We start from the raw sequence: 112,693 nt of genomic DNA on the forward strand, positions 1-112,693 counted from the left end.
CGCGCGGCTGGTATACCGGCCGCTGCAGCGTCAATACCGTCCGCCTCGTCGCCGAAGAGGGCGGGTTTGATTACATCTCGGATTGCTACGACGACGACCTGCCGCACTGGCAGGAGTTCGGCGCGCGCGACCAGCTGATGATCCCCTATACGCTCGAATGCAACGACATGCGCTTTGCCGCCTCGCCCGGTTGGGTGACGGGCAGGGATTTCGAAACCTATCTGACCGATACCTTTGACACGCTTTATGCCGAGGGGCAGGAGGGCGCGCCCAAGATGATGACCGTGGGGCTGCATTGCCGCCTCATTGGCCGCCCCGGCAAGATCGCGGGCCTGCGCCGTTTCCTCGAGCATGTTCAGAGCCATGCAAACGTATGGTGCCCGCGCCGGATCGACATTGCAGAACACTGGGCGAAAACCCATCCGCACGGCCGCCGCGAGCGGCCCAGCCAGATGACCCAGGCGCGCTTTTCCGAGGTGTTCGGCCCGCTGCTCCCCGCCCCGTGGATTGCGGACCGCGCATGGCAGATGGAGCTTGGCCCGGCCCATGACAGCGCATCGGGGTTGCTCAACGCCTTCTCGCGCGTGCTGCGACAGGCCAGCCCGGCAGAGCGCGGCCCGCTGACGCCTGCGCAGCTTGAGGCCGAAACCCTCCCGCGCTTGCAGGCGCTCTTGCCATGACCGCGCCCCTTATCGCCCGGGCCCTGACCGCTGCCGCCTTTGCCCCCTATGGCGATGTGCTGGAGGCGGCGGGCGCTCCCGACCGGATGATCAACGCAGGCCTCTGCGGGCGCTTCCATGATCGCGCCCGGCTCGAATTTCTGGATGGCCGCGCCGGGATCAGCCTTTTCGATGCCGAGGCGCGGCACCTGCCCTACACGCTCGACCTGATGGAGCGGCATCCCTTGGGCTCGCAGGCGTTCATCCCGCTCGACGGGGTGCCGATGCTGCTCTGCGTCGCCGAGGATGACAATGGCCGCCCCGCCACCCCGCGCGCCTATCTCAGCCAGCCGGGGCAGGGGGTCAATCTGCTGCGCAATGTCTGGCACGGCGTTCTGGCCCCCATCGGGCGCGCCGGGCGCTACGCCGTGATCGACCGGATCGGCCCCGGCGACAATCTCGAAGAGTTTTACTTTGACCAGCCTCTGACCGTGGAAGGACCGCAGCCGTGACCAAGCGCAGCTATTACACCCCCGAAGGCGGCCTGCCGCCGCAAACCCAGCTTCTGACCGGCCGCGCCGCCTTTACCGAGGCCTATGCCGTCATCCCGCGCGGCACCATGAGCGACATCGTAACGAGCTATCTGCCCTTCTGGGACAAGGCGCGGTTCTGGGTTCTGGCGCGACCGCTCTCGGGCTTTGCCGAAACCTTCTCGCAATATATCGCCGAGGTGCAGCCGGGCGGCGGTTCTGACCGCCCCGAGACCGAAGAGGGCGTCGAGGCGGCGCTCTTTGTCGTTGAGGGCGCGCTGCGCCTCACCTTGGACGGGCAGGCGCATGACATGACCGAGGGCGGCTTTGCCTATATTCCACCGGGCACCGCCTGGACGCTGCGCAATACCGCCGACACACCCGTCAAATTCCACTGGATACGCAAGGCCTATCAGGCCGTCGCCGGTCTCGACCATCCGCCGGTCATGGTCGTCAATGAAAACGACATCGCGCCCATCCCCATGCCCGACACCGACGGCGGCTGGGCCACGACCCGCTTCATGGACCCTGCGGACATGCGCCACGACATGCATGTCACCGTCGTCACCTTTCAGCCCGGCGCGGTGATCCCCTTTGCCGAAACCCATGTGATGGAACACGGGCTTTACGTGCTCGAGGGCAAGGCAGTCTACCGCCTCAATCAGGACTGGGTCGAGGTCGAGGCCGGCGATTTCATGTGGCTGCGCGCGTTCTGCCCACAGGCCTGTTACGCCGGCGGTCCGGGGCCGTTCCGCTATCTGCTCTACAAGGACGTGAACCGGCACATGGCTCTCTGAGGCGGGGGCGCTGCCCCCGGACCCCCGAGGTATTTCGGGCCAGATGAAGCAACAAGAAAAATCCAGAATTCGATCTGTCAGGGAGGAAAAAATGACTGCAATCGACCATGGGCATGTGCCCACAGGCAATACGATGGACCCCGAGGGCAATACCCTCAACCCGGTCGGGGCGGATGAAAAGACATGGGGATGGTTCGCCATCTTCAACGTCTGGGCCAATGACGTGCAGTCGCTCTTTGGCTATTCGCTCGTGGCCTCGCTTTTCATCTCTTACGGGGTCAGCGGCTGGACCGCCTTTGCCGCCCTCATCGCGGCGGGGCTCTTTACCATGTGGATGGTCAATCTCTCGGGGGCCGCGGGCGAGAAATACGGCATCCCCTACCCGGTGCTGGCGCGTGCGAGTCTCGGCACCAGCGGCGCGAAACTGCCCGCGATCCTGCGCGCCACGGTGGCGGTGTTCTGGTATGGCGTGCAGGTCTATTTCGCCTCGACCGCGGTGGCGCTCCTGATCCGCTCGATCACCGGGGCCAGCGGCGGCGCGGAAATCCTTGGCCTCACCGGCATCGACTGGCTGTCGTTCTTCATCGTCTGGGCCTTTCATATCGTGATCTTCTGGCGCGGTATGAACTGGGTCGAGACCTTTCTCAACATCGCCGGCCCCTTCGTCTATCTGGTGATGATCGGACTTGTCATCGTGCTCTGGCAACGCTCTGACGGGCAGCTTCTGTCTGCCGCAGGCACGATCTTTGCCAATCCGGATGCAACCTTTGCCAGTGAATTCAACGGGTTTGTCGCCATCGTCGGCACCATGGTGGCCTATTTCGCCGCCGTGATGATCAACTTCAGCGACTTTTCCCGCTATGCCAAGGACAGGCCCGCCATGCTCCTCGGCAACCTCACCGGATTGCCCTTCAACATGATCCTCTTCTCGGCTTTGGCGCTGCTGACCACGGCCGGGGCGGCGGTGGTCTTTGGCGAAGAGATCACCAACCCGAGCGAGATCGTCGAACGCACCGACTCGGTGCTCTTGGGCGTGATCGCCGCGATCACCTTCTTTGCCGCGACCGTCGGCATCAACCTTGTCGCCAATTTCATCCCGGCGGTGAACGGCATCGCCAATCTCGCCCCCGGCAAGATCAGCTTTCGTCAGGCGGGGCTGATCACCTCGGTCTTCGCGCTCGTCATCGGCGGGCTCTGGACCAGCTTCATCAGCGCATTCGGCATCGGCGGTTTCGTCAACACGCTCGGCGCCACGCTGGCCCCGATCTTTGGCATCATGATCGTGGATTACTATGTCCATCGCAAAGGCCAACTCGACCTTGACGATCTCTATGACATGCAGGGCGGGCGTTATCATTACCAGAACGGCTGGAACCGGACGGCGGTCACGGCCTTTGGCCTTGCGGCGGTGTTTTCCGTGGCAACGGTCTGGGTGCCGTGGTTCGGATTCCTCTCGGGCTACAACTGGGTGATTGGCGCGGTCCTGGGCGGCGGCCTCTACAGCATGCTGGCCAAAGGCGCCCCACGGATCTGAGCAAGGTCCCCGCGCGCGGCGATCAGGGCCTCGGCCCACCTGCCGCGCGCAAACCCTCTTGCGCGCCGCGCGCAGCTTGGCTATCAGGCAGCCCACGGGTGATTAGCTCAGTTGGTAGAGCGCTTCGTTTACACCGAAGATGTCGGGAGTTCGAGTCTCTCATCACCCACCATCAAAATTTTCAAAATTTCATCAGATGCTTGGCTCTTGCCTCTTCGCCATTCGCGCAGGGACTTACTGTTGTGTGGCAATGGTGTGTCTCCGTCCGCGCCCGCATTGCAGCTTTGGGTGTGGCGCGCAAACTGGGGTCAGGCCTCAGAGTCCTTGTGCGATCCTTCCGGGTCAAGGACGCCGCGATGTATCCAGACTGTTTCGTCTGCCCCCTTTGAACGGCCCGCCATCAGTCCGGGCCCAGCGGGACCAAGCAGATCCGCAGGGTCGAGCAAGGCAAAGATCGCACCTTCACGCCCGATCTGCGCGTTCTGTCACGGGTAGAATTCCAGCGGCTTGCCCAATGATCCTAGCTTTAACTCCCGCAAGTCTTGCCCGGTGAGGGATGGTTCGGACGCTCTGATGAAATAAACTTTGGGCGGTTTGAAACTTTTGCTTCCCGGCTGACGTGTCTCCTGCATCAGCGGCTCAGACGAGCCTTTGAAAACAAGGGAGAACAAAAAATGACCTTCAAAACCTTTCTGAGCACGGCCACCGCCATTGCCCTTGGCACCGCCGTTTATGCCGCCAATCCGACAGTCGGCGGCGCGCCGATGCTCGTAGAGCGCAACATCATCGAAAATGCTGTCAATTCGCCGGTTCACACAACGCTGGTTGCGGCGGTGAAAGCCGCCGATCTGGTCGAGACATTGCAGGGGCCGGGGCCATTTACCGTGTTCGCGCCGGTGAACGATGCGTTTGCGGCCCTGCCCGCGGGCACGGTCGAGACGCTGCTGATGCCCGAGAACAAGGCCATGCTGCAAAAGGTCCTGACGGCTCATGTGGTCGCCGGTGACTGGTCTGCCGCCGACATCATCGCCGCCGCTCGCGCCAGCAAAGATGGCTTTTACCACTTCAACGCCGTGTCGGGAGACGCCCTGTCGGCGCAGGTCAAAGGCAACAACGTCTACATCATTGATGAAAGCGGCAACGCGGCCCGTGTAACGGTGGCTGATGTAGACCAATCCAACGGCGTGATCCACGTGATCAACGCTGTCCTCGTGCCAAAGTAATCCCCCACACTGGCACGGGGTCTGCCCCTCCGCCGCACGGATGGCGGGGGGGCTTTACGCAGCTTGATGCGGATATGCTTCCTGAAAACCCATGTTCGCGCAAATCGGTTTCGGGTGCGCACAGGCCGTCTCAGCCTCGCGCAATCTCCAGAAACCGCGCAATCTGGTCCTCTGTCACAGACCAGTCGCACACGAACCGCGCCATCAGTGGCTCATCTCCTGCGCCGCTCTCCAATGGCCCCTCGTATAGCCCATAGACCGCCCCAGCCGCCTTGAGCCGCTGATGCGTGACGCGGGGCAGGCGGGCAAAGATCATGTTGACGGCGCGCTCGAACACCATCTCTGCCCCCGGCACGTCGCGCAATCCCGCCTCCAGCACCGCAGCCCTGGCATTGGACTCCTGCGCTGTGCGCAGCCACAGGTCGTCGCGCAAATAGCCCAGCATCTGCGCCGACAAATACCTATGCTTTGACACCAGATGCGCCGACCGCTTGCGCCGCAATTCGAATTCCCAGGCATTCTCGGGGTTGAAGAAGATCACCGCCTCGACGCCCAGACAGCCGTTCTTGGTGCCGCCCATGCTGACTGCGTCAATGCCCGCCTTCCACGTCATCTCGGCAGGCGTGCAGCCCAGGGCCGCCACCGCATTGGCAAAGCGCGCCCCGTCCATGTAGCAGGGCAGCCCGTGATCGCGCGCAATCTGGCAGAGTGCTGCTATTTCGGCGCAGGTGTAGATCCGCCCCCGTTCCGTCGCCTGCGTCAGGGCGAGCGGCCCGTGCTGCGGATTGTGCACATCCCCCGCCGGCCAGAGCGCAATCGCGCGGGCCAGATCCTCGGGCGTCATCTTGTCCGCTTCCCCCACAAGGCTCAGCTTGGCCCCGCCGGTGAAAAACTCGGGCGCGTTACACTCATCCACATGGATATGCGACAGCGGCGTGCAGAACACCGTCTGCCACGGCTCCGACAGGGTCGCCAGCGCCAGCGCATTGGCCGCCGTGCCCGTGGCCACCAGATAGACACTGGCCTGCGGCGCCTCGAACATCTCGCGCAGCCGGTCGCGGACCTCCTGCATCGGTGCCTCGGTGCCATAAGAGGGCATATGACCGATATTGACCTCGGCCATCGCCTGCATCACGGCAGGCAGCGCCGGGCCGGAATTGTCAGAGGCGAATTGCATCAGAGCGGCTCCTCGATGATGTGATCTTCCCAATCGTCCTCGGGCACTTCGAATTCCGGCACCGTGCGATGCCGCATCGACACGCCCGCCTCATGCACGCTGTTCGCATCGCCGGAAATCAGCGGGTGCCAGTCGAACAGCGGCTTGCCCTCGTAGAGCAGCTTGTAGGCGCAGGTTTCCGGCAGCCAATAGGCATGGCTCTCGATCGTATGGGGCTTGAGCGTGATGCACTCGGGCACGAACTGATGCCGGATCGGGTATTGCGCGCAGAGGCAGGTGGTATCGTCGAACAGGCGACAGGCCACGCGGGTAAAGGCGACCTCGCCGCTCTCTTCATCCTCCAGCTTGTTCATGCAGCATTTGCCGCAGCCATCACACAGCGCTTCCCATTCCGCGCGGGTCATGCGGTCAAGCCGCGTGGTTTCCCAGTAACGTGGGCGCAATCCGCTGCGATTTATGGCGTCACTCATAGCGCGGCCAGAATGGCGCGGGCGCGCAGGCAATCGGCATCCATCTGCGCGATGAACGCCTCCAGACTGTCGAATGTCGCCTCGGGGCGCAGATACTCGACCAGCCCGACCGACAGGTTGGCCCCATAGAGATCGCCCGTGAAATCAAACAGGAAGGTCTCGATATTGGCCTCTTCGCCCTGAAACATCGGCCGCACGCCGAGCGACGCGGCACCGTGATACTGCCCCTTGTGCGGCCCATCCAGCACATCGACCAGCACCGCGTAAATCCCGAACTTGGGCGGATGCAGCCCCTTGATCGACATATTGGCCGTGGGATAGCCCAGCGTGCGGCCGCGCTGTTCGCCGCCAATCACCGGCCCGTCGATCCGGTGCCAATGGCCCAGCATGGCGGCGGCGGCGCGTGGCTCGCCTGCACTCAGCGCGGCGCGGATCGCGGTGGATGATACCTGCCCGCTCTCGCCCTCCAGGAGCGTTGCGATGGTCACGTCAAACCCCATCTCGCGGCCAAAACCCTCCAGCATCGCGGCATTGCCCGCCCGTCCCTTGCCAAAACAGAAATCCGATCCCACCACCACATGCCGCAGACCCAGACCGTCGCGGATCACGTTCTCGGCAAAGGCGCGCGGGCTGAGCGCGGCCAGACCGGCGTTGAAGTTGATCTCATAGAGCCGCTCGACCCCCAGCTTTTCCAGCCGATGCGCCCGCGCCTCGCGGCCCATCAGGCGAAAAGGCGGCGCGTCGGGGGCGAAATATTCCCGCGGATGCGGCTCGAAGGTGAGAATCCCCAGCGGCGCGCCAATGCGCTGCCCCGCGCTGCGCGCCATCTCGATCACCGACCGATGGCCAATATGCACGCCATCGAAATTGCCGATGGCGGCGCTCGCGCCCCGGTCGGCGTCGGTGACATAGGTGTAATCGCGGATGATACGCATGGGCAGAGGGGTAGCGCCGCAGCGCCGTCTGCGCAAGAGCGATCAGGCGCTGCGCGGGCGGCGCAGGGCAGTCACAAGATAGACCAGCAAGAGACCCAAGGCGCTTCCCGTCAGAAAGAGCGCCAGCGCCGCCCCCATCGGCGGCAGCGGCACCATGCCCGCCAGCGGCCCCGGCAAATCCCCTGTCACCAGAACCCATCCCATCGTCGCTCCGAACCAGCCCAGCACCATCGCAAGGCCACCGCCCAAGACCCCCTGCAACCCGGCCCGACGCCCGCGCAGCCCCCGGCGCAGCGCGGTGACAGGCCGCCCGAGATCCCGCCCGATGGCCAAGAGGGCGGGCACCACCAAAAGCACCAGCACCATCCCGAACCCAAGCCCGTAAACCAGCGTGATCACCGTCGGCTTGAGGAATTGCGCTTGGGTTGAGCGTTCAAAGAGCAAGGGCGCCAGCCCCAGAACCGTCGTCAGCGTGGTCAAGAGCACGGCGCGCAACCGGTCGGCGGTGCCCTCGATAATGGCCGGGAACAATCCGCGCGATTGCGCATGTTCGTCAATCGACGTGACCAGCACGATGGAATCGTTGATGATGATGCCGGTCATGCCCAGCAATCCGACGACCGTGAACATCGACAGCGGCACATCCCATTGCGCATGGCCCCAGATCGTGCCCACCAGACCAAAGGGAATGATCGCCATCACCACCATGGGCCGGGTCCAGCTGGCGAAAACCAGCGACAACACGATGTAAATGCCCAACAGCGTGGCCATCAGGCCCAGCCGCGCATCGGCCATGAACGCGTCTTCCTGCTCATTCAACCCCGCCAGCCGATACTCGACCTGATAGCGTGCCGCGACATCGGGCAGGATTTCCGCCTCCAGCGCGCGGGAAATCTCGGCGGCGCGGGCCGGGTCATCCTCGGAAATATCGCCCGTCACCGTCACCAGCCGCAGGCCGTTTTCCCGCCGGACCGAGGCAAAGCCGGTGCGCGTCTCGACGCTGACCACATCGGCCAGCGGCACGTATTGCCCTGCGGGCGTGCGCAATTGCATCCTTTCCAGAAAATCGGCGGTCAGCTCCTCCTCGGGCAGTTCTACCCGCACTTCGGCAGAGCGCGGCCCGTCCGGGTAGGTTGCCGCCTCGATGCCGCTCACCCGGTTGCGCAGCGTGCGCCCCAGATCGTCGATGGTAAATCCGAGCGCCGCCCCCTGCGGCGTCAGGTCCAGGATCACCTCGGCCTTGTCATAGGCCAGACTGTCCTCCAGGCCTGAGACCTCGGGATACCGCCCGAGCGCGGTTTTCAGCGCCTCTGCCGCGGATTTGAGCTGTTCTGCCTCCGCGCCATAAAGCTGAATGTCGAGCGCATCGCCCCCCGGCCCCGCCCGCGACCCGCGAAAGCTCAGCGTTTCGGTCAAGGGATGCTGCACCACCCGCTCTTGCAGATCGGCGACAAAGGCAAAGCTGGAATAGGGCCGCAGATCGGCGTCGATCAATTCGATGGAAATCCCCCCCAAAAGATCGGCCTCGCGCGTGTCCGATCCCGACAGGCCGCGCCCTGCCGCGCCGCCTACCTGCGCCACCACATAGGCCAGCGGGTTTGCCCCGTGCTCGGCCTCGTACTCCGCACCCAACGCCTCGGCGGCCTCTTGCAAGGCGCGCATCTGCGCCAGCGTATCCGCGCGCGTGGCCCCCGGCAGCATGGCGAAATTGCCCGTCACGCTGCCTTGTTCCGGCGCGTTGAAGAACCGCCATGTCACATCGCCGCGCACGAAACTCGCCACTTGCGTGGCCAAGAGCATCACCGCCGCCGCCAGGACCGCATAGCGCCCCCGGATCACCCAGGCGATGAGCGGGCGAAAGGCACGGTCGCGAAATACCCGGAACCCTCGGTTCACCAACCGGCTCGGGATGTCGTACCAATGCTCTCGGACGGAATGGGCCAGAGCATGGGCCATATGGTTGGGCAGGATCAGGAAGCACTCGATCAGGCTCGCCACCAGCACGGCAATCACCGTGAAGGGAATGTCATAGATCAGATCGCCAAACCGCCCGCCAATGACCGCAAGACCAAAGAAGGCGATCAGCGTGGTCAGTGTCGCGGCAAAGACCGGCATCGCCATGCGCCCGGCGGCCCGCTCGGCCGCCACCATCGGCGGCTCGCGCAGGCGGCGATGCCGCGCATCGGCATGTTCGCCTACCACAATGGCATCATCCACCACGATCCCCAGCGTGATGATCAAGGCGAACAGCGAAATCATGTTGAGCGTGAGACCGGCGGCATACATGAATGCCATCGCTGCCAGCATCGCCACTGGAATCCCCGCCGCGACCCAAAACGCCGTGCGCGCGTTCAGGAACAAGAACAGCAGCCCCACCACCAGCGCCAGACCCGTCAACGCATTCTCGACCAGCATCTTGATCCGGCCCGAAATCGCCTCGGCCCGCGTGCGAATGAGGTCGATGCTCACGCCTTCGGGCAGGGTCTCGGCCATGCGGTCCGCCACCGCCTGCACCTCGGCCTGAATATCCAGCGCATCGCCCCGCGCAGAGCGGTCCACCCGCACACTCATTGCCGGGGTCTCGCCCACGTAATAGGCCAGCGCCCGCGTCGCCCCCTCGACCCGCACGCGCGCGACATCCCCGACCGTCAAGGCGCTGCCATCGGGCGCAATGCGCAGCGTGATCGCGGCAATATCGCGGGCGCTGCGCTTTTGCGTGCCGGTGCGCAGGCGGGTATTGGCCCCGGTCATGTCCCCCGCCGGATCGGCGGTGATCTCGGCGGCAATGGCGGCGGCAATCTCGGCCATGGTGATGTCATGGGCGATCAACGCCTGACCCGGCACCTCGATCACGGTTTCGGGCGCTGCCACGCCTTCGATGGTCGTCCGCGTCACCCCGGCATCAAAGAGCCGCGCCACCAGTTCATCCGCCAGCCGCGCCAGTTGCTCGGTGCCCACCGGCCCGGTGATCACCACATCCGTCACCTGATCGCGCCAGGCGCCGCGCCGCACAACAGGCTCTTCCGCGTCATCGGGCAGGGTGGTGATGATATCCAGCGCCGCCTGCACCTCGTCCGCCGCGCGGCCCATATCCCAGCCCGGCTCGAATTCGAGCGTCACCAGCGCGCTGTTCTCGCGGCTGAGCGAGGTCGCGGCCTCCACCCCCTCGACCGCCAGAAGGGCAGGTTCCAGCACCTGCACGATGCCGCCGTCCACATCCTCGGCGCTCGCCCCCTCCCAGGCGACCGACACGCTCACATTGTCGATCACCACATCGGGAAAGAATTGCGCCCGCATTCTCGGCAAGGCCATCAGCCCCAGCGCCACCATCAGCACCAACAGCAGATTGGCCGCCGTGCGGTGCCGCGTGAACCAGGAAATGACAGCCGCCATGCCGCTCAGCCTCCGATGCGGCGTTCCAGCCGTTCCACCGTGCTCAGCGAGACTTCGGGTTGTTCCAACTGCGCCAGCAGGCGGCGCTTGGCCTCTTCCGGCATGTCGGTGCTGGCCTCGACATAGGCCACCAGCCGCGCCCGCCGGTCCGGGCTGAGCGTGACGGTGTCCGCCCCGGGCACGGCCTCGGCACTCTCCAGCTTGCGCACCTTGATCCCTGCGCCCAGAACCGGCGTGCGTTCCGCCACCACATCGCGCCCCGCCAGCCCCGGCGCCGCCACCAGAATATCATTGCCCTGCCGTCGCAAGAGCGTGACGGCCACCGCCTCCAACCGCTCCTCGGCACCGATCACCAACACCTGACCATCCGGCCCAAGCGCCGTCGCGGGCAGGCGAATGGCGGCGCTCAAGACGGGCTCTTCAACCGTCACGGTCACGAAATCGCCGGGTTTCATCGCCGGGGCATTGTCCAGCGTGGCAAAGACCAGACGCCCGCTTTCTCCCTCGGCCAGTGCCGCGCCCTGCCGCGTGATCCGCCCTGTCGCCGTCAAATCCAGCCCGCCGGTATCAAGCGTCACCGTCACCGGCGCATCACTCAACCCTCCGGCCTCATCCAGCAGCCGCGCATATTGCGCCGTGGACAGGCGAAACGCCACCTCCATCGCCGCGCCATCCACCAGTTGCGCCAGTTGCTCATTGGCTGCCACCAGACGGCCCGCAACCACGCTTACCTCGCTCAACCTGCCGGTGAACCCTGCGATGATCCGTGTCTCGGACAGCCGCCGCTCGGCCTCGGACAGCGCCAGCTCGGCGCGCGCCGTGGATGTCGCCGCCTGATCTATCCGCGCCTCCGCCAGTGCCAGCGCCTGACGGCTGGCCAATACCGCCTGCCGCGCCTGCACCACGTTGAATTCCGCGTTCTCGACGGCCGTCAGCGTGCCCACGCCGCGTGCCTCAAGATCACGTTGCCGCGCCAAGGCCCGATCCTGTATTTCGGCCTGCTCGCGCCGCGCGGCCAATTCATCGCGCGCCAGATCGAGCGCGCGCGCCGCCTCGCGCGCCTCGGCGCGGGCATCCATCAGGTCCGTGCGCGCGCGCTCGCGCGCGCTTTCGGCATCCGCAGGGTCGATCCGCGCCAGAAATTGCCCGGCGCGCACCATGCCGCCTTCGATGAATTCGGGCGCCAGCTCGGTGATCACCCCGGTCGCCTGCGCGCGGATTTCCAGCGTGCGGCGGCTCTCGATCTGGCCAAAGGCGGTGAGGGTGGGGGTGATCTCTGTCTCGACCGCCCGCACCGTGCGCACGGCAAAGGCGCGCTCCTTGCGCTCGGGCACACGCACCTCACGGGCCATGCGCTCTTGCACGGCACTGACCACGGTCTGTCCGGCATAGGCCAAGAGACCCAAGGTAAGAGCAAGCAGAAAGAGCCCGATCAGACCCTGACGCAAAAACCGCATGGCGCGCAACCTCTTGAACCGGCCCGGTCGGCTGGCCGGTCCCCATAATGTAACGTCGGCCCACAGAATGCCAAGCCGCTCGCAGAGGTCATACGCCGCCGCGCGTCACTTCCGGCGTTGATGCTCGTCAAGGCGCGGCATGATCTCCACGAAATTGCAGGGCCGATGCCGATAATCGAGCTGATATTTCAGGATTTCGTCCCAGGCATCCTTGCACGCCCCCGGACTGCCCGGCAGCGCAAAGAGATAGGTGCCCCCCGCCACGCCCCCCGTCGCCCGGCTCTGCACCGCCGAGGTGCCGATCTTCTGCATCGAGACGATGGTAAAGACCGTGCCAAAGGCGTCGATTTCCTTTTCATAGACATCGCGATGCGCCTCCACGGTCACATCGCGGCCCGTCAGGCCCGTGCCCCCCGTGGAAATCACCACATCCACCTCCGGATTGGCGATCCATTCGCGCAACTGCTCGGCCACCTGATCCCGCTCGTCCCGCACGATCATGCGATCCGCAAGGATATGCCCCGCTTCCTCGATCCGCGCGACCAGCGTATCGCCCGAGCGGTCATCAGACATATCGCGGCTGTCCGATACCGTCAGAACGGCGATCCGCACCGGGATGAACGCCTTGCTCTCGTCAATTCGCGACATGGGATCAACTCCTTTGCATGAGCGCCAGACGCGCGGCCAGCGCTGTAAAAATCGTGGCCGAGGCTATCCCCAGCCCCCGCGCGAACCGTGGCGAGGTCGCCAGACGCCGCCCCAGCCCCCCGGCAAAAACCCCGACCGCGCCGTTGATCACAAACCCACCCACCGCGAGGATCAAGCCAAAGATCAGGAACTGCGGCAGGATGGCGCGCGCGGGGTCAACGAATTGCGGCACAAAGGCCAGCACAAAGAGAATGACCTTGGGATTGAGCAGGTTCACCATCATCCCCTCGCGGAATGCGCGTGCCACACCCATCACGCGCGCATCGGGGCGCAGGGGGCCCGTTCGCAACGCGCCCCAGGCCAGCCACAAGAGATAGCCAACCCCCAGCCAGCGGATCACGTCCAGAACCAACGGCTGTGCGGCGATGGCCGCCGCCAGCCCCAGCCCCGCCAGCGTTACATGCACCATGCCCCCCGCCGAAATCCCGGCACTCGCGGCCAGCGCCGGCCGCGGTCCCGCGCGCAATCCCAGACCAAGGCAGAACATCATGTCCGCCCCCGGCGTGAGGTTGAGCGCGAGCCCCGCCGGAATGAACGCCAAGAGGGTCAAAGGATCGACGATCACGCCCCCCCCTCCCGCAATCGCGCCTTGAGCGCCAGCAAATCCGCCCAGGCCTCGCGCTTGGCCTCGGGCGTGCGCAAGAGATAGGCGGGATGAAACATCGGCAAGGCAGGCTTGCCATAGGCCTCGGCCCAGCGCCCGCGCAGCCGGGTGATGCCGCGCTGACCCAATCCCGCCTCGCAACTGATATTGCCCATGAGCACGACCGCCGCCGGGTTCACCAAGGCCACATGCCGCGCCACGAAGGGGCGCATCATCGCGATTTCCTCGGCATTGGGGTCGCGATTCTGCGGTGGCCGCCACGGCAGGACATTGGTGATATAGACCGCCTCTTGCGGCGCATCTGCCCCGCGCATGAGGCCAATCGCCGCCAGCATCCGGTCGAGCAATTGCCCCGCCCGGCCCACAAAGGGCTTGCCCTGCTGATCCTCGTCCCGTCCCGGCGCCTCTCCGATGATCATCACCCGCGCCGCCGGATTGCCATCGCTGAACACCAGATTGCGCGCCCCGCGCTTCAACTCGCAATGCGGATAGGCCGCAAGGGCCGCGCGCAACGCCTCAAGATCCACGGCTGCCGCCGCCGCCGCTTGCGCGGCCGCTACCGGATCGGCGCCTGCGGGCGTGGCCGGCGCGGCCAGCGCTGCGCGCGGGGGTTCGGCCTTGGGGGGCGCGACAGGCTTGGCGGCCTTCTCGGGCAACTCATACCGATTGACCGGCGCATCGCCAATCGCCTCGGTCGCGCCAAGCTCGATCTGCCAGATCAGGCTGGCCAAGGCGTCATGGGGGCTGAGCGTTGATTCCATGGGCGCGACGCTACCCCGTGGCGGGCTGCGGTGAAAGGGCCATGATGGCGCGCCCGGGGCCGAGCACGCAGTCGGGGGATATGCAGAACGATGAACGCCACGGCCCCGCGACAAACCCCGCCTTGCCCTGTGGCGACACCGGTCTTACAAGGCTCTGGGAACCGGTTCGGAGGGCGGCATGACATTTCCACACGCGCATCTTCTGGGGATCGAGCCGCTGTCCCCGGCGGACATCACCGCGATTCTCGATCTGGCCGAGGATTACGTGACCCTCAACCGCAGCGCCACCAAACATGGCGATGCGCTGGCAGGGCTCACGCAGATCAACATGTTCTTCGAGAACTCCACCCGCACCCAGGCCAGTTTCGAGTTGGCAGGCAAGCGGCTGGGCGCGGATGTGATGAACATGGCGATGCAGGCCTCCAGCCTGAAAAAGGGCGAAACCCTGATTGACACCGCCCTCACCCTCAACGCCATGCACCCCGATCTTCTGGTGGTGCGCCATCCCCATTCCGGCGCGGTGGACCTGCTTGCGCAAAAGGTGCGCTGCGCCGTGCTCAACGCGGGCGACGGGCGGCACGAACATCCCACTCAGGCGCTCTTGGATGCGCTGACGATCCGTCGTGCCAAGGGGCGGCTGCACCGTCTGACCGTGGCCATCTGCGGCGACATCGCCCATAGCCGCGTGGCGCGCTCGAATATCCTGCTGCTGGGCCGGATGGAAAACCGCGTCCGCCTCATCGGTCCGCCCACGCTCATGCCCGCTGGCATCGACGCCTTTGGCGTCGAGGTCTATGACGACATGCGCCGCGGGCTTGAGGGGGCCGATGTGGTGATGATGCTCAGGCTGCAAAAGGAACGCATGGACGGCGGTTTCATCCCCTCCGAGCGCGAATATTACCACCGCTACGGGCTCGACGCCGAAAAGTTGGCCCATGCCAAGCCGGATGCCATCGTGATGCACCCCGGACCGATGAATCGCGGCGTCGAGATCGACGGCGAGATTGCCGATGACATCAACCGCTCGGTCATTCAGGACCAGGTCGAGATGGGCGTGGCCGTGCGCATGGCGGCGATGGACCTGCTCGCGCGCAATCTGCGCGCCCGCCGGGCGGCGGCATGAGCACGGTTCTGCGCATCCCCGCCGGTGAGGCCCATATCGTGCGCCTCTTTGCCGTGGACGAGGATCGCGCCAACCCACACCCCGATGATGCCATCCTCGCGGCGCTGGGCACAGGCCCGCTCAAGACGTCGGAAATCGAGCTTTTCGATGTGGCCGATCTGAATGGCATGACGCTCACCGACTATCTGGCCGAGGGGCACGGCATTGCCGTGGCCGACCTCGCGCCGATGCAGCCGCAGGTCAATGGCCTCAAGGGCCGCGTGCTGATCCTGCCCTCGCGTGCCTTTGAAGGGCGCGCACAGGACATGCGCCCGCGCGCCCCCCTGCGCCTCGTCGCGCGGTTTTCCGAAGAGGTGGCGCCGGTGCGTTTCACCCCTCTGCCCACGGGCAGCGCCGAGGGTCTGCTCACCCCCCGCGCCAATGCCCGCCCGCAGGGTGCGGGCCGGTTGCGGCTCATGGCCTTTGCCGTGCTGGCGCTCATGGCCATTGGGGCGGCCATCGCCATTGGCCTCGCGGTGAAACTATGAGCGAGGGGCTGATCCATTCCATGACCCCGACAACGCCGCTCGATCCGGGCGAGCGCGTGATCCACAGCTTTCACCCCGACCGTGCCGCCTATCGCCGTGACCACGCCTGGCTTGCGGCGGGGGCCATGGCGCTGGGCATGGCGATTCTCTGGGCGATCGGCAATCCGCATGTCTGGACAGGGGCCGTGGGCGGTCTCGCGGCGATTGCCGTGCGCGGCTTTTACGTGGCCTCCGACGAGTTGAAGGCACGGTGGGATCTGACCGACCGGCGGCTCCTTGGCCCGCAAACCCGCGCGGTGCGGCTCTCGGAGATCAAGACGGTGCGGGGATTGGCCAGCGCCGTGCAGGTGATCACCGCCACGGGCGACAAGCACCTGATCAAGTATCAGGCCGACCGCGCCGGCACCGAGGCGCGGATACGCGCCGCCGCAGGACTATGAGAGGACAGGATGCAGGACCCCAAAGACCCACGCATGTCCGGCAAGATCGCCATGGCGGCCCTTCTGGTGATCGCCGCCCTGACCGTGGTCATGGTCTGGGTGGCGGGATGACCAGTGCCCAAGCCGAAAGAAAGTAACCGTATGACCCAAACCCTTTTCACAAACGCCCGCCTGATCGACCCCGAGGCAGGAACCGACGCCCCCGGCTGGCTCCTCATCGACAAGGGCGTGATCGTCGCGCGCGGCACGGATGCCCCACCGCAGGCCGAGACCGTGATCGATTGCGGCGGCCATTGCCTTGCCCCCGGTATCGTCGACATCGGCGTCAAGGTCTGCGAGCCGGGCGAGCGGCACAAGGAAAGCTATCGCTCTGCGGGCCTTGCGGCGGCGGCGGGCGGTGTCACCACCATGGTCACGCGCCCCGATACATCCCCCGCCATCGACAGCCCCGAGGTGCTGGAATTCGTCGCGCGCCGCGCCAATGAGGCCTCGCCGGTCAAGGTGCTGGTCATGGCCGCACTGACCAAGGGGCGGCAGGGCCGCGAGATGACTGAAATCGGCTTTCTCATGGATGCAGGCGCCGTGGCCTTTACCGATTGCGACCATGTGGTCAGCGACACCAAGGTTCTCAGCCGCGCGCTGACCTATGCCCGTTCGCTCGGTGCGCTCGTGATCGGCCATCCCCAAGACCCCGGCCTGAGCGCCGGTGCGGCGGCCACCTCGGGCAAATTCGCCTCTCTGCGCGGTCTGCCCGCTGTCTCGCCCATGGCCGAGCGGATGGGGCTGGACCGTGACATCGCCCTTCTGGAGATGACCGGCGCGCGCTATCACGCCGATCAGATCACCACCGCCCGCGCGCTGCCCGCCCTGGCCCGCGCCAAGAAGAACGGGCTTGATATCACCGCAGGCACGTCCATCCACCACCTCACCCTGAACGAGCTGGATGTCTCGGATTACCGCACGTTCTTCAAACTCAAACCGCCGCTGCGCTCCGAGGACGACCGCCAGGCGGTGATCGAGGCGCTGCGCGAGGGGCTGATCGACATCATTTCTTCCATGCACACGCCGCAGGACGAGGAATCCAAACGCCTGCCCTTCGAAGAGGCGGCGAGCGGCGCCGTGGCGCTCGAAACCCTGCTGCCCGTGGCGCTCCGGCTTTACCATGCCGAGGCGCTCGATCTGCCCGCGCTCTTTCGCGCCATGTCGCTCAACCCCGCCAAGCGGCTGGGGCTGGCCTCGGGGCGGCTTGCCGTCGGCGCACCGGCCGATCTGGTGCTCTTCGATCCGATGAAGCCCTTTGTGCTCGACCGTTTTGCGCTGCGCTCGAAATCCAAGAACACCCCCTTTGACGGCGCGCGCCTGCAGGGTAAGGTCTGCGCGACCTATGTTGCAGGCACCCGCGTATACGAGGCCGACACATGCCCCTGATCGAAACATCCACCACCTTGCTGATCCTCTGGGCCGTGATCGGCTATCTTCTGGGCTCCATCCCCTTTGGCATGGTGCTGGCGCGGATCATGGGCCTCGGCAATCTGCGCGAAATCGGATCGGGCAATATCGGGGCCACGAATGTGCTGCGCACCGGCAACAAGACCGCCGCCGCGCTCACGCTTCTGCTCGATGGCGGCAAAGGGGCGGTGGCGGTGCTTCTGGCGCGCGGGATGGCGGGCGAGGATGCGGCGCAACTGGCGGCGCTCACAGCCTTTCTCGGCCATTGCTATCCCGTCTGGCTCGGCTTTCGCGGCGGCAAGGGGGTGGCGACATTCCTGGGGATATTCCTTGCGCTCGCCTGGCCGGTGGGCCTTGCCTCATGCGCCACATGGCTGGTGACAGCCTATGTCACGCGGGTCTCGTCCAAGGCCGCGATCATGGCGGCGGCGCTCTCGACCGGCTGGATGGTGGTGCTGGGATACGGCACGGGCATGGTGCTGGCCTTTGTGCTGTCGCTGCTGGTCTTCTGGCGCCACCGCGAGAACATCGCCCGGATCAAGGCGGGAACAGAGCCGAAGATCGGGCAAAAGGGGTAGGGCGCGAAACCTTAGCCCCGCGCGGAATCAAGGTGCCGCAGGCACCGCCGCGCAACGCCAAACCGCCCCCTTACCCCTCGTGAACGATCTTGATATGCCGCTCGCCCCGCGCCTCCGCGAGGGCCATCTGCTTTTGCCGCTCGCGAAACCGCGCCTTGTCGTCGTCGCTGGTCTCTCCGACGCAGTGATGACAGGCGACGCCCTCTTCATACTCGGGCCGGTTCATATCTTCGGGCAGGATCGGCCGCCGGCAGGCATGGCACAACCGATGCGGGCCCTCCTTCAGCCCATGACCGACCGAGACCCGGCCGTCAAAGACGAAACACTCCCCGCGCCAGGTGCTCTGATCCTCCGGCACCTCTTCGAGATACTTCAGGATACCACCCTTGAGGTGATAGACCTCTTCCACCCCTTGCCCCAAAAGGTAATTGGTGGATTTCTCACAGCGAATGCCGCCCGTGCAGAACATCGCGATCCGCTTGTTGTGAAAGCGGTGCCTGTTCTCTTCCCACCATGCCGGGAAATCGCGGAATGTCGCCGTCTGCGGATCGACCGCGCCTTCAAAGGTGCCAATCGCCACCTCGTAGTCATTGCGCGTGTCGATCACCGCCACATCGGGGCTGCGTATCAGCTCATTCCACGCGGCGGGTTCGACATAATGACCAACACGGGCGCGCGGATCGACATCCGGCTGCCCCATGGTCACGATCTCTTTCTTGAGCCGAACCTTCATCCGGCGAAAAGGCTGCGTTGCCGCCTCGCTTTCCTTCCATTCCAGATCGTCGCAGCCGGGCAGGGCGCGAATATGCGCCAGAACCTTTGCGATCCCCGCCGCAGGCCCGGCGATCGTGCCATTGATCCCCTCACGTGCGAGCAAGAGCGATCCGCTGATCTTTTCGGCATCGCACAGCGCCTGCAGCGGCCCCTGCACGGCGGCAGGGTCGTCGAACCGGGTGAAATGATAGAGGGCGGCAATCTTGTACATGGCCCGCGCTTTACGCCGCAGCCCCTGCGCCCGCAAGAGGACAATCCGCCGCCATTGACGCGCAGGCCTGCTCTGCCTACCCCTATGGGGCAAAGGAGACCCGTCATGACATCCGCCCTCATCGTGATCGACCTGCAAAATGATTTCTGCCCCGGTGGTGCCCTCGCCGTGCCCGAGGGCGACCGGATCGTTCCCGGCATCAACGCCCTCATGGCCGAGTTTCCGGCGGTGATCCTGACGCAGGATTGGCACCCCTCGGGGCATTCCTCTTTCGCCACCTCCCATCCGGGTAAATCCGCCTACGAGATGACGCAGATGCCCTACGGCCCCCAGGTGCTCTGGCCTGACCATTGCGTTCAGGGCAGCCATGGGGCGGAGTTTCACGATCACCTCAACACGGCGCGCGCCGATCTCATCCTGCGCAAAGGGTTCAATCCCGCCATCGACAGCTATTCCGCGTTTTTCGAGAACGACCGCACCACCCCCACCGGGCTGCATGGCTATCTGCAAACGCGCGGCATCACGGACCTGACCATGGTTGGCCTCGCCACCGATTTCTGCGTCAATTACTCGGCGCTCGATGCCGCCCGCCTGGGCTATCGCGTGACCGTCCGGCGCGATCTGGCGCGGGGCATCGACCTTGACGGATCACTGGCCGCGGCAGAGGCAGAGATGACGGCGGCGGGGGTCGATCTCGCATGACCGCGGACCTTACAAAATCCCCTTGCAAATCGTAAGGTTCGTAATGTCTGACCTCATGTCCGAAATCCGCGCCTGCCGCCTCTGTGCGGACCGCTTTGAAGCCACCCGCACGGCCCACACCCCCCGTCCGGTGGTGTGGTTTCAGCCTACGGCGCGGCTTCTCATCGCGGGGCAGGCACCGGGGCTGCGGGTGCACCACTCGGGCAAGCCGTTTGATGATCCCTCGGGCGACCGCTTGCGCGACTGGCTGGGGCTAAGTGATTGTGAATTCTACGATAAATCCCGCGTGGCGATTGTGCCGATGGCCTTTTGCTTTCCCGGTTACGATACCAAGGGATCAGACCTTCCGCCGCCGCGTATCTGTGGCAGAACATGGCACGCCCGCGTCATGCAAGCCCTTGAAAACGTGAAACTAACCGTGCTCGTCGGCGGCTATGCCCATAAATACCACTTGGGCGTCAAGACCGGCGTCACCGACACTGTGCGCGCATGGCGCGACCATGCACCGCGAATTTTCACCTTGCCGCATCCCTCGTGGCGCAATACCGCTTGGCTCAGAAAACACCCGTGGTTCGAGGCCGAGGTTTTGCCGGAATTACGCGCACAAATTCAAAGGGTTATCCATGACTGATCTGACCCCGCTCGACATCGCCCACGCCGCGATGGAGGCCGCTCCCGAGGATGCGACCGCCCGCTTGCGGTTTTACGAGACTTTGGCGGCGAGCGAACTTTACCTCTTGCTCAAATCCGAGGCGGATGGTGACCAGCTTGACCCGGAAGTGTTTGATTTGTCGGATAATTCCTTCGTCCTCGTGTTTGACCGAGAGGATCGTTTGGCGCAGTTCGCAGGCCGCATCGTGCCCTACGCGGCGCTGAGCGGGCGCAATATAGCGACCATGTTGGTAGGGCAGGGGGCAGGTCTTGGGGTCAATCTCGAGGTTGCGCCCTCGTCGATCCTGCTCCCGCCCGAGGCGGTGGACTGGCTGGCCGAAACCCTGTCCGATGCCCCCTCAGAGATCGAGGCGCGACCGGAAAAACTGAGCGCACCCAAAGGCTTGCCTGAGAACCTGCTCTTGGCGCTCGATGCGCGGCTGGCCACGATGGCGGGACTTGCAGAGCTCGCCTATCTCGCTCGCGTGACCTATGACACCGGCGCGCAGGGGCATTTGCTGGGCTTTGTCGGGGCCAAACCCGAGGCAGAACCGGCCTTGGCCCGCGCGGTATCCGAGGTGCTGATCTTTTCAGGGCTCGAGGCCGCCGCCCTCGATGTGGCCTTTTTCGCGGCCTCCGATCCGGTCGCGGCGCGGCTGGCACAATGCGGATTGCGCTTTGACCTGCCCGAACCGCCCCGGCCCACGCCCCGTGCTGCCCCGGGGTCCGACCCGGATAAACCGCCGTTTCTCAGATAGTTAGCCCGTCTCAATAGCCCTTGGCGCAGTCCACCAGATGCAAGAATGGCTCGCCTGCCTCGCCGCGGCGGACATTCTCCACGATTACCCGGGCGGCTGTGATGGGGCGCGTTTCAGACGCGATATGCGGCGTCACCGTCACGCGCGGATGTGCCCAATAGGGATGCGCAGGCGGCAACGGTTCCACCCGGAACACATCCAGTGTCGCATGGCCGATCTGCCCGGTATCGAGCGCTGCCAAAAGCGCGTCGTCGTCAATCAGCGGCCCACGTCCGGGATTGATGATCATCGCGCCCTTGGGCAGCATGGCCAGACGTTCGGCATTCATCAGGTTTTCGGTCTCTGTCGTTTTTGGCAGCAAAAGCACAAGAATTTCAGCAGTTTGCAGTGCTGCGCACAGCCCCTCATCGCCCGAGAGACAGGTGATCCCCGCCACGTCCCGCGCGCTGCGCGACCAGCCCGTGACCGGAAAGCCAAGGCCCCGAAGCGCCTTGGCGCAGGCCTGCCCCAGCACCCCCAGACCCAGCACCGTCACCGGGCGATCCTCGGCCAAAGGCGGGATTGTCTTGCGCCAGACCCCATCCTGCCCAAGGATATGCGCATCCATCCCTAGGTGATGCCGCAGCACATGGCCCGTGACCCATTCCACCATTCCCTGCGTCAGGCCGTGATCGACCATCCGCGCCAATGGCACCTTTAGCGTCTGATTCCCAACAATATTCTCGACCCCGGCCCAGAGGTTCAGCACCGCCTTGAGGCGCGTATAGGGGGTAAAATCCTGCACCGCGCTGTCGGGGGCGTAGACCATGTAGTCCACCTCGTCGGGGGCCAGATCAAGCGCAAGGTTCGCCGCGACGCCTGCTTCGGAAAGTGCGGATTTCAAAGGGTTTTCATAGATGTTCCACTGCTCGGGTCGAGCAGCAAAGAGGATATTGGGCGTCATGTGTCCTACCTTGGTTTGTGGATATGGGCGCTCTGGACAAGGCCAAAGCCCACCATGAGCACGAGCATCGCCGATCCGCCATAACTGACAAGCGGCAAGGGCACCCCGACCACGGGCATCAGACCCATGACCATTGCCATGTTGACCGCGAAAAACAGGAAGAATGTCATCGCCACCCCCAGAATGAGCAAGGACGAATAGCGATCCTTGTTGCCGAAGGCCGCAGCGATGCAGAACACAAGGATCAGCGTATAAAGCCCCAGAATGGAGATGCCGCCGATAAAGCCGAATTCCTCGGCCAGCGTCACAAAGATGAAGTCGGTATGTTTCTCGGGCAAAAAGTTGAGCCGCGATTGCGTGCCCTGCATAAAGCCGCGCCCCGTCCAGCCGCCAGAGCCAAGCGCGATCTTGGATTGGGTGATGTGATAGCCCGCGCCTAGCGGGTCATTGTCGGGATTGAGAAAGGTGTCGATCCGGCGATATTGATAGTTTTCAAGGAGTTGCCAGTCTGTCCCGCGGCTCTCGAACACGGCGAAAACGAGGGCGGCGATCGCAAGGATGACAGTGGCGAAATAGGCCCAATGCACCCCTGCGACGAACATCACCACGCCCCCCGCCGCCAAAAGCAGGATCGACGTGCCCAGATCGGGCTGACGCAGCACAAGGGCAACCGGGGTCAGGATCAGGCCCACCGGAATGAGGACCCAGATAGGCCGGGATACCCGCGACATCGGCAACCAGTCGTAATAGGCCGCCAGCAGCATCACCAGCGTGATCTTGACCAGTTCCGAGGGTTGCAGCCGCATGAAACCTATGTCGATCCACCGCTGCGCGCCTTTGCCCTCTACCCCGATCAGGGCCACGGCGATCAACAACGCAAGGGAAATCAGATAGGCAAGCAGGGACATATTGCGCCAAAACCAGATCGGCACCATGGCCACGACCAGCATTACCGCCAATCCAAGCGCAAAGCGTTTCATCTGCGGCTCTGCCCAAACCTCGAGGTTCCCGCCAGCAACCGAATAGAGCATGAGAAACCCGACACCCGCCACCGTGCACAACAAGATCACAAGCGGCCAGTTGAGGCAGAGGAACTTGCGTGCGCCCGACGGGGCGGTCTTGATGGATTGCTCCAGATAGCTCATGCGCGGTCGCTCTCCTCTGCTTCGGGGCGGGAACGGGCCGCGCGCAGTTTCTCTTGCTGCGCCTTGATCCGGGGGCGGTCGGCCTCGGGATAGGCGGCCAGCGGCGGGTCTTCGCCATAGAGGGCCTGAAGCGTGATGTCGCGGGCAATCGGTGCTGCGGCGGTCGATCCGCCGCCGCCATGCTCAACCACCACCGCCACGGCGTATTTGGGGGCGTCATAGGGCGCAAAGCTGACAAAGAGCGCGTGATCGCGCTGTTCGCGCGGCAGATTGTTGTTGCTGATCACGCCGGTCGAGCGTTCGCCGGTCGAGATGTTGCGCACCTGGCTGGTGCCCGTCTTGCCCGCCATGCGAAAAGCGTCTTCGATGATGCGGCTGCGATAGGCGGTGCCACGATTGCTGTTGGTGACGGCATACATCGCGCGCCGCACCTCGCGCAGCAGGTTCTCGTTCAGGCCCATCGGCTCGCCGTGGCCGGATGGCTGCTCTACCCCATCAATGGATTTGATCAGCCGCGGCATCACGCTGCGGCTGGTGGCCAGACGCGCTGTCATCACCGCAAGTTGCAGCGGCGAAGCCAGGACAAATCCCTGCCCGATCGAGGCATTGGCGCTGTCCCCCACGACCCACGGAGCGCCCCGATTGGCCACTTTCCATTCGCGGGTCGGCGCTAACCCTTTGGCAACACTGGTCATAGGCAGGTCGAACTGAACCCCAAGCCCCAGCCGCTCGGCCATTGCGCTGATGTTTTCGATTCCGGTCCGCAGTGCCAGTTCATAGTAATAGACGTCACAGCTTTCGCGGAGCGACAGGTGGAAATCCATGTTGCCATGCCCACCCCGTTTCCAGCAGTGAAAGCGGCGGCCGCTGATTTCCAGATGGCCAGGGCAATAGACCGTGTCCTGAAGCGAAACATCCCCCGCTTCCAGTGCTGCAAGCGCCGTCACCATCTTGAAGGTGGACCCCGGGGGATAGATGCCCTGCACCGCCTTGTTGGGCAGGGGGCGATACGGATCATCGAGCAGCGCGCGATAGTCCGCAACCGAAATGCCCCGCACAAAGAGGTTGGGATCATAGCTGGGTGAGGAGGCGCAGACCAGAATGTCGCCGCTCTCGCAGTCGATCATCACCACCGCCGCGCTCTCGCCATCGAGGCGGGCATTTGCGTAGGTTTGCAATTCGTTGTCCAGCGTCAGCTGGACATCCGCGCCGGGCTGTCCCTCTTGACGGTCCAATTCGCGCATCACGCGCCCGGCGGCGTTCACCTCGACGCGCCGCGTGCCCGCCGAGCCGCGCAACAGGTTCTCGCGCTGCGCCTCAAGCCCGATCTTGCCGATCTGAAACCGAGGCAGGCGCAAAAGCTGCTCCGGCGCGTCGACACGCTCCAGATCGCGGTCACTGACCGGTCCCACATAGCCCACAACATGCGCATGATCGCCCCGCAGCGGATACCGGCGCGAGAGCCCCACTTCGGGATGCACACCGGGCAGGGCAGGGGCGTTGACCGCGACGCGGCTTATATCCTCCCAAGTGACCCGGTCGGCGACGGTCACAGGCGTATCTCCACGCAGTTCCTTGAGTTCGCGACGGGCCTTTTCCAGCTCTCCGGGGTCCAACTCGACCAGCCGCGCCAGTCGGGCGATTACCTCGTCCACGTCGCGGGCCTGCTCACGGATCATGGTGATCCGGTAGCTTGGCACATTCTCGGCGATGATCCGCCCCTCGCGGTCGAAAATGCGGCCGCGCGTGGGTGGGATAAGCTGCACGTTGATGCGGTTCTCATCGGCCAAGAGGCGGAATTGGTCGGCTTGTTCCAACTGCATGTAGCGCATGCGCAGCGCGAGCGCGCTCATCACCCCGAGTTGTAGCCCGCCCACGACCAGCCCGCGCCGGGTGATCCGGCGTTGGCTCTCGGCAGTATCGCGGGCAGGGCGTCTCATGAGCGCAGCCCCGCCGTATCAAGATCGCCGGGCGCGCGCTTGCGCACTCCAAAGAGGGCATGCGAAACGATTGCTACCGCAGGATAGGCGATCAATGTGGACAAAAGCTGCATCAGGCTTAGGCCAAGCGGCGGCTGATCCACCATCAGAAGGGTCAATACAACGCGGTTCGCAATGGTGATCGCGACCATCGTGCTGGCCACCGAGGCCCATTCCGCCGCAAAGGTCAGGTCGCGCAGCGAAGGCGCGCGATTGCGCAGGGTCTGCGTGCCCATCACCATCAGCGCCGCCCAAAGACCGGGTGGGCGCTGCAACATGAGATCAAGCCCGAGGATTACCAGCCCGACCAACAGCACCGGCACATAGTCAGGGCGGCGCACCGCCCAGGCAAAGGTCAGCGCCATCACCAGATCAGGCCCGGCCCATTTCGGTGGCGTATGCTCTAGCGGCAAAAGGTGCAGGAAGAGCAGGGCGATGCAAAGCGCCAGATAGAGCGCGCGCATGATCCAGGCCCGGGGCAAAAGCGCGTCAGCCATTTTCAGCCTCTGCCGCTTCGGCCGTATCCGGGGCGGATTCGGGGGCTTCGCTGCCCGGCAGGATCACGGGTGCGATCAACCGTCCGGGATCAGTCAGGCGTTCGTTCTCGTAGCTGCGCAGCACACGCAGGAACTCCAGCCGCTCATAATCGGCCGAGATGCGCACCCGCATCCGCCCGCCGGGATCTTCGGCCAGTTGACCCACCAACAGCCCCGCAGGAAACACGCCGCCATCGCCCGAGGTCAGCACCCGGTCGCCGGGGCGTACCTGATCGGGGGCTTCGACGAAATCGACCACAGGAGCTATGGAATTGTCACCGATGATCAACGCGCGTTGGCCCGACGGTTGGATCGTGACGGGAATACGGCTCGAGGTGTCGGTCAGCAGGATCACCCGTGCGGTATTGCGTCCCACACCGGAAATCCGTCCGACCAATCCCAGGCCGTCCATCGCGGCCCAGCCATCCATGATGCCGTCGCGCGCACCCACGTTGATCAATACCGATTGCCGAAAGGGAGAGCCGCTGTCCGCCATCACCACACCGGTCACGTAGGTCAGACGCGGATCGAGTTGCACATTGTTGAGGTCGAGAAGGCGCGCGTTTTCCTGTTCGAGTTGCAGGGCTGCCTCTTTCCATGCCTTCATCTGTTGCAATTCGCGGCGCAGGTCCTGATTTTGCTGGTACATGCGCTGATAGCTCTGGAAATCGCGCAGGATGTTGACCGCGCCCGTGACCGGCGCCATGGCCCAGTCAAAGCTTGGCACGACCCGATCGACCACCTGCGCGCGGAACCTTTCGACGCGCGGACTGTCGATCCTCCAGATCAGGAACATGCCCAGCAGGCACAAAAGCAGCACCCCCAAAAGCAGGCGCTTCAGTGGGCCACTGTAATCCTCGCCTTGTCCCCGGTCCCTAGCCACGGAGTCCCCCTTCTAGGCAAAGGTGGGTGGTTCAGCTGTCGTAGTCAATCGCGTGGCGCAACTGCTTTTCGAACTCGAGCGCCTTGCCGGTGCCAAGAGCCACGCAATTGAGACTGTCATCGGCGATGGACACGGCCAGCCCGGTCTGCTCGCGCAGCGCCAGGTCCAGATCGCCCAGGAGCGCGCCACCCCCGGTCAACATCACGCCCCGGTCCACGATATCAGCCGCAAGATCGGGCGGGGTTGCTTCAAGCGCGGTCATCACCGCCTCGCAGATCTGTTGCACGGGTTCTGCAAGGGCCTCGGCCACCTGCGCTTGGCTGATTTCAATCTCCTTGGGCACACCGTTCAACAGGTCGCGCCCGCGTACATGCATCGAGGTGCCGCGCCCGTCGTCGGGCATGCGCGCCGTGCCGATGCTGGTCTTGATCCGCTCCGCCGTGGATTCGCCGACCAAAAGGTTCTGCTGGCGACGCAGATAGTTGATGATCGCCTCGTCCATCCGGTCGCCACCCACGCGCACCGAGCGCGCATAGACGATATCACCAAGGCTGAGCACCGCCACCTCGGTCGTGCCGCCGCCAATGTCCACCACCATGTTGCCGGTGGGATCGGTGATGGGCATGCCTGCCCCAATGGCCGCCGCAATCGGCTCCGCAATCAGACCGGCCCGACGCGCGCCGGCAGAGAGCACCGATTGACGGATTGCGCGCTTTTCCACTGGCGTTGCGCCATGCGGCACGCAGACGATGATCTTGGGCTTGGAGAAGGTCGAGCGTTTGTGCACCTTGCGGATGAAATGCTTGATCATCGCCTCGGCGGTGTCGAAATCGGCGATGACCCCTTCGCGCATGGGTCGGATCGCCTCGATGCTGCCGGGCGTGCGGCCCAGCATCAGCTTGGCATCCTCGCCCACGGCCAGCACTTTACGCATGCCATCCTTGATATGATAGGCGACGACCGACGGCTCCGACAGGACGATCCCACGCCCCTTGACGTAGACGAGCGTGTTGGCCGTGCCCAGGTCAATTGCCATGTCCGATGAAAACAGACTGGGAATCCTATCAAATATAGACATATGCGCCTGTGCCCTGTCGCCCGAAATGATGATGAGCCCCGCGACTCGGGGGTCCGGGGCGTTTGTCCTTATAGTGGGCGTGCCGCAGGGGCGAAAGGGGCAGTTTCCGCCTGACAGGCGTCAAACCGCCGTTTCAGTCGTTGAGATGGTTCAATCTTGCGCGCACAGAGAGGCCATGCGCCTCAAGGCTTTCGGAGATGGCCAGGGTTTCGGCAGCGGGGCCAATGGCGCGCAGGGCTTCCGGTGTCATCCGGGCCAAGGTGGTGCGCTTCAGGAAATCCATCACCGACAGGCCGGATGAAAACCGGGCAGAGCGCGCTGTGGGCAGGACGTGGTTCGGCCCGCCGACATAATCGCCAATCGCCTCCGGCGTCCAAGCCCCGAGAAAGATCGCCCCGGCATGGGTGATCTGCGCGGACAGGGCGTCCGGGTCATCCACGCACAACTCCAGATGTTCAGGCGCGATACGGTTCGAGAGCGCAGCCGCCGTGCCCATGTCGGGCACAAGGATGATCGCGCCGAAATCGCGCCAGCTCGCGCCGGCGATGGCGCGGCGCTCGAGCGTTTGCAGATGGCGGTCGATGGCAGCGCTGACCGCATCGGCCAAATCGGCATCGTCCGTGATCAGGAGGGCCTGCGCGCTTTCGTCATGTTCGGCCTGGCTCAGCATGTCGAGCGCGATCCAGTCGGGGTTTTGCCCCTTGTCGGCAATCACGAGGATTTCCGAGGGACCAGCGATCATGTCGATGCCGACCTTGCCGAAAACTCGCCGCTTGGCGGCGGCGACAAAGGCATTGCCGGGGCCGGTGATCTTGTCCACCGGGGCGATGCTTTCGGTGCCATAGGCAAGCGCTGCAATCGCCTGCGCACCGCCGATGCGATAGATTTCGTCCACACCCGCGATCTGCGCCGCCAACAGGACCAGCGGATTGGCCTTGCCATCGGGGGTCGGCACGACGATGGCCAGCCGCTCAACCCCGGCGACCTTGGCCGGGATGGCGTTCATCAGAACCGAGGAGGGGTAAGAGGCAAGACCTCCGGGCACGTAGAGCCCCGCCGCCGACACCGGCGTCCAGCGCCAGCCCAGCATCGCGCCGCTCTCTTCGGTCCAGCTTGCATCCTCGGGCATTTGACGTGCGTGATAGGCGCGAATGCGATCGGCCGCCAGCTCCAGTGCCGTACGCTCTGCTGGCGACACCTCGGCGACCAGTGCTGCGATCTCTTGCGGTGAAAACCGCAGCGTTTCTGGCGTCAGCGCGACACGGTCGAACCGCTCGGTCAGGGCGATCACCGCTGCGTCGCCCCGCTGCCGCACATCGGCGATGATCCCCGCGACGATGTCGTCCACGTCTGGGCTGTCCTCGCGCTTGGCGCTCAGCAATGCGGTAAAGCGGGTCTCGAAATCGGGCGCAGTGGCGTCAAGCGTGATCGGCATGGGTGTTCCTTTCGCCGGGGCACATAGCGGCCAGTGGCCTCTGTCTCAAGCCCCGGTCTTCTTCTTGGTCCAAATACTCATAATCTGTGCCGGGACGGGTGGCTCAACCCTCGTGATGTGGCACCTTGCCCGAAGGCGCGCGGTAAGGTCGTGTCACATCCTTCAGCGTGACCTCGATTGCCTCGACCTCCAGCCGCAGCGCGCCATCGCCCGCCAGCGTCAAGAGCACATGACCCGCGCCGTCGGCTCCGGGCTCGAAGGTAATTGAAAGAAGGGACAGGATCGTGTCCTTGTCGCTGCGGTCGATGCCTTGGCTGGCCACCCGCAGCACGGTGTCGATCACCAAGAGCGATTGCACCCGTTCCGGCCCATGCCGTTCGCGGCCCTGATCCTCCCAGCGAAAGCGGTTGAGCAGCAGGCCAAACCGGCGCTTGGCCGGTTGCCAGCTCATTTCGGTGATCGGAAACACCGCATCCTGCGCCAGAGAAGAGATGACCTTTAGATCCTCCTCCTCCATCGCGCCGAGGTTGAGCGGTGCTTCCCGCCCGTCTTCGAATTTGGCGTCTTCGGTCATTTGCCACTGACCCTTTCGATCCTGGCGCCGACATTGCCCAGCTTTTCCTCGACCCGCTCATAGCCGCGATCCAGGTGATAAACCCGGTTGACGATGGTTTCCCCCTCTGCCGCCAGCCCCGCAAGGATGAGCGAGACCGAGGCCCGCAGATCGGTGGCCATGACCGGCGCACCCTTGAGGTGATCGACGCCGGTCACAGTCGCGGTGCCGCCGTGCACATCAATCCTGGCTCCCATCCGCATCAGTTCCGGTGCGTGCATGAAGCGGTTTTCAAAGATACGCTCTTCCAGCACCGCGGTGCCCTCGGCGGTGCACATCAACGCCATCATCTGCGCTTGAAGGTCGGTCGGAAAGCCGGGGAAGGGCTCTGTCACCACATCGACGGCGCGCACCTGGCCATTCTTGCGGCTGACCTTGAGGCCTGCGTCCGTGTCGGTCACGCTCACGCCCGCCTCTTCCAGCTTGTCGCAGAAGGCCCCCACGAGGTCGCGCCGCCCGCCAAGACATTCCACCTCGCCACCGCAGATTGCGGGGGCCAGCATATAGGTCCCAAGCTCGATCCGGTCGACCACCACGGGATGCGTCGCCCCGCCCAGACGGTCCACGCCTTGAATGGTGATCGTGCTGGTGCCTTCGCCTTCGATCTGCGCGCCCATGCGGCGCAGGCATTGGGCCAGATCGACAATTTCCGGTTCGCGCGCCGCGTTTTTGAGCACCGTTGTGCCCTTGGCCAATGTCGCCGCCATCAGCGCATTCTCCGTGGCCCCGACCGACACGATCGGAAACTCGAAGGTGCCTCCCTTGAGGCCACCGGGAGCCTTGGCATGGACATAGCCCTCACGCAGGTCGAGTTCGGCCCCCATGGCCTCCAACGCCCGCAAATGCAGATCGACGGGCCGCGCGCCGATGGCACAGCCGCCCGGCAGCGAAACCACCGCATGCCCGTCACGCGCCAGCATCGGCCCGAGCACGAGGATCGAGGCCCGCATCTTGCGCACGATGTCATAGTCGGCGACGTGGTTGTTCAGGTTATGCGACGACAGCGCCAGAACCTGACCGCCCTGCATCTGCACCACCTCGGCCCCCAGGGATTGCAGGAGCGTAGTCATGGTCTTGATGTCCGACAGGCGCGGCGCGTTGGTCAGGGTCAGCGGCTCGTCACTCAAGAGCGTGGCGGGCATCAGCGTCAGACAGGCGTTCTTGGCGCCTGCGATCGGGATTTGCCCCTTGAGCGGGCCATTGCCCGTGACGACGATCGAATCCATCTGCTCTACCCTTTATCGTTTGTTCCGGCGGGCTTTGGCGCGGAGAGACCGTCCGCCTTGGCGCGCATCTGCGCCTTACGCCGTGCGAGATTTGCCTTCAACGCCGATTTCAGCCTGTCCTCGCGGCTTGGGCCCTGTTTCGCGGCTTTGTCCGGTGTTTGTTTTTTGCTCATGGACCTTCTCTTACAGGAGGTGCGAAAAACCGTCCAGTTACCCCTTGCGCCATCTGCGATTAGCGTCTAATCAGCGCGCCACACGTGCTGCTGTAGCTCAGTGGTAGAGCGCGTCATTGGTAATGACGAGGTCGGGAGTTCAATCCTCCCCAGCAGCACCAGTTCTCTCCCTTGCAGGTCCGATCCTACAACAAGACCATTGCAGGCCTGCGTTGGTCCGTTAGGCTGTGCGCATAAGGCGAGGAGATGGCGATGATCAGGGTCAATCCCGAGCGGTTTCTCAAGGACCTGCACCATCTGCGCAGCTTCGGTGCGGCAGGGGTGGGCAAGGGCGTGGTGCGCCCGGCCTTCAGCCCCTCTGACATAGAGGCGCGGGAATGGCTGGCGGGTCGGATCGAGGCTGCGGGCCTCAAGCCGCATTTCGATCCCGTGGGCAATCTCTTTGGTCTGGCCGAGGGGCCATCGCTCCTGGTCGGTAGCCACAGCGACAGCCAGCCCGAAGGTGGTTGGCTCGATGGTGCGCTTGGAGTGATCGCAGGGCTCGAGATTGCCCGCGCCGCGCGCGAGGCGGGCGGGCCACCGGTGTCGGTCGTGTCCTTTGAGGATGAAGAGGGGCGGTTTGGCGTGACCACCGGCAGCGCCATCTGGTCAGGCAATCTCGCGCTAGAGGTGGCGGATCGTCAGACCGACCGCAGCGGCCTGAGCTTTGCTGAAGCGCGGCGCGGCGTGGCGTCCATGGCCGGGGATTTTGTCGACCCGTCCCGCTTTGCCGGGTTTCTCGAAATGCATATCGAGCAGGGGCCATGGCTCTTTGAGGCGGGCGAGGCGGTAGGGGTCGTTACGGATATCGTTGGCATCCGCGACATGCGGATCACCTTCGAGGGCGAACAGAACCACGCGGGCACCACCCCCATGCACCGCCGCCGCGATGCGTTCCAAGGCCTGGCGCGGTTCAACCTGCTGATCAATGAGCGGTTTCGCAACGTGGTGGCGCCCTCGACAGTTTGGACCATCGGTCACGTTGCCCTGCATCCCGATGCACATTCCATCGTGCCGGGGCGGGCGGTCTTCTCGATGCAATGGCGGGATGGCACGGCGGACCGGCTGCACCGGATGGAGACGATTATCCGCGACACCGCCGAGGAGGTTGCACGCGAAGCGGGGCTCGACCTCAGCTATGGTGAGATGCTGGGGCTGGAGCCGGTGCCGATGGAGTCCCGCTTGCGCGCGGCGCTCTGCGCGAGTGCTGCGGCCGTGGCGCCCGGACGCTGGCGCGAGATGCAGTCCGGCGCTCTCCATGATGCGACGAACGTGGCGCGGTTGATGCCTGCGGCGATGCTCTTTGTCCCCTCGATCAACGGGATCAGCCATGCCTTTGCCGAGGATACCGACGAGCGGGATCTGGTTACAGGTCTTGAGGTGCTTGCCGGGGCGGTTGCGCAGCTTGGGGATTGAGCCGATGCCGCGCCGCCGCGTGACAGATCAAATTTTTTTCGCAGGATGAACTGATCTGCATCATGGGCGAGTCGGGTGTGATGTTTTTCAATTTTAACGTGACAAGGGTGCTGGTGGTCAACGCAGAGGAGGCCTGAGAAGAATGTGGTGCGACTTGCGGGATCGTTTCCTGTCAAGTTCCGACGCTCACTCTGTCATGCCGCGCCCGCCCGGGACGGTACGGGAATGGCGTCTGGCCGATTTGTGCACCGGATGCGGGGATTGCGTCGAGGTGTGTCCCTAAGCGATCATCACCCTTGATGGCGAGCGGCTGCCGGTCGTGACCGCGCCGCACGCTTGTGGGCAATGCGGGCTCTGTGCGGATGTCTGCACCCGGGGTGCCATCGCATTGACGCCGGAAACCCGGCTCGGACTGGAACGCATCCAAAGCTCGATCTGCCAGAGAAACGCGCGGACTGACGATTGATCGAGGGTGTCCGGCACCATTTGTCGCATTCAAGAGTCATCTTTTATTCCCATCTGACATTCATCAAGTCATGGAGTGAAAGATGAGACCCGAGAGGCAATTTCAGAGCGACGACAGCGCGACGCTCGAGGTGCACCATAGCCCGCGCGACATTCACGACCGGATCGCGCTGCGTATCGTGAAATTCATGCGCGTCTTTGCCGATGCGTTTTTCTCCAAACGCTATGGCCATCGCGCGGTCGTTCTGGAAACCGTGGCTGCCGTGCCGGGCATGGTCGGAGGACTGTTGCAGCACCTCAAATCGGTGCGCCATATCCGCGAGGATCAGGGCTGGATTCGCGAGTTGCTGGACGAGGCCGAGAACGAGCGGATGCATCTGATGACCTTCATCCACATCGCGCAGCCCTCGCGCGGTGAGCGTTGGCTTATCATGATCGCGCAGGCGATTTTCTATAATGTGTTCTTCTTCACCTATCTCTTGGCCCCGCGCACCGCGCATCGCATTGTGGGCTATCTCGAGGAAGAGGCCGTGGTCAGCTACACGCAATATCTGGCCGAGATCGACGCAGGTCGGCAAGAAAACGTGCCCGCGCCGCAAATCGCCATCGACTATTGGAAGCTGCCCGCAGAGGCGCGATTGCGGGACGTTGTCATCGCGGTGCGTGCCGATGAGGCCCACCACCGCGACACCAACCACGGATTTGCCAATCAGATCATGGAGGGACGGCACCCGTAAGGGGCCTTCATCCCCAGTTTACGTCCCCCAGAAAAATATAGCCCGCGCCATAGATCGTCTTGATCAGGCGCGGGTTTTTTGGATCTTCGCGCAGCTTGGTGCGCAGGCGCGAGATGCGGACGTCCATGGCGCGGTCAAAACTTTCGCCCGCCGCCCCACCTAGGGTCTCTTGCATCGTCTGGCGGGAAATCAGCCGCTTGGGCCGCTCGAGAAAGAGGCGCAGTACCTCACCCTCGGCATGGGAAAACGGCGTTTCCGTCCCGGTTTCATCCTCGAGCATGTAGCGGTCGAAATGGGCGACCCAGCCGTTGAACCGTGCCACCTCGCCGGTTTGGGTGCTGGGTGTGCCCCGGCGTAGGCGAGCGCGTACACGCGCCACCACCTCGGCGGGATCAAACGGTTTGATGATGTAATCATCCGCCCCGAGCTCCAGCCCTGTCACCCGGTCCTGCACCTGCGCGCGCCCTGAAATGATGATCACCGTCGCCCCCTGTTCGAGGGCCAGGCGATGCACAAGACTAAGCCCATCCCGATCCGGCAGCGAAAGATCTACGAGGCAGACATCGGGCGTGGTGCTGCGCAGCGCCGCCTCGAATTCCGTGGCGCGGCCAAAGGCCATGGTGCGAAAGCCGGCCTCCGTCAGGGCTTGGGCCAGCATCGAGCGGATCGCCGGTTCGTCGTCGAGAATGGCCACAAGCGGCGCTGTCATGGGTGCGCTCCGGTGTTGAGGGCCGCGTCAAGCTGCGCGGCGGTGAAGGGTTTGCGCAGCACCGGGGCGAGCTCTGCTGCTTGCCGGTGCAGCGGATCATCTTGCGGCAGCGAGGTCATCAGCACCAGCGCGCAATCGCCGCGTCGGGGAAGTCGCGCCAGATCAATGCCGGTGCGTGTGCCTTCCAGCACGATGTCCGAGAGAACGGCAGAGATTTCTGGCAGATCGGCGATCAGGGCTGCGGCTTCGTCCACGCTGGCGGCCTCGATCACGCTATGGCCCGTGCCGCGCAGCATGTCGCGCAGGGTCGAGCGCAGGTCGGGGCTATCCTCGACCAGAAGGACAAGGCCCGGTGGCCGCGCTGCCGCCGCACGGCGCAGCGGCAGACGTAGCGCCACGCGCCCGCCCGTGTCGGTGTTGCCGATGAGAATACGCCCGCCCGCCAGCTTGGTCATGTCGTAGACCATGGGTAGGCCAAGCCCCGATCCCTCGCCGCCCTTGGTGGTAAAAAACGGATCGAGTGCATGTTTGAGCGCCTCGGGGCTGAAGCCGGGGCCGGTGTCATCGACGGCGATCTCGAGCCAGGTATCCTGCAACGGCCGGGCCGTCAGGGTAATCGTGCCACTGCCTGAACAGGCGTCGCGGGCATTCAGCACCAGATTGAGGAGTGAATCCTGTAACATGCCGGGATCAAGCAGATAGCGATCCGTGAGACCGTCGCAGACAATCCGCAACATGATACCGGTGGGCAGGGCCGAACGCGCCAGCGTGTCCAGATCGTCGAGAAAGGCGGCCAGATCGGTGGGCACGGGTTCATGCTCGCGCGGGCCGGTCATATCGGCGATACGGTTGAGCAGTCCGCCGCCCCGCCGTGCCGCCGCGAGCGTGGCATTGATCAACTCTTGCGCCTCGGGTTTCAGGCCCATGCGGCCAAGGCGCGACTGCATCCCGAGAATGATCGTCAGGAGATTGGAGAAGTCATGCGCCAGCCCCGAGGTCAGTTGCGCCGCCATTTCCCGTCGCCGTGTCTGTTGCAGGGCCGCGCGTGTCTGGCTTTCTTCGGTGATGTCCATCGACAGGATATAGACCCCGCCGCTGGTGTGATCCGGGGTCAGGGCCACGCGGATACGCCGCGAACTCGGCTCATGCGTGAACTCGAAAACCGAGGATTGCCCGGCATAGGCCTTGTCCAGTTCGGGACCGATAATCGACCACGGCTGCGGTCCGAGCACCTGCGCCGCGTGCACCCCGATCAGATCGGCGCGCGAGCCGGGCATGACCGAGGTCAGCCGCCGGTTGGAGTAGGTATAGCATCGGTCGGGGCCGACATGCGCGATATGGGCGGGCATCATCTCGGCGGTCATTCTGGTGCGGGCCTCGGCCTCGGAGATCTGGCGCTTGGCCTCTTCGAGGGCCATGATCGTCGCCTCCAGTTGCCGGTTGGTGGCGGAGAGTTCTTCGGAATAGCCGACCAACTGATCTGACAACTCTTCCGAGCGCGCGCGCAACAGCGCCTCTTGCCGCTTGGCGCGCGTGATGTCGGTATAGACCGTGACCCATCCCCCCTGCGGCAGCGGCGTGCCCTCGACGCTGATGGTGCGGCCATTGGCGCGGGCGCGTTCCATGTAATGCGGCTCGAAGGCGCGGGCGATCTCGACCCGCGTGGCGACAAACCCCTCTACATCTCCGACATCGCCATAATCGCCGCGCGTGGCCAGATAGCGGATCGTATCCGCGAAATCCGCCCCGGGCGTCACCAGAGCATCGGGCAGGGCGAACATTTCCTGAAACCGACGGTTGCACACAGCCAGCCGTAAATCCCGGTCATAAATGGTCAAAGCCTGCTGAATGAGGTTCAGCCCGGCCATGGTCATAGCGTCGTGATCGGCGCGGCTCGTGCCCATTACTGTCTCCTCCCGCGTCTTGGCTAACACCGGAAAACCGGTCCGCAAAGGCCAATCGTGGCGCTGTTACAATTCGTAAGGATTGCGAAATGTTCAGGAAAAAGTTGACGGCGAGTGTGATTCTCGCACCCTCTAGGGGAAGAGGAATCGCCCAAAGGCGGTCGGATGTTCGCGCAGGCGGGCAAAGGGAGGATAGAACTTGGCACAGTCGTCACAGGCGACGGACGGAATGGATTCCGTTCCGGCGCTCTTGCAACGTAACGCCACGCGATTTGCCGACAGACCGGCCTATCGTGAAAAGGAATATGGCATTTGGCAATGCTGGACCTGGGCTGAGGCCGAGAAAGAGATCGAAGCCCTTGCGCTTGGCCTCATCAATCTTGGCGTGAATGAGGGCGATTTTGTCGCCGTCATCGGCCGCAACCGGCCGCATTTCTACTGGTCCATGGTTGCCGCGCAATCGGTGGGCGCGATCCCCGTGCCGCTCTATCAGGACGCTGCCGCCCCCGAGATGGCCTATGTGATGGAGCATTGCGGCGCGCGCTTTGCCATCGTCGAGGATCAGGAGCAGGTGGACAAGCTGATCGAGGTGCAGGATGGTCTGCACCAGCTTGAGCATATCATCTATGTCGATCCGCGCGGATTGCGCAAATACGATCACCACAAGCTGCACCGTTTCGTCGATATCCAGGAACAGGGCCGTGCCGCCCATTATGAATGGATCGAGGACCTCAAGGCGCGGCGCGCCAAACTGACCTATGACAGCATCTGCGTCATGCTCTACACCTCTGGCACCACCGGTAAGCCCAAGGGCGTGGTGCTGTCCAATCGCAACATCATCGAGGCGTCGAAATCCTCGTCCGAGTTCGACCGCCTGACCAAGGATGAAGAGGTTCTGGCTTATCTTCCGATGGCGTGGGTTGGCGATTTCATCTTCTCCATCGGGCAGGCCTATTGGTGCGGTTTCTGCGTCAACTGCCCCGAAAGCCCCGAGACGATGCAGACCGACCTGCGGGAGATCGGACCCACCTATTTCTTCGCTCCGCCGCGTGTGTTCGAGACCCAATTGACCAACGTCATGATCCGGATGGAGGATGCGGGCCGCTTCAAGAAATGGCTGTTCGATCACTTCATGGCGCATGCCCGCCGCGTTGGCCCTGCGATCCTGGATGGCAAGTCCGTGAGCGGCATGGACAAGCTGAAATATGCGCTTGGCAATCTCTTCATTTACGGTCCGCTCAAAGATACGCTCGGCCTTGGCCGGGTGCGGGTGGGCTATACGGCGGGCGAGGCGATCGGGCCTGAGATTTTCGAATTCTACCGCTCGCTCGGGATCAACCTGAAACAGCTTTACGGCCAGACCGAAGCATCGGTGTTCATCACCCTGCAGCCCGATGGCGAAGTGCGCTCGGACACAGTGGGCGTGCCCGCTCCCGGCGTGGAAATCCGCATCAGCGACACCGGCGAGGTGTTCTACCGCTCTGCGGGGACCTTCGAATATTACTACAAGAACCCCGAAAGCACGGCTTCGACCAAAGACCCCGAAGGCTGGGTTGCCACGGGCGACGCGGGCTTTTTCGAGGACGGCAGCGGTCATCTGCGGATCATCGACCGCGCCAAGGACGTGGGCAAGATGGCCGATGGCCGGATGTTTGCGCCGAAATACGTGGAAAACAAGCTCAAGTTCTATCCCAATATTCTGGAGGCGGTCGTGTTTGGCAACGGGCGCGACGCCTGCACCGCCTTCATCAACATCGACCTGACAGCGGTGGGGAATTGGGCCGAGCGCAACAACATCGGCTATGCCTCGTATCAGGAACTGGCCGGGCACCCCAAGGTGCTCGAGACGATCAAGAGTCATGTCGAAGAGGTCAATCGCAGTCTGGCGGATGACCCGATGCTGTCGCATTGCCAGGTGCATCGGTTCCTTGTGTTGCACAAGGAACTGGATGCCGATGACGGCGAGATGACCCGCACCCGCAAGGTGCGGCGTGGCGTGATCTCGGAGAAATTCGATGACCTTCTGACCGCGCTCTATGATGGTTCGCCTGAAATCCACACCACCACCGAAGTGACCTACGAGGATGGCCGCAAGGGGGCCATCAGTGCAACGCTCAGGATCGTCGATGCCAAGGTCGCACCGGTGGCGGCGGCACACAAGGTCGCGGCGGAATGAGTGGGTCGGTGCAACAAGGGGGCTGCCATGCTTGACGCAAGCGAAGGATATACCACCGAGGACGGTCGCAAGATCGGCGGCGTGGTGATGGAGATGAAGAACATCACCCTGCGGTTCGGCGGCGTGGTGGCGATCAAGGACATCAGCTTTGATATCCGTCAGGGCGAAATCCGCGCGATCATCGGGCCGAACGGGGCGGGCAAATCCTCTATGCTCAACGTGATCAGCGGCTTTTACCATCCGCAAGAAGGCGAGGTCTGGTATCAGGGCACGCGGCGCCCGCCGATGAAGCCCTATCAGGTGGCGCAGCAGGGTATTGCGCGCACATTCCAGAACATCGCGCTCTTTGAAGGCATGACCGTGCTCGACAACGTGATGACGGGGCGCATGCGGCAGATGAAGGCGGGGCTATTCGCGCAAGCGATCTGGAAGGGCCGGGCCGAGCGTGAAGAGGTCGCCAACCGCGAAGTTGTTGAAAAGGTTATCGACTTTCTCGAAATCCAGCATATCCGCAAGACCCCGGTCGGCCGTCTGCCCTATGGCCTGAAAAAACGGGTGGAACTGGCGCGCGCGCTTGCGGCGGAACCGTCGATCCTGCTCTTGGACGAGCCGATGGCTGGTATGAACGTCGAGGAAAAGGAGGACATGAGCCGCTTTATCCTCGACGTGAATGACGAATTCGGCACCACGATTGCGCTCATCGAGCATGACATGGGCGTGGTCATGGACCTGAGCGATCGGGTGGTCGTGATGGATTACGGCAAGAAAATCGGCGACGGCACCCCCGACGAAGTGCGCAACAATCAAGACGTGATCGACGCCTATCTGGGGGTCGCGCATGACTAATTTTCTCATGTCGGTAAAACGTCGGTGTCACGTCGGCAGACCTGTAAAACCGCAAAGCAACGCGAAGAACGGAGGCTTCAGCCATGCCTGATCAGTTGATTTTCGGGATGGAGGTCGTTTTGAACGGCCTCATGGCCGGGGTGCTCTATGCGCTGGTCGCTCTTGGTTTTGTGCTCATCTACAAGGCCTCGGGTATTTTCAACTATGCCCAAGGGGTGATGGCGCTCTTTGCGGCCATGACATTGGTGGGGATGATGGAGGGCCGAGTGCCGTTCAGCCACCTCATCAACGCGATCTTCGGCACGGAGATTCACCACTTCGGCTGGCACCTGCCGGGGTTGGCGGCGGTCCTGCTGACCATGCTCATCATGGTGGCGCTCGCCTGGATCGTGAACCAGCTCATCTTCCGGCATCTGGTCAATCAAGAGCCGATCATTCTTTTCATGGCGACGATTGGTCTGGCCTATTTCCTCGAAGGGTTCGGGGACATGATGTGGGGCAGCGACATCAAGAAGCTGGATGTGGGTCTTCCGCAGGGTATCAACCTGATGATCGACGAAACCACGTTCAACATTTTCGGCTACGGGTTCTTCATCGACAATCTAGATCTTGTGGCAACAGGTGTTGCGGCGCTTCTGGTGGTCGCGCTCGTGATCTTTGCGCAATATTCCAAACAGGGTCGGGCCATGCGCGCGGTGGCGGATGACCATCAGGCGGCGCTTTCGGTCGGTATTTCGCTCAACTTCATCTGGGTCATGGTCTGGTCACTGGCGGGCTTCGTGGCGTTGGTCGCGGGGATCATGTGGGGTACCAAATCCGGCGTGCAGTTCTCGCTGTCGCTGATTGCGCTCAAGGCGCTCCCGGTGCTGATGCTGGGTGGCTTTACCTCGATCCCCGGGGCTATTGTCGGCGGTCTCATCATCGGGGTTGGCGAGAAACTCTTCGAATTCACGGTCGGCCCGCTGGTGGGCGGGGCAACCGAAAACTGGTTCGCCTATGTGCTGGCGCTTCTCTTTCTCGTGTTCCGGCCGCAGGGCCTGTTCGGCGAGAAGATCATCGAGAGGGTGTGACGCCATGCAAAAGCTGATCGCCATCGTCAACGTGATCGCCTGGGCCGGCTTCTGGTCGTTTGGCTATCTCGCGCTGTCGGCACAGGTGGAAAACACAACGCAAATGGTCACGGCGGCGGTTCTTGCGGCCATGGGTGGGGGCGTGGGTATGCTCGCCTATCTCTGGCTGGTGCGTCACGCCGAGGTCACGGGCTATGCCAAGCCGGCAAATCGCGCAGCCAAGCGCGACGATGAAATCCATGGGGAGGTTCTCTAAATGTTTTGCCGGGAAGCAGGGGATTTCAAGACCTCCTACGAGCAGGACAACCAGACCTTTCCGATCAAGTTCGACCGCTATCGCTATTACGCGGTTCTGGTCGCAGCCTTTGCGGTGGTGCCCTTTTTCATCAACGATTACTGGGTCAACGCGGTCTTTCTGCCGTTCCTGATCTATTCCATCGCCGCCATCGGCCTCAATATCCTTGTGGGATATTGTGGTCAGGTGTCGCTCGGGACGGGCGGGTTCATGGCGGTGGGGGCCTATGCCAGCTACAAGCTGATGACGGCCTTTCCCGAGGTCAGCATCTTTTTCCATGTGATCCTTGCCGGTGGGGTCACCTCGATTGTCTGTGTGTTGTTCGGTCTGCCATCGTTGCGGATCAAGGGTTTTTACCTGGCTGTGGCTACGCTGGCTGCACAGTTCTTTCTGGTGTGGCTCTTTAACCGGGTGGGCTGGTTCTACAACTATTCCGCCTCTGGTCAGATCACCGCGCCAGAGCGCTCGGTCTTTGGTGTCGCCATCACCGGCGCGGCAAACCCGCCATGGTCGGCCTATCTCTTTTGCCTCGTGTTCACCGTGGCCGCGGCCATCATCGCGCGCAACCTGACGCGCGGCACGGTGGGCCGCAAATGGATGGCCATTCGCGATATGGACATCGCTGCAGAGATCATCGGGGTAAACCCTCTGAAGGCGAAACTCACGGCCTTTGCGGTCTCGGGTTTCTTCGTGGGCATCTCCGGCGCGCTGTTCTTTGCGGTCTATCTGGGCGCGGTCGAAGTCGGCGAGGCGTTCGGCATCAACAAGTCGTTCCTCGTTCTCTTCATGGTGATCATCGGCGGGCTTGGTTCGATCTTCGGTAGCTTTGCCGGGGCGGCGTTTCTGGTGCTCTTGCCTGTGTTGCTCAAGAATACGCTGGTGGGCGGTTTGGGTTGGCCCACGGATCTGGCGGCGCATCTGGAGTTCATCATCGTGGGCGCGTTGATCATCATCTTTCTGATCGCCGAGCCACACGGTCTGGCGCAGCTTTGGCGCGTGGCCAAGGAGAAACTGAGACTTTGGCCCTTCCCGCATTGAGCGGCGGGTCAATCGGGGGGCAGACGCCCTGCCGGAGGAGATTGGGCGCAAGATGTCGCGTCCAAGACGAAACATCGGAAAAACCAAGGGAGGAATAAACCGATGAAACAAAGACTGATGACGGCGCTGGCTGCCGCCATGTTGGTCGCAAGCCCGGCTCTGGCCGAGTTGACGATCGTCGATACCAGCTATCGCACCGGGCCATATGGCGCGAATGGCATCCCGTTCTCGGATGGCTATCAGGATTACTTTACCCTTCTGAACGAGCGCGATGGCGGCATCGGTGGGGAAAAGATCAACCTCGTGGAATGCGAGACCGGCTATAACACCGAAAAGGGTGTGGAATGCTACGAGGCCACCAAGGCTGAGGGCAATGGTGCGCTGATCTATCAACCGCTCAGCACCGGGATCACCTATCAGCTGATCCCCAAGGTATCGGCGGACGGGATCCCGCTTCATACCATGGGTTACGGGCGCACCTCGGCCAAGAATGGAGAAGTGTTCAAATGGGTGTTCAACTATCCCGCCAACTACTGGGACGGGGCGAGCCACGCCATTACTCATATCCTTGATCTCAATGGCGGTGACATCAACGGCAAGAAAATCTCGCTTGTCTATCACAACTCGGCCTATGGCAAGGAACCGATCCGCACGCTGGAAGAGCTGAGCAAGAAGCACGGGTTTGAACTGATCCTGCTGCCGGTCGATCATCCGGGCCAGGAGCAGAAATCGCAGTGGCTGCAAATCCGCCGCGACCGTCCTGATTACGTGCTGATGTGGGGCTGGGGCGTGATGAACCAGGTTGCCATCCAGGAAGCAGTCAACATCCGTTTCCCGATGGAGAACTTCATCGGCATCTGGTGGTCGGGTTCCGAGAATGACGTCAAGCCCGCAGGTGACGCGGCCAATGGCTACAAGGCGCTGACCTTCCACAATCTTGGTGACGAGTATCCGCTCTATGACGACATGCGTAAATATGTCGTCGATGCCGGCAAGGCGGCAGGTGCAGGCGATCAGGTGGGCAGCGTGCTCTATAACCGGGGCATGTATGCTGCGATGCTGGCTGCCGAGGCGATCAAGACCGCGCAGGAAATGCACGGTGTGAGCGTGATCAATGCTGCTCAGATGCGTGACGGCATGGAAAACCTCGAAATGACCGAGGCAAAGATGGCAGAACTCGGCCTGCCCAACTTTGGCCCCGAGTTCAAGGTCACCTGCCAGAACCACGGCGGCAACGGCTATGGCGCCGTGTCGCAATGGGATGCGGCCGCGGGCGAGTTCAAGTTGATCACCGATTACTTCCAGTCGGATCAAGAGATCATCTCGGCGCTCGTCGCAGAAGATAGCGCAGCCTTTGCCGCCGAAAGCGGCGTGACACCGGGCTGCTGAGGAAACGGTCGTCCCGGCCCCGAGCCGGGACCTCCTTGCCACGGGGCGTGGCGGCATGACGCCGCGCCCACAAAAGCCGAGATATCCGGGATCAAGTCCGGGATGACATGGAGAAAGAGACGCAGATGCTGGACGCTACCCCACGCGACGAGACCCTGCTTGAGGTCAACAATATCGAAGTGATCTACAATCACGTCATTCTCGTCCTCAAGGGCGTCAGCCTGAATGTCCCCAAAGGCGGGATTACCGCGCTTCTTGGTGGTAATGGTGCCGGCAAGACGACGACGCTCAAGGCGATTTCCAATCTCTTGCGCTCCGAGAGGGGCGAAGTCACCAAGGGTTCGATCACCTACCGTGGCGAGCGGGTGCAGGATCTGATGCCCTCGGACCTTGTGAAGAAGGGCGTCGTGCAGGTCATGGAGGGGCGGCACTGCTTCGAGCATCTGACGGTCGAGGAGAACCTTTTGACCGGGGCCTATACGCGCGGCTCCAGCCGGGGCGAGATCGACGCCGATTTGAACATGGTTTATGACTATTTCCCGCGCCTCAAGGAACGGCGCAAAAGCCAGGCGGGCTATACCTCGGGCGGTGAGCAGCAGATGTGCGCGATTGGCCGCGCCCTGATGAGCCGGCCGGAAACGATCCTTCTCGACGAACCGTCGATGGGTCTGGCGCCGCAACTGGTCGAACAGATTTTCAGCATCGTGAAATCCCTCAACGAAGAGCAGGGCTATACATTCCTGCTGGCCGAGCAGAATACCAACGTGGCGCTGCGGTTCGCGCATTACGGCTATATCCTCGAATCCGGGCGCGTGGTGATGGATGGCGACGCACGCAGCCTGCGCGAGAACCCCGACGTCAAGGAATTCTACCTCGGTATGTCCGACGAAGGGCGCAAGAGCTTTCGCGATGTGCGCAGCTATCGCCGTCGCAAGCGTTGGCTGGCGTAACGCCTTTCCCTTTGCAAGACACCGCCCCCGAGGATGATGGCATGACCCAGTATTTCGACCCGCTAGAAACCCGTAGCGCCGAGGCGCGCGCCGAGGCGCTTGCCCGTGCCCTGCCGGACCAGATCGGCCGTGCGCAGGCGCTGCCCGGCTACGGCGGGGCCTTGGATGGGGTGGAGGCGGCACGGATCACCGGTGTCGCGGATCTGGCGCGCCTGCCGGTCCTGCGCAAGTCCGATCTGGGTCGCGCACAGGGGGCGGCGTCCCCGTTTGGCGGGCTGACAAGCCTGCCTGCTGCGGGGTTTGCCCATATCTTTCAATCCCCCGGCCCGATCTATGAACCCGGCGGGGTCAGCCATGATTGGTGGCGCATGGGCCGGTTTCTGCATGCCTGCGGCGTGGGGCCGGGCGATATTGTGCAGAACTGTTTTGGCTATCACCTGACCCCTGCGGGCATGATCTTCGAGAATGGCGCGCGGGCCGTCGGGGCCGCGGTGCTGCCTGCCGGCACCGGCCAGACCGAGTTGCAGGCGCGCGCCGCGCATGATGTGGGCGTTACCGCCTATGCGGGCACGCCCGATTATCTCAAGGTCATTCTCGACAAGGCCGAAGAAATGGGGCTTGCCCTCAAGATCACCAAAGCGGCGGTTGGGGGTGGGGCGCTCTTTCCGTCGCTGCGCGCGGAATATGCGGCGCGGGGCATTTCCTGTCTGCAATGCTATGCGACGGCTGATTTGGGCAATATCGCCTATGAGAGCGCCGCGATGGAGGGGATGATCGTGGACGAGGGCGTGATCGTCGAGATCGTCACGCCCGGCACCGGCAACCCGGTTGCCCCCGGCGAGGTGGGCGAGGTTGTGGTGACGACGCTCAACCCGGATTATCCGCTCATTCGCTTCGCCACTGGCGATCTGAGCGCGGTGATGGAGGGCGAAAGCCCCTGTGGCCGCACCAATATGCGCATCAAAGGCTGGATGGGCCGCGCCGATCAAACGACCAAGATCAAGGGCATGTTCGTGCGCCCCGAGCAGGTGGCGGCCCTTGTGGCGCGCCATGACTGTATCGCGCGCGCCCGTGTCGTCGCCAGCCGCGAGGGCGAGGCCGATGTGATGACTGTGCGGATCGAAGCGACGGGTGGCGAGGCCGAGAATTTCGCGGGATCGGTGGTGGAGACCCTCAAGCTCAAGGGTCGGATCGAGATCGTGCCTCCGGGCAGCCTGCCCAATGACGGCAAGGTCATCGAGGATCTGCGCAGTTACGAGTGAGGGCGCCGAAATCTTGAAAAGATTTCGGACCGCGATCTTTGCAAGATCGCGGTCCGCTGCCTGTCGTCAGGAAAACCGGTTGGCGTCATAGGGCGCAAGGTCGATATTGGGGCGCTTGCCGCTTAGCAGGTCGGCCACGATCCTGCCCGTCTTGGGCCCTGCGGTCAGGCCGATATGCTGATGCCCAAAGGCCGCATGCACGCCCGTTCGCCCGATCTCGCCAATGAGCGGTAGGCTGTCGGGGGTGGAAGGGCGAAAGCCCATCCATTCCTCGACGCCCTCATAGGCCAGATCCGGAAAGACCTGCGCCACGCCGCGTCGGATAAGCTCCAATGGCGCGCGCGAGGGTCCCTTGGTGATCCCGCCCAATTCCACCGTGCCCGCGCAGCGCAGCCCATGCGCCATCGGGTTCACGGCGAATTTGCCGGTGGTGATCATCATCGGGTTGCGCGGCATCTGCGACGGCGCGGTGAAATGCAGATGATAGCCGCGCTCGGCCTCAAGTGGCACCTTGAGGCCCAGTTTCGCCATCAACGGCTTGGACCATATCCCCGCAGCCAAAACCGCCGCATCGCAAGGCATCGTCCCACGATCCGTCTCGACCGCGCTGATCCGCCCATCGGTGAGGGTGACGTCGCGCACCTCGGCCTGCAGATATTGCCCGCCCTCGTCCAGCAACACGGCCGCCAGATCGGCCATATAAGCACCGGGATTGAGGATGTGGCCGTGCCCTTTCAGCGTGGCGAGGCATTGCGTTGCGGGGCCCAGAATCGGCTCTGCCTCTTGCACCGCGCCGCCCTCTAACAGCTCTGGCGCATAACCTGCCGCGCGTTTCAGCGCCCACCCGTAGGCATCGGCCTCGAAATCCGCGCGGCTCGCGTAGGCATAGCTGAAATCGCTGGAGGCCACCCACTTTTCCGCCCGCGTGCCGCGCGTCAGCGCCAGATGCTGATCCAGACTATCCGCGACGATACCGGTGATGCCAGCCACCATCCGCCGGGTGTCGCGGTCGTTTGCATTGGCCGCGAACTTGAGCAACCACGGGATCAGGCGGGGGAAATAGGACCATTGCACGAAGAGCGGCTTGTTGGGGTTGAAGACATATTTCAAACCCGTGGCCATCACGCCGGGGGTATTGACCGGCACGATAGCCCACTGAGCCAAAAGACCAGCATTGCCAAAGGAAGCCCCGGCACCCGGCCCATCCTTGTCCAGCAAGGTAACATCGTGGCCCGCGCGGCTCAGCCAGATGGCGGCACTCAGCCCGCAGATACCTGCGCCGATGACTATGATCCTGCTCGACATGGCCTGCGCCCTCTGTGGATTGCGGCGCCACGTTGCGCAATGCACGCGGGCGATGCAAGGGGTGTGATCAGCCTTTGCCGGGCTTTTCCCCAACCGGGCCGCCCGCCGCCTGCCAGCCTTTGAAGCCGTCGCTGATGTGGCTCACGCCTTCCAGCCCCATGTCTTGTGCGGTGCGTGCTGACAGGGCCGAGCGCCAGCCAGAGGCGCAATAGAACACAAAGCGCTTGCCGCTTTGGAATTGCGGCTTGGCATAAGGGCTTTCGGGGTCAATCCAGAATTCGAGCATCCCGCGCGGACAGTGAAAGGCGCCGGGGATCATGCCATCGCGTTCCAGCTCGCGCGGGTCGCGCAGATCGACAAAGATCACGTCCTCGGCGCCGTGCAGGGCCAGCATCTCGGTCGCGGGGGCGTGGGGGACCACCGCGTTCGCTTCTGCAACCATATCCTTGATCCGTTTCACCCGATGCCCTCCTGCGCCTGCGGTCGCTACAGGCTATCTTCCCCGCAAGGCGAAGGAAAGTGGGCGTGCTTGACTTTGCGTGCGCCTTGGCTCAGGTCTGCGAGCAAAGTAAGGCCGTTGGAGGGCCGGAAATGAGCGACACGGAAAAGAAACCCAATCGGCAGCAGGTCTACACGCTTTTGGTCGAAATCGGGCGCAAGAGCGGCGACGGCCTGCCCGCCAAGGCAACCGGCGCGGCCCTGATGGTCTATGCCTCGGGGGTGGATGAGGCCGAAGCTGTGCGCGAAACCGTGGCAATCCTGAAACAGGCCGATTGCGCGCCGCTCGATGTGTCAGGCTACGGCACCCTGGCCGAGCGTGAGGCAGAAGGCCATGACATCTCGGATGAAGAGCGCGCCCTGATGCAGCGCGCCTTGGATGAAAATTCAGTCATCGTCGCGCAGATGACGCCGTTTTTTGACTGAATACCGGCCGGTTCGGCCTGCGACCTAGCAGCGCAAGCAGAACAGGTTGCCCCAAGGTAAACTCTCCCTAGGATCGTAACGCAGTGATGCCAGAGGGATCGGGTTCAATCTATTGGGGTGCGATTGGGCAAAAGCCTGTCAGTGGCGCGCGCAGGTGTCGAAAGTGGAATAAAATTCCGTTTTACATTGCTCGTTTGAAACGTATGTATGCGCGGGTTGAACGCTACGTCGGTCTGCCCATATCGTGAAACGCGAGCGAGATGGCACGACCTGTGCTACGGTTCACCATGAAATATGACAAAGAGGCAACAGTACCTATGGTACAACAGGCCATGATGAGTAGCCGGTTGGACGGGGGTGCGCGCCGCCGCAAATTGTCCTTTGCCTTTGTCTGGCTCGGGCTTGCGTTCACCTCGGTTTGGATGGTGATCACCGGGCTTAGCGGCGAGTTGGAGGTTTTCCTCATCGGCGCGCTCGCCTTTGGCGGTTTTGCCTTTGTGCGGCTGCTCAAGAACAAATTGCCTTTGGTCTGGGTGAACACCTGTTGGCTGACATCGACCAATGCGGCGATCTTTCTGGGCGCGTGTGTCGTGCATGTCGACGGGCATATCGACATCATGCTGGTCCCTATGGTGGGCTTTCCTTTTGCCGTTTTCTCGATCTACCGCGACAGGTTCTACATCGCGGCTACGGTGGCCTTGCCAATTATCCTGTGGTTCACGTGGTTTTTCTTGCACGATGTCTGGACCCCGATCATCGACCAGGCCACGGCCATTCGGTACTACGCCCCTATGTCGGCCCTCACGGCGTTCAGTATCATTGTCTACCCGGTGTTCTATTTTGCGATCGTCTCGGCGCAGCATTCGACCGAGATCAAGCGTGCCCGGCTGGATGCCGAACAATCAAGCCGCGCCAAGACCGTATTGCTGTCGGGGATCAGCCACGAGATGCGCACGCCGCTGAATGCGGTCATCGGTCTTGCCGAATTGTTGCGAGACGACGGCATGAGAAAGGGGGACGCGCAGCTTGCAGATTTTGCAGCTCGCATTCTCCATTCCGGCGAGACCCTGTTGGCGACTGTGGAAAAGACCATGCATTTTGCCGATATCGCAGTGCGGCGCACCGCCGTCACCCTGGTGCCGGTTGATGTGGCCTCTGTGATCACGCGGGTCCTCGATACTTATCGCGACGAGGCCAAGGAGCGCGGTGTCACGCTTGTCGCGGACACGGCGGGTGAGCGGGTGCTCGCAGAGCCGGCCCTGTTTGAAGAAGCGCTGGAGCAATTGGTGGAAAACAGCGTGCGCTATAGCGGAGCCGGGAGCAATGTCGCGGTGCGCGTTGAGAAGCATCGGACCGGATACCACCGGATCACGGTTTCGGACAATGGCCCCGGTTTCGGATCGGTTGATCCGGCGCTTGCCTTTTCCCCGTTCGAACGGCTGGCCCATGCCACGGGAACAACCTTTGGAGCGGGGATGGGGCTTGCGCTTGCACGCATCAAGGCCGAGGCGATGTCGGGTAGCGTTGGAATAGACTTTGACGTGCCAAGCGGCGCGCGGGTCTGGATCGAATTGCCCGCCGCCTTTGACGATGCAGCATCCCGGACAGCGCTCAGGCCGCGCGATTCATCGCAAGCGTGATCGCCTCATAGGGTTTGAGCACCGGCCAGATTGGTCGCGGATGTTCCGGAAGGCGGGCACGGTCGAACCCGGCCAGAACGCTGGCCCCCAACAGGTCAGGATTGCGCCGGAGCCGCCCGATATAGAGGCTCTCGGTGCGTGTGCCTGCCACGATGATCTCTTCGTGGGCGGGCAACAGCAGGTGATGATAGCTGACAATATCGGAGGTCTCGGCGTAGAGCGCCGAGAACCCGTTGATCAGGTGCCGCGCCGGAACCAGCACGGCCTCGCATCCGAACAGGTATTCCACCTCGGAGCCGCGGATCACCAGCCGTTGCTGTGGCGAGACGACGATATCGCGGCGCAGGCCGAAATAGGGCGCGCGCAGGCGGACCGGGCGAAAGCTGCCCATGGCGGGCACGCGCCGCGTGACGGTTTGCAGCACCGGCACGATCTGCCCCTCGTCGGTATCGACCAGATGGCCGCGTTTGAGCTGACCTGCCGGCACATAGCCGCTCGGGGTGCAGACCGGAACGTTCGACGCCAGTCCGGGCATCGGACCGATGGGTTCAATCCGGTTCGACAGGGCGACAAAGATCACGTCCGGGTCGATCCGGCGCTGCCGTGGATCGGTCAGCAAGATGCGCAGATCCGCCAGTGGCATCGGATGCGGTGGCGGCAATGTGATGCTGTGGACCCGGTCCATCTCTGGCCGCTCGAGCGAGAGCCGTCCCCAACGGGCTGGAGCATCCCAAGCGTAGGTCAGGCGCAGGGTATCGGTGCGATCGTCGGCGCGGTAAGGCAGGGTGGCGTGGCGCACATCCCCGGCCTGTGTCTCGATCAGGACGATACCCCCGCCCGGCAGCGCCTGAATAGAAAAGCCGCCGCTCCAGGGGTGACTACGGCTGAAGGCCAACAGGGTTTGCGGCCGCCCTTCAGACGAGAGCCGGGTTTCAATCATTAAAGTGCCGCGAGGCAGCAAGGCGTTCGCGTCGGTGGGGGGCGTTCCGTCTTTTGGCCGATCAAGGCCGTCCGGGGCGAACCGCCCACCCGACTGATCGGAGAGTCCGATCCACCCCATCGGTCAGGCTGCCACGCCCTGCGCCACCAAGAGCCGCGCCTCATAACTCTTGAGTGTGCGACGTGCGGCGGGGCTATAGCCCGCGCCGGTCTCTGGGTCGATTTCCGGGAAGAGCGCGCAAATTTCCGCAACAATTTCGGATTCAAAGCTGCGGGTGGTTTGTGGCCCTGGCAAGAAGCTCTCGGTGGCCAAGCCTTCGGAAAAGACGACCTGATGGCGGTCAAACAGGATGTGGACATAGTCCACCATGCCCCCCTCGACCCGCCGCACGGATCGGTCATTGACCAGATCGCGCGCGGCAATCAGCACCTCACGCTCGCCAAAGAGCAACTCTGCCAGAGAATCGCGGATCAGCACCCGGTGCAAAGGCGAGAGCAACAGCGCACGATGCCGCCCAAAGGTATTGGCCGCGATCTGGATCGGGGCAAAATCTCCGATGGCCGCAACCCGCCGATGCCCGATCCAGCGCAGGGGTTGCGCGCCGTCATCCTGCGTCATCACCAGGTCGCCCGGGCGCAGCATATCCACGGGCACCTCTCCCTCGGGCGTTCGGATCAGCGTGCCTGCAACAAAGCAGGGCACCGAATTGACGGTGACAAAGCCCACATCGCTCTGGCCGGTGCTGCTCTGGACCTCGTAGGTGAAGTTGAACACTTCGGTGTCGCCATCACCGATCACGCCGATGGTGCCGTCTGCGTTCAGCTGGATTTGTTGACCGGAACTGAGCGTGACGATGTCGCCCGCTGACACAGCCTTGCCGTTGATATGGGTGATCGTCAGCGTGCCTGCGGTGTTGTTGACGTCATTGCCGAGCAGATCGAGGATGCGGGTGCCGTCGGGAAAGAGCGTGGTCGTGTCATCCATCGCAACCAGCGTGGTTTGCACGCTGCCGGCGGCAATCAGAACGGTCGAGTCGTAGTTGGCATCCGTCACATCCGCGATGCCGATGCGGATGGAATTCACATCGCCGGAGTTGACCGGGATGGTCAGGGTCAGGGTCAGGGTAAACCCGTCCATCTCGGTATTGAACTGGTCTTGGGTGTTGTCGATGAAAAGGTTGCCGTTGGACCCTGCGTTGAGGTTGTTCGGGTCGATGTCGCCATCGCCAACGCTGAGTGGCACGAGGTTGCCGTTGATCCAGACGCCGAAGAAATCCTGGAACGCGCCCTGGGCGAATTCCGGATATTCCTCGGAGGCGAAGACGAATTGCATCGTCATCACATCGCCGGTTGGGATGAAGTCTACATCGAGATACGCGGCGTCAAAGGTCCGCGCTCCGGCAGCGGCATTGAAGTCCGCTACGCCGTTCGGGCCGCTCGAGTTGGTGGTCGTGCTGGCGCTCTGGTTCGACTGGAAAATGTTGTTGTTGGTAAACCCGCGCAAATCGCCGGTCGAGAGCATGATACCGCTGTCGCTGGGCACGACGCCGGGGGCGATGGTGTTGCCGTTGCTGTAGATGCCCGATGAATCGCGGTCGCCTGTATAAGAGGCGTTGATCACCTGGACCCCGTCGCCAAATATCGTCTGCGCCATCTGAATCGCGGATGCGTTCAGATTGATCGGAATTTCGACGCCTGCCACCATGTTTGTGCCTGCCCCATTGAGAGGCAGCGCGCCCAAGCCAACGTGCAGTCCATGAGACCGCCCGATCCGGGATGCAAAAACGCATGGGTTTGCCTGTCACGCGTCTTGCTGCTCGAATGTCGCGGGCCGAAATGTCCTTTGCGGATCTGGCGGCCCTGACGTGGTTTGTTCACCCTGCCTCGGGTTTTTATATCCTTTCGGATAGCAAACAATTGCCGCGTTGTTAAGATTTTTTCCGCCCCGCGCCGGCGAAGGCGAAAACCTGTGGCCGGGTTGCCCGTGTCAAAGCGCGATTTGCGTTCGTACGGGATACGCGCTAGGCCATTCGCAAACCCGACTGACAGGACGTATGCCATGCCCCAAACCCCGCTCGATCCCGCTCGCCTTACGGCTGATCTCATCCGCTGCGCCTCGGTCACACCAGAGGAGGGAGGGGCCCTGCGCCTGTTGGAAGAGGTCCTGAGCGCGGCAGGGTTTGCCTGTGTCCGGGTGGATCGGGGCGGTGTCCCCAATCTCTTTGCCCGCTGGGGTGAAAAGGGGGCTGCGCGCAGTTTCGGCTTTAACGGGCATACCGATGTGGTGCCGGTGGGGGATCTGGCGGCATGGTCCGTGCCGCCCTTTGGTGGGGTCGAAAAGGACGGCATGATCTGGGGGCGCGGGGCAACGGATATGAAATCGGGGGTTGCGGCCTTTGCGGCGGCGGCGGTGGATTTCGTGCGCGACACGCCGCCCGACGGGGCGGTGATCCTCGCCATCACAGGCGACGAGGAAGGCGACGCGCTCGATGGCACGGTGGCCTTGCTCGACTGGATGCAGGCGCAGGGCGAGGTCATGACAGCCTGCCTTGTCGGAGAGCCGACCTGCCCCGAGCGCATGGGCGAGATGATCAAGATCGGGCGGCGCGGTTCGCTCTCGGCTTGGTTCACGCTGACCGGGGTGCAGGGACATTCCGCCTATCCGCATCGCGCCCGCAATCCGCTGCCTGCGATGGCGCGGCTGATGGACCGGCTCGCCTCGCACCGCCTGGACGAGGGCACGGCGCATTTCGATCCCTCGACGCTGGCGGTCGTGACCATCGACACCGGCAATCCCGCAACCAATGTGATCCCGGCGCAGACCCGAGCCACTGTCAATATCCGGTTTAACGATGCGCATCACAGCAGCGATCTGATCGGCTGGATGCAAGCCGAGTTGGACGGCGTTTGCGCGGAGTTCGGCATCACCGGCGAGATGCGCGTCAAGGTGTCGGGCGAGAGTTTTCTCACCCCGCCGGGGCCGCTCTCGGATTTGGTCGCGCGCGCGGTCGAGGCAGAGACCGGCGTGGTTCCCGCGCTCTCGACAACCGGCGGCACCTCGGATGCCCGCTTTGTCAAGGATCACTGCCCGGTGGTGGAATTCGGCCTTGTCGGGCAGACCATGCATCAGGTCGATGAGCGGGTCGAGGTGGCGCAGATTCACCAGCTCAAGGCGATTTATGCCCGTATCCTGCGGGATTATTTCGGCTGATGCGCCGCTATTTGATTGTCATGGTCAAGGAACCTCGCCCCGGCCGCGTCAAATCGCGTCTGGGGCGTGACATCGGCATGGTCGCCGCGGCGTGGTGGTTTCGGCATCAGGTGGCGCGCCTCTTGCGGGATGTGGAAGATCCCCGCTGGCAAGTGGTGCTTGCGGTGTCCCCCGATCACGCCGGGCTCAATAGCCGTGTCTGGCCCGCACATTTGCCCCGTGTGGCGCAAGGCGCGGGCGATCTGGGCGACCGGATGGGGCGGCTCTTGCGGAGCATGCCGCCCGGCCCGGTCTGCATTATCGGCGCGGATATTCCGGGTGTGACCCGTGCACATGTCGCGCGGGCCTTTTCGGCGCTTGGACGCAACGACGCGGTGTTCGGCCCGGCGATGGACGGCGGCTATTGGCTGGTTGGTCTGAAACGGGCGCGGCCTGTCGCGCCGACGCTTTTTCAGGGGGTCCGCTGGTCAACTGCGGATGCTCTCGGCGATACGATCAAAACACTGCCGGGCGCACGCATCGCGTTTGTCGACCGCTTGCGCGATGTGGATACGGCAAGCGATCTGAAACCGTCGGATTAAGGGCGTTTCGGACGCTGTTCTAGCGCTTGCGGTCTCGGCGGCTGCTCATGGGCTGGAACGCCACCCCTACATGCGCTTCGCAATAAGGCTTGCCCGATTGCACCGGCAGGCCGCAAAACCAGAAATCGGGCGTGGCGGGATCGCCCACCGGCCATTTGCAGGTGCGCTCTGTCAATTCCATAAGAGTGAGCTTCTTGGCCTTCTTCTCGATCTCGCTCACCTTGGCCAGTGCCTCGGGGTCGATTTCGTTGGCCGAGGGCTGCGGGGGCAGGGGTTGGCCTGCGGGAATGATTGCCTTGATCCGACTGATCGGGGCCACGACAGCAGGTTCGTTTGCTGGCTCCGGCTGTTCCTCTACCCTTGCCGCGGGCTTGGGCGCGGGCTTGGGGGCTTCGGCAACCTTGGCAGCGGCCGGTTTTGCCTTGGTCTCGGGCGTGTTCGGGGCAGGGGCCGCTGTCGGGCCCGTGCCATTGCGGTTGGACAGGCCAAGGCGATGCACCTTGCCGATCACCGCATTGCGGGTGACGCCGCCCAATTCCTTGGCGATCTGGCTTGCAGACTGACCCTCTCCCCACATCTTCTTGAGCATTTCAACGCGTTCGTCGTTCCAGGACATCGGGGCTTCCTTCGGTCAAAAGGCGGACCGGGCCCCGGGCCCGCCGCCTTGCAAATCTGATCAAGCCCCTATTCTAGTCACTGGCGTGTGAGTTACAAGGCATCGAATCGTGGGCAGGTGGCACATAGTGGTGGAAACACGCGCAAAAGAGCCGGACCACCGAGGCAAGGAGCAGCAAATGACAGAGCACACGCGAGAGGATGGATCGCCCGTCATGGCGGCAATGGGCGCGCGGCGGTTCGGGCGCGTCAACTGGCTTGGGTTGGCCACGCTGGCAGAGCGTGAAACACGCCGTTTCATGGCGGTTTGGACCCAGACCATCCTTGCGCCGCTGGTCACGGCAGGTCTTTTTCTGCTGATCTTCACCATCGCTATCGGTCCGGCTCGTGGCGATGTCATGGGCGTTGCCTTTACCACCTTCATCGCGCCCGGCATTCTGATGATGACGGTCATTCAGAATGCCTTTGCCAACACCTCTTCGTCCATTGTCATCTCAAAGGTGCAGGGCAATATCGTGGACACCCTGATGCCGCCGCTCTCGGCGGGCGAGCTGGTATTGGGCTATCTGGCGGGGGGTGTGGGACGTGGTCTGCTGGTGGCTGTCGCGATCTGGCTTGGCCTATGGGTCTTTCTCGGGATCGGGCTTGCGCATCCACTGTGGGCGCTTTGCTTTGTGCTGCTCGGGGCCGGGTTTCTGAGCGGGATCGGCATCGTCGCGGGGATCTTTGCCAACAAGTTCGATCAGATGGCGGCGATCACCAATTTCATCGTGACCCCTCTCGCCTTCTTGTCGGGCACTTTCTACTCGGTCGAGGCGCTGCCGCCCGTGCTCTACACGGTCACGCATTTCAATCCGATTTTCTATTTCATCGACGGTGCCCGCTATGGGGTGATCGGGGTGTCTGACAGCGACCCTCTGCTCGGATTGACCGTAGGCGCGGCGGCGACGCTGTCGGTTTGCCTTATTGCGTGGCGCATGTTGGCGACGGGGTATCGGCTCAAGGCGTAGGGGCAGGCCCGTCTATCCCGCAAAGAACAAGAGCGGGAGCACGCCGAGCAGAGTGGACATCAATCCGCTGTCATCCCTGTCCTCATCGTCAGCGCTCTGATCCGGTGCGCTGTCCTGGTCTTGTGGCGGCTCTTCGGGGGGGAGCGTGGGCAGGACTGGATCATCGTCCGGCTGATCGTTTTCCGCAATCTCCAGAACCGCGTCGGTATAGACGGGATTGGTCATCTCGATCATCAGGATTTCCCGAGGGGCGAGATCCGCGATCAGAATGCCATCGTCCAAGAGTGTATCGGCATCTTCTTGGGTGATCCGAGGCTCCGCCGATGTGAACGTGGGGTTTTCCCCCTCGGCCACCCCGAGTCTCGTGATCGTGACCTGGCCCGGGTTGGCCACCAGATTGTTGAAATCGACAATCTGTTCCTCGGTCCCGTCAGAGGTTGAGGCGATAAAGGTCACGAGGCGGTCTTGGGCATAGAAGCTGTGTACATCTGCGGTGGTGCCTTGCACTTCGGTCTCGCGGCCTTCGCTCCCTGCGAGCGCCAGAGGCCGAGTGCCGGGCAGAACATCGTTCATAAGCCGGAACATTTCCCCCGCAATGCGCATCTCGGCGTCACCCTCGACTTCGGCCAGGGCGGTCCGACTGTTGAGTTGTAGCGCCCAGACATGCGCGGCATCGACCCCGCCCCAGTGAAACGCCTCAACGATGTTGAGCATTTCATGGGCCTGCTTCAGGCCGAATTCCTCTTCGCGTGTTTCTCCGACCGTTCGCTTGAGGTTCCACTCCGTCGCATAGATTTTCAGCTCTGGCATTTGATCGAGCCAGGTATCATCGATCTGGGACAATTCAAATGTCCGGCTGCCGGGCACATCTTCGCCACGTGAATAGATATGCGCGACAACGCCATCCACTGCCGCGCGCTCGGCCTCGGTGTCGAACTGGTCGACGAGGATGGCGTTATTCACCTTGGACCATGCGACCTCGCCTGAAGAATAGATGTAATCCGCCTCGGACAGGGACAGGCCGAACATCTCGTTCACGGAAGCGAGTTGTTCCGTGCCCGTGCCCTCAAACAGGTCGGACAAATTCGACTGCCCGTTGTTCGTGCCCATTTGCACGAGAATATCGGTGTCCGCAAACTGAGGGCTTTCGGGATGCCGGGACATTTCGTCGTCGATGATCAGCGCCATCTCAGAGGCCAGCCGACCATACTCGAGCGTGGTCATTTCGCCGCTGCCCCAATATTCATTGCCGATTTCAAAGGCCTGAATCGTTGGGGCCGGGCCGAAATTGCCATTCGCAATATCCGCGATGAAGTTGCGGACCGCGGTTTCGTCCACAGCGGCAAAACGATGACCATGCGCATCGGTGTCATCGGCCAGAAAGTCACGGGTCGGCAGGACGATGGTCAGAGCGATGCCAGCCTCGGACGCATAGCGGAACATTTCGGTGACAGAGGTCTGGACCGGGTCTTCGTCATCCTCGCGCGGCGGGTCAGACAGGCGATCCGCCTCGTAGATGCAGGCGCATTCCTCGGTCAGTGCGCCGCCGGGGTAGCGCAGGTGGGCAATCCCGAGCGTGGCTGCGGTGTCCGGAAATGTGCCATCCTCCCCGACGACATCGCGGGTCGCAAGCAGGTTTCCACCGAAATGCGCGGCAGTAAAGGAGGGTCCCTCGACGCTCTCGATCGACAGAGTGAATGGCATCCCAAGGCTCCGATCTGCCCGGAGTGATCCGGCACAGGTGTGCTTCGTCCGAAGATACTATTTAAGGAATACTATATTCGCAATAAAACAACCATAACGGTATTATTGTTGCAAAGCAAGACTTAAGCGGCCCTTTGGTGAGGGGGATGATCAACGTTTGGGGCTGTATTTCGGGTGGTGTCGTATCCCTGACCGGCAGAGGCTAGCGACAGACCTGCTCGGCGCGTTGCGCATATGCGCTGTAGGCATCCCAGAAGCGCTCGTCGCCGGGGCGCTTGGATTGCCGGATATCCTGCGCGGCCTGCGGATCGCGGTAAAAGCGCACCGCGCGGCGCTGTTGCGCACTGCTCAGCGTGTCATTTGCAACGGCTTGAATACAGCCGCAGAGGGCACGAGAGCGGGCCTTGCGGTCGGATTGCATGCACGCGCTGTTGATGGGGCCACTGGCCATCGGGACCGCACCGCTGCTCCCGCGATAGCCATCACCCCCGCCGCACCCCACCAAGGCCAGCACCGCCCCCAACATCACCCATTGCTTCATGACCCGTGCCTCTTGCTCGTTTGCCCCGCCCTGTTTTGGGCCTTTGTTGTTGAACTGTTTGCCTCAATTGCCGAGATTCTTCAATTCGCAACAGGGGGACGCACAGCGATTGTCGTCCGCAGTTGTCGCGGTCGTATTGACCGGGATGACGAGACGGAACGCCCGTGAGCTAGGCCAAACGTGCCCGGAGGTGTCCGGCTGTGTGTGGCTATGACCTGAGCCAAACCAGACAATACCGATGGCGTTCGGGCATGTCGCCACCGCCGCTTTCGGCTCTCCGTGGCAGGCCGGACGCAAGCGTGAAAGTGCCGGCGCGGTGAGGCTCAGGTCGGGCGAACGTGGAAATCCGCCGTTTGTGCCGCAAGGTTGGTGTTACTTCTTTTTCTTGCCTTTCTTGGGCTTCTTGTCCGCGCCGGATTTATCCGACTTCTTGTCTTTCTTTTTCTTTTTGCTCTTCTTGCCCTTCTTGCTGCCCTCTTTCTTGGACTTCGACGTGTCCTTGGAGGGTTTGTTCTCTTTCGCCTCTTTGGGGTTCACAGGGGGCGCCTCGGGCATCTCTGGGCTAACCAGCACCATCTTGGCCACGGCGATGAACCGTTCGGCGCGCGCCTCGGAAATGCCGCGCACCTTGGTCAGGGTCGCCACATCGGCGCTGCTGAGCTCTTGGGTGGTTGTGATGCCGATATCGGCGAGGCCAAGGGCAATGGCGGGGCCGACGCCGGGAATGTCGTTGATATCTGACATGGTCTTTTTCCTGTGGGGTTGTGAGTTGCTGTTAAATGATATGCGTAATGTCGGGCATCGGGACATGGAGCGTTTCTGTATCAGGGGAGGATCACTTTCGCTTCTTGCCACGCTTGGACTTGCGCTTTTGAGGTTGGGGATCCGTGCTTTCGCCGATGAGGCCCTCTGTTTCTGATGTTGCAGGCTCTCGCGGCGCATGTGCCGCGACAAAGCTACGGATGAAGGCGCGGATTTCGCGGGCCGCACTTGTATCCAAAGCCTCGCAGAGCGCAACGAAATCGTCCCGATCCTTGCCGTTGATACGCAGGATCAACTGGCTATCCTTGCGCTCTTTCTGTTTGCGCGATCCGTCTGCCATGGGCCGTGTTCCTTCACCGAACTCGGGTTATCATTTTGCCTATGCAATGTATATACATTTTATGGTTGTTCCTGGCTGAGAAACGAAAACGGCGCACCCATGGTGCGCCGTTCTTAATCTACTGAACTGAATTTACCGGTCAGGCCGTGCCGCCCTGCAGCGGCATAACGGTCAATTCCCCTTCTTGCCGAGCCTTGATCGCAAGAGCCGCGGCGTACGATCCGGCCATGGTCGTGTAGTAGGGGATCTTGTCATAGAGCGCGACCGAGCGGATTTCGCGGCTATCCTCAACCGCCTGGGTGCCTTCGGTCGTGTTCATTACAAGCGCGATTTGCCCGTCCTTGAGCATGTCCACGATATTTGGGCGCCCCTCATAGACCTTGTTCACGATCTCGCAGGTGATGCCTGCCTCGGATAGGAACGCCGCCGTGCCGCGCGTCGCGATGATCTCGAAACCGAGATCGACCAGCACTTGTGCCGCCTCGATCATCTGCGGTTGCTTGTCCATATCCTTGATCGAGATGAACACGCGCCCGCCCTGGGGCAGGTCCACGCCCGCGCCCATCTGCGCCTTGAGGAAGGCACGCGGGAAGGACACATCCCAGCCCATCACCTCGCCCGTCGAGCGCATTTCCGGCCCAAGGATGGTATCCACGCCGGGGAAGCGGGCAAAGGGCAGCACGGCCTCCTTGACCGAGAACCAGGGCATATTGGGATCGGCCAACGTCATCTGATCAGCCATTGGCAGGGTGCCGGGCTTGGTTTCCTTGGGGTAGGGACCACGGAAGGGGAAGGCGTCGAGCGTCTCGCCGGCCATCAGGCGCGCGGCAATCGACGCAATGGCGCTATCGGTCGCCTTGGCCACAAAGGGCACGGTGCGGCTGGCGCGGGGGTTGACCTCGATCAGGTAGATGTCGTCGCCCTTGACCGCGAACTGCACGTTCATGAGACCCACGACATTGAGCGCGAGCGCGAGGGCCTCGGTCTGTTTCTTGATCTCGGCAATGGTCGCATCGCTCAGCGAATAAGGCGGCAACGAGCAGGCGGAGTCGCCCGAATGCACACCCGCTTCTTCGATATGCTGCATGATGCCGGCCACATGGACACGGGTGCCATCGCAGAGCGCGTCAACATCGCATTCGATGGCGCCAGAGAGGTAGCTATCGAGCAGCACCGGGCTATCGCCCGAGACCACGACCGCTTCGGCGATGTAGCGTTCCAGATGCGCCATGTCGCGCACGATCTCCATCGCGCGCCCGCCCAGCACATAGGAGGGGCGGATGACCAGCGGAAAGCCGATGTCCTCGGCAATGGCAAGCGCCTGCGCGTCCGTGCTCGCAATGCCATTGTGCGGTTGCTTCAATCCGAGTTTGTTCACAAGTGCCTGAAACCGCTCGCGGTCTTCGGCAAGATCAATGGCATCGGGCGTGGTGCCCAGGATCGGAATCCCCTCGGCTTCGAGCGCCCGCGCGAGTTTGAGCGGCGTTTGTCCGCCAAACTGCACGATGACCCCATGCAGCGTGCCGTTTTCCTGCTCTTTGGTCAGGATCTCCATCACATGCTCAAAGGTCAGCGGTTCGAAATAGAGGCGGTCCGAGGTGTCGTAATCCGTCGAGACCGTCTCGGGGTTGCAGTTGATCATGATCGTTTCATAGCCTGTCTTGGACAGGGCAAAGCAGGCATGACAGCAGCAATAGTCGAACTCGATCCCCTGACCGATACGGTTGGGGCCGCCGCCCAGAATGACGACCTTCTTGGCGTTCGACGGACGCGCTTCGCATTCGACCTCGCCCATCATGGGGGCCTCGTAGGTGGAATACATATAGGGTGTCTGCGCCTCGAACTCTGCGGCGCAGGTGTCGATCCGCTTGAACACGGCGCGCACGCCCAGATTGATACGTGCGCGGCGCACCTGACCTTCGTCGCGCCCCGTCAGTTTGGCCAGACGCGCATCGGTAAAGCCAAGCATCTTGAGCTGCCGCAGGCCATTTTCGGTCAGGGGCAGGCCGTCGCGGCGAATGCGCTCTTCGGCCTCGACAATCTCTCGAATACGGGCAAGGAACCACGGGTCAAAGGCGGTCGCCGCGTTGATTTCGTCGTCGCTGAGGCCATGGCGCATCGCCTGCGCGATGGTGCGCATCCGATCGGGCGTGGCGACGGAAAGCGCGCGGATGATTGCGGCCTTGTCAGGGGCCCCCTCGATGTCGACCTCGTCAAACCCGGTGAGGCCCGTTTCCATCGACGCCAACGCCTTTTGCAGGCTCTCGTGGATCGTGCGGCCGATTGCCATCGCCTCACCCACCGATTTCATCGCGGTGGTCAGGTTGGGCTTGGAGCCAGGGAATTTTTCAAAGGCAAAGCGTGGAATCTTGGTGACGACATAGTCGATGGTCGGCTCGAAAGAGGCCGGTGTCACCTTGGTGATGTCATTGTCCAGCTCGTCGAGCGTATAGCCGACCGCCAGTTTGGCCGCGATCTTTGCAATCGGAAAACCCGTGGCCTTGGAGGCAAGCGCAGAAGAGCGCGACACGCGCGGATTCATCTCGATCACCACCATGCGCCCGTCTTCGGGGTTGATGGCCCATTGCACGTTGGAACCGCCGGTTTCCACCCCGATCTCGCGCAGAACGGCAATGCTGCCGTTGCGCATGATCTGGTATTCCTTGTCTGTGAGCGTAAGCGCCGGGGCCACGGTGATCGAATCGCCCGTATGCACGCCCATCGGATCGACGTTTTCGATGGAGCAGACGATGATCGCGTTGTCGGCCTTGTCGCGGACGACCTCCATCTCGTATTCTTTCCAGCCCAAGAGGCTCTCGTCGATCAGGATCTGGCTGACGGGCGAGGCATCGAGGCCGGTTTTGCAGTAGTGGATATAATCGTCGCGATTGTAGGCCACGCCGCCGCCGGTGCCGCCAAGGGTAAAGGCCGGGCGGATGATCGCGGGAAGGCCCACATAATCAATCGCCGCCATGCATTCATCCATGTTGTTGGCGATGGTCGCTTTGGGATTCTCGATCCCGAGACGGTCCATCGCCTCGCGGAAAAGCTTGCGGTCTTCGGCCATTTCAATGGCTTGCCGGTTGGCCCCGATCAGTTCCACGCCGAATTTTTCCAGCACGCCCATGTCCGCCACGGCAAGGGCCGTGTTCAGGCCGGTTTGCCCGCCCATCGTGGGCAAGAGCGCGTCGGGGCGTTCCTTTTCGATGATGCGCGCCACGACTTCGGGGGTGATCGGCTCGATATAGGTGGCATCGGCCAATTCCGGATCGGTCATGATCGTCGCGGGGTTGGAGTTGACGAGAATGACCCGATACCCTTCTTCGCGCAGCGCCTTGCAGGCCTGAGCACCGGAATAGTCGAATTCGCAGGCCTGTCCGATGATGATTGGCCCCGCTCCGATGATCATGATGGATGAAATATCGGTTCTTTTCGGCATATCGGTCCCCGGGCAGCTGGAAGGGCAGGAGGGGATGGCCCACCTGCGCAAATTGGTGGGGTTATAGCCATCACAGGCCGGGGTGCAAGGGGCAAACCCGTGCCGCGCTCAGGAGGTTTCGGGCAACGGTGCCGCATCCTCCAGAATGACGCGGTCAAGCGCGCCCATGCCGCGGTTGTCACGCTGCGGATAGAGGATCAGCCGGTCGATCACTTGCCCTTGCAGCGCTTCGGCTGGATGGGTCGTGAAGGTGTCATATGTCCCGCGCGCGACAAACCGGTCCCGTGCAACCAGCACCGACCCCAGATACCCCTCGACCACCACCTGTGGCGCGCCTGTTTCTGTCTGCCAATCCAGCGATACGAAGGTAAACGGCGCATCACGCAGAATTGCCACTGCGCCGCGCGTGTTCATCGCGCTTTCGATCTCGTTCGGGCCATCGCTGCCATTGCCGGATTTCCTGGCCGAGGAAATCATCATGTCGCGGGTGACGACGCGGTAGCCATCCTCGGGCATTTCGATGGGAGCGGGTCCTTCTTGCGGTCCCTCGAAGCCGATTGAGACCTGCCCTGCCTCCGCGACCGAGGCCATGAGCCAGAGGCAGGCAACGCCACCGATCCACCGCTCCATGCGTGCCACCTCCTCAGAAACACATGCGGGCAGCGTTTCGCGGCGGTGAGGGGCTGTCAAGGGGGCGTGTGACCGCAAAACTGGCCCGAACCGACGCATTTAAGGGTGTGCTTTGTGGATCATGGGCCTAAATACAGTCCACTTGCCAAGAGGATACGACGTGCAGATTCGGTTCGATCATGGTCCCAACGACGACGCCTGCCAGTTCGCGCAGGCCGAGCGCCTGATCGTGGCTCATACACCCGAAGAGGTGCCCGGTGCACTTGCGGCGCTTGATGCGGCGCGGGCAGAGGGCTATTGGCTGGCGGGTTTTGCCAGCTATGAACTGGGTCACGCGCTGGAGACGCGGTTGGCGTCCTGCATGCCCGCGCGTCGTCGTTTGCCGCTCTTGCAATTTGGAACCTTTGCCGCGCCCGGTCCAGCCGCGCCGCTCAAGGCGGGTCCGGCCACGCTTGGCGATCTTGTGCCGGACTGGGATCAGGCGCGTTATGCCCGGGCCTTTGAGGCGGTGCATGACTATATCTGTGCGGGCGACATCTATCAGGCCAACCTCACCTTTCCGCTGCGTATGACGGCCCAAGGTACGCCGCAGGCGCTCTATGCGGCCCTCTGCGCCATCCAGCCGGTGCGGTATGGCGCGTTGATCGAGGCGGCGGGCCTGCCTGCGATCCTGTCGCGCTCGCCCGAGCTGTTCTTTCGCACCCACGCGGACGGGCGGATCGAAACCCGGCCCATGAAAGGCACGCAGCCGCGTAGCGCGGATGCGGCAGAGGATGCGCGCCGCCGCTTCTTTCTGCAATCGGATGCCAAGAACCGCGCCGAAAACCTGATGATCGTGGATCTTTTGCGCAATGACATCAGCCGTGTAAGTGTGCCGGGGTCGGTGCGCGTGCCTGAGCTCTTCTCGGTCGAGACCTACGAGACCCTGCATCAGATGACCTCGCTCATTACCGCCGATCTGATGCCCGGCATGGGCCTGTCGGATATCCTGCGCGCGCTCTTTCCCTGTGGCTCGATCACCGGGGCACCCAAGCTTCGGGCGATGCAGATTTTGGCCGAGCTGGAACAGCACGCCCGCGACATCTATTGCGGGGCCATCGGTTGGGCTGCGCCGGATGGGCGGGCCGAGTTCAACGTGGCCATCCGCACGATCATGGTCGAGGACGGGCGCGCCACCCTCAACGTGGGCGGCGGCGTGGTCTATGACAGCACCGCGGCGGGCGAATACGAAGAGGCGCTGTGGAAGGCGCGGTTTGCCCGCGCGCTTGCCCCCGTTCCAGCCTGATCCGCCCTATTCGGCGGCGTGGCGCAGTCCGGCATCGCCGTCGCAATAGAGGTAATCGCGCGTCAGGGGCACGGCATCCTGTTTTGGGGTCAACTGAAACTGGAACACCACCTGATTGTTGAGCCGAAAGGTCAGTTCACTCGCGATCAGGTAATAGCGCCACATGCGGCAAAAGCGGTCATCATAGAGAGCGCGCGCGCTCTCTATGTTGGCCTCGAATCGCTCGCGCCAGATGCGCAGGGTCTCTGCGTAATGCAGGCGCCACACCTCGACATCCGTTGTGACCAGTTTGTGCCGCTCCACCGCTGCCATCGTCTCGGACATCGCAGGGCAATAACCGCCCGGAAAAATATACTTGGTGATCCAGGGGCTTGTCGCGCCCGGCGGCCCCGCGCGCCCGATGGTGTGAATAAGTGCGATGCCATCCGGAGCCAGCAGCCGCTCGACCGTGGCGAAATACGCATCATAGTGCGGCACGCCGACATGCTCGAACATGCCCACCGATACGATGCGGTCAAACTGCCCCTTCACATCGCGGTAATCCATCAGGTGAAACCGCGCCTTGTCCGCCAGCCCTGCCTTTTGTGCGCGCTGATTGGCAATCGCATGTTGCTCTTGCGAGAGGGTGACACCCGTCACCTGCGCGCCGAAATCCCGCGCCAGCGTCAGACCCATGCCGCCCCAACCACAGCCGATGTCGAGCACGCGCATACCCGGCTCGATCAACAGCTTGGCCGCGATATGCGCCTTCTTGGCGGCTTGTGCCTCTTCCAGCGTCATGTCGGGACGGGCGAAATAGGCGCAGGAATACTGCCGGTCGGCATCAAGGAAGAGATCGTAAAGCTCGCCCGAGAGATCATAATGATGCGCCACATTGGCGCGTGAGCGCGCCGCCGGGTTGAACTGATCCAGACGCCGCTTGAACCAGCGCAGCGCCTCAAGCGGGCGGCGAAACCACGGCTGCCCTTGCGCGCCGATGTTGCGAATGGCGAGGCTGAGAAAGCCGTATAGATCATCGCCCTCGATGGTCAGCGAGCCGTCCATATAGCCTTCACCCGCCGCCAGGTCAGGTGAGAGCACGATGCGGCGGGGCAGGGTCGGGTCGTGCAGCGTGACAGCCACGCCGTCGCCCCCCGCCCCATAGGTCCGCGTGGTCCCATCGGGATAGGTCACGCGCAAAGATCCGCTTTTGAAAAAATGGGTCAGCAACCCATCGAGAGCCTTGGTCCACATGTCACACCCCATGTCCGCGCGCCCAAACGGCGCATTTCAACGGTGTACCAAACCGGTCCTACTTCCCGCGTTCCCGGGTCTGCCTGCTCGTGTGGCAGGTATTTTTGCGCAGATTGCCCTTTGTGTAAACGGTTTTGCGGTGTGCATCGCCCCACGCCCTTGACTTTGCCGGCCCACCAAGGTGTATCGGCCCGAACCCAAGATCAACGCCCCGAGCCGGGACCGGAGAGCCAACATGCACGCATATCGCAGCCATTCCTGCGCAGACCTGACCAAATCGGACGTGGGCGCCGATGTCCGCCTTTCCGGATGGGTGCACCGTATCCGCGATCATGGCGGGGTTCTTTTCATCGACCTGCGCGATCACTATGGCGTGACGCAGCTCATCTGTGACCCTGACAGCCCGGTTTTTGCGCAGGTGGAAAAGCTGCGCAGCGAATATTGCATCCGAATCGATGGTGTGGTGAAGGCGCGCGACGCGGGGCTGATCAACCCCAAGATCCCGACCGGCGAAATCGAGGTGTTCATTCGGGACATGGAAGTGCTCGGCTCTGCCGCCGAATTGCCGCTTCAGGTGTTCGGCGATCAGGAATACCCCGAGGAAACGCGCCTGCGCTATCGCTATCTCGACCTGCGCCGCGAGGCAATGCAGCGCAACATGACCCTGCGCTCGGATGTGGTGGCGGGGATGCGCCGCCGCATGTGGGATCAGGGCTTCCGCGAGTTTCAGACGCCGATCATCACGGCCTCGAGCCCCGAGGGGGCGCGCGACTTTCTGGTGCCAAGCCGTTTGCATCCGGGCAAGTTCTATGCCCTGCCGCAGGCACCGCAGCAATTCAAACAGTTGATCATGGTCAGTGGGTTTGACAAGTATTTCCAGATTGCCCCCTGTTTCCGCGATGAAGACCCGCGCGCCGACCGCTCGCCCACGGATTTCTATCAGCTCGACATGGAAATGAGCTTTGTCGGTCAGCAGGACGTGTTCGACACCATAGCGCCGGTGATTGCGGGCGTTTTCGAGGAGTTTGGCGGCGGCAAGACAGTCGATGCGCCCGAGGCGTGGCCGCAGATTTCCTATGCGGATTCAGCGCTTTGGTATGGCACGGACAAGCCCGACCTGCGCAATCCGATCAAGATGCAGGACGTGTCCGACCATTTCCGCGGATCCGGCTTTGCCATTTTCGCCAAGCTCTTGGAGCAGGACGGCACAGAAATTCGCGCCATTCCGGCCCCCACCGGTGGCAGCCGCAAGTTCTGCGACCGCATGAACGCCTTTGCCCAGAAAGAGGGCCTGCCGGGGATGGGGTATATCTTCTGGCGGGAGGCCGATGGCGCGATGGAGGCCGCAGGGCCGCTTGCCAAGAACATCGGCCCTGAGCGCACCGAGGCCATTCGCACGCAGCTTGGGCTTGGCGTGGGCGATGCCGCGTTCTTCCTCGGGGGCAAGCCTGCGGCCTTTGAACGGGTTGCGGGCAAGGCGCGCACGGTCATTGGCGATGAATTGGGTCTGACGGATCAGAACCGCTATGCCTTTGCCTGGATTGTCGATTTCCCGATGTATGAGGCCGATGAGACCACTGGCAAGATTGATTTCTCGCACAACCCCTTCTCGATGCCGCAGGGTGGGATCGAGGCGCTGAATGGCGATCCGCTCAAGGTTCTGGGGTATCAATATGACCTCGCTTGCAATGGCTATGAGCTGGTTTCGGGCGCGATCCGCAACCACAAGCTCGACATCATGATCAAGGCGTTCGAGCTGGCAGGCTATGGCGAGGAAGAGGTGCGCAAGCGCTTTGGCGGCATGGTCAACGCCTTTCAATACGGGGCGCCGCCGCATGGCGGCTGTGCGGCGGGGATCGACCGGATCGTGATGCTGCTCGCGGGCACCTCGAACATCCGCGAGGTCATCATGTTCCCGATGAACCAGCGGGCCGAGGATCTGATGATGAACGCGCCGTCGGACCCGACGAGCGATCAGTTGATGGAACTGGGCCTGCGGCTCATTCCGCAGGACTAGGCGGGGCTTTCCCTTGACGCGATATTGAGGCAATGTCGCGTCAAGGTATTTGTGCAAGGCCCGAAAAAATGACGCAAAACCGGCCAGTTGGGCCAAAGCTGTTGAACTGGACCCCACCGCCGGCACCGGATGGAACGTCGCTGATCGGGCGATACGCGCGCCTGGAACGTCTGGATGCGGATCGACACGCGGCGGATTTGCACCGCGCGTTTTCGGTAGATGATGCGATCTGGGACTATCTGCCCTATGGGCCGTTTTCCTCGTCAGCGCAGTTGCACCGATGGGCGCGGGAAATGGCGGCGGGGAATGATCCGCTGTTCTATGTCATTACCGACCTCGACACAGGGCATGTGGGGGGCGTTGCCAGCTATCTGCGGATCACGCCGCAGGCAGGCTCTATTGAGGTGGGGCATATCAATTTTGCCCCGTCCCTCCAGCGGACGCGCGCTGCGACAGAGGCGATTTTCCTTTTGATTCAATGGGCTTTTGAGGCGGGCTATCGCCGGTTCGAGTGGAAATGCGACGCGCTCAACATGCCGTCGCGACGGGCGGCGCAGCGGTTGGGGCTGAGTTATGAGGGGATTTTCCGGCAGGCGACGGTGGTCAAGGGGCGCAATCGCGACACGGCGTGGTTTGCCGCGATTGACGCTGAATGGCCCGCGCTGAAAGAGGCGTTTTCATTCTGGCTGGACCCTGCGAATTTCGACGCGGAGGGCCGCCAACGCGAGAGCCTTGGCAGCCTTACGCGGCTTGTGCGGGTTGCCTCTGATCCCGCGCAGCGCTGAATTTCCCTGCAATTACAACAGGTCGGGCGGCGTCGCCTCGCGCGCCAGTTCCGCCGCGACCTGATCCAGCGGCACGATGCGGCTGTCCTTTTCGCCCAGACGGCGCAGGGACACGGTGCCATCCTCGACCTCGCGCGGACCACAGGCCAGGATCACCGGAACCTTGGCCAGAGAGTGCTCGCGGACCTTGTAATTGATCTTTTCGTTGCGGGTGTCGGCCTCGGCGCGGATGTTAAGGTCTGTAAGGTTCTGGGCGACTTTTGTAACGTAGTCGTCCGCCTCGGACACGATGGAGGCGACCACCACCTGACGCGGGGCCATCCAGAAGGGCAGGCGGCCCGCGTGTTCCTCGATCAGGATGCCGATGAAGCGCTCGAAGCTGCCGAGGACGGCGCGGTGCAACATCACGGGGCGATGTTTGGCCCCATCGGTGCCGATGTAATTTGCATCCAGCCGCTCGGGCAGGACGAAATCCACCTGATGCGTGCCGCATTGCCATTTGCGCCCGATGGCGTCGGTCAGGGTGAATTCCAGCTTGGGCCCGTAGAACGCGCCTTCGCCTGGGTTAACCTTGGGTTCGATGCCGGCGGCGCGGGTGGCGGACAGGAGGGCCGCTTCGGCCTTGTCCCAAACCTCGTCCGACCCGGCGCGCACGTCGGGGCGGGTAGAGAACAGAACCTCGAAATTCGGGAAGCCCAGATCGGCGTAGATGCCCGACAGGAAGGCGATGAAGCGGGCCGTTTCCGATTCGATCTGATCCTCGGTGCAGAAGATATGCGCGTCGTCCTGGGTAAAGCCGCGCACGCGCATGATGCCGTGCAGCGCCCCCGAGGGTTCATAGCGGTTGCAAGAGCCGAATTCGGCCATGCGCAGGGGCAGGTCACGGTAGGATTTGAGACCCTGATTGAAAATCTGCACGTGGCAGGGGCAATTCATCGGCTTGAGCGCGTTCACGGCCTTTTCGCGGGCGTGATCCTCGTCCACTTCGACGATGAACATGTTTTCCTGATACTTTTCCCAGTGGCCGGATTTCTCCCACAGCTTGCGGTCGACCACCTGGGGCGTGTTCACCTCGACATAACCGCCGCGACGTTGCTGGCGGCGCATGTAATCCTGAAGCGTGGTGTAGACGGCCCAGCCGTTCGGGTGCCAGAAGACCTGACCGGGCGCCTCTTCCTGCATGTGAAAGAGGTCCATCTCGCGGCCCAGTTTGCGGTGGTCGCGGCGGTCGGCCTCTTCGAGAAAGGTGAGATAATCCTTGAGCGCGTCGCGGTTCTGGAACGCGACACCGTAGATGCGTTGCAGCATGGGCCGCGTGCTGTCGCCGCGCCAGTAGGCACCGGCCACGCTCATGAGTTTGAAGGCGTCCGCGGGCACTTGCCCCGTGTTCTGCAGATGCGGACCCCGGCAGAGATCCTGCCAATCGCCGTGCCAATACATGCGCAGCGGCTCGGTGCCGGGAATGGCCTCGATCAGCTCGATCTTGTAGGGCTCTCCGGTGTCGCGATAATGCTGGATCGCGCGGTCGCGGTCCCAGATTTCGGTACGCACGGGATCGCGCAGGTTGATGATCTCTTTCATCTTTTTCTCGATCAGGCCGAGATCTTCGGGGGTGAAGGGCGCGGCGCGGTCGAAATCGTAATACCAGCCATTCGCGATGACCGGACCGATCGTGACCTTCACATCGGGCCAGATTTCCTGAACGGCGCGGGCCATGATATGTGCAAGATCGTGGCGGATGAGTTCGAGCGCCGGGGCCTCGTCCTTGATCGTATTGATGCTGATGGCCGCGTCGCGGTCGATGGGCCATTGCAGATCCCAATGCGCGCCATCCACATGCGCGGAAATCGCGCGTTTGGCCAATGACGGTGAAATGCTGGCGGCCACTTCGGCGGGGGTCACGCCTGCGCTGTACTCGCGCGCATTGCCATCGGGAAAGGTAAGGGAAATCTGGGCCATCTGCTTGGCTCCTCGTCGGTTTGGCGCCCACGGAACGCCCGGTTGCGGGTTTGGTCCCCGTCACATGCCCGTTCGGGCGCGCAAGGTCAATAGGAGTGCGTTTTGGCACTGAATTTTGCATGCAAAAGCATACGTTTCCCCTTTTGTCGCAGTGCAGAAAAAACCTGTGGACAGGTCGCATTTGAGGCCCTAAATGCCGTATATCGGACGCGCAAGATTCTTGCGCGGGCAACCAAGCGAGGGTCGAAAAATGCCGAAGTATAATTCGAATTTTGAGTTGTCGGTCGCGGATATGGACCTGATCGAGAGTGCCTTGCTCAAGACCAAGGCGGATTTGTCGGTGCAGCCGGACCGCACGTCGGACGGATTGGATGGCAAGGACGAGACCCTGCGCCAGATCCATGATCTGTTGGGGCGGTTGCACAATCAGAAGGTGTTCTATCGTCCGCGTCGTGGTGCCTATATCGGCGGCTGAGCGCCGCGCGATAAATCCGGTTTGATCCTTCGGTTCGGGGCGTGCATGATCGCGCCACTGCGAATACGGAGGATGGGATGGCGGACCCTGAATATCTCGACGGGCCGGAAGGCCGCAGGCTGGCCTATCACCGGAGCGCCGGTGCCGGTCCTGGCGTTGTGTTTCTTGGCGGGTTCAAGTCGGACATGGAGGGCACCAAGGCGCTCTGGCTTGAGGACTGGGCGCGCGCGGAGGGGCGGGCATTCCTGCGGTTCGATTATTCCGGGCACGGGCAATCCTCTGGCCGTTTTGAGGATGGTGCGATCGGCGATTGGGCAGCGGACGCGCGCGCCGTGATCGCAGGTCTCACGGAGGGTCCGCAGGTTCTTGTCGGCTCGTCGATGGGGGGGTGGATTTCGCTCTTGCTGGCGCGATCAATGCCGGAGCGGGTGGCGGGGCTGGTAACAATCGCCGCCGCGCCGGATTTCACCGAAGACAGCATGTGGGGCGGATTTGACGCGGAACAGCGACGCGCGTTGCTGGAGGCGGGGCAGGTTGCGCTGCCGTCGGAGTATGGTGCGCCCTACATCATCACACGGCGATTGATCGAGGAGGGGCGCGACAATCTGGTTTTGCGCAGCCCGCTCGATTTGCCCTTTCCTGTTCGATTTCTGCAAGGCACCTGCGACAATGATGTGGATATGTCGGTGGCGTTGCAGCTATTGGACCATGCCACGGGACCGGATATGCGGCTGACGCTGGTCAAGGGGGCGGATCACCGCTTCTCAAACCCGGAGTGTCTGGCGCTGATTGGCGCGGCGCTGGCAGAGGTGAGCGGGTGAGGCTCTTGTCGGGGGCTTGTATCTGGTGTCATGCTGTTCTGCGTGTGGTTTCATATGTGACGGGTCAAAGGCGGGGATGACGGATGAGCAGTGAACCGGTGGTGTTTCTGCCCGGAATGATGTGCGATGCGCGGCTGTTCGCGCCGCAGATCACGGCCTTGAGCCCCGATATGGCCGTGACCGTGGCGCCGATTACGGGTGGGGACCGGATCGAGGAAATCGCGTCGGACCTGCTCGATGTGCTGCCGCGCCGGTTTGCCTTGGCGGGCCTGTCGATGGGCGGGATCGTGGCAATGGAGATCCTGCGCCGCGCCCCGGATCGGGTGACGCGATTGGCGCTGATGGATACCAATTCGCTGGCCGAAACGCCGCAATCGGCCACAGCCTATGAGCCATTCATCATCAAGCTTCGGACCGGGGCGATGGCCGAGGCGGTGCAGATGCTGCTGCGGCCCGAGTATCTGGCGTCCGGGCCTCGACGGGCGGAGGTGATGGCCGAGGTCGTACGCATGGCCGAGGCGCTCGGGCCTGAGGTGATCATCCGGCAGACGCGGGCCCTGCAACGACGGCGCGATTATCAGGCTGTGTTGCGGCGCTGTCAGGTGCCGGTGCTGGTGATGTGCGGGGAAGAGGACGGGCTGACGCCGGTCAAGCGGCATCGGTTCATGGCCGATCTCATCCCTTACGCCAATCTGGTGGTGGTGCCGGGGGCGGGGCATTTGCCGGTGCTGGAACAGCCCGATACCACGATCGCGGCGCTGCGGGGCTGGCTGCGGCAGCCGCTGGTGCTGCAACGGCGGGTGGACGCCTGAGCGGTTTGGCGGCGGGGGTGGCCCGCCGCCTCGGGCCTTAGCCCGTTGCGCGGGCGTTCTTGTTCGCCGGTTTGGGGCTCTTGCGCGCGTTGGCGTCGATGAAATCGAGCACGAGCGGCCGGATATTGTTGCGCCACGAGCGGCCGGCGAAGATGCCGTAATGCCCGGCCTCGGGTTCCAGATAGCTGGCCTTGAGGCTGTCGGGCAGGCCGGTGCAGAGATCGAGCGCGGCCACGCATTGACCGGGCGCCGAGATGTCATCCTTGCCGCCTTCGACGGTCTTGACCGCGACGCGGGTGATCTTGCCCAGATCGACCTGATGCCCATTCACGACAAAGCGGTTCTGCGCGATTTCAAGACCCTTGAAGATGCGCTCCACCGTCGACAGGTAGAATTCGGCGGTCATGTCCATCACCGCGAGATATTCATCGTAAAAGCGGTTGTGGGCGTCGTTGTCAGAGGCTTCGCCGCCTGCGACGCGCAGGATCTGATCCGAGAAGGCCGTGGAATGGCGCTCGGCATTCATCGACATGAAAGAGGCAAGTTGCAGGAGGCCGGGATACACCTGACGGCCAACGCCTTTATACTTGAACCCGACCCGCTGGATCATGGTTTCCTCAAGCTGGCCCATGGTGACGCGGCGGCCAAAGTCGGTCACGTCGGTCGGGGTCGCATCGGGGTTGATCGGCCCGCCGATCAGGGTCAGCGTGCTGGGCTGCGCCTCGGGGTCGAGTTCGGCCAGATAGGCGGTGGCGGCCAGCGTGAGCGGCGCGGGTTGGCAGACCGCGATCACGTTGACGTCCGGGCCAAGCGCCTTCATGAAATCGACAAGGTAGAGGGTGTAATCCTCGATGTCGAACTTGCCCTCGGACACGGGAATATCGCGTGCGTTATGCCAGTCGGTGACGTAAACCTCGCAATTCACGATCAGCGATTTCACGGTCGAGCGCAGCAGCGTTGCGTAATGGCCCGACATGGGGGCGACAAGCAGGATCTTTCGCGGCTGCTCTTCGCGGCCTGCGACCTTGAAATGAATCAGGTCGCCAAAGGGGCGCGAGACGACAGTTTCGATGTTGACGAGGTGATCGCGCCCATCCTCATGGGTAAAGGTGCGAATGCCCCAGTCGGGCTTGGCCACCATGCGCTTGAAGCTGCGCTCGGTCACTTCGCCCCAGGCGGCCAACCATTGCAAAGCAGGGTTTGGCACCACACTGAAAAGCGGATAGGATGCAAGCGAGAGGGCGGAGGCACCCAGCCATTGATTGGTATTTCGGAGGGATTCCATCAGGTCGTATGTGGCCATGTAGCGCATGTTCGTCTCCTGTTCGGGCCAGGGGCCCGGTTTACCCGTCACACGATCCCCTCCGGTCAGCGTGACGCTATGCTGCATAGCAGAAAATGTTAAGGGGAAATATAAAAAATGGCAACGCAAGACGATGTCGCAGGGCAAAATCTAGAAAAGCTCAACGAAAACCTTGCCAAGGTCGAACAGTTGTCGCAGCGGTTGATCCAGGCGCTCGCGGCGCGCAACCCGGCCAATCCGACATTGAACGGCCCCAATCAGGAGCTTTTTGCCAAGGCGGCGAAATCCTATTGGGCCGAGGCCATCGAGAACCCCGGCAAGATCTATGAGCAGCAGCTGGAATACTGGGGCAAGTCGGTGCGGCATTTTCTGGAAGCGCAGCAGGTGATGCTGCGCGGCGAGCCAGTGACCGAGGAGGACGCGCCCGATCCCTTGGCGGGCGACAAGCGCTTTGCCAACCCGTTGTGGAACACGCATCCCTATTTCAGATACATCAAGCAGCAATACGCCCTTAACGCGCAGGCCATCGAGAAAGCGGTGGGCGATGTCGATGACCTGCCGCCCAAGGACAAGCGGCGGCTGGATTACTTCGCGCATCAGATCATCGACATGATGTCGCCCACGAATTTCCTGGGCACCAATCCCGATGCTCTCGAGCGCGCGGTCGCAACGGAGGGCGAAAGTCTGGTCAAGGGGTTGGAGAACCTCATCGCGGATCTCGAGGCCAACAACGGCGAACTGGTGGTGCGGCTGGCGGATGACAAGGCGTTTCAGCTGGGGGAGAATATCGGCACCACGCAGGGAGAGGTCGTGTATCGCAACCGGATGATGGAGCTGATTCAATACAGCCCCACGACCGAGCAGGTGCATGAGATTCCGATCGTGATCTTTCCGCCCTGGATCAACAAGTTCTACATTCTTGATCTCAAGCCCGATAACTCTCTGATCAAATGGGTGGTGGATCAGGGCTACACGCTGTTTGTCGCGAGTTGGGTCAATGCCGATGCCAGCCACGCCGAGGTCGGCATGGAGGATTACATCGAGGATGGCTTTCTGACCGCGATTCGCGAGGCCAAGGCGATCACCGGGCAGAAAGAGGTGAACGCGGTGGGCTATTGCATCGCGGGCACCACGCTGCATTTGACGCTGGCGCTGATGGCCAAGCGGGGCGACAAATCGATCAAATCCGCCACGTTCTTTACCGCGCTCACGGATTTTGCCGAGCAGGGGGAATTCACGCCCTTCCTGCAGGACGATTTCATTGACGGAATCGAAGAAGAGGTGGCGCAGCAGGGCGTCTTGCGGTCGTTCATCATGGGACGCACGATGTCGTTCCTGCGTTCGCGCGATCTGATCTATCAACCCGCCGTGCGCAGCTACATGATGGGCGAGGCGCCGCCTGCGTTTGACCTGCTCTACTGGAATGGCGATGGGGCGAACCTGCCGGGCAAGATGACGATGCAATATCTGCGCGGCCTGTGCCAGGGCAACCAATTCGTGACGGACGGTTTCGAGCTCTGCGGTGAGCGGTTGCATATCCGCGACGTCAAGGTGCCCCTCATGTCGATCACCTGCGAGACCGACCATATCGCGGCCTGGAAGGACTGCTATCGCGGGTTCCAGCAGACCGGGGCCAAGGACCGGACCTTTATCGTCTCGGAATCAGGGCATATCGCGGGCATCGTCAATCCGCCAACCAAGAAGAAATACGGGCATTACACGAACCCCGATCTGACGGGCGATGCCGAGGCCTGGATGCAGGGGGCGGAGTATACTGCCGGGTCATGGTGGCCGCGCTGGGAATCGTGGCTGGCCAAGCGGTCAGGCAAGATGATCGCGGGGCGCGAACCGGGCGATTCGGAGCACCCGCCACTGGCCCCGGCCCCCGGAACCTATGTGCGGAAAAAGGCAACGCTTTGATCTTTTAGCCTTTTTCTTGAGCACCCAGAAAAAATGCTGCAGTGCAGAAAAAGCTTGAATTGCTGCACTGCAGCATGTATATCTTGTTGCAGTTGCAGAAACGGCGGGATGTTCCGCCACAGCCGAAAGGACCGAACCAATGGCAAAAGCACAAGATTTCACCGCGATGTTCAAAGACGTCATGGGCGCATTCCCGGTTGACACCAAAGCTCTGGAAGACGCGTTCAAGAACCAGGCAACCCTGAGCGAGAAGCTCTCGGGCGTGGCTCTGACCGCTGCTGAGAAGTCGGCCGAGATCTCGAACAAGTGGACCAAAGACACGCTCGCCAAGCTGAGCGAAATGTCCAAGGCCAAGGCAGAGCCCGCTGATTACGCCAAGGCGATGACCGATTTCGCATCGGCCAATGCCGAAGTGGCCGCCGAGAACATGGCCGCCTTCGCAGAAGTTGCCAAGAAAGTTCAGATGGAAACCGTCGAACTGATGCTGGCTGCTGGCAAGACCATCCAGGAAGACGCCACCAAGGCTGTCAAGAAAGCCGCAGACGACGTGACCGCAGCGACCCAGAAGGCAACCGCAGCGGCCAAGTAAGAATAGCAGAGCCATACCCTCATCCCCTCCCTTGAGGGGTATGGACTGTGACGGGCGAGCCTTGCGGCTCGCCCTTTCTTTTTGTGGCGCTTGTGTCTAAGCTATGCTGCAGCGCTGCATTCTCCGGGAGGATACCCCTTGGCCGACTCCAAAAAACCGCTGCTGATCAAACGCTATGCCAGCCGGCGGCTGTATAATACCGAAACATCGGATTACGTGACCCTCGAGGATATTGCCGAGTTCATCCGCGAAGGGCGCGAGGTACAGATCATCGACCTCAAATCCGGGGATGATCTGACACGGCAATACCTGCTCCAGATCATTGCCGAGCACGAGAGCCGGGGTGAAAGCGTGCTGCCGATCAATGTGCTGAACGATCTGGTGCGCAGCTATACCACACAGGCCACCAGCGTCGTGCCCGAGTTTCTGGCAGCCAGTTTCGAGATGCTGCGCGACGGTCAGTCGAAGATGCTGGAAAACATGACCAAGGCCAACCCCCTGGCCGCGATGCCCGGCATGGAGGCCATGCGCGCGCAGCAAGAGGCCTTCATGAAGGCGATGACCGGTGGGTTCAAGGGCATGGGCACGAGCGCGCCACAGTCCGAGAGTGCAGCCGGGGACAGCAAGGAGGGGCTGGACGACATCAAGAAACAGCTCGCCGAACTGCAAGACAAGCTGTCGAAGCTGGGCAAATAGGTCGAAATGGTCGATAGCCCGGGGCGGATAACCCTGTGGGGGATCGAGGTGTTCATGGCGGCGGCCGATGAGCGGTCGATCTCTGCGGCTGCGCGGCGGCTGGGGGCGAGCCCGTCGGCGGTCAGCCAGCAATTGACCAATCTCGAAGGGGCGGTGGGGGCCACGCTCTTGCAGCGCAACGCCCGGCCCATTCGCCTGACGCCTGCGGGCGAGATCATGCACCGGCGCGCACTGGCCATCCTGAACGAAGCGGCGCAGGCGCGGGCCGAGCTTGCGATGTCGCATCTCTCGACGCTGACGCGGTTCCGGCTGGGCATGATCGAGGATCTGGAGGCGGATGTGACGCCGCAGCTCTTGACCCATATGGCGGGTGAGTTGAAAGGCTGTCAGTTTCTGCTGGAAACGGGGGCGAGCCATCATCTCTATGATCAGTTGGATGCGCGGTCGCTGGATGTGATCGTGGCGGCCGAACTGGGGGGCGAGGCGGACTGGGTCGAGGTGCATCCGGTGTTGCGCGAAGGCTTTGCCGTGGTGGCGCCGCGCGGCGTGATCCGGCCCGAGCGCGACGTGCTGCGGCAGTTGAAGCGTCTGCCTCTCATTCAATATACGCAGCGGCATTACATGGGGCGGCTTATTTCCTCGCATCTGGCGCGGCAAAACCTGAGCATGCCGCACCGGTTCGAGTTGGACAGCTACCATTCCATTCTGGCATTGGTGGGGCAGGGGGCGGGGTGGTCGATCCTGACGCCGCTGGCCTTGATGCGGGCGCGACGCTTTGCCGATCAGATCGACGTGTTCGAATTGCCGATGGCACCGCTGACACGCACCATCAGCGTCACGGCGCGCAAGGGGATATTGCAGGATATGCCGGCGACGCTGGCGGAGAAGCTGAAGCCCATTTTGCGCGAGACGATTGTTACGCCGATTGTGGCGCGGCATCCGTTTCTGGCGGACGGTCTGTCACTCTTCTGACGGGCTGCGGCGGTCGCGAAAGAAGGTCTTGAGCAGGGTCTCGGCCTCAGTCGCGGCGATACCGTCGTAGATCTCGGGCGTGTGGTGGCATTGCGGATGGGTGAACACCCGTGCGCCCACGGCCACCCCGCCGGATTTGGGATCGGCGGCCCCATAATAGAGCCGGGAAATGCGCGCCGCCGCAATGGCACTGGCGCACATCGCGCAAGGCTCCAGCGTTACATAGAGATCATGGCCCGGCAAGCGCTCGGAGCCGATGGCCGCGCAAGCTGCCCGGATGGCGAGGATTTCGGCATGGGCGGTGGGATCGTTCAGTTCGCGGGTGCGGTTGCCGGCCCGCGCCACGACGGCGCCTGAGGGGGCGACGATGACGGCACCCACCGGCACCTCGCCGCGTGCGGCGGCGGCGTGGGCCTCGTCCAGGGCGATGTCCATATGGCTGCGAAATGTCATGTCCTGCTTGTGCCGCGCGCAAGACGCTTTCGCAAGCTCTGCAATTGCGCTATGCGCGGCGCATGAACAGCAAAACCCCAGAGAAGAAGACCCCCGAAGGCGAGCGCATCGCCAAGGTCATCGCCCGCGCGGGCATCGCCAGCCGCCGCGAGGCCGAGCGCCTGATCGAAGAGGGGCGCGTGACCGTCAACGGGCAAAAGGTGCTGCGCGCCGCGCTGAATGTCACCGCGTCCGACAAGGTGGTTGTGAACGGGCGCGCTCTTGAGGCGGCGGAACCGGCGCGGCTCTGGCTCTATCACAAGCCCACCGGCCTTGTGACGACGACGCGCGATGAAAAGGGACGTCGCACGATCTATGACGATCTGCCCGAGGATATGCCGCGCGTGATGAGTGTCGGGCGGCTTGACCTCAATTCCGAGGGCCTGCTGCTCTTGACCAATGACGGGGCGCTGAAACGCAAGCTGGAACTGCCCTCAACCGGCTGGTTGCGTCGCTACCGGGTGCGGGTGAACGGGCGGCCCACCGATGCCACGTTCGAGCCGCTGCGCAAGGGGCTGGTGGTTGAGGGCGAGGCGTTTCAGCCGATGATCGTCAGTCTGGATCGCCAGCAAGGGGCAAACGCCTGGATCACGGTGGCCATTCGCGAGGGCAAGAACCGCGAAATCCGCCGCGCGATGGAATCGGTCGGGCTGGTGGTGAACCGGCTGATCCGGCTGTCCTATGGGCCATTCCAACTGGGTCAGTTGAAGCCTGGCGCCGTGGAAGAGGTGCGCCCGCGCGTGTTGCGCGATCAGTTGGGGATGCCGCAAGAGCCTGACTCCGATCCAGCCAAGCCCGCGCGCCCCAAGCCGCAGCGCAAGCGCCGGTAAGTCTTTCCAAGATGATTGCGAAAGTCGCCTTTGTTGATCCGGATCAAGGAGGGCGCGTGGCTTGATCCCTAGGGTCTGGACTGAGCAATCAAGAAGGAGCGATGCGCGATGTCCAATACCCCCCATGAACTGCCGGAAGAATTCCCGCAACTGGCCGACAAGATCAGCGAATTGAAGCAGTCGGACGCGCATTTTGCCCGTCTGGCCGAAGAGTATCATGATCTGAACCGCGCCGTGCACCGGGCCGAAACGCTGGTCGAGCCGGTCGAGGAACTGGCCGAAGTCGAGATGCGCAAGAAGCGCGCGGCGCTGAAGGACGAGCTATACCGGATGCTGACGGTCTGAGACCCATCAGATAGAACATGCTGCGCAGGGCGGGAGGACCGCCCTGCGAATTTTGTCGGCGCTATTCGAGGTCGGGCGTATGCGCCTCGCCCCATTCGTGCAGCGCGCGCATCACTGGTCGGAGCGCATGACCGGTTTCTGTCAGGACATATTCCGCGCGTGGCGGGTTCGTGGAATAGGTACGGCGGGCAATGACGCCGGAGTTTTCAAGCTTTTTCAGTCGGTTGGACAGGGTGTTTGGGGACAGCGCCAGCGTGTCCTGCAAATCCTGAAAGCGGCGCGGCCCCTCAAGAAAGAACTCTCGCAGAATCAGGATCGACCATTGGTCGCCCATGGCATTGGTGGCCCGCAGAATCGGGCAGTTGCTGCGGCTCGTTTTCGTCATGGGGAGAGTATAGCTAGCGGATTCAAAAAAGGAATTGACTATAAAAAATGTAGTGACTATTAAAATGGTATCAAATGGAGGTGCCAAGATGTCTGATGCTCTGCTCGCCTATGTGCATGTATTCCTGATTCTACTGCCCGGACTTGCGCTGGCGATGGTGGCCATGGGCGCGCAGCGCGCGGGGCTGGGCCGGGCGGCACTGGCGCGCGCTGTGCTGGTGCCAGCGTGCATCCTGGCGCTCTGGGGGGCGCTTGCGATGGATCTGTCGCGGAGGGGCACGTTCATGGTGCCCGCGACCGTGCTGGATCCGCCTGTGGTGCTCTTTTCCATGTTGGGCGGGGCGGCGCTGCTTTGGGCCTTGGCCACGCGGACGCAGACGGGGCGGGCGGTCGTGGCGCATTTGGACCAGGGTTTGCTGGTGGCGTTTCAGATCCCGCGCGTCATGGGGGCGATCTTTCTTGTCGGTTGGGCGGCGGGGATCATCCCGTGGCAATTCGCGCTTTTGGCGGGGCTTGGCGATATCTGGGCCGGGATCGAAGGCTATCGGGCGTGGCGGGCCTGTGCCGATGGCGCGGCGGATGCAAAGGCCAAGGTGCTGCGCGCCAATATCGTCGGGCTGGCCGATTTCGTTGTAGCCGTCCTGACGGGGATCGCCACGTCAGAAGGGTTCGCGCATCTGATGGCGCATGAGACCCCCAATATCATCAACCTGCATCCGCTGGCGATGTTTCCGGGGTATTTCGTGGCGATCTTTCTCGCCTTTCACTTTGTCTCTCTGAGCAAGTTGCGGCGCGACTTCTCCAGAGTTTCCGCGCCTGCGTGAGAGACAAGGCGCGCGGGGCGGGTGGACCGCCCTGCGCGTTCTTTCCCGTTCAGGTCCTGATCCCCGAAAACCGGGTCTGCCAGTCTTCGCGGGCTTCGTCGGTGATCTTGCTGAAGAGCACGTCGGGCACGGTGAAGGCGTGGCCCGGCGCGAGGCATGCGAGGGCTGCGGGCACGTCATCGGGCCATGTGTCATCCTGGGCTTGCATGGCCGAGAGCATCGCGGCGGCGGCGTCGGGGATGAAGGGGGACGAGAGCACGGCGTAAAGACGGATGAGGTTGAGCGCGAGGCGGGTTTGCATCGCGGCACGCTCCGGGTCGGTCTTGAAGGTGGACCAGGGCGCTGCTTCTTGCAGGTATTCGTTGCCCTCGACCCAGATGGCGCGCAGGGCGCTCGCCGATTTGCGGACCTCCATCGCTTCCATATGGTCCTGATACTCGCGGACGCGGGATGTGAGGCGCGCGATCAGCGCCTCTTCCTGTGTGCCGTAGGCGCCGCCCGTCGGAACCACCTCGCCGAATTTGGAGCGGCAGAACTTGGTCACGCGGCTGACGAAATTGCCCAGAACGTCGGCGAGATCCTTGTTCACCGAGGCCTGGAAGTTGTCCCATGTGAACTCGCTATCCGAGCTTTCGGGGGCGTGGCTGAGGAGCCACCAACGCCAGTAATCGGCGGGCAGGATTTCGAGCGCCTGATCCATGAAAACACCGCGCCCGCGGGATGTGCTGAACTGACCGCCGTCATAATTGAGGTAGTTGAAGGATTTGATGTAATCCACCAGCTTCCACGGCTCGCGCGAGCCAAGGATCGTGGCGGGAAAGCTGAGCGTGTGGAAGGGCACGTTATCCTTGCCCATGAACTGGGTATAGGTGACGTCCTCTGCGCCCTTGTCGGTGCGCCACCAGCGTTCCCAAGCGGAGGCGTCAAGCCCGGTCGCCTCGGCCCATTCCGCGCCGCAGGCGATGTATTCGATGGGGGCGTCGAACCAGACGTAGAACACCTTGCCCTCCATCCCCTGCCAGGGGGCGCCGTCGAATTGCACAGGAATGCCCCAATCGAGATCGCGGGTGATGCCACGGTCCTGCAAGCCATCGCCGTCATTGAGCCATTTCCTGGCGATGGAGGTGGTCAGCACGGGCCAGTCGGTTTTGGAGTCGATCCACTTTTCCAGCTCATCCTTCATCTGCGATTGGCACAGATAGAGATGCTTGGTCTCGCGCATTTCAAGATCGGTCGCCCCCGAGACCGACGAGCGGGGGTTGATCAGATCGACCGGGTCCAACTGCTTGGTGCAGTTGTCGCATTGGTCGCCGCGCGCCGAGTCGTAGCCGCAATTGGGGCAGGTGCCCTCGATGTAGCGGTCGGGCAGATAGCGCCCGTCGGTGGGGGAATACATCTGGGTTTCCGAGACTTCGCGGATCAGCCCCTGATCATGGAGGCGTCGGGCGAAATGCTGGGTCAGTTTGCGGTTCTGAGCCGAGGAGGAGCGCCCGAAGTGATCGAAGCTGAGGCGAAAGCCGCGGGCGATTTCGGCCTGAACAGCGTGCATTTCGGCGCAATAGTCGGCCACCGGCTGCCCTGCCTTGGCAGCGGCGAGTTCGGCGGGCGTGCCATGCTCGTCCGTGGCGCAGAGAAACAGCACTTCGTGGCCGCGGGCACGGCAGTAGCGGGCAAAGAGATCCGCCGGAAGCTGCGAGCCCACGAGATTGCCAAGATGCTTGATCCCGTTGATGTAGGGGATTGCCGAGGTGATGAGATGCCGTGCCATATTGCGCTATTCCTTGACGGTTTGGCCCCGTTTAGCGCGGTTTCGCGGGCAGTTCTAGCGCCCGCTTGCGTCCTTGTCGCGGCTGCGTCCGGTGAGGCGGCCGATAAGGAAGGAGGTGCGCGGTGACCAGACATAGGCGGTGCGGCGTTCGGCAGTGGGCCGGGCGCGCATCCGGACGAGGCCAAAGACGACAAGGAGGGCGTGACCGGCCGCGATCATTACGAACATGGCAGGGGGTCCATAGGCGTCGATGAGGGTGGAGGCCATGAGGGGGGCGGCGATGGCCCCCACGGCAAAGAAGAACATGAGCGCGGCGGAAAGCTCGACCCGTTCATGGGCCTCGGCAAAGTCATGGGCGTGGGCGGCGCTGACCGAATAGATCGGAAAGGTGGTCATGCCAAAGAAGAAGGCCGTCATCAGGATGCCGAAAGTGTCGAGATTCTCGGTCATGGCGGTTGCGACCGAGGACAGGATGGCGGCGACCGAAAGTCCGATCAAAACCCAGCGGCGGTCGTAGCGATCGGCAAGCCAGCCGACCGGGTATTGCGCGACCGCGCCGCCCAGAACGAAGACCGCCAGAAAGCCCGCGATCTGATCCACGGCAAGGCCGACCTGTTGGCCATAGAGAGGCCCGACCATGCGAAAGGAGGCGCTGGAGAGCGCCGCCACCAGCACGCCCGCCGCCGCCAGGGGCGAGCAGGCGATGAGCAGCATGGGCCGCAGGCGCGGAGCCTCGGGCGTTTCCGGTTCACGCAGGCGCGACAGGGTGAGCGGCAGAAGTGCTGCGCAGCAGAGCAGGGCCAGCAGGTTGTAGGAGACGTAAGAGGCCGGAGCCAATACGGAAATCAGCAATTGAGCAGCCAGCGATGCGCCCATGTCGACGACGCGATAGATGCCCATGGCGCGGCCGCGCGTCTCGTTCGTGACCTTGGCCTGCAACCATGCTTCGATCACCGTATAGCAGCCCGCCACGCAGAGCCCCGAGGCCATGCGCATCAAGGCCCAGGCGTAGGGGTCGATCACCAGCATATGCGCCAAGAGGCCGATGGCCCCTGCGGCGGTAAAGGCGGCAAAGGCGCGGGAGTGTCCGATGGTGCCCATCAGGCGGGGTGCGAACCAGCAACCGATGAAGAAACCCACGAAATGTGCCGAGCCGAGGAGTCCGATCTGGGCTGTGGTGAAATCGAGCGCGAGACCGGAGAGCGCATCAAGTGGACCCACCCCGCCTGTCGAGAGTTGCAGGAGCACGACCGAGAGAAAGAGGGCGGCAAAGGAAATGAGCAGGCGCATGGTGGGGCCACCATGGCAGGACGTGAGGTGGGGGACCAGATGTTTTCGACATCAGGCGTCGGTTTCGGGCAGGGGGGTGCGAATGGGGGAACCATGGGCCCTGGAGAGCGGTGCCGTGTCGGTATTCCGTCGGTGGGGATTTGCGCGCCGGGCGGGATGTGATGTGGAATGGTGGGTGGTGGGTGATGGGTGGGTGGTGGGTTTCACCCACCCTACGGTGCGCCAAGGTCACGTTTGCCTGAGCGCCCATGCGCCGGGCTGGCCGGTGAGGTGCCATGCGGCGGGGGGCGCTGTGCGGGCGCGGCGGCGGGTGAGGTGCCAGCGGTCGATCTGTGGCTCATGCGCGGGGGCCATGTGCCAGCGGGTTTCCACGCCGGGTGCGCCTCCATCGCCCGGTGTGAGGATCAGGCCCAAGGGGCGATGGTGGCCACGTGCCGCCCCTTCTTCGGCGGCGAGATGCAGGCGGCGGACCGGGGTGAGGGCGGGCGGCCCTGGCAGGTCGGCGATGATGAGCGGGGCGGCCCCGCTGCGCAGGGCCTCTTCCATGCACCACAAGAGATCCTCGCGCCGCTCAGGTGTGATGAAGATGAGGGATTCCGGCCCGTTTTCGGCCCCGGTGAGGGGGCAGATGCCATCGGGGTTGAGGCGGTCGCGCGCCCAAGCGGGGGCGATCCAGAGCACGGGACCGCGCAGGGCCCCGACGAGGAGCATCGCAAAGCTGTGGCGGGCGGGGCCGGTGCATTCATGCAGGCGGGTGAGGGCCAAGTCGAGCGTGCCCAGCAGGCGCAGGGCAGGGCGGTGGCTGTCGCGGCTGAGAAGCGGAATCGTCATGGGGACAGGATAGCGTGTTCGCTAAATGTTCTCAATCGGGCTGTGCGCGGCGATGATACAGACCAGCATCTGTCTCGCGCGCGGCATCAACCTTTCTTGCAGGCAAAGCCGCCTAGTGCAGGATCTCTTCCTCGCGCACGAACATATTGGCCCAGGCACGTTCGATGAGTTCGGGGGTCATCTGATAGGGGATGCCCTCGAAGTTGCAGATCGAGATCATCTGGTCGATCAGGAAAACCGGCTGATAATTGGCATAGACATTGTCGATCGTGGGGTATTTTTCCTTGATCAGGTAGATCAGCGCGGCCTCGTCCAGCGGCATGCCCTTCTTGCGGGCGACCATGGCGAAGATCTTGAGGAAGTCGGATTGGCAGGGACCGTCGATCTTGATCTTGTAGAAGATCCGGCGCAACGCGGCCTTGTCGAAGATCGCGTTGGGGTGGAAGTTGGTCGAGAAGATCACCAGCGTGTCGAACGGCACCTCGAATTTCTCGCCCGATTGCAGGGCGAGAATATCCTTGGCCTCTTCCAGGGGCACGATCCAGCGGTTGACGAGGGCCTGCGGCGGTTCGGCCTGACGGCCAAGGTCGTCGACGATGAAGATGCCGCCGGTGGATTTGAGTTGCAGCGGCGCCTGATAGGTGCGCGCGGTGGGGTTATAGACCAGATCGAGCATCGACAGGCTGAGTTCGCCGCCGGTGATCACGGTCGGGCGTTCACAGCGGACATAGCGCGTATCAAAGGTGCGTTTGCGGCGCAGGGAATTGGGATCGTCAATCTCGACCTCGGCCGATGAATGGACGATGGGATCGTAGACGGTGATGACCTGACCGGAGTATTCGATGGCGCGGGGCACGTAGATCTTGTCGCCCATGGCGTCACGGATGCCATTGGAGATCGAGGATTTGCCGTTGCCGGGCGGGCCATACATCAGGATCGAGCGCCCGGCGCTGACCGCAGGGCCAAGGTGATCCAGCAGGGATTTGGGCAGGATCAGGTGCCCCATGGCGTTGGTCAGTTGCTCGCGCGTGACCTGAATGTTGCGGATCGACTGACGCTTGACCTGTTCGCGGTAGACCGAGAGCGGCACCGGCATGGCGCCGAAATATTCCGATTGGCTGAGCGCGTCGAGCGCGCGGGATTTGCCGGCATCGGTCAGCTGATAGCCCATTTCGCCGCCGGAATTGGCATTGAGCGTGCCGGTCGCCTCGATCAGTTTCTGGCTGCGGGCCATGTCGATCAGTTCTTGCGTGACGGCGCGCGGCAGGCAGATCGCCTCGGCGATGTCGGTGGCAAGGTCGAGGTTCTTGCGGAACATGGTCTTGAGCAGGATGTCCCGCATCATGACGACGGGCAATTGCATTTCCTCCAGCCGGGACGGGGGCGGGGGCGGCTGAACGCCGGTGCTGGCCTGCATGTTCATCTGGTCTGCCTGTGCTGGGTCGGATTGCATCACCGGCACCGTCGCATCAAAAGGTGCAGAAATTGTGGAGAGTGTCGGGCAGCTCTGCGGCGCTTTGACTGGCGGATCGGGCGCAATCTCGACCCGAACACGTCACGCGGCTTATCCTGAGATCGTTTCAGGCCCCGTAGAGCGCGCCCAAGCTCAGGTAGATCGCGAGCGTGCCACCCAAGGCCAGGCCCATGGGGAATTTCTTGCCTGTGTGCCAGCTTTGCCAGTCGGGGGCGAGGCGGCGCAGGGGGCTATACATGATCGCCCGATGGGTCACGAAAGCCCCAAGCAGGGTGGCGGCGAAGATGAAGGCGAGCGATGCGGCATCGCCAAGCGCAACAAAGGGGGCGGCAGCGGCGATGAACTTGGCATCGCCCGCGCCCATCAGCCGGGCGGCGTTCATGGCAATCCCCGCCACCAGCATGACCGCCAGATGCGAGAGCCGCCACGCGTAGTCGATGAGCGGCAGGGTCAAAAGCCCGACCACGAGGAAAATCCCCACCAGCGTCAGGACGGCGGTATTGGGGATCTTCATGCGACGCAGATCGCTGAGCGCGACCCAGACGCAGACGGGCAGGACGAAAGGCAGGAACCAGAGGGCCGAATGCGCGGTGATCTCAAGCGACATCGGGCGGCCCTAGCCGGATACTTTGGTTTCGAGCGCGCGTAGCGAGCGCACGGCATCTTCGAAATGCTGGGGATGGGTTTCCACGGCGTCGCGCAACAGCCCCTCGCCAATCGCGGTATCGCCCTGCTTGATGGCCGAGAGGCCGAGGGTATAAAGCAATTGCGCGCGTTCTGTCTGGCTGACAGGCAGGACGGGCAGGGAATAGTTGCGCTGCGCACCACGGGCGAGAACGAGATTGTTCTTGGCGGTGAAGAGGGCCGGATCCTGGCGGACAGCATCGGTAAAGAGCCGCTCTGCGCCGGGATAATCGCCGCGCGTCAGTTTGGAATAGCCCCAGTTGTTCATCACGCCTGCGGGTTGGGTGGTGAGGCCAACGGCAATCTCATAAAAGCTGTCGGCCTTGTTCCAGTCCTGTTTGCTGTCGGCGACCATGGCCTCGAGCCGGTAGCGTTTGAAGGTCTCGTGGGTGGGGGGGATGCTGTCGAGCACCGTCTTGGCGCGGTCCCATTCGTTGTTGCGGATCAGGGCATCGGCCAGATCGACGCGGTCTTCGTCGGTGGCGTCCTTGTGTTCGGTGACGCGGGTCCAGATCGACACGGCCTCGGTGTTGCGCTTGGCGCGCACGAGGGATTTGCCCAGACCGCGCAAGAGGTCGATCCTGTCGGGCTTTTCGCCCACGGCGCGCTGGAAATAGGCGACCGCCTCGTTCGGGTCACTGGCGGTCAGCATCACGTCGTTGAGGTTGGTTTCGTCCACGACATTGATGTCCTGGAATGCACGGTCTACGTCATTCCCGCTGGACTGCTCGCAAGCGGACAGGGCGAACGCGCCTGCCACGCACAGGGAAACAAGAATAGGGTGGCGCATTTTTGCGTCCTTTTACTGCCTCGGCCTCGTCATGGTATCTTGCGGACCAGATAATCGCCACTGCCCCGCCGCACCAGTTTGTAATCTTGCTCTTCCTCTGTACCATAATCAGAATTTTCCGATTTTGCGAGTGCTAAGCGCAAATTGTCGCGAATTGCGTCACTTTCGCCATTGTCGAGGGCGTAGGCGCGGCGCAGCATCTGTTCGGCCTCGGGGTAATTGCCCTTTTCGACCAGCACGACACCGAGATTGTTCCAGGTTTCGGGGGTGGCGTCGGGTTGTTCGATCGCTTCGCGCAGGAGGCGTTCGGCGGTGCCAAGGCGGCCCAAGGCGAGATTGGCGCTGCCCAGCCCGGCCAGCACATCGGCCGTCATGCCATGGGTGATGGCGGCGCGGGTATAGGCCTTGTGCGCGAGTTCGTATTCGCCCGCATCCATGAGGCGATGCCCGACCACGAGGCCATCCACGGCCTCGGCCCCGGGCACCACGCCGGGGGCATAGGGGCCATCCGGGGTGGCGGGCGCAAGGCAGCCTGCAAGCGCGAGTGTCCCCGCCAGAAAAACCGCCGCCCGCCCTATCATGTCGCCCCGTTTACTTGCCGGCCATGGCGAACAGTTCCATGATACCCAGAACCGACGGCCCGACCAGAATGATCAGCAATGGCGGCACTGTAAGCATCATCGTGGCCAATGTCATCTTGGTCGGCAGCTTGTTGGCTTTTTCCTCGGCGCGCATGACCCGTTTGTCACGCATCTCGCCTGCATAGACGCGCAGCGCCTCGCCGATCGAGGTGCCGAAAGTCTGCGATTGCACCAGAACGGTGACAAAGCTGGAAATATCCTGCACGCCGCAGCGTTCGGCCATTTCGCCCAGAACCGAGGGTTTGTCGCGCCCGGCCTTGATCTGAAGGGCGACGATCTCGAATTCCTCGGCCAGCGCGGGGTAAGAGGCGCGCATTTCGCTGGAGACGCGGATGATGGATTGATCCATCGACTGACCGGCCTCGATGCAGACAAGCATCATGTCGAGACTGTCGGGAAAGCCGTCCTGAATTTCCTCCTGGCGTTTCTGCTGACGTTTCGTGATCCAGTATTTCGGCATCATGTAGCCGATGCCTGCGGGCCCGAGGATATAGAGCAGGGTTTCCTGCGTGCTGGTCTCGGTGCCCGATTTGAACAGGACGTAGTAGATCACCCCAAGGATCAGCAGCCCGACCGCGAGCGCGAATTGCGCGAAGTGGTAGTAGCGCACGGCGTCGCGATGCCGGTAGCCAGCCTGCATCAGCTTGAGCCGGATCTGGCTGAGTTGCTTGGCGTCTTGCGGTTCGAGGAAGGTGGCGTAGCGGTCGAGTTTCTTGTTCTGCTTGCCCGCGCGCAGGTTGGTCTTGGCATTGCTGGACGCGGCGGATTGGCGCTGATTGGCCTGTTTGAGTTTTTCGAGCGGGTCCTGTTTTTGCCGCAGCATCATCGGGATGGTGATGAGGATGAGCATGACGCCCAAGCCACCCACCGCGATCAGAGGGCCAAACGGCCCGAGTGCGCCGGTCAGGACATCGTTGAGAACAGAGAGAATTTGCATGATCCGTTCCTCAGACCTTGATGTTCACGAGGGCGCGCATGACGATCAGGTTCATCACCAGAAAGACACCGACGACCAGAACGGCGGGGATGAAGAAGGGGTGATTCATCGCTTCGTCGTAATAGTCGGGCTTGATCAACTGAATGCCGATCAGCGCGAGAATGGGAAAGCCGGAGAGGAATTTGCCGGACCATTTTGCCTCGGCGGTGATGGCCTTGACCCGGCGGAAGAGGCGAAAGCGGGCGCGGATCACCTTGGCCAGACCGGCGAGGATTTCCGCGAGGTTGCCGCCCGATTGCTGCTGGATGGTCACGGCCACGGCGAGAAAGCGCAAATCCTGCATGTCGAGCCGTTCCGCCATTTCCTTGAGCGCCTCGCCCATGTCGCGGCCATAGGCGGCCTCGTCCGCGATGATGCCGAATTCGGTGGCGAGCGGATCGCCGACCTCGTTCGCGACGATGCCGATGGCCGAAGAAAACGGATGGCCGACCCGCAGGGACCGCACCATGAGTTCGATGGCGTCGGGCAATTGTTCCTCGAGCAGCGCCATGCGTTTGGCCGCCTTCATGCTGATCCAGGTAAATATACCGCCCACGCCGATGCCGACAGAGGCAATCGCGCGCACCGGGGCGGCAGTATCGGTGCCGACCGAAAGGCCGATAAAGGCCAGCACGCTGAGACCACCCATCAGCATGATCAACTGCCGGGGGGTAAAGGCGATGGCCGCTTTTTGCGCCTTTTCCGAGAGGATGGAATAGAGCGGCAGTTTGCGCGCATTGAGGTGCTGCTGCATTTCCTTGCGCAGCTTTTCCATCACCTCTTCGCGGTTGCCCGATTTGTCGAGCATTTCGAGGCGGCGGTTGACCCGGTTGTTGAGACTGATCGAGCGCCCGAAAACGGTAAGGTAAATCCCCTCGACCAGAACGAGCACGCCGACGAAGATCAACGCATAGATGATTGGTTCGGCACTGAGGGTCATCTGCGTTACTCCGCTGCGATGGGTTCGTAGATATGGGGGGGCAGGTCATAGCCCCAGAGGCGGAAGCGTTCGGAATAATGCGAGCGCACGCCGGTGGCGGTGAAATGACCGATGATCTTGTTGTCCGGGGTCAGGCCCACGCGCTGAAAGCGGAAAATCTCCTGCATCGAGATGACATCGCCCTCCATGCCCGTGATCTCGGTGATCGAGGTCATGCGGCGCGAGCCGTCTTGAAGGCGGCTGGCCTGCACGATGAGGTTGACGGCGCTGGCGATCTGGCTGCGCACCGCCTTGAGCGGCATTTCGATGCCGGCCATGGCGACCATGTTTTCCAGACGGCTGATGCCGTCACGCGGATTGTTGGCGTGGATCGTGGTCATCGAGCCGTCGTGGCCGGTGTTCATGGCCTGAAGCATGTCGATCACCTCTTCGCCGCGCGTCTCGCCCACGATGATCCGGTCTGGACGCATCCGCAGCGCGTTCTTGAGACAGTCGCGCGGCGACACCTCGCCCTTGCCTTCGACGTTGGGCGGGCGGCTTTCCATCCGGCCCACGTGGATCTGTTGCAGTTGCAATTCGGCGGTGTCCTCGATGGTGAGAATCCGCTCGGAATTGTCGATGAAGGAGGACAGCGCGTTGAGTGTGGTGGTTTTGCCCGAGCCGGTACCGCCCGAGACGATCACGTTGAGGCGGGTGGCGACGGCGGCCTGAAGATAGGCGGCCATTTCCTCGGAAAAGGCTCCGAATTTCACCAGATCGTCGATGCCCAGCTTGTCCTTTTTGAATTTCCGGATTGAGACAAGGCTGCCATCCACCGCGACAGGGGGCACCATGGCGTTGAAGCGCGAGCCATCGGCAAGGCGGGCGTCAACATAGGGGTTGGATTCGTCCACGCGCCGACCCACCGCCGACACGATCTTGTCGATGATGCGCAGGAGATGCTTTTCATCCTTGAAGGTGACGTCGCTGAGTTCGAGCTTGCCCGCGCGTTCGATGAAAATCTGGTGCGGGCCGTTGACGAGAATATCGTTGACCGTGTCATCCTTGAGCAGGGTCTCGAGCGGACCAAGACCCTTGACCTCGTCATAGAGTTCCTGGGTGAGTTGCATGCGGTCCTCGCGGTTGAGGACGATGCCTTTTTCTTCGAGGATCTCGCCTGCGATAGAGCTGATTTCGGCGCGCAGGTCGGATTCGGAGGCCGTGTCGAGCGCGGCGAGATTGAGGTGGTCGAGCATCGCGCGGTGCAATTCGATCTTGATCTCGCTGATCCGCTCTTTGCGCTTGCGCTCCTTGTCAATGCCGACGGGCACCGCTGCGACCTTGGGCAGGGGTTTGCGCATGGACGGGATTGCCGCAACTTCGACCGGGGCTGTCCGGGGGGGCGCGGCGGGGGCGGTGGCTGCCGAAGGCTTGGAGCCTGCGCGGTCGCTGGGCGATTTCTTGTATCGAGAGAACATCGGGTTCTACCTCTGGTTAGGCGGCTTCGGCGTCGCTCTTGCCATGAGCGTGAAGGGTGCTGGCCAGTTTGGCGATTTCGCGGCGCAGCGGGTTCTTGGCGGCGCTGGAGGCCAGCGGCAGACCGTGGTCCGAACTTTGGCAGACGGCCCGTCCGCCATCCGGCATGAGCAGCTCGATACGGATTTCGAGGCTCTCGGCCATGCGTTTGACGCGGCTCTTGCCGTTCAGGTCGGTGAACTTTGGCGCGCGGTTGAGGCAATACCGCAGCTTGTCCACGGGCAGTTCCTCGGACTGCATCGCCCGTTTGAGCCGCAGCGCATTCTGGGCCGAGCGCATGTCAAGCTCGAGCGTGGCGAAGTAGATCTGGGAGGCGTGCAGCACCGCTTCGGTCCATTGGACCAGCGAGCCGGGCATGTCGATCACGACGTAATCGAAATGTTTGCACGCAAGGCCAAGCAACTTGTTCACATCCTCGGAGGAAATCATGTCGAGCGGCAGCACATCGGCGGGGGCGGTCAGCACCCAGAGTTTGTCCTCGAAGGCGACAAGAGCCTGACGGAAGATGTCATCATCAAGCGCCTCGGTATCGGACCACATCTCGAACACGACATCGCGGCGCGGCAGGTCGAGATAGGTTGCGACCGAGCCAAATTGCAATCCGAAATCCAGCAGGCAGACGCGCGGCGGGTTGGCCTTTTCGACATTGGCCAGCTCCCATGCAAGGTTGACCGCGAGGGTGGTGGCACCGGTGCCGCCCGCAAGGCTTTGCACGGCGAGAATCACGCCTTCCCCGGCGGTCGGATTGGCCAGGGCGGGATGGGTATTCGCAGCCGTCGGGGCGTGCTGCGCGGGCGGGGGCATGTGGCGCAGGCGGTCGATGGCGGCCTGAAGCTCGCCCTCGGGCAGGGGGTAGGGGACGAATTCATCGGCGCCCTGACGCAGCAATTGGTGCAGGGCGGCGGGGCTGACATCCTCGGCGATGAGAATGACCTTGATGCCCTTCTTGTTGGCCAGCGAGATGATTTCCCCCAGCATGACAAGATCATCTTCGTCGGCCTCGTCGATGGCAACTGCCACGAATTCCAAGGAGTTAGCCTCGGGCTGGTTGAAAAATGCCAGTGCCTCGGCAAAGCCCAGATCGCCCCAGGATTCGCCCAGGGCAGCCTCCATATCCTCGATCAGCAGGTCAAAATTCTGCACGTCGCGACTGATGGTACAGGCGACGATCGGGCTTGGATCAGGCTGTTTCGCTACACTACTCGTCATTCTCTCGGTCCTGTTCTTGCCGTCGCTCCGGCGGTGTTTGCCAATACGCGGGCTGGACATGGAAATACGGCCATCCAGCCCGGCACCGCATGCGACGGAAACCTTTGGCTCTGGTGCAAGATGCGCGGGAATATTGGCGACATTTGGGCCAAAAGATCGTAATTGTGCGGTCTTGAGAGACAAAAACCCGCCCAATCAGGGGCGGGTTCGAGGTGGTCCGGACAGAGCCGAACAGGGAGAAACGGTTCTTGGCGTTACCCGCCAGAGTCGTCCGCGCCGGCGGAGGATTCGACCATCAACAGGGTCGATCGTGGCGCAGCGCTGTTGATGTATTCGCGGTAGACGACCTCGGCGTATTTGCCATCCATGATGATCGGATGGGACTGCACGAAGCCCGACACTTCGGTCACGGTGCGGCGGTTGCGGCGCTCGCGGCCTTGGGTCACGATCAGCGGTTGGGTTTCGCCGAAAGAGGCGACCGCCTCGAGGCGCGAGCGGCTTATGCCCTCGCTGGTGAGGAAGGCGACCACGGCCTGAGCGCGGCGCATGCCGAGGGCCTTGTTGTAGCTGTCGGAGCCGACCGCATCGGTATGGCCATAGACGCGGAAGCGCACTTCGGGGAATTGACGTATCCACCGGGCCTGTTCGCGCAGCGTGTCGCGTGCGCCTGCGTCCAGTTCGGCCGAGTTGAAGGCGAAGTTGACGGTGCTCATCACCTCGCTTGCGAAGCGATTGGCGAGATCGAACGTATAGCTGCGTTCGCCCGTCATCACGAGATGGTTGTTCATCACCGCCTCGCCGAAGTGGCCGTTGTCCACATGGGCGCCGGCCTCACCGAAATAGGAGCGGTAGACGGCGTCCTGCGAGGTGCAGGCGGTCGCGGCGATCAGGCCGGCGATTGCGAAAACATGTTTCATGGCCCGTTTCCCCCGCTCAATCCATCACATAGCCATAGGAGCCGGTGAAATCCTGCTTGGCCACCTCACCCACGGCACCCTTGTCATTGACGCCTCTTGCGACGCGACCATTCAGGAAAAGATCCTTTTCCGAGGGCAGTTTGACACGATCCGTGGGCAAGGCCAGCGCCTCGCCACGGGAGGGCGACACAAGATGTGCCGAGATGATGATCACCAGTTCGGTTTGCGAGCGCTGGTAATCGGCGCTGCGGAAAAGCGATCCCAGAACCGGCACATCGCCCAGCCATGGCACCTGACCGGCATTGTCGCGGAAATCATCCTGAAGCAGGCCCGCGATGGCAAAACTCTCTCCATCGCGTAGGGCGACGGTGGTCGAGGTGTCACGGCGGCGGAAAGCGGGGATTGAAAACCCATTTGAAACCAAGGCATTGGCCGTGTCGATGGAAGAAACTGCCGCGGCCATTTCAAGGTTGATGATGCCATCGTCCACGACGCGCGGCACGAAGTTGAGCTCCACCCCGAAAGGTTTGAATTCGATGGAGGTGGTGTTGTTGTCCTGTGCCACGGGCACGGGGAATTCGCCACCTGCGAGGAACTTGGCCTCTTGGCCCGACAGCGCGGTCAGGTTCGGCTCTGCCAGGGTGCGCACGACGCCCTTGGTTTCGAGCGCTTCGAGCAGGATGCCCACCTCGACCGAGCCCACGTCAAAGCCGAAGGCGAAGGCCGCGTTGTTTTCATTCGTTCCGGGAATGGCCCCGGCCAATGTGCCCAGAACGCCGCCTTGGGTATTGGTGGTGTTGGTGCCGCCGATGACGCCCACCTTGTTGGCCCCGCGTGCGTCGATGGACAATGAGGAGGAGAGCGCCTTGGACACGCTGCGCTGCATTTCGGCGAACCGGACCTTGAGCATGACCTGCTGCTTGCCGGAGACCGACATCAGGTTGGACACGCGCTCGGGCGCATAGCGTTCGGCCAGATCAAGCGCGCGTTGCATCCGCGAGGTGCTGGACACGGTGCCGGAAATGACGATCCCGTCATTGGCGCTGCGCACTTCGATGGGTTCGCCCGGCAGGATCTGTTTCAGCCGTTCCTTGAACTCTTCGATATCGGTGCTGACATGCACGTCGATATTGGTAATGAGTTGGCCCACGCCATCAAAGAGGCTGAGTGTGGTGCGCCCCGGTGTCTTGCCCAGCACATAGATCGTGCGGTCCGACAGGGTAGAGAAATCGGCAATCGCCGGGTTGGCGATGCTGAGTTCGGCAAACGGCGAGTCGCTCTCGACCACCACGGCGCGGTTCATGGCAACGCTGAGGGCGCTCGAGGTGCCATTGCGCACTACGCGGATGTTTTCCGCCTGTGCAGGTTGCGGCACATGCCCCGCAACGAGCGCAACGCCCAAAAGGGCCGCGCAAATATGTCTACGCAATTTCATGTGACCTGCCTTTCCGATCACGCCTCATTTTTCGGGTCTTAGCGCCCGGATTTAAGCTACTGTGGGGCAGTTCCGATATTTTTTCAAGAATCAATGCCGTTTTGCGCATTTTTCTTGAAACTGTGACCAAATTCCAAAATGCGAAAATGGCACCCGTCACCGGGTGCCATCTCTGCGTGTCGCGGAAAGGGTCAGTTTGTGCAGGGGATCGGGGTTTCGATCACCTCTGCCCCACGCCGGGTGCGGATGGTGCAGGTCTCGGGCGCCGGGGCCTGTTCGACGACGGTCTCGGCGGTGATGCCAAGCAACCTGTGCTGGTCGACCTCGATCACCTCGGCCACGGTATCGTCAAGGGCCCCGACAAGCGACAGCGACAACCGTCCGGTGGATTGCGCCTGAGCAAGGGCTGCGACCTGCTGCGGTTTGACCGCGACCGTCACGGTCCGGGCGATGACCGCCTCGGAGGTGTCCATGTCGGCCACCTGATCCACGGCGATCAGCTTGACCCCTGTTTCAATCAGCTTGGTGACTTCGCCCATGGAATTGCCTTCGGTGCGCACGTTGTTCGCGCCGACGCTGCCGGTCCAGTAGATGTCGATCGTGTCGCCGGGGCGCAGAAAGCCCGAAACACCGCTGGTCACATCGACCTTGACGGCAAAGGCGCGCATGCCGCGTTCGAGTTGCGAGGTGATGCCCACCTCGGCCCCCGGTTCCGTGACCTTGACGGCCAAAATGGGCTCGTTCGCCTCCATCCGGCGGATGGCGCGGCGCTTGACCGCGTCCCCTTGGGGAAAGAAGGCCTCGGCGGTGTTGAAGACGCCTTCGGGCAGAGAGGTCTTGGGGAAGGGTGTGAGGCGCACTGCGTCCTTGTCAATCGCCTCGCCGTATTGCAGGGGGCGGGTGGCGACGAGGATGTCGACGGTTTCAATCGCGGGGGCGCGCTGCTGACGCTCGGCGGCTAATTGGCGCTGATATCCTTCGATATAATTCTTGGCCATGTAGACGGCAAATCCCGCAAGCCCGAGGCCCACGATCAGCACCAATCCGAAAACTGCTCGCATGGGGTTTCCCTTTCATCGCAAGAGGAGGTCCGGCACAGGACCGGTGATCAAATCTCGTGGTAGCCCGCCATTGTGTCAAAATCAGGGACAAGCGGCGGCGATATAGCGCCTTTCAGCCCCGCAAGATGTGACCCTGGCACGAAAGAAAATGGCCACGGATAGGAGCTATCCGTGGCCATTTCTATGTGATTGCCCGGTTCAGGCCCGGGCCGTCAGGCCTTATTGGCCGAGGGTGCCGAGGTCGACAACCGCCGAGCCGCCCACTTCGGTACCGATGGTGGTGGCGAGGTTTTCGATGCCGGTGCTGACGGTGGACACGCCGGCGATGCCGAGGCCAACGACTGCTGCGGTCAGCACGACCCAGTCAACCGTCACTGCGCCGTCTTCGTCTTTCGAGAAGTTCTTGAAGAATTTGATCATGGTTTGGTCCCTCCAAAGGATCAGTTGCTGTGTTGTTACACCCGCTTCGGTTTAGGACCCCCAGTTTTTTATGGCCCGCTGCCGTCGTGGTGTGAAGCCATATAGCGGGTCAAATCGGGCGGGAATTTGGCGGCACTGGATCGTTTTTGGACTGGCCTAAAAAAACATTCCGAAAAATCTTAAGATACTGAAAGATAACAAAAGAAACCCTGAAAAATTGTTTGAAAGGGGCTTTGAGGTGATAAATGTGGCGCAAATGTGGGGGGTTCGCGGTGCTCTGTTGAACAATGCTGGCGTGAAGTTCGGATTTTTGCGATACTGGCGACAATCAATCAGAGGCAGAGCAGCGCCCGCTATGAAATTTTTAAACCTTTTGGTTTCTGCTGCGATTCTCGCAGGGACAAGCCCGGCTGCGGCGCAGGCACCGCAGCCGTTCAAGGAGTTCACGTTCAAGCGGGAAAAGGCGCCCGCACCGGGCACGCGGCGTGGCCCCCTGGTGCAGATTGCGCCGGCACCGCCCGAACCACAGCGTGCTGCGGTCGCGGAAGAAGGGCCAGAGGCCCCCGTTACACCGCGCGAGGCCGCCTATGGCTGGTTCTGGGAAAGGGTGCCTGCCGATATTGGCTCTGATGGCGTGTTGCGCCTGCGCGCGGCGATGGAACATCTGGCCAAACCGCCCGCAGGCAAGGCTGTGAGTGCGCCGCGCCTGCAATCGGTGCAAGAGATTGCCCGCGCCGAAGGCAGCCATATCCTGAGCCAGACCATCGGCACGCAAATTTCGCCCGCTCTGGTCCTGGCGGTGATCGCGGTGGAATCCTCGGGGCGCACAGCGGCGGTCAGTTCGGCCGGGGCGCAGGGGCTGATGCAGCTCATGCCGGATACCGCGCGCCGGTTCGGTGTGACCGACAGCCTGTCACCGGCCGAGAATATCCGGGGCGGGGTGGCCTATCTCGACTGGCTGATGACGGAGTTCAAGGGCGACGTGCTGCTGGCCTTGGCGGGTTACAACGCTGGCGAGAATGCGGTCAAACAGCATGGCGGCGTGCCACCCTATACCGAGACCCGCGATTACATTCCCAAGGTGCTGGCCGCCTATGAGGTGGCGCGCGGCCTGTGCAAGACGCAGCCCGAGCTGATCACGGATGCCTGTGCGCTCAATCTCGCGATGAAATAAGGGCCGGACCCTTGCGGTGTCCGGCCCCTTGGATTTCCGGTCTTGCAGATCAGTTGACGATGGTCGCCTCAGTCGCGGCGCGCAGTTCCGCTTCGGTCACGCCGTCAGCCAGTTCAACAATCTTGAGGCCGCCCTCGACCACATCGAGAACGCCGAGGTTCGAAATGATCCGGTTGACCACGCCCGTGCCGGTGAGCGGCAGGGTGCAGGATTTCAGCACTTTGGATTCACCATGCTTGTTGGTGTGGTCCATGACCACGACCACGCGGCCCACACCGGCGACCAGATCCATGGCCCCGCCCATGCCCTTGACCAGCTTGCCGGGGATCATCCAGTTGGCGAGATCGCCATTCTCGGCCACTTCCATCGCGCCAAGGATCGCCATGGCGATCTTGCCGCCCCGGATCATGCCGAACGAGGTGGCGCTGTCGAAATAGCTGGTGTCGGGCAGTTCGGTGATGGTCTGCTTGCCCGCGTTGATGAGATCGGGGTCTTCGGTACCTGCGATGGGGAAGGGCCCCATGCCGAGCATCCCGTTTTCCGATTGCAGCGTGACATGCACACCCTCGGGGATGAAATTGGGCACCAGTGTCGGGATGCCGATCCCGAGGTTCACATAGGTCCCGTCCTGGAGTTCGAGCGCCGCGCGTGCGGCCATCTGATTGCGATCCCAAGCCATTATGCAGCCCTCACGGTGCGTTGTTCGATACGTTTCTCATGGGTGCCCTGCACAAGGCGATGCACGTAGATTCCCGGCAGGTGGATGCAGTCGGGGTCGAGTTCGCCGGGCTGGACGATTTCCTCGACCTCCATCACGCAGACCTTGCCGCACATGGCGGCGGGCGGGTTGAAGTTGCGCGCGGTCTTGCGGAAGATCGCGTTGCCGGTGGTATCGGCCTTCCATGCCTTGACGATGGACAGATCGGCAAAGATGCCGCGTTCGAGAATATAGGTCTCGCCGTTGAACTCTTTGTGTTCCTTGCCCTCGGCCACCTGGGTGCCCACGCCGGTCTTGGTGTAGAAACCGGGGATGCCGCAGCCGCCTGCGCGCATCCGCTCGGCGAGCGTGCCTTGGGGGTTGAATTCAAGCTCAAGCTCGCCCGAGAGATACTGGCGCATGAATTCGGCGTTTTCGCCCACATAAGAGGACATCATTTTGCGCACCTGCCGCGTTTGCAGCAGGATGCCGATGCCGAAATCATCGACGCCTGCATTGTTGGACGCGAAGGTCAGATCCTTGACGCCCGAGTCGCGGATCGCGGCCAAGAGCAATTCGGGGATGCCGCAGAGGCCAAAGCCGCCCGCCGCAATCAGCATGTCGTCGCGCAAAAGCCCGTCCAGCGCTTCGGCGGCCGAGCCGTAAACCTTGTTCATGTGGAACCTCCTCCAGACAGTGGGTTGCCCCTCCTATGCGGCGCAAGCCGGGCGCGAGTCAACGCGCGCCGCCGGTCATCGCAACGGAATAAGGATTTCTACGTAGCGCTTTACGTAGGGCGCACCGGCGCGCCGGGTTATTTCCCGGCGGCGGCGCGTTTGGCCGGGGCCTTTTTCGTGGCAGGCTTCTTGGTTGTGGTGGCCTTGGCAGCGGGTTTCTTGGCGGCGGTTTTGCGTGCCTTGCCGGGCTTGGTGGCCTTGGCGGCAATTGCTTCAACGGCCATCTCCATGGTCACGTCTTCGGGTTCGGTGCCCTTGGGCAGGGTCGCGTTGACCTTGTCCCACTTGATATAGGGGCCATAGCGCCCTTCGAGGATCTGGATGGGGCCGCCATGCTCGGGGTGTTCGCCCAGATCCCGCAACGCCTTGGCGGCGGCACGGCCGCGCCCGCCGGGATTGGCGCGCTTGGCCGCCAGAAGTTCGACGGCGCGATTCATGCCGATCTCGAACACATCGTTCGGGTCCTTGAGATTGGCGTAGACGGGTTTGGCCTCGTCCGGCAGCTGGTGCATGAGATAGGGGCCGAAGCGCCCGAAATTGGCCGAGATCATGCCGCCTTCGGGATGCTGTCCGATCTCGCGCGGCAGGCTGAGCAGGGTCAGCGCCTTGTCCAGCGTCATCGCCTCGGCCGTCCAGCCTTTGGGCAGGCTGGCGCGGTCGGGTTTCTTGTTCGTTTCGGTCGCCTCGCCGCGCTGGACATAGGGGCCAAAACGTCCAGAGCGCAGCGAAATCTCGTTGCCTGCGTCATCCGCGCCCAGAATACGGTCGCCATTTTCCCCGGCATCGCCACCGATGGGACGGGTGTAGCGACATTCGGGGTAATTGCCGCAGCCGACAAAGCCGCCGGAGCGGGACGTCTTGAGGTGCAATTGACCGGTGCCGCAGAGCGGACATTGACGCGGGTTGCTGCCATCCTCGCGCGGGGGATAGAGCGTGGGGGCGAGCGCCGCATCGAGCACGTCGAGCACCTCGGTAATCCGCAGTTCCGACGTTTCGGCAATCGCCGCAGAGAAATCGCGCCAGAAACGGGCGAGGATTTCCTTGTAATCCGCCTCGCCTGCGCTGACCCGGTCCAGATCCTCTTCGAGATTGGCGGTGAACTCGTAGCCCACGTATTTGCGGAAGAAATTGGTCAGAAAGACCGTGACGATCCGGCCCTTGTCCTCTGGGAAGAGGCGGTTCTGTTCCTTGCGCACATATTCGCGGTCCTGGATCGTGCTGAGCACGCTGGCATAGGTCGAGGGGCGACCGATGCCCAGTTCTTCCATCTTCTTGACCAGCGTCGCCTCGGTATAGCGGGGCGGGGGCTGGGTGAAATGGCGCAGTGCGAGGATGGCTTCGTTGGGCGAGAGCACCGCGGCGGTTGTCTCGGCCCCGTCGCTGGCGCGGGCGAATTCGGCGCGAAGCGAGGATTTGGCAAAGGCTGCGGGCTCGCCCTGCATGATCTGGGGCAGGCGGCCATCGTCGTCGTCGCTGATCACGTCATCGCGGCCTTCCTCATAGACCTTGAGAAAGCCGTCGAAGAGCACGACCTGACCGGTGGCGCGCAACCCGACCTGTCCGTCGGGGCTGCCGATTTCGACGGTGGTGCGCTCCATGCGCGCGGCCTCCATCTGACAGGCGAGCGTGCGCTTCCAGATGAGATCGTAGAGTTTGCGCTGATCGGCGTCAGAGGTCTTGATATGGCCTGCATCGCGCGTCATGTCGGTGGGGCGGATACATTCATGCGCCTCCTGGGCGTTCTTGGCCTTGTTCTTGTACATGCGCGGCGATTTCGGGAGGTATTCGGCGCCGAACCGATCCTTGATCGCATCGCGGGCAGCCATCACAGCCTCGGGGGCCATGTCGATGCCGTCGGTGCGCATATAGGTAATGTATCCGGCCTCGTAGAGGCGCTGCGCTGCCGACATGCACTGTTTCGCGCCCATGCCGAATTTGCGGCTGGCCTCTTGTTGCAGGGTCGAGGTCATGAAGGGTGCGGAGGGGTTGCGGCTGGCGGGTTTCGCCTCGACCGAGGTGACGCTCAGGGAACGCGACGTGATGGCCTGCACCGCCATTTCGGCCTGCGTGGCGTTTTCGAGATCGAACTTTTCAAGTTTCTTGCCGGCGAGCGAGACAAGCCGCGCCTCATAGTCCTGGCCACGCGGGGTGGTCAGCAGTGCCTTGACCGACCAGTATTCCCGGGCGGTGAACGCCTCGATCTCCATCTCGCGCTCGACGATGAGGCGCAGGCAGACCGATTGCACGCGGCCCGCGGAACGTGCGCCGGGCAGTTTGCGCCAGAGCACCGGCGAGAGGTTGAAGCCCACGAGATAATCGAGCGCGCGGCGGGCGAGATAGGCCTCGACCAAGGGCGCATCGACCTGTCGGGGATTTTTCATCGCCTCGGTGACAGCGGTCTTGGTGATGGCGTTGAACACCACGCGGCTGACGGGTGTGTCCTTTTTGATCGCCTTGCGTTTGCGCAGGGTTTCCTCGAGGTGCCAGCTGATCGCTTCGCCTTCGCGGTCGGGGTCGGTGGCGAGGATGAGGGCGTTGTCATCCTTGAGCGCGTCGGCGATGGCCTTGACATGCTTGCGGCTGTCGGGGCCCACCTCCCACGTCATGTCAAAGCCGTTTTCGGTATCGACCGAGCCATCCTTGGCGGGCAGGTCGCGCACATGGCCATAGCTTGCCAGAACCGTATAACCGTCGCCCAGATACTTGTTGATCGTCTTGGCTTTGGCGGGCGATTCGACAACGACAACGGGCATGGGCACTCCTTCCGACTCTGGTCGAGGCTTATGGCGGGGCACCATGTGGGCTGGCAAGGGGAATTGTCAATCTGTCCGCAAGGGTTGCAGGAACGCGACCTTATGACCCCATGTGGTGTGATGGCTAGGGGGCGAGGGCCAGAAGCCCGCCCGGATGCCGCGTGATGCGCCCGTCAAGTTCGAGGTCCAGAAGGGCGGGGGCGATCCGATGCGCGGGCGTGGCCAGATCACGGATAAGCTGATCCTCTGCCAGAGGGGAAGGGCCGAGACGGTTGAGGATCTGGGTATGCAGGCTGGCGATGTCGCGCAGGCTGGACGCGGAGGAGGGCGCGCGCGGCAATTCGGGCTGCGGGGCGGCTTTCGGGATCGGAGCCTGTGGCAGCGCCTCGATCACATCCTCGGCGTTGCGGATGAGGGTGGCCCCGTCGCGGATCAGCATGTTGCAACCGCTGGCGCGGGCATCGATCGGGTGGCCGGGGACGGCCATCACCTCGCGCCCCTGATCGAGCGCGGTGCGGGCGGTGATGAGCGATCCGGATTTGGCCGCCGCCTCGACCACGACGACCGCCCGCGCCAGGCCGCTGACCAGCCGGTTGCGGCTGGGAAAATGGCGGGCCTGCGGGATGAGGCCGATGGGCTGTTCCGAGAGGCGCAGGCCGGTGGCGAGGATGTCGCCCGCGAGTTTGGTGTTTTCGGCCGGGTAGATGACATCGATCCCGCCCGCCATGACGGCGATGGTGCCGGTCTCGAGACTGCCCAGGTGGGCGGCGGTGTCGATGCCCCGCGCGAGGCCCGAAACAATGAGATAGCCGCGCGCCGAGAGGTCGGCAGCGAGCGACCGGGCCATGCGGGTGCCGAGCGACGAGGCGTTGCGCGCGCCCACGAGGGCGATCATGGGGCGCGCGAGAAGGGCCGCATCGCCCATGATCCAGAGAAGCGGGGGGCAATCGGGAATATCCCGCAGGGCGGGCGGAAACGCGGCATCGGCCGAGGTCAGAAGCTGCGCACCGATGGCCTGACCGGCGCGCAACTCCGCCTCTGCCACGCCCAAGGGGCAGGGGGAGTAATCGGGCACACCGGCGGCGCGCGCCACCTCGGGCAGGGCGGCAAGGGCCGCTTCGGCGCTGCCATGTTCGGCCAGAAGCCGATGAAAGGTGGCCGGACCGACCCGGCGAGAGCGCAAGAGGCGAAGCCACGACACCCGGTCATCTTCCGTGGTGGGTGGGAGTGGGGGGTGAGTGGAAGGATGAGTCGTCCTGGGCATCCGTGACCTCGCCTGCTTGCAAGACCATGGATAGCGCACGGGTGGTTAATGGGTGGTAAACCACGCAGGGCCGAGGCCGGAAATTTCACGCCGACAATCTATGTATCAGAAATCATTGTGTAAGTTTCCAAGGCTCGACCCTTTGGAAAGGCGTGCCAGCTTTGCGGCCCGCTTCTGTGCCCTTTGGTGGGGCCGGATCACGCGTAGTCGGGGAAAGGTGAAAGGTGGGCGCGCGACTCAGCCGGCCGCCGAGCCGCCCACCGTCAGTCCGCCGATCAGCACCGTGGGTTGGCCGACGCCCACCGGCACCCATTGTCCCTGTTTGCCGCAATTGCCCATGCCGGGATCGAGGGCCATGTCGTTGCCCAAGCCCCGGATCTGCTGGAGCGCGGTGGCGCCGTCGCCGATCAGGGTGGCGCCTTTGACGGGCGCGCCGATCTGGCCGTTCTTCACGCGGTAGGCCTCGGTGCAGGAAAAGACGAACTTGCCGTTGGTGATGTCGACCTGACCGCCGCCGAAGCCCACGGCGTAAATGCCGTCCTTCATCTCCGCCACCAGATCGCCGGGGGTGGCGTCGCCGCCCAGCATGTAGGTGTTGGTCATGCGCGGCATGGGGGCGTGGGCGTAGCTTTCGCGGCGCCCGTTGCCGGTGGGGGCCACGCCCATCAGGCGGGCGTTCTGGCGGTCCTGCATATAGCCCACGAGGATGCCATCCTCGATCAGGACATTGCGGGCGGAGGGCGTGCCTTCGTCGTCAATGGTGATGCTGCCGCGCCGGTCGGGGATGGTGCCGTCGTCGAGCACGGTAACACCGGGGGACGCGATCCGTTGGCCCATGAGGCCGGCAAAGGCGGACGAGCCCTTGCGGTTGAAATCGCCCTCAAGCCCGTGACCGATGGCCTCGTGCAAGAGGATGCCGGGCCAGCCGGGGCCAAGCACCACATCCATGGTGCCCGCGGGGGCCGGTTCGGCATCGAGGTTGACGAGCGCTATGCGCAGCGCCTCGCGGGTCTTGGCCTGCCAGTCGGCGGGATCAAGCAGGCCATCCAGCCCAATACGCCCGCCGCCCCCGGCGCTGCCGCTCTCGCGGCGGCCCTCCTGCTCGACGATGATCGAGACATTGACGCGGGTCATCGGGCGGGTGTCCTGCAGTTCCTGTCCGTCGGGGCGCAGGATCACGACCTCTTGGCACGAGGCGGCGATCGAGGCCGTGACCTGCACCACGCGGGCATCAAGGCCACGCGCGAACGCGTCGATCTCGCGCAGCGTGTCGAGCTTGACCGGAAAGGATGCCCCGGCGATGGGATCGGCATCGGTATAGAGGCGGCGATTCGTGGGCGTCGGCCCTGCCGCGAGCGTGCCGCCGCCTGCCCCCACCGCAAGGCGCGCCGTTTCCACCGCGCGTTTCAGCGCGGCCTCGGTCACGTCAGAGGAATGCGCATAGCCCGTCACCTCGCCGCGCACGGCGCGCAGGCCAAACCCCTCGGAGGCGTCGTAGGAGGCGGTCTTGACCCGGCCATCGTCGAACATGAGCCCTTCGGCGCGGCGACGTTCGAGAAACAGTTCGCCATCGTCGGCCCCATGGGTCGCCTCGCGCAGGCGCGTCAGCGCCGTGTCGCGGTCAAGCAGGGTCTCGAAAGGGCGAAAGGCGGTGTCGGTCATGGGATTCTTTCTCTGCCGCGCGGCCCGAGAGGGCGATAATTTGATTTAAATCAAAAAAGCGTCCGTTTGCCGCAATGGTCTTTCTTGTCGTTTCAGGCAGAATATGGTTTTAGACGGCACCGAGACAATGGGATTCCGCCCGGCGGCGGGGTGACCTTCGCAAAAAGACATGAACCGCTTTAACCGATCAGGGTGTAAAATGCGACTAACTTCCAGCCTTATGGCGGCTCTGACCGCCCTCTTCACCCTTCCAGCCATGGCTCAAGACGGGCTTGAGATCGTGGGTAAACCCGCAGAGGGCAAGATGGGGTTTCAGCCGGCGGCGACCGAGCTTGCGCGTGACCTGCAATGGCTGGACGGGATGATCAACGTCATCATCATCTCGATTGTGCTCTTCGTGACGGCGCTTCTGGTGGTCGTGATGATCCGCTACAACCGCCGCTCCAATGCGACCCCGGCCAAGTTTACCCACAACTCGCCGTTGGAGATTGCCTGGACGATCATTCCGATCGTGATCCTTGTCTTTATCGGGGCCTTCTCGCTTCCGGTGCTGTTCAAGCAGCAGGAGATCCCCGAGGGCGAGATCAACATCAAGGTCACGGGCTATCAGTGGTATTGGGGGTATGAATATACCGATCACGATTTTGCCTTTGACAGCTACATGATCGGTGCCCCGGCGACGGGTGGCGACAATCGCCTGACCCCCGAAGTCGAGGCGCAGCTGATCGAAGCGGGCTACAGCAAGGACGAGTTCCTGCTGGCAACCGACACCTCGGTTGTCGTGCCGGTGGGCAAGACCGTGGTGATGACCGTGACCGGTGCGGACGTGATCCACAGCTGGACGATCCCCGCCTTTGGCGTGAAGCAGGATGCGGTGCCGGGCCGTCTGGCGCAGCTGTGGTTCAAGGCCGAGAAGGAAGGGATCTATTTCGGCCAGTGCTCCGAGCTTTGTGGTCAGGCACATGCCTATATGCCCATCACGGTCAAGGTCGTGAGCGAGGCCGAGTATGAGACATGGCTGGATGGCGCGATCGAGGAATATGCGGGCACACCGCGTTCCGTGACCGTGGCGCAAGCCAACTGAAAAGAGCGGGGCGCGCACCGCAAGGGCGTGCCCCAGGCAGACCGCTGAGGGTCGCGCGGCTTGCGTGACCCGGCAGGAGACCAAGATGAGCGACGCGAGCCTGAACACAGCCAGCCCGGTGAGCCGCGCCCAAGAGGGTGAGGCAGGCTTTGGCGATTTCTTTGCCCTGCTCAAGCCGCGGGTGATGACGCTTGTCGTGTTCACGGCGCTGGTGGGTCTCTTGGCAGCACCGGTTGGCGTGCATCCGGTCATTGGCTTTGCCGCGATCCTGTTCATCGCCGTGGGCGGGGGCGCCGCAGGCGCGCTCAACATGTGGTGGGAATCCGACATCGACGCGCTGATGAAGCGGACGCAGAAGCGGCCGATTCCGGCGGGCAAGGTCACGCGGGACGAGGCCTTCGCCTTTGGCATCACGCTGGCGGTGATGTCGGTTGTCATGCTGTGGCTGGCCACGAACGCGCTGGCGGCGGGTATCCTGGCGTTTACGATCTTCTTCTACGTCGTGATCTACACGATCGGCCTGAAACGCTGGACGCCGCAGAATATCGTCATTGGCGGGGCGGCGGGCGCGTTCCCTCCGATGATCGGCTGGGCGGCGGCAACGGGGACGGTGAGCCTCGAGTCGGTTTTGATGTTCGCCCTGATCTTCATGTGGACGCCACCGCATTTCTGGGCCCTCGCCCTGTTCATGCGCGGCGATTACGACACGGCGGGCGTGCCGATGCTGACCGTGACGCATGGGCGCCGGGCCACACGCGTGCATATCCTTGTCTACACCGTCCTTTTGGCGGCGCTGGCCGTTGGCGCGGCGTTCACGGGTATCGGCGGGCCGGTTTATCTGGCGGTTGCCTTGGTGTTCAATGCCCTGTTCTTGCGCGATGCGATTGCGATCTGGCGGCGGGATGAGGATCAGGCCGAAGCGGACAATTACCGGGTCGAGAAACGGGCGTTCAAGCTGTCGCTCTGGTATCTCTTTGCACATTTCACCGCCATTCTGGCCGAGGCTGCGCTGGGCGGTCTGGGTCTGGGAGGATGGGCATGAGCTTTCGCGAGGAGCATGAGCTGCACAAGCGCCGGTTTGGCCGCAATCTGGGTCTTGGCCTCGTGCTGGCGGGGTTCGTGGCACTGGTCTTTGGCATGACGATTGCCAAGGTATCGGACGACGGATTTGCGGTGCCCAAGATCGAGCAGGAGGGGAAGTGATGGCGATGGACCCGAAACTCAAGACCGTGACCCAGACTGTTGGCGTGGTGGTGCTGATGGGCGGGCTCGCCTGGGCCTCGGTGCCGTTCTACGACTGGTTCTGCCGTGTCACCGGCTTTGGCGGGGCGACCGGCGTGTCCGAGGTGGCAAGCGAGGATGTGCTGGAGCAGACCGTCAAGGTGCGGTTCGATGCCAGCAAGGAACGCGACATGCCGTGGGAGTTCAAGCCGGTGGAGCGCCAGATGGAAATCCGCATCGGCGAAACCGGGCTGGCATTCTACGAGGCCTACAACCCCACCGACCGCGTTGTGGCCGGATCTGCAAGTTATAATGTGACACCATACGAGGCGGGTGGCTTTTTCACCAAGATCGACTGTTTCTGTTTCGAACAGCAGGTGCTACAGCCGGGTGAGCGGGTGCAGATGCCCGTGACCTTTTATGTTGACCCGGAAATCGTGACCGACCGTGACGCGAAATACGTGCATACGATCACGCTGTCCTATACGTTTCACGAAATTGACCTGCCCGAGGAGCATGCCGCGCTCGAGCAGGGCACAGCAACCGATAAAAACCTGAACTGAGCCTTCGACGAGGGATAAGACAAAGATGGCACACGAGAAAAACCACGATTACCACATTCTGCCCCCCTCCATCTGGCCGTTGCTCGGCGCTTTGGCGGGATTCGTCATGCTCTTCGGGGCGGTTCTGTTCTTTCACGATCATGGTCCGTGGATGCTGCTCGCGGGCGTCGTCGGCGTGCTCTATGTCATGTTCGGCTGGTGGGCCGATGTGGTGAATGAGGGCCAGACCGGCGATCACACGCCCGTCGTGCGGATCGGCCTGCGCTATGGCTTCATCATGTTCATCATGTCCGAGGTGATGTTCTTTGCCGCATGGTTCTGGAGCTTCTTCAAGCATGCCATGTATCCGATGGGCGAAAGCTCTCCGATGGTGGATGGCATCTGGCCGCCGGCCGGGATCGAGACCTTTGATCCCTGGCACCTGCCGCTGATCAACACCCTGATCCTCTTGTGCTCGGGCTGTGCCGCCACCTGGGCGCATCACGCGCTGGTGCATGAGAACAACCGCAAGGACGTGAAGAACGGGCTGATCATCGCGATTGCACTGGGCGCGATTTTCACCGTGTTCCAGGCCTATGAATACAGCCATGCGGCCTTTGGCTTCTCCGGCAATATCTACGGTGCCAACTTCTTCATGGCGACCGGTTTCCACGGCGCGCATGTGGTGATCGGCACGATTTTCCTCTTTGTCTGCCTCCTGCGGGTGATGAAGGGGCATTTCACGCCCGAGCAGCATGTGGGCTTTGAGGCCGCTGCCTGGTACTGGCACTTTGTCGATGTGGTGTGGCTCTTTCTCTTTGCCGCCGTCTACATCTGGGGCAGCTGAGGATTTTCCTGCGGAAGATCGGCGCTTTGCGCCTGAGTATTTGAACCAAGAAGAAGATGCGGGGGGTTTTCTTTCCCCGCATTTTCCTTTTGAGAGTGTGACATGCGGAAAAGCGTTCTGATCCCCCTGATCTTTGGCATTGCCGGTGTGGCGGTGCTGGTTGGCTTGGGCAAGTGGCAGGTCGAGCGGCTGGCGTGGAAAGAGGGTGTTCTGGCCGATATAGCCGCGCATATCAGCGCGGACCCGGTGGATTTGCCCGAAGCGGTAGAGCCGGAGCGGGATCGCTATCTGCCGGTCGCGGTGACGGGACGGGTCGGCACGGAGGCGCTGCGGGTGCTGGTCAGCCAAAAGCAGGTGGGGGCGGGATACCGGGTGATTTCCGCTCTGGACACCGGCACGCGCCGGGTGCTCGTGGATCGGGGGTTTGTCAAGGTGAGCGCCGATATTCCGGCCCCGCCCGAGGGAGACATCACCGTGACGGGCAATCTGCACTGGCCCGACGAACGGCTGAGTTCGACGCCCGAGAACGACGTGGCGGGCAATATCTGGTTCGCCCGCGACATCGCGCAGATGGCCGAGGTTCTGGGCACCGAGCCGGTGCTGGTGGTGACGCGGAATTTGTCGGAGCCGGAGGCGGGCGTGTCGCCCTTGCCCGTCGACACGAGCGGCATTCCGAACGATCACCTGAGTTACGCAATCACATGGTTTTCGCTGGCCGTCATATGGGCCGCGATGACAGGGTTTTTCATCTGGCGCATGCGGCAGGCAGAAAGAGGCAGGACGTGAAATACATCTCGACACGGGGCCGCGCGCCCAGCTTGAGTTTTGAAGAGGCGATGCTGACGGGGCTCGCGCGTGATGGCGGGCTCTATCTGCCCGAGAGCATCCCGCAGATGAGTGCCGAGGATATCCGCGCGCTGGGCGGAGTGAGCTATGAGGAGGCCGCGTTCCGGGTGATGCGGCCCTATATCGGCGATGCCTTTACCGACGACGAGTTTCGCGGGATCATCGCGCGGGCCTACGCGGGCTTCGGCCACGCCGCGCGGGCACCATTGAAGCAGTTGGATAGCGGGCATTTCCTGCTGGAGCTGTTCCACGGGCCGACGCTGGCGTTCAAGGATTTCGCCATGCAGCTGATCGGGCAGATGTTCGAATTCTCATTGAAGCGCTCGGGCAAGAGGGTGTGCATCGTGGGGGCGACCTCGGGCGATACCGGGTCGGCGGCGATCGAGGCGTTTCGGGGGCTTGATGCGGTGGATGTGTTCATCCTCTATCCGCATGGGCGCGTCAGCGAGGTGCAGCGGCGGCAGATGACGACGCCGGTCGAGAGCAATGTGCATGCGCTGGCCATCGACGGGCATTTCGACGATGCCCAGGCGCGCGTCAAGGACATGTTCAACGACTTCGAATTCCGCGACGGCGTGCGGCTGGCCGGGGTCAACAGTATCAACTGGGCGCGGGTTCTGGCGCAGGTGGTGTATTACTTCACCTCTGCCGTGAGCCTTGGTGCGCCGGACCGCAAGGTGAGTTTCACCGTGCCTACGGGCAATTTCGGCGACGTCTTTGCCGGGTATATCGCCAAGCGCATGGGCCTGCCGATTGACCGGCTGGTGGTGGCGACCAACCAGAATGACATTCTGCACCGCTGCCTGAGCACGGGGGACTATCGCCCTGATGGTGTGGCCCCGTCGATCAGCCCGTCGATGGATATTCAGGTGTCCTCGAATTTCGAGCGCGCGCTCTATTACGCCTACGGGCAGGATGGCAATGCCGTGGGGCAGGTGATGGACGAGCTGAAGGCGGGCGGATTCACCGTGAGCCAAGGGGCGCTGGAGGCGCTGCGCGAGACCTTTGACAGCGGGCGCTGTGACGAGGATCAGACCCGCGCGGCGATCCGGGCGACATGGGGTGCGAGCGGCGAGTTGCTCTGCCCGCATAGTGCCGTGGGGGTGCATGTGGCCGAGGCGCAGCGCGATGCGCATGTGCCGATGATCACGCTGGCCACCGCGCATCCGGCCAAGTTTCCGGCGGCGGTCGAGGAGGCGAGCGGCATTCACCCCCCCTTGCCCGCGCGCATGGCGGACCTGTATGAGCGGGACGAACGCGTGACGCGGGTCGCCAATGACCTCAGCGCCATTGAAACACTGATCAAGGAACGGATTGCCCATTGAGTGTCCAGCTGACCACCCTGCCGAACGGATTTCGCGTCGTTTCGGAACATATGCCCGGCCTGCAATCGGCAGCGATTGGCGTCTGGGTTCTGGCCGGGGCGCGCCATGAAGAGGCCAGCCAGAACGGCATTGCGCATTTTCTGGAACATATGGCCTTCAAGGGCACCAAGCGGCGTTCGGCCTTGCAGATTGCAGAGGCGATCGAGGATGTGGGCGGCTATATCAACGCCTACACGAGCCGCGAGGTGACGGCCTATTATGTGCGCGTCCTCAAGGAGGACGTGTCGCTGGCCTTGGACGTGGTGGCGGATATCCTGCGCAATCCGGTGTTCGATCCGCGCGAGATCGAGGTGGAGCGTGGCGTGATCCTGCAAGAGATCGGGCAGGCGGCGGATACGCCCGATGACATCATTTTCGACTGGTTGCAGGAAAAGGCCTATCCCAACCACCCGCTTGGCCGCACCATCCTGGGGGCGGAAGAGCGGGTGCGCGGCTTTGCCAAGCCCGATCTGGAGCGGTTCGTGGATCAGTATTACCGGCCCGGTCAGATGGTTCTGTCGGCGGCCGGGGCGGTGGATCACGATGCTCTGGTGCGCATGGCCGAAGCCATGTTCGGTGACATGATCCCGAGCCATGCGATCGAGCCGCCGTTTGCGCGATTTGCCGGGGGCGAGACGCGGCATATCAAGGATCTGGAGCAGGCGCATTTCGCGCTGGCCTTCGAGAGCCCGGATTATGCGGATCCTGACATTTACACCGCGCAAATCTATGCCTCGGCGCTGGGCGGGTCGATGTCGTCGCGTCTGTTTCAGGAAATCCGCGAGCGGCGGGGCCTGTGCTATTCGATCTATGCGCAGGCCGGGGCCTATTCCGACACCGGCATGATGACGATCTATGCGGGCACCTCGGGTGAGCAATTGGGCGATCTGGCGGGGATCACCATCGACGAGATGAAGCGCGCTGCCGAGGATATGACCGCCGCCGAGGTCGAGCGGGCACGGGCGCAGATGAAGGCGGGGCTGCTGATGGGCTTGGAAAGCCCGAGCAATCGTGCGGAGCGTCTGGCGCGGATGCTGCAGATCTGGGGCCGGGTGCCGGACCTGCCCGAAGTCGTGGAACGGATTGACGCGGTGACGCTGGCGGATGTGCGGCGCTTGGCTGAATCGACGGTCGCGCGCGCGCCCTCGGCGCTGGCGCTCTATGGGCCGGTCGAGCAGGCCCCCACATTGGCAGCCCTTGATGAGAGGCGCGCCGCCTGATGATGCTCTTGCCGCGCCGAAAGCTCAGGATCGAGACAGAGCGTCTTACCCTGCGGCAGCCGGTGATCGGTGATTTCCGCGACTGGAGCAATTTGCGGGCGGATAGCGCGGATTTCCTGACGCCGTGGGAACCGCTCTGGGCGGTGGATCATCTGGCGCGCAAGGGGTTTTCCAACCGCG

General features: G+C 62.8%; 108 protein-coding genes, 2 tRNA genes and 1 pseudogene (2 of these 111 running past the window's edge). 54 read left to right on the top strand and 57 right to left on the bottom strand.

Annotated features, from left to right (window positions below; translation table 11 throughout):
* The 6 genes and pseudogenes from puuE to MVC20_RS09325 all read left to right on the top strand — a co-directional run.
* Positions 1 to 614, top strand: a pseudogene (puuE, locus tag MVC20_RS09300) (allantoinase PuuE) (its annotated part extends 475 nt beyond the left edge of the window); the annotation flags it as partial.
* 62 nt (positions 615 to 676) lie between these two features.
* Positions 677 to 1,171 carry an ureidoglycolate lyase gene (locus MVC20_RS09305; protein WP_297540642.1) on the top strand — a complete coding sequence of 165 codons (495 nt, stop codon included), beginning with the start codon at positions 677 to 679 and terminating at the stop codon, positions 1,169 to 1,171.
* On the top strand, positions 1,168 to 1,986 hold the full coding sequence (locus MVC20_RS09310; RefSeq protein WP_297540644.1) for a bifunctional allantoicase/(S)-ureidoglycine aminohydrolase: 819 nt from the start codon (positions 1,168 to 1,170) through the stop codon (positions 1,984 to 1,986). Before MVC20_RS09305 ends, MVC20_RS09310 begins: the two co-directional genes overlap by 4 nt.
* Before the next feature lie 91 nt (positions 1,987 to 2,077).
* Complete coding sequence (locus tag MVC20_RS09315) at positions 2,078 to 3,520, top strand: NCS1 family nucleobase:cation symporter-1 (protein ID WP_297540646.1); 1,443 nt, start codon at positions 2,078 to 2,080, stop codon at positions 3,518 to 3,520.
* Between the two features lie 96 nt (positions 3,521 to 3,616).
* Positions 3,617 to 3,692, top strand: a tRNA-Val gene (locus MVC20_RS09320).
* Positions 3,693 to 4,194: 502 nt separating this feature from the next.
* On the top strand, positions 4,195 to 4,743 hold the full coding sequence (locus MVC20_RS09325; RefSeq protein ID WP_297541433.1) for a fasciclin domain-containing protein: 549 nt from the start codon (positions 4,195 to 4,197) through the stop codon (positions 4,741 to 4,743).
* A 130-nt stretch (positions 4,744 to 4,873) separates the two neighbouring features.
* Here MVC20_RS09325 and MVC20_RS09330 read toward each other — a convergent pair whose 3' ends face one another.
* From MVC20_RS09330 to MVC20_RS09365, 8 genes are all read right to left on the bottom strand, one after another.
* Positions 4,874 to 5,920: a beta-eliminating lyase-related protein gene (locus tag MVC20_RS09330; protein WP_297540648.1), complete on the bottom strand. Its 1,047-nt coding sequence runs from the start codon at positions 5,918 to 5,920 to the stop codon at positions 4,874 to 4,876.
* On the bottom strand, positions 5,920 to 6,390 hold the full coding sequence (locus tag MVC20_RS09335) for a YcgN family cysteine cluster protein (RefSeq protein WP_297540650.1): 471 nt from the start codon (positions 6,388 to 6,390) through the stop codon (positions 5,920 to 5,922). The genes MVC20_RS09330 and MVC20_RS09335 overlap by 1 nt, the downstream gene beginning before the upstream one ends.
* Positions 6,387 to 7,325, bottom strand: coding sequence for a bifunctional riboflavin kinase/FAD synthetase (locus MVC20_RS09340; protein ID WP_297540652.1), 939 nt, complete (start codon positions 7,323 to 7,325; stop codon positions 6,387 to 6,389). The genes MVC20_RS09335 and MVC20_RS09340 overlap by 4 nt, the downstream gene beginning before the upstream one ends.
* Before the next feature lie 42 nt (positions 7,326 to 7,367).
* Entirely contained in the window at positions 7,368 to 10,718 is a 3,351-nt protein-coding gene (locus tag MVC20_RS09345) for an efflux RND transporter permease subunit (protein WP_297540654.1), read from the bottom strand.
* A gap of 5 nt (positions 10,719 to 10,723) precedes the next feature.
* Positions 10,724 to 12,175, bottom strand: a complete 1,452-nt coding sequence (locus tag MVC20_RS09350) for an HlyD family efflux transporter periplasmic adaptor subunit (protein ID WP_297540656.1) — start codon at positions 12,173 to 12,175, stop codon at positions 10,724 to 10,726.
* 105 nt (positions 12,176 to 12,280) lie between these two features.
* Positions 12,281 to 12,823 (bottom strand): molybdenum cofactor biosynthesis protein B, encoded by a 543-nt coding sequence (gene moaB / locus MVC20_RS09355; RefSeq protein ID WP_297540658.1) that lies wholly within the window; start codon positions 12,821 to 12,823, stop codon positions 12,281 to 12,283.
* A 4-nt stretch (positions 12,824 to 12,827) separates the two neighbouring features.
* Positions 12,828 to 13,445 (bottom strand): LysE family translocator, encoded by a 618-nt coding sequence (locus MVC20_RS09360; RefSeq protein WP_297541435.1) that lies wholly within the window; start codon positions 13,443 to 13,445, stop codon positions 12,828 to 12,830.
* A complete protein-coding gene (locus MVC20_RS09365; RefSeq protein ID WP_297540660.1) occupies positions 13,445 to 14,248 on the bottom strand; it encodes a uracil-DNA glycosylase in 804 nt (267 codons plus the stop codon). Before MVC20_RS09365 ends, MVC20_RS09360 begins: the two co-directional genes overlap by 1 nt.
* 178 nt (positions 14,249 to 14,426) lie before the next feature.
* Between MVC20_RS09365 and MVC20_RS09370 the strand changes: the two genes are divergently transcribed.
* The 5 genes from MVC20_RS09370 (at position 14,427) to plsY (ending at position 18,365) form a co-directional block, all read left to right on the top strand.
* Positions 14,427 to 15,371: an aspartate carbamoyltransferase catalytic subunit gene (locus tag MVC20_RS09370; RefSeq protein ID WP_037275304.1), complete on the top strand. Its 945-nt coding sequence runs from the start codon at positions 14,427 to 14,429 to the stop codon at positions 15,369 to 15,371.
* Complete coding sequence (locus MVC20_RS09375) at positions 15,368 to 15,898, top strand: hypothetical protein (RefSeq protein ID WP_297540662.1); 531 nt, start codon at positions 15,368 to 15,370, stop codon at positions 15,896 to 15,898. Before MVC20_RS09370 ends, MVC20_RS09375 begins: the two co-directional genes overlap by 4 nt.
* On the top strand, positions 15,895 to 16,338 hold the full coding sequence (locus MVC20_RS09380; RefSeq protein WP_297540664.1) for a hypothetical protein: 444 nt from the start codon (positions 15,895 to 15,897) through the stop codon (positions 16,336 to 16,338). Before MVC20_RS09375 ends, MVC20_RS09380 begins: the two co-directional genes overlap by 4 nt.
* Positions 16,339 to 16,479: 141 nt before the next feature.
* A complete protein-coding gene (pyrC, locus tag MVC20_RS09385; RefSeq protein WP_297540666.1) occupies positions 16,480 to 17,766 on the top strand; it encodes a dihydroorotase in 1,287 nt (428 codons plus the stop codon).
* Entirely contained in the window at positions 17,757 to 18,365 is a 609-nt protein-coding gene (gene plsY / locus MVC20_RS09390) for a glycerol-3-phosphate 1-O-acyltransferase PlsY (protein ID WP_297540668.1), read from the top strand. Before pyrC ends, plsY begins: the two co-directional genes overlap by 10 nt.
* Positions 18,366 to 18,435: 70 nt before the next feature.
* Here the strand turns inward: plsY and MVC20_RS09395 are convergent, their stop codons facing one another.
* Positions 18,436 to 19,350 (bottom strand): rhodanese-related sulfurtransferase, encoded by a 915-nt coding sequence (locus tag MVC20_RS09395; RefSeq protein ID WP_297540670.1) that lies wholly within the window; start codon positions 19,348 to 19,350, stop codon positions 18,436 to 18,438.
* 105 nt (positions 19,351 to 19,455) lie between these two features.
* On the opposite strand from MVC20_RS09395, the gene pncA reads away from it, so the two are divergent.
* The 3 genes from pncA to MVC20_RS09410 are packed head-to-tail and all read left to right on the top strand — an operon-like array spanning position 19,456 to position 21,461.
* A complete protein-coding gene (gene pncA, locus MVC20_RS09400) occupies positions 19,456 to 20,052 on the top strand; it encodes a bifunctional nicotinamidase/pyrazinamidase (RefSeq protein ID WP_297540672.1) in 597 nt (198 codons plus the stop codon).
* A 43-nt stretch (positions 20,053 to 20,095) separates the two neighbouring features.
* Positions 20,096 to 20,683 carry a uracil-DNA glycosylase family protein gene (locus MVC20_RS09405; protein WP_297540674.1) on the top strand — a complete coding sequence of 196 codons (588 nt, stop codon included), beginning with the start codon at positions 20,096 to 20,098 and terminating at the stop codon, positions 20,681 to 20,683.
* On the top strand, positions 20,676 to 21,461 hold the full coding sequence (locus MVC20_RS09410; RefSeq protein ID WP_297540676.1) for an SseB family protein: 786 nt from the start codon (positions 20,676 to 20,678) through the stop codon (positions 21,459 to 21,461). The genes MVC20_RS09405 and MVC20_RS09410 overlap by 8 nt, the downstream gene beginning before the upstream one ends.
* 10 nt (positions 21,462 to 21,471) lie before the next feature.
* Here MVC20_RS09410 and MVC20_RS09415 read toward each other — a convergent pair whose 3' ends face one another.
* The 10 genes from MVC20_RS09415 to MVC20_RS09460 form a co-directional block, all read right to left on the bottom strand.
* A complete protein-coding gene (locus MVC20_RS09415) occupies positions 21,472 to 22,404 on the bottom strand; it encodes a glyoxylate/hydroxypyruvate reductase A (protein ID WP_297540678.1) in 933 nt (310 codons plus the stop codon).
* A gap of 5 nt (positions 22,405 to 22,409) precedes the next feature.
* Positions 22,410 to 23,549, bottom strand: coding sequence for a rod shape-determining protein RodA (gene rodA, locus MVC20_RS09420; RefSeq protein WP_297540680.1), 1,140 nt, complete (start codon positions 23,547 to 23,549; stop codon positions 22,410 to 22,412).
* A complete protein-coding gene (mrdA, locus tag MVC20_RS09425) occupies positions 23,546 to 25,489 on the bottom strand; it encodes a penicillin-binding protein 2 (protein ID WP_297540682.1) in 1,944 nt (647 codons plus the stop codon). Before mrdA ends, rodA begins: the two co-directional genes overlap by 4 nt.
* The gene (locus tag MVC20_RS09430; protein ID WP_297540684.1) at positions 25,486 to 26,025 is read right to left on the bottom strand and encodes a rod shape-determining protein MreD; all 540 of its coding nucleotides are present in this window, start codon (positions 26,023 to 26,025) and stop codon (positions 25,486 to 25,488) included. Before MVC20_RS09430 ends, mrdA begins: the two co-directional genes overlap by 4 nt.
* Positions 26,018 to 26,947: a rod shape-determining protein MreC gene (gene mreC, locus MVC20_RS09435; protein ID WP_297540686.1), complete on the bottom strand. Its 930-nt coding sequence runs from the start codon at positions 26,945 to 26,947 to the stop codon at positions 26,018 to 26,020. Before mreC ends, MVC20_RS09430 begins: the two co-directional genes overlap by 8 nt.
* 31 nt (positions 26,948 to 26,978) lie before the next feature.
* Positions 26,979 to 28,025, bottom strand: a complete 1,047-nt coding sequence (locus tag MVC20_RS09440; RefSeq protein ID WP_297540688.1) for a rod shape-determining protein — start codon at positions 28,023 to 28,025, stop codon at positions 26,979 to 26,981.
* 133 nt (positions 28,026 to 28,158) lie between these two features.
* A complete protein-coding gene (gene hisD / locus MVC20_RS09445) occupies positions 28,159 to 29,460 on the bottom strand; it encodes a histidinol dehydrogenase (protein WP_297540690.1) in 1,302 nt (433 codons plus the stop codon).
* A gap of 103 nt (positions 29,461 to 29,563) precedes the next feature.
* Complete coding sequence (locus tag MVC20_RS09450) at positions 29,564 to 30,034, bottom strand: DUF2948 family protein (RefSeq protein ID WP_297540692.1); 471 nt, start codon at positions 30,032 to 30,034, stop codon at positions 29,564 to 29,566.
* Positions 30,031 to 31,299, bottom strand: a complete 1,269-nt coding sequence (murA, locus tag MVC20_RS09455; protein ID WP_297540694.1) for a UDP-N-acetylglucosamine 1-carboxyvinyltransferase — start codon at positions 31,297 to 31,299, stop codon at positions 30,031 to 30,033. Before murA ends, MVC20_RS09450 begins: the two co-directional genes overlap by 4 nt.
* Positions 31,300 to 31,304: 5 nt before the next feature.
* A complete protein-coding gene (locus tag MVC20_RS09460; RefSeq protein ID WP_297540696.1) occupies positions 31,305 to 31,472 on the bottom strand; it encodes a hypothetical protein in 168 nt (55 codons plus the stop codon).
* Between the two features lie 86 nt (positions 31,473 to 31,558).
* Between MVC20_RS09460 and MVC20_RS09465 the strand changes: the two genes are divergently transcribed.
* From MVC20_RS09465 to MVC20_RS09480, 4 genes are all read left to right on the top strand, one after another.
* Positions 31,559 to 31,633 (top strand) — tRNA-Thr (locus MVC20_RS09465).
* Positions 31,634 to 31,724: 91 nt separating this feature from the next.
* Positions 31,725 to 32,927: a hydantoinase/carbamoylase family amidase gene (locus tag MVC20_RS09470; protein WP_297540698.1), complete on the top strand. Its 1,203-nt coding sequence runs from the start codon at positions 31,725 to 31,727 to the stop codon at positions 32,925 to 32,927.
* A 196-nt stretch (positions 32,928 to 33,123) separates the two neighbouring features.
* Positions 33,124 to 33,210, top strand: a complete 87-nt coding sequence (locus MVC20_RS09475) for a 4Fe-4S binding protein (RefSeq protein ID WP_297541437.1) — start codon at positions 33,124 to 33,126, stop codon at positions 33,208 to 33,210.
* A gap of 265 nt (positions 33,211 to 33,475) precedes the next feature.
* Positions 33,476 to 34,129 carry an alternative oxidase gene (locus MVC20_RS09480; protein WP_297540699.1) on the top strand — a complete coding sequence of 218 codons (654 nt, stop codon included), beginning with the start codon at positions 33,476 to 33,478 and terminating at the stop codon, positions 34,127 to 34,129.
* Between the two features lie 7 nt (positions 34,130 to 34,136).
* Here MVC20_RS09480 and MVC20_RS09485 read toward each other — a convergent pair whose 3' ends face one another.
* Together MVC20_RS09485 and MVC20_RS09490 are read right to left on the bottom strand one after the other, a co-directional pair.
* Positions 34,137 to 34,838, bottom strand: coding sequence for a response regulator transcription factor (locus MVC20_RS09485; protein ID WP_297540701.1), 702 nt, complete (start codon positions 34,836 to 34,838; stop codon positions 34,137 to 34,139).
* Positions 34,835 to 36,742: a PAS-domain containing protein gene (locus MVC20_RS09490; RefSeq protein WP_297540703.1), complete on the bottom strand. Its 1,908-nt coding sequence runs from the start codon at positions 36,740 to 36,742 to the stop codon at positions 34,835 to 34,837. The genes MVC20_RS09485 and MVC20_RS09490 overlap by 4 nt, the downstream gene beginning before the upstream one ends.
* Before the next feature lie 229 nt (positions 36,743 to 36,971).
* On the opposite strand from MVC20_RS09490, the gene MVC20_RS09495 reads away from it, so the two are divergent.
* From MVC20_RS09495 to MVC20_RS09530, 8 genes are all read left to right on the top strand, one after another.
* Entirely contained in the window at positions 36,972 to 38,918 is a 1,947-nt protein-coding gene (locus tag MVC20_RS09495) for an AMP-binding protein (RefSeq protein WP_297540705.1), read from the top strand.
* Between the two features lie 27 nt (positions 38,919 to 38,945).
* A complete protein-coding gene (locus tag MVC20_RS09500; protein ID WP_297540707.1) occupies positions 38,946 to 39,764 on the top strand; it encodes an ABC transporter ATP-binding protein in 819 nt (272 codons plus the stop codon).
* 83 nt (positions 39,765 to 39,847) lie between these two features.
* Entirely contained in the window at positions 39,848 to 40,834 is a 987-nt protein-coding gene (locus MVC20_RS09505; RefSeq protein WP_297540709.1) for a branched-chain amino acid ABC transporter permease, read from the top strand.
* A 4-nt stretch (positions 40,835 to 40,838) separates the two neighbouring features.
* Positions 40,839 to 41,090 (top strand): hypothetical protein, encoded by a 252-nt coding sequence (locus MVC20_RS09510; protein WP_297540711.1) that lies wholly within the window; start codon positions 40,839 to 40,841, stop codon positions 41,088 to 41,090.
* On the top strand, positions 41,091 to 42,167 hold the full coding sequence (locus MVC20_RS09515; protein WP_297540713.1) for a branched-chain amino acid ABC transporter permease: 1,077 nt from the start codon (positions 41,091 to 41,093) through the stop codon (positions 42,165 to 42,167). It abuts the gene before it with no gap.
* 102 nt (positions 42,168 to 42,269) lie between these two features.
* Entirely contained in the window at positions 42,270 to 43,556 is a 1,287-nt protein-coding gene (locus MVC20_RS09520; protein ID WP_297540715.1) for an ABC transporter substrate-binding protein, read from the top strand.
* 125 nt (positions 43,557 to 43,681) lie between these two features.
* Positions 43,682 to 44,506 (top strand): ABC transporter ATP-binding protein, encoded by an 825-nt coding sequence (locus MVC20_RS09525; RefSeq protein WP_037275300.1) that lies wholly within the window; start codon positions 43,682 to 43,684, stop codon positions 44,504 to 44,506.
* 41 nt (positions 44,507 to 44,547) lie between these two features.
* Positions 44,548 to 45,768: a phenylacetate--CoA ligase family protein gene (locus MVC20_RS09530; protein WP_297540717.1), complete on the top strand. Its 1,221-nt coding sequence runs from the start codon at positions 44,548 to 44,550 to the stop codon at positions 45,766 to 45,768.
* Between the two features lie 66 nt (positions 45,769 to 45,834).
* Here MVC20_RS09530 and MVC20_RS09535 read toward each other — a convergent pair whose 3' ends face one another.
* Together MVC20_RS09535 and MVC20_RS09540 are read right to left on the bottom strand one after the other, a co-directional pair.
* Positions 45,835 to 47,073 carry an FAD-dependent oxidoreductase gene (locus MVC20_RS09535; RefSeq protein ID WP_297540719.1) on the bottom strand — a complete coding sequence of 413 codons (1,239 nt, stop codon included), beginning with the start codon at positions 47,071 to 47,073 and terminating at the stop codon, positions 45,835 to 45,837.
* A gap of 67 nt (positions 47,074 to 47,140) precedes the next feature.
* Entirely contained in the window at positions 47,141 to 47,533 is a 393-nt protein-coding gene (locus MVC20_RS09540; protein WP_297540721.1) for a rhodanese-like domain-containing protein, read from the bottom strand.
* A 131-nt stretch (positions 47,534 to 47,664) separates the two neighbouring features.
* Here MVC20_RS09540 and MVC20_RS09545 point away from each other — a divergent pair, with 131 nt between their 5' ends.
* A complete protein-coding gene (locus MVC20_RS09545) occupies positions 47,665 to 47,997 on the top strand; it encodes a hypothetical protein (RefSeq protein ID WP_297540723.1) in 333 nt (110 codons plus the stop codon).
* Between the two features lie 335 nt (positions 47,998 to 48,332).
* The gene (locus tag MVC20_RS09550; protein ID WP_297540724.1) at positions 48,333 to 49,637 is read left to right on the top strand and encodes a HAMP domain-containing sensor histidine kinase; all 1,305 of its coding nucleotides are present in this window, start codon (positions 48,333 to 48,335) and stop codon (positions 49,635 to 49,637) included.
* Here MVC20_RS09550 and MVC20_RS09555 read toward each other — a convergent pair.
* Both MVC20_RS09555 and MVC20_RS09560 read right to left on the bottom strand, forming a co-directional pair.
* Positions 49,609 to 50,577 carry a Hint domain-containing protein gene (locus MVC20_RS09555; protein ID WP_297540726.1) on the bottom strand — a complete coding sequence of 323 codons (969 nt, stop codon included), beginning with the start codon at positions 50,575 to 50,577 and terminating at the stop codon, positions 49,609 to 49,611. The two genes, MVC20_RS09550 and MVC20_RS09555, sit on opposite strands and share 29 nt — an antisense overlap.
* 123 nt (positions 50,578 to 50,700) lie before the next feature.
* Positions 50,701 to 52,281 (bottom strand): Hint domain-containing protein, encoded by a 1,581-nt coding sequence (locus MVC20_RS09560; RefSeq protein WP_297540728.1) that lies wholly within the window; start codon positions 52,279 to 52,281, stop codon positions 50,701 to 50,703.
* Positions 52,282 to 52,635: 354 nt separating this feature from the next.
* Here MVC20_RS09560 and dapE point away from each other — a divergent pair, with 354 nt between their 5' ends.
* Both dapE and MVC20_RS09570 read left to right on the top strand, forming a co-directional pair.
* Positions 52,636 to 53,787: a succinyl-diaminopimelate desuccinylase gene (gene dapE / locus MVC20_RS09565; protein WP_297540730.1), complete on the top strand. Its 1,152-nt coding sequence runs from the start codon at positions 52,636 to 52,638 to the stop codon at positions 53,785 to 53,787.
* Positions 53,787 to 54,368 carry a TIGR04282 family arsenosugar biosynthesis glycosyltransferase gene (locus MVC20_RS09570; protein ID WP_297540732.1) on the top strand — a complete coding sequence of 194 codons (582 nt, stop codon included), beginning with the start codon at positions 53,787 to 53,789 and terminating at the stop codon, positions 54,366 to 54,368. The genes dapE and MVC20_RS09570 overlap by 1 nt, the downstream gene beginning before the upstream one ends.
* A 19-nt stretch (positions 54,369 to 54,387) precedes the next feature.
* Here the strand turns inward: MVC20_RS09570 and MVC20_RS09575 are convergent, their stop codons facing one another.
* On the bottom strand, positions 54,388 to 54,984 hold the full coding sequence (locus tag MVC20_RS09575; protein ID WP_297540734.1) for a GcrA family cell cycle regulator: 597 nt from the start codon (positions 54,982 to 54,984) through the stop codon (positions 54,388 to 54,390).
* A 223-nt stretch (positions 54,985 to 55,207) separates the two neighbouring features.
* On the opposite strand from MVC20_RS09575, the gene MVC20_RS09580 reads away from it, so the two are divergent.
* The gene (locus MVC20_RS09580; RefSeq protein ID WP_297541439.1) at positions 55,208 to 55,993 is read left to right on the top strand and encodes an ABC transporter permease; all 786 of its coding nucleotides are present in this window, start codon (positions 55,208 to 55,210) and stop codon (positions 55,991 to 55,993) included.
* Between the two features lie 12 nt (positions 55,994 to 56,005).
* Here MVC20_RS09580 and MVC20_RS09585 read toward each other — a convergent pair whose 3' ends face one another.
* The 6 genes from MVC20_RS09585 to MVC20_RS09610 form a co-directional block, all read right to left on the bottom strand.
* Complete coding sequence (locus tag MVC20_RS09585; RefSeq protein WP_297540736.1) at positions 56,006 to 57,697, bottom strand: type I secretion protein; 1,692 nt, start codon at positions 57,695 to 57,697, stop codon at positions 56,006 to 56,008.
* Positions 57,698 to 57,899: 202 nt separating this feature from the next.
* Entirely contained in the window at positions 57,900 to 58,238 is a 339-nt protein-coding gene (locus tag MVC20_RS09590) for a hypothetical protein (RefSeq protein WP_297540738.1), read from the bottom strand.
* Between the two features lie 372 nt (positions 58,239 to 58,610).
* Positions 58,611 to 58,982, bottom strand: a complete 372-nt coding sequence (locus MVC20_RS09595) for a helix-hairpin-helix domain-containing protein (RefSeq protein WP_297540740.1) — start codon at positions 58,980 to 58,982, stop codon at positions 58,611 to 58,613.
* A gap of 91 nt (positions 58,983 to 59,073) precedes the next feature.
* A complete protein-coding gene (locus MVC20_RS09600; protein WP_297540742.1) occupies positions 59,074 to 59,340 on the bottom strand; it encodes a hypothetical protein in 267 nt (88 codons plus the stop codon).
* Between the two features lie 139 nt (positions 59,341 to 59,479).
* Entirely contained in the window at positions 59,480 to 62,779 is a 3,300-nt protein-coding gene (gene carB, locus MVC20_RS09605; RefSeq protein WP_297540744.1) for a carbamoyl-phosphate synthase large subunit, read from the bottom strand.
* Between the two features lie 108 nt (positions 62,780 to 62,887).
* Positions 62,888 to 63,409: a hypothetical protein gene (locus MVC20_RS09610; RefSeq protein ID WP_297540746.1), complete on the bottom strand. Its 522-nt coding sequence runs from the start codon at positions 63,407 to 63,409 to the stop codon at positions 62,888 to 62,890.
* 160 nt (positions 63,410 to 63,569) lie between these two features.
* On the opposite strand from MVC20_RS09610, the gene MVC20_RS09615 reads away from it, so the two are divergent.
* The gene (locus MVC20_RS09615) at positions 63,570 to 64,694 is read left to right on the top strand and encodes an aminodeoxychorismate synthase component I (RefSeq protein WP_297540748.1); all 1,125 of its coding nucleotides are present in this window, start codon (positions 63,570 to 63,572) and stop codon (positions 64,692 to 64,694) included.
* A gap of 6 nt (positions 64,695 to 64,700) precedes the next feature.
* Here MVC20_RS09615 and MVC20_RS09620 read toward each other — a convergent pair whose 3' ends face one another.
* Positions 64,701 to 65,927 carry a cyclopropane-fatty-acyl-phospholipid synthase family protein gene (locus MVC20_RS09620; protein ID WP_297540750.1) on the bottom strand — a complete coding sequence of 409 codons (1,227 nt, stop codon included), beginning with the start codon at positions 65,925 to 65,927 and terminating at the stop codon, positions 64,701 to 64,703.
* Between the two features lie 235 nt (positions 65,928 to 66,162).
* On the opposite strand from MVC20_RS09620, the gene aspS reads away from it, so the two are divergent.
* Both aspS and MVC20_RS09630 read left to right on the top strand, forming a co-directional pair.
* The gene (gene aspS / locus MVC20_RS09625; protein ID WP_297540752.1) at positions 66,163 to 67,944 is read left to right on the top strand and encodes an aspartate--tRNA ligase; all 1,782 of its coding nucleotides are present in this window, start codon (positions 66,163 to 66,165) and stop codon (positions 67,942 to 67,944) included.
* A gap of 68 nt (positions 67,945 to 68,012) precedes the next feature.
* Entirely contained in the window at positions 68,013 to 68,729 is a 717-nt protein-coding gene (locus MVC20_RS09630) for a GNAT family protein (protein WP_297540754.1), read from the top strand.
* 12 nt (positions 68,730 to 68,741) lie between these two features.
* Here MVC20_RS09630 and thrS read toward each other — a convergent pair whose 3' ends face one another.
* Positions 68,742 to 70,688, bottom strand: a complete 1,947-nt coding sequence (gene thrS / locus MVC20_RS09635; RefSeq protein ID WP_297540756.1) for a threonine--tRNA ligase — start codon at positions 70,686 to 70,688, stop codon at positions 68,742 to 68,744.
* Positions 70,689 to 70,938: 250 nt separating this feature from the next.
* Here thrS and MVC20_RS09640 point away from each other — a divergent pair, with 250 nt between their 5' ends.
* From MVC20_RS09640 to MVC20_RS09650, 3 genes are all read left to right on the top strand, one after another.
* Positions 70,939 to 71,163, top strand: coding sequence for a hypothetical protein (locus tag MVC20_RS09640; protein WP_297540758.1), 225 nt, complete (start codon positions 70,939 to 70,941; stop codon positions 71,161 to 71,163).
* A gap of 77 nt (positions 71,164 to 71,240) precedes the next feature.
* Positions 71,241 to 71,984, top strand: coding sequence for an alpha/beta hydrolase (locus tag MVC20_RS09645; RefSeq protein WP_297540760.1), 744 nt, complete (start codon positions 71,241 to 71,243; stop codon positions 71,982 to 71,984).
* Between the two features lie 83 nt (positions 71,985 to 72,067).
* On the top strand, positions 72,068 to 72,796 hold the full coding sequence (locus MVC20_RS09650) for an alpha/beta fold hydrolase (RefSeq protein WP_297540762.1): 729 nt from the start codon (positions 72,068 to 72,070) through the stop codon (positions 72,794 to 72,796).
* A 37-nt stretch (positions 72,797 to 72,833) separates the two neighbouring features.
* On the opposite strand, the gene phaZ is transcribed toward MVC20_RS09650, so the two are convergent.
* Complete coding sequence (gene phaZ, locus MVC20_RS09655; RefSeq protein ID WP_297540764.1) at positions 72,834 to 74,108, bottom strand: polyhydroxyalkanoate depolymerase; 1,275 nt, start codon at positions 74,106 to 74,108, stop codon at positions 72,834 to 72,836.
* A 108-nt stretch (positions 74,109 to 74,216) separates the two neighbouring features.
* Here phaZ and phaC point away from each other — a divergent pair, with 108 nt between their 5' ends.
* From phaC to MVC20_RS09675, 4 genes are all read left to right on the top strand, one after another.
* Positions 74,217 to 76,019, top strand: coding sequence for a class I poly(R)-hydroxyalkanoic acid synthase (gene phaC / locus MVC20_RS09660; protein ID WP_297540766.1), 1,803 nt, complete (start codon positions 74,217 to 74,219; stop codon positions 76,017 to 76,019).
* Positions 76,020 to 76,158: 139 nt separating this feature from the next.
* On the top strand, positions 76,159 to 76,608 hold the full coding sequence (locus MVC20_RS09665) for a phasin, PhaP (protein ID WP_297540768.1): 450 nt from the start codon (positions 76,159 to 76,161) through the stop codon (positions 76,606 to 76,608).
* A 138-nt stretch (positions 76,609 to 76,746) separates the two neighbouring features.
* Complete coding sequence (gene phaR / locus MVC20_RS09670; RefSeq protein ID WP_297540770.1) at positions 76,747 to 77,304, top strand: polyhydroxyalkanoate synthesis repressor PhaR; 558 nt, start codon at positions 76,747 to 76,749, stop codon at positions 77,302 to 77,304.
* A 6-nt stretch (positions 77,305 to 77,310) separates the two neighbouring features.
* Positions 77,311 to 78,276, top strand: coding sequence for a LysR family transcriptional regulator (locus MVC20_RS09675; RefSeq protein WP_297540772.1), 966 nt, complete (start codon positions 77,311 to 77,313; stop codon positions 78,274 to 78,276).
* Here the strand turns inward: MVC20_RS09675 and MVC20_RS09680 are convergent.
* Positions 78,265 to 78,729: a nucleoside deaminase gene (locus tag MVC20_RS09680; RefSeq protein WP_297540774.1), complete on the bottom strand. Its 465-nt coding sequence runs from the start codon at positions 78,727 to 78,729 to the stop codon at positions 78,265 to 78,267. The two genes, MVC20_RS09675 and MVC20_RS09680, sit on opposite strands and share 12 nt — an antisense overlap.
* 62 nt (positions 78,730 to 78,791) lie before the next feature.
* On the opposite strand from MVC20_RS09680, the gene MVC20_RS09685 reads away from it, so the two are divergent.
* Together MVC20_RS09685 and MVC20_RS09690 are read left to right on the top strand one after the other, a co-directional pair.
* A complete protein-coding gene (locus MVC20_RS09685; RefSeq protein ID WP_297540776.1) occupies positions 78,792 to 79,598 on the top strand; it encodes a pseudouridine synthase in 807 nt (268 codons plus the stop codon).
* A gap of 108 nt (positions 79,599 to 79,706) precedes the next feature.
* Positions 79,707 to 79,943, top strand: a complete 237-nt coding sequence (locus MVC20_RS09690) for a DUF465 domain-containing protein (RefSeq protein ID WP_297540778.1) — start codon at positions 79,707 to 79,709, stop codon at positions 79,941 to 79,943.
* Positions 79,944 to 80,004: 61 nt separating this feature from the next.
* On the opposite strand, the gene MVC20_RS09695 is transcribed toward MVC20_RS09690, so the two are convergent.
* On the bottom strand, positions 80,005 to 80,328 hold the full coding sequence (locus MVC20_RS09695; RefSeq protein ID WP_297540779.1) for a helix-turn-helix domain-containing protein: 324 nt from the start codon (positions 80,326 to 80,328) through the stop codon (positions 80,005 to 80,007).
* Between the two features lie 88 nt (positions 80,329 to 80,416).
* Between MVC20_RS09695 and MVC20_RS09700 the strand changes: the two genes are divergently transcribed.
* A complete protein-coding gene (locus MVC20_RS09700) occupies positions 80,417 to 81,151 on the top strand; it encodes a hypothetical protein (RefSeq protein ID WP_297540781.1) in 735 nt (244 codons plus the stop codon).
* A 49-nt stretch (positions 81,152 to 81,200) separates the two neighbouring features.
* Here the strand turns inward: MVC20_RS09700 and metG are convergent, their stop codons facing one another.
* The 15 genes from metG to MVC20_RS09775 all read right to left on the bottom strand — a co-directional run bounded on the left by metG (position 81,201) and on the right by MVC20_RS09775 (position 97,102).
* Entirely contained in the window at positions 81,201 to 82,919 is a 1,719-nt protein-coding gene (metG, locus tag MVC20_RS09705) for a methionine--tRNA ligase (RefSeq protein WP_297540783.1), read from the bottom strand.
* Between the two features lie 54 nt (positions 82,920 to 82,973).
* On the bottom strand, positions 82,974 to 84,209 hold the full coding sequence (locus MVC20_RS09710) for an MFS transporter (protein WP_297540785.1): 1,236 nt from the start codon (positions 84,207 to 84,209) through the stop codon (positions 82,974 to 82,976).
* 228 nt (positions 84,210 to 84,437) lie between these two features.
* Positions 84,438 to 85,040, bottom strand: coding sequence for a hypothetical protein (locus MVC20_RS09715; RefSeq protein ID WP_297540787.1), 603 nt, complete (start codon positions 85,038 to 85,040; stop codon positions 84,438 to 84,440).
* A 112-nt stretch (positions 85,041 to 85,152) separates the two neighbouring features.
* Positions 85,153 to 86,463, bottom strand: coding sequence for an ATPase (locus tag MVC20_RS09720; protein ID WP_297541441.1), 1,311 nt, complete (start codon positions 86,461 to 86,463; stop codon positions 85,153 to 85,155).
* Between the two features lie 157 nt (positions 86,464 to 86,620).
* Complete coding sequence (locus MVC20_RS09725) at positions 86,621 to 87,121, bottom strand: prepilin peptidase (RefSeq protein ID WP_297540789.1); 501 nt, start codon at positions 87,119 to 87,121, stop codon at positions 86,621 to 86,623.
* Positions 87,122 to 87,130: 9 nt separating this feature from the next.
* On the bottom strand, positions 87,131 to 87,988 hold the full coding sequence (locus MVC20_RS09730) for a tetratricopeptide repeat protein (protein WP_297540791.1): 858 nt from the start codon (positions 87,986 to 87,988) through the stop codon (positions 87,131 to 87,133).
* Positions 87,989 to 88,017: 29 nt separating this feature from the next.
* A complete protein-coding gene (locus MVC20_RS09735; RefSeq protein ID WP_297540793.1) occupies positions 88,018 to 88,569 on the bottom strand; it encodes a tetratricopeptide repeat protein in 552 nt (183 codons plus the stop codon).
* 10 nt (positions 88,570 to 88,579) lie between these two features.
* The gene (locus MVC20_RS09740; protein WP_297540795.1) at positions 88,580 to 89,566 is read right to left on the bottom strand and encodes a type II secretion system F family protein; all 987 of its coding nucleotides are present in this window, start codon (positions 89,564 to 89,566) and stop codon (positions 88,580 to 88,582) included.
* Positions 89,567 to 89,576: 10 nt separating this feature from the next.
* Positions 89,577 to 90,545 (bottom strand): type II secretion system F family protein, encoded by a 969-nt coding sequence (locus MVC20_RS09745; protein ID WP_297540797.1) that lies wholly within the window; start codon positions 90,543 to 90,545, stop codon positions 89,577 to 89,579.
* A gap of 5 nt (positions 90,546 to 90,550) precedes the next feature.
* A complete protein-coding gene (locus tag MVC20_RS09750) occupies positions 90,551 to 92,002 on the bottom strand; it encodes a CpaF family protein (protein ID WP_297540799.1) in 1,452 nt (483 codons plus the stop codon).
* Positions 92,003 to 92,018: 16 nt separating this feature from the next.
* On the bottom strand, positions 92,019 to 93,269 hold the full coding sequence (locus MVC20_RS09755; protein ID WP_297540801.1) for an AAA family ATPase: 1,251 nt from the start codon (positions 93,267 to 93,269) through the stop codon (positions 92,019 to 92,021).
* A gap of 254 nt (positions 93,270 to 93,523) precedes the next feature.
* The gene (locus tag MVC20_RS09760; RefSeq protein WP_297540803.1) at positions 93,524 to 94,186 is read right to left on the bottom strand and encodes an OmpA family protein; all 663 of its coding nucleotides are present in this window, start codon (positions 94,184 to 94,186) and stop codon (positions 93,524 to 93,526) included.
* Between the two features lie 16 nt (positions 94,187 to 94,202).
* Entirely contained in the window at positions 94,203 to 95,621 is a 1,419-nt protein-coding gene (locus MVC20_RS09765) for a type II and III secretion system protein family protein (RefSeq protein ID WP_297540805.1), read from the bottom strand.
* 191 nt (positions 95,622 to 95,812) lie between these two features.
* Positions 95,813 to 96,682, bottom strand: coding sequence for a Flp pilus assembly protein CpaB (gene cpaB, locus MVC20_RS09770; protein WP_297540807.1), 870 nt, complete (start codon positions 96,680 to 96,682; stop codon positions 95,813 to 95,815).
* Positions 96,683 to 96,901: 219 nt separating this feature from the next.
* Positions 96,902 to 97,102 (bottom strand): hypothetical protein, encoded by a 201-nt coding sequence (locus MVC20_RS09775; RefSeq protein WP_297540809.1) that lies wholly within the window; start codon positions 97,100 to 97,102, stop codon positions 96,902 to 96,904.
* Between the two features lie 355 nt (positions 97,103 to 97,457).
* Between MVC20_RS09775 and MVC20_RS09780 the strand changes: the two genes are divergently transcribed.
* On the top strand, positions 97,458 to 98,276 hold the full coding sequence (locus tag MVC20_RS09780) for a transglycosylase SLT domain-containing protein (protein ID WP_297540810.1): 819 nt from the start codon (positions 97,458 to 97,460) through the stop codon (positions 98,274 to 98,276).
* 49 nt (positions 98,277 to 98,325) lie between these two features.
* Here MVC20_RS09780 and MVC20_RS09785 read toward each other — a convergent pair whose 3' ends face one another.
* The 5 genes from MVC20_RS09785 to tldD all read right to left on the bottom strand — a co-directional run bounded on the left by MVC20_RS09785 (position 98,326) and on the right by tldD (position 105,389).
* A complete protein-coding gene (locus MVC20_RS09785) occupies positions 98,326 to 98,955 on the bottom strand; it encodes a 3-oxoacid CoA-transferase subunit B (protein ID WP_297540812.1) in 630 nt (209 codons plus the stop codon).
* The gene (locus MVC20_RS09790; RefSeq protein ID WP_037272239.1) at positions 98,955 to 99,650 is read right to left on the bottom strand and encodes a CoA transferase subunit A; all 696 of its coding nucleotides are present in this window, start codon (positions 99,648 to 99,650) and stop codon (positions 98,955 to 98,957) included. The genes MVC20_RS09785 and MVC20_RS09790 overlap by 1 nt, the downstream gene beginning before the upstream one ends.
* Before the next feature lie 137 nt (positions 99,651 to 99,787).
* Positions 99,788 to 102,463, bottom strand: a complete 2,676-nt coding sequence (gene topA, locus MVC20_RS09795) for a type I DNA topoisomerase (RefSeq protein WP_297540814.1) — start codon at positions 102,461 to 102,463, stop codon at positions 99,788 to 99,790.
* 124 nt (positions 102,464 to 102,587) lie between these two features.
* On the bottom strand, positions 102,588 to 103,727 hold the full coding sequence (gene dprA, locus MVC20_RS09800) for a DNA-processing protein DprA (protein WP_297540816.1): 1,140 nt from the start codon (positions 103,725 to 103,727) through the stop codon (positions 102,588 to 102,590).
* Positions 103,728 to 103,964: 237 nt separating this feature from the next.
* A complete protein-coding gene (gene tldD, locus MVC20_RS09805; RefSeq protein WP_297540818.1) occupies positions 103,965 to 105,389 on the bottom strand; it encodes a metalloprotease TldD in 1,425 nt (474 codons plus the stop codon).
* 199 nt (positions 105,390 to 105,588) lie between these two features.
* Here tldD and coxB point away from each other — a divergent pair, with 199 nt between their 5' ends.
* The 9 genes from coxB to MVC20_RS09850 form a co-directional block, all read left to right on the top strand.
* Positions 105,589 to 106,473 carry a cytochrome c oxidase subunit II gene (gene coxB / locus MVC20_RS09810; RefSeq protein ID WP_297540820.1) on the top strand — a complete coding sequence of 295 codons (885 nt, stop codon included), beginning with the start codon at positions 105,589 to 105,591 and terminating at the stop codon, positions 106,471 to 106,473.
* 85 nt (positions 106,474 to 106,558) lie between these two features.
* On the top strand, positions 106,559 to 107,515 hold the full coding sequence (gene cyoE / locus MVC20_RS09815) for a heme o synthase (protein ID WP_297540822.1): 957 nt from the start codon (positions 106,559 to 106,561) through the stop codon (positions 107,513 to 107,515).
* The gene (locus MVC20_RS09820) at positions 107,512 to 107,676 is read left to right on the top strand and encodes a hypothetical protein (protein ID WP_037272953.1); all 165 of its coding nucleotides are present in this window, start codon (positions 107,512 to 107,514) and stop codon (positions 107,674 to 107,676) included. Before cyoE ends, MVC20_RS09820 begins: the two co-directional genes overlap by 4 nt.
* A complete protein-coding gene (locus MVC20_RS09825; RefSeq protein WP_297540825.1) occupies positions 107,676 to 108,257 on the top strand; it encodes a cytochrome c oxidase assembly protein in 582 nt (193 codons plus the stop codon). Before MVC20_RS09820 ends, MVC20_RS09825 begins: the two co-directional genes overlap by 1 nt.
* A gap of 25 nt (positions 108,258 to 108,282) precedes the next feature.
* Positions 108,283 to 109,083, top strand: coding sequence for a cytochrome c oxidase subunit 3 (locus tag MVC20_RS09830; RefSeq protein WP_297540827.1), 801 nt, complete (start codon positions 108,283 to 108,285; stop codon positions 109,081 to 109,083).
* Between the two features lie 102 nt (positions 109,084 to 109,185).
* Positions 109,186 to 109,869, top strand: a complete 684-nt coding sequence (locus MVC20_RS09835) for an SURF1 family protein (protein ID WP_297540829.1) — start codon at positions 109,186 to 109,188, stop codon at positions 109,867 to 109,869.
* Positions 109,866 to 111,254, top strand: coding sequence for a threonine synthase (thrC, locus tag MVC20_RS09840; protein WP_297540831.1), 1,389 nt, complete (start codon positions 109,866 to 109,868; stop codon positions 111,252 to 111,254). The genes MVC20_RS09835 and thrC overlap by 4 nt, the downstream gene beginning before the upstream one ends.
* Positions 111,251 to 112,513 (top strand): pitrilysin family protein, encoded by a 1,263-nt coding sequence (locus MVC20_RS09845; protein ID WP_297540832.1) that lies wholly within the window; start codon positions 111,251 to 111,253, stop codon positions 112,511 to 112,513. Before thrC ends, MVC20_RS09845 begins: the two co-directional genes overlap by 4 nt.
* A gap of 2 nt (positions 112,514 to 112,515) precedes the next feature.
* Positions 112,516 to 112,693 carry the beginning of a GNAT family protein gene (locus MVC20_RS09850; protein WP_297541443.1) on the top strand. Its footprint extends 407 nt past the window's final position, so 178 of the gene's 585 nt are visible here — the first part of the coding sequence; the start codon lies at positions 112,516 to 112,518; its stop codon lies beyond the right edge, outside the window.

It is taken from the genome of Roseovarius sp. (assembly GCF_027019125.1).
Taxonomy (GTDB): Bacteria; Pseudomonadota; Alphaproteobacteria; order Rhodobacterales; family Rhodobacteraceae; genus Roseovarius.

Coding starts and splice junctions, on each gene's coding strand:
- MVC20_RS09305 (WP_297540642.1), top strand. CDS start 677: ATGACCGCGCCCCTTATCGCCCGGGCCCTGACCGCTGCCGCCTTTGCC.
- MVC20_RS09315 (WP_297540646.1), top strand. CDS start 2,078: ATGACTGCAATCGACCATGGGCATGTGCCCACAGGCAATACGATGGAC.
- MVC20_RS09325 (WP_297541433.1), top strand. CDS start 4,195: ATGACCTTCAAAACCTTTCTGAGCACGGCCACCGCCATTGCCCTTGGC.
- MVC20_RS09330 (WP_297540648.1), bottom strand. CDS start 5,920: ATGCAATTCGCCTCTGACAATTCCGGCCCGGCGCTGCCTGCCGTGATG.
- MVC20_RS09335 (WP_297540650.1), bottom strand. CDS start 6,390: ATGAGTGACGCCATAAATCGCAGCGGATTGCGCCCACGTTACTGGGAA.
- MVC20_RS09340 (WP_297540652.1), bottom strand. CDS start 7,325: ATGCGTATCATCCGCGATTACACCTATGTCACCGACGCCGACCGGGGC.
- MVC20_RS09345 (WP_297540654.1), bottom strand. CDS start 10,718: ATGGCGGCTGTCATTTCCTGGTTCACGCGGCACCGCACGGCGGCCAAT.
- MVC20_RS09350 (WP_297540656.1), bottom strand. CDS start 12,175: ATGCGGTTTTTGCGTCAGGGTCTGATCGGGCTCTTTCTGCTTGCTCTT.
- moaB (WP_297540658.1), bottom strand. CDS start 12,823: ATGTCGCGAATTGACGAGAGCAAGGCGTTCATCCCGGTGCGGATCGCC.
- MVC20_RS09365 (WP_297540660.1), bottom strand. CDS start 14,248: ATGGAATCAACGCTCAGCCCCCATGACGCCTTGGCCAGCCTGATCTGG.
- MVC20_RS09370 (WP_037275304.1), top strand. CDS start 14,427: ATGACATTTCCACACGCGCATCTTCTGGGGATCGAGCCGCTGTCCCCG.
- MVC20_RS09375 (WP_297540662.1), top strand. CDS start 15,368: ATGAGCACGGTTCTGCGCATCCCCGCCGGTGAGGCCCATATCGTGCGC.
- MVC20_RS09380 (WP_297540664.1), top strand. CDS start 15,895: ATGAGCGAGGGGCTGATCCATTCCATGACCCCGACAACGCCGCTCGAT.
- pyrC (WP_297540666.1), top strand. CDS start 16,480: ATGACCCAAACCCTTTTCACAAACGCCCGCCTGATCGACCCCGAGGCA.
- plsY (WP_297540668.1), top strand. CDS start 17,757: ATGCCCCTGATCGAAACATCCACCACCTTGCTGATCCTCTGGGCCGTG.
- MVC20_RS09395 (WP_297540670.1), bottom strand. CDS start 19,350: ATGTACAAGATTGCCGCCCTCTATCATTTCACCCGGTTCGACGACCCT.
- pncA (WP_297540672.1), top strand. CDS start 19,456: ATGACATCCGCCCTCATCGTGATCGACCTGCAAAATGATTTCTGCCCC.
- MVC20_RS09405 (WP_297540674.1), top strand. CDS start 20,096: ATGTCTGACCTCATGTCCGAAATCCGCGCCTGCCGCCTCTGTGCGGAC.
- MVC20_RS09410 (WP_297540676.1), top strand. CDS start 20,676: ATGACTGATCTGACCCCGCTCGACATCGCCCACGCCGCGATGGAGGCC.
- MVC20_RS09415 (WP_297540678.1), bottom strand. CDS start 22,404: ATGACGCCCAATATCCTCTTTGCTGCTCGACCCGAGCAGTGGAACATC.
- rodA (WP_297540680.1), bottom strand. CDS start 23,549: ATGAGCTATCTGGAGCAATCCATCAAGACCGCCCCGTCGGGCGCACGC.
- mrdA (WP_297540682.1), bottom strand. CDS start 25,489: ATGAGACGCCCTGCCCGCGATACTGCCGAGAGCCAACGCCGGATCACC.
- MVC20_RS09430 (WP_297540684.1), bottom strand. CDS start 26,025: ATGGCTGACGCGCTTTTGCCCCGGGCCTGGATCATGCGCGCGCTCTAT.
- MVC20_RS09440 (WP_297540688.1), bottom strand. CDS start 28,025: ATGTCTATATTTGATAGGATTCCCAGTCTGTTTTCATCGGACATGGCA.
- hisD (WP_297540690.1), bottom strand. CDS start 29,460: ATGCCGATCACGCTTGACGCCACTGCGCCCGATTTCGAGACCCGCTTT.
- MVC20_RS09450 (WP_297540692.1), bottom strand. CDS start 30,034: ATGACCGAAGACGCCAAATTCGAAGACGGGCGGGAAGCACCGCTCAAC.
- murA (WP_297540694.1), bottom strand. CDS start 31,299: ATGGATTCGATCGTCGTCACGGGCAATGGCCCGCTCAAGGGGCAAATC.
- MVC20_RS09460 (WP_297540696.1), bottom strand. CDS start 31,472: ATGAGCAAAAAACAAACACCGGACAAAGCCGCGAAACAGGGCCCAAGC.
- MVC20_RS09470 (WP_297540698.1), top strand. CDS start 31,725: ATGATCAGGGTCAATCCCGAGCGGTTTCTCAAGGACCTGCACCATCTG.
- MVC20_RS09475 (WP_297541437.1), top strand. CDS start 33,124: ATGCCGCGCCCGCCCGGGACGGTACGGGAATGGCGTCTGGCCGATTTG.
- MVC20_RS09480 (WP_297540699.1), top strand. CDS start 33,476: ATGAGACCCGAGAGGCAATTTCAGAGCGACGACAGCGCGACGCTCGAG.
- MVC20_RS09485 (WP_297540701.1), bottom strand. CDS start 34,838: ATGACAGCGCCGCTTGTGGCCATTCTCGACGACGAACCGGCGATCCGC.
- MVC20_RS09490 (WP_297540703.1), bottom strand. CDS start 36,742: ATGGGCACGAGCCGCGCCGATCACGACGCTATGACCATGGCCGGGCTG.
- MVC20_RS09495 (WP_297540705.1), top strand. CDS start 36,972: ATGGATTCCGTTCCGGCGCTCTTGCAACGTAACGCCACGCGATTTGCC.
- MVC20_RS09500 (WP_297540707.1), top strand. CDS start 38,946: ATGCTTGACGCAAGCGAAGGATATACCACCGAGGACGGTCGCAAGATC.
- MVC20_RS09505 (WP_297540709.1), top strand. CDS start 39,848: ATGCCTGATCAGTTGATTTTCGGGATGGAGGTCGTTTTGAACGGCCTC.
- MVC20_RS09510 (WP_297540711.1), top strand. CDS start 40,839: ATGCAAAAGCTGATCGCCATCGTCAACGTGATCGCCTGGGCCGGCTTC.
- MVC20_RS09515 (WP_297540713.1), top strand. CDS start 41,091: ATGTTTTGCCGGGAAGCAGGGGATTTCAAGACCTCCTACGAGCAGGAC.
- MVC20_RS09520 (WP_297540715.1), top strand. CDS start 42,270: ATGAAACAAAGACTGATGACGGCGCTGGCTGCCGCCATGTTGGTCGCA.
- MVC20_RS09525 (WP_037275300.1), top strand. CDS start 43,682: ATGCTGGACGCTACCCCACGCGACGAGACCCTGCTTGAGGTCAACAAT.
- MVC20_RS09530 (WP_297540717.1), top strand. CDS start 44,548: ATGACCCAGTATTTCGACCCGCTAGAAACCCGTAGCGCCGAGGCGCGC.
- MVC20_RS09535 (WP_297540719.1), bottom strand. CDS start 47,073: ATGTCGAGCAGGATCATAGTCATCGGCGCAGGTATCTGCGGGCTGAGT.
- MVC20_RS09545 (WP_297540723.1), top strand. CDS start 47,665: ATGAGCGACACGGAAAAGAAACCCAATCGGCAGCAGGTCTACACGCTT.
- MVC20_RS09550 (WP_297540724.1), top strand. CDS start 48,333: ATGAGTAGCCGGTTGGACGGGGGTGCGCGCCGCCGCAAATTGTCCTTT.
- MVC20_RS09555 (WP_297540726.1), bottom strand. CDS start 50,577: ATGATTGAAACCCGGCTCTCGTCTGAAGGGCGGCCGCAAACCCTGTTG.
- MVC20_RS09560 (WP_297540728.1), bottom strand. CDS start 52,281: ATGGTGGCAGGCGTCGAAATTCCGATCAATCTGAACGCATCCGCGATT.
- dapE (WP_297540730.1), top strand. CDS start 52,636: ATGCCCCAAACCCCGCTCGATCCCGCTCGCCTTACGGCTGATCTCATC.
- MVC20_RS09570 (WP_297540732.1), top strand. CDS start 53,787: ATGCGCCGCTATTTGATTGTCATGGTCAAGGAACCTCGCCCCGGCCGC.
- MVC20_RS09575 (WP_297540734.1), bottom strand. CDS start 54,984: ATGTCCTGGAACGACGAACGCGTTGAAATGCTCAAGAAGATGTGGGGA.
- MVC20_RS09580 (WP_297541439.1), top strand. CDS start 55,208: ATGGGCGCGCGGCGGTTCGGGCGCGTCAACTGGCTTGGGTTGGCCACG.
- MVC20_RS09585 (WP_297540736.1), bottom strand. CDS start 57,697: ATGCCATTCACTCTGTCGATCGAGAGCGTCGAGGGACCCTCCTTTACT.
- MVC20_RS09590 (WP_297540738.1), bottom strand. CDS start 58,238: ATGAAGCAATGGGTGATGTTGGGGGCGGTGCTGGCCTTGGTGGGGTGC.
- MVC20_RS09595 (WP_297540740.1), bottom strand. CDS start 58,982: ATGTCAGATATCAACGACATTCCCGGCGTCGGCCCCGCCATTGCCCTT.
- MVC20_RS09600 (WP_297540742.1), bottom strand. CDS start 59,340: ATGGCAGACGGATCGCGCAAACAGAAAGAGCGCAAGGATAGCCAGTTG.
- carB (WP_297540744.1), bottom strand. CDS start 62,779: ATGCCGAAAAGAACCGATATTTCATCCATCATGATCATCGGAGCGGGG.
- MVC20_RS09610 (WP_297540746.1), bottom strand. CDS start 63,409: ATGGAGCGGTGGATCGGTGGCGTTGCCTGCCTCTGGCTCATGGCCTCG.
- MVC20_RS09620 (WP_297540750.1), bottom strand. CDS start 65,927: ATGTGGACCAAGGCTCTCGATGGGTTGCTGACCCATTTTTTCAAAAGC.
- aspS (WP_297540752.1), top strand. CDS start 66,163: ATGCACGCATATCGCAGCCATTCCTGCGCAGACCTGACCAAATCGGAC.
- MVC20_RS09630 (WP_297540754.1), top strand. CDS start 68,013: ATGACGCAAAACCGGCCAGTTGGGCCAAAGCTGTTGAACTGGACCCCA.
- thrS (WP_297540756.1), bottom strand. CDS start 70,688: ATGGCCCAGATTTCCCTTACCTTTCCCGATGGCAATGCGCGCGAGTAC.
- MVC20_RS09640 (WP_297540758.1), top strand. CDS start 70,939: ATGCCGAAGTATAATTCGAATTTTGAGTTGTCGGTCGCGGATATGGAC.
- MVC20_RS09645 (WP_297540760.1), top strand. CDS start 71,241: ATGGCGGACCCTGAATATCTCGACGGGCCGGAAGGCCGCAGGCTGGCC.
- MVC20_RS09650 (WP_297540762.1), top strand. CDS start 72,068: ATGAGCAGTGAACCGGTGGTGTTTCTGCCCGGAATGATGTGCGATGCG.
- phaZ (WP_297540764.1), bottom strand. CDS start 74,108: ATGCGCTACATGGCCACATACGACCTGATGGAATCCCTCCGAAATACC.
- phaC (WP_297540766.1), top strand. CDS start 74,217: ATGGCAACGCAAGACGATGTCGCAGGGCAAAATCTAGAAAAGCTCAAC.
- MVC20_RS09665 (WP_297540768.1), top strand. CDS start 76,159: ATGGCAAAAGCACAAGATTTCACCGCGATGTTCAAAGACGTCATGGGC.
- MVC20_RS09675 (WP_297540772.1), top strand. CDS start 77,311: ATGGTCGATAGCCCGGGGCGGATAACCCTGTGGGGGATCGAGGTGTTC.
- MVC20_RS09680 (WP_297540774.1), bottom strand. CDS start 78,729: ATGACATTTCGCAGCCATATGGACATCGCCCTGGACGAGGCCCACGCC.
- MVC20_RS09685 (WP_297540776.1), top strand. CDS start 78,792: ATGAACAGCAAAACCCCAGAGAAGAAGACCCCCGAAGGCGAGCGCATC.
- MVC20_RS09690 (WP_297540778.1), top strand. CDS start 79,707: ATGTCCAATACCCCCCATGAACTGCCGGAAGAATTCCCGCAACTGGCC.
- MVC20_RS09695 (WP_297540779.1), bottom strand. CDS start 80,328: ATGACGAAAACGAGCCGCAGCAACTGCCCGATTCTGCGGGCCACCAAT.
- MVC20_RS09700 (WP_297540781.1), top strand. CDS start 80,417: ATGTCTGATGCTCTGCTCGCCTATGTGCATGTATTCCTGATTCTACTG.
- metG (WP_297540783.1), bottom strand. CDS start 82,919: ATGGCACGGCATCTCATCACCTCGGCAATCCCCTACATCAACGGGATC.
- MVC20_RS09710 (WP_297540785.1), bottom strand. CDS start 84,209: ATGCGCCTGCTCATTTCCTTTGCCGCCCTCTTTCTCTCGGTCGTGCTC.
- MVC20_RS09715 (WP_297540787.1), bottom strand. CDS start 85,040: ATGACGATTCCGCTTCTCAGCCGCGACAGCCACCGCCCTGCCCTGCGC.
- MVC20_RS09720 (WP_297541441.1), bottom strand. CDS start 86,463: ATGAACATGCAGGCCAGCACCGGCGTTCAGCCGCCCCCGCCCCCGTCC.
- MVC20_RS09725 (WP_297540789.1), bottom strand. CDS start 87,121: ATGTCGCTTGAGATCACCGCGCATTCGGCCCTCTGGTTCCTGCCTTTC.
- MVC20_RS09730 (WP_297540791.1), bottom strand. CDS start 87,988: ATGCGCCACCCTATTCTTGTTTCCCTGTGCGTGGCAGGCGCGTTCGCC.
- MVC20_RS09735 (WP_297540793.1), bottom strand. CDS start 88,569: ATGATAGGGCGGGCGGCGGTTTTTCTGGCGGGGACACTCGCGCTTGCA.
- MVC20_RS09740 (WP_297540795.1), bottom strand. CDS start 89,566: ATGCAAATTCTCTCTGTTCTCAACGATGTCCTGACCGGCGCACTCGGG.
- MVC20_RS09745 (WP_297540797.1), bottom strand. CDS start 90,545: ATGACCCTCAGTGCCGAACCAATCATCTATGCGTTGATCTTCGTCGGC.
- MVC20_RS09750 (WP_297540799.1), bottom strand. CDS start 92,002: ATGTTCTCTCGATACAAGAAATCGCCCAGCGACCGCGCAGGCTCCAAG.
- MVC20_RS09755 (WP_297540801.1), bottom strand. CDS start 93,269: ATGACGAGTAGTGTAGCGAAACAGCCTGATCCAAGCCCGATCGTCGCC.
- MVC20_RS09760 (WP_297540803.1), bottom strand. CDS start 94,186: ATGAAACATGTTTTCGCAATCGCCGGCCTGATCGCCGCGACCGCCTGC.
- MVC20_RS09765 (WP_297540805.1), bottom strand. CDS start 95,621: ATGAAATTGCGTAGACATATTTGCGCGGCCCTTTTGGGCGTTGCGCTC.
- cpaB (WP_297540807.1), bottom strand. CDS start 96,682: ATGCGAGCAGTTTTCGGATTGGTGCTGATCGTGGGCCTCGGGCTTGCG.
- MVC20_RS09775 (WP_297540809.1), bottom strand. CDS start 97,102: ATGATCAAATTCTTCAAGAACTTCTCGAAAGACGAAGACGGCGCAGTG.
- MVC20_RS09780 (WP_297540810.1), top strand. CDS start 97,458: ATGAAATTTTTAAACCTTTTGGTTTCTGCTGCGATTCTCGCAGGGACA.
- MVC20_RS09785 (WP_297540812.1), bottom strand. CDS start 98,955: ATGGCTTGGGATCGCAATCAGATGGCCGCACGCGCGGCGCTCGAACTC.
- MVC20_RS09790 (WP_037272239.1), bottom strand. CDS start 99,650: ATGAACAAGGTTTACGGCTCGGCCGCCGAAGCGCTGGACGGGCTTTTG.
- topA (WP_297540814.1), bottom strand. CDS start 102,463: ATGCCCGTTGTCGTTGTCGAATCGCCCGCCAAAGCCAAGACGATCAAC.
- dprA (WP_297540816.1), bottom strand. CDS start 103,727: ATGCCCAGGACGACTCATCCTTCCACTCACCCCCCACTCCCACCCACC.
- tldD (WP_297540818.1), bottom strand. CDS start 105,389: ATGACCGACACCGCCTTTCGCCCTTTCGAGACCCTGCTTGACCGCGAC.
- coxB (WP_297540820.1), top strand. CDS start 105,589: ATGCGACTAACTTCCAGCCTTATGGCGGCTCTGACCGCCCTCTTCACC.
- cyoE (WP_297540822.1), top strand. CDS start 106,559: ATGAGCGACGCGAGCCTGAACACAGCCAGCCCGGTGAGCCGCGCCCAA.
- MVC20_RS09820 (WP_037272953.1), top strand. CDS start 107,512: ATGAGCTTTCGCGAGGAGCATGAGCTGCACAAGCGCCGGTTTGGCCGC.
- MVC20_RS09825 (WP_297540825.1), top strand. CDS start 107,676: ATGGCGATGGACCCGAAACTCAAGACCGTGACCCAGACTGTTGGCGTG.
- MVC20_RS09830 (WP_297540827.1), top strand. CDS start 108,283: ATGGCACACGAGAAAAACCACGATTACCACATTCTGCCCCCCTCCATC.
- MVC20_RS09835 (WP_297540829.1), top strand. CDS start 109,186: ATGCGGAAAAGCGTTCTGATCCCCCTGATCTTTGGCATTGCCGGTGTG.